Source organism: Spiroplasma kunkelii CR2-3x (genome assembly GCF_001274875.1).
In the GTDB taxonomy this organism is placed as follows: Bacteria; Bacillota_I; Bacilli_A; order Mycoplasmatales; family Mycoplasmataceae; genus Spiroplasma; species Spiroplasma kunkelii.
The window spans coordinates 57,672-173,014 of the sequence record NZ_CP010899.1 but is presented as its reverse complement, the minus strand read 5'-3'; the positions used below and the strand labels follow the sequence as shown (position 1 = coordinate 173,014).

At 25.6% G+C, this 115,343-nt stretch carries 130 protein-coding genes, 1 other RNA gene, 7 pseudogenes, 1 riboswitch and 1 other annotated feature (2 of these 140 cut by a window edge); of the genes and pseudogenes, 30 read left to right on the top strand and 108 right to left on the bottom strand.

Annotation, left to right across the window (positions count from 1 at the left end):
* From gltX to rsmG, 6 genes are all read right to left on the bottom strand, one after another.
* A protein-coding gene (gene gltX, locus SKUN_RS00835; RefSeq protein WP_053390457.1) for a glutamate--tRNA ligase crosses the window boundary here: on the bottom strand, positions 1–982 show its 5' portion. It extends 467 nt beyond the left edge of the window; the window shows 982 of its 1,449 coding nt (coding positions 1–982); the start codon lies at positions 980–982; its stop codon lies beyond the left edge, outside the window.
* 26 nt (positions 983–1,008) lie between these two features.
* Positions 1,009–1,467 (bottom strand): 2-C-methyl-D-erythritol 2,4-cyclodiphosphate synthase, encoded by a 459-nt coding sequence (ispF, locus tag SKUN_RS00830; protein WP_053390456.1) that lies wholly within the window; start codon positions 1,465–1,467, stop codon positions 1,009–1,011.
* Between the two features lie 12 nt (positions 1,468–1,479).
* Positions 1,480–2,580 (bottom strand): redox-regulated ATPase YchF, encoded by a 1,101-nt coding sequence (gene ychF, locus SKUN_RS00825; RefSeq protein WP_053390455.1) that lies wholly within the window; start codon positions 2,578–2,580, stop codon positions 1,480–1,482.
* Between the two features lie 21 nt (positions 2,581–2,601).
* On the bottom strand, positions 2,602–3,498 hold the full coding sequence (locus tag SKUN_RS00820; protein ID WP_053390454.1) for a ParB/RepB/Spo0J family partition protein: 897 nt from the start codon (positions 3,496–3,498) through the stop codon (positions 2,602–2,604).
* Positions 3,488–4,258, bottom strand: a complete 771-nt coding sequence (locus tag SKUN_RS00815) for a ParA family protein (protein ID WP_053390453.1) — start codon at positions 4,256–4,258, stop codon at positions 3,488–3,490. The genes SKUN_RS00820 and SKUN_RS00815 overlap by 11 nt, the downstream gene beginning before the upstream one ends.
* A 68-nt stretch (positions 4,259–4,326) precedes the next feature.
* Complete coding sequence (gene rsmG, locus SKUN_RS00810) at positions 4,327–5,025, bottom strand: 16S rRNA (guanine(527)-N(7))-methyltransferase RsmG (RefSeq protein WP_053390452.1); 699 nt, start codon at positions 5,023–5,025, stop codon at positions 4,327–4,329.
* A gap of 94 nt (positions 5,026–5,119) precedes the next feature.
* Between rsmG and SKUN_RS00805 the strand changes: the two genes are divergently transcribed.
* A complete protein-coding gene (locus tag SKUN_RS00805; protein WP_053390451.1) occupies positions 5,120–5,623 on the top strand; it encodes an isochorismatase family protein in 504 nt (167 codons plus the stop codon).
* Between the two features lie 39 nt (positions 5,624–5,662).
* Here the strand turns inward: SKUN_RS00805 and SKUN_RS00800 are convergent, their stop codons facing one another.
* From SKUN_RS00800 to SKUN_RS00750, 11 genes and pseudogenes are all read right to left on the bottom strand, one after another.
* A complete protein-coding gene (locus SKUN_RS00800; protein ID WP_053390450.1) occupies positions 5,663–6,241 on the bottom strand; it encodes an HNH endonuclease signature motif containing protein in 579 nt (192 codons plus the stop codon).
* Between the two features lie 9 nt (positions 6,242–6,250).
* The gene (locus tag SKUN_RS00795; protein WP_053390449.1) at positions 6,251–6,844 is read right to left on the bottom strand and encodes a DNA-3-methyladenine glycosylase; all 594 of its coding nucleotides are present in this window, start codon (positions 6,842–6,844) and stop codon (positions 6,251–6,253) included.
* 46 nt (positions 6,845–6,890) lie between these two features.
* On the bottom strand, positions 6,891–7,544 hold the full coding sequence (gene nusG, locus SKUN_RS00790) for a transcription termination/antitermination protein NusG (RefSeq protein ID WP_053390448.1): 654 nt from the start codon (positions 7,542–7,544) through the stop codon (positions 6,891–6,893).
* Positions 7,545–7,575: 31 nt separating this feature from the next.
* The gene (gene secE, locus SKUN_RS00785) at positions 7,576–8,013 is read right to left on the bottom strand and encodes a preprotein translocase subunit SecE (RefSeq protein ID WP_053390447.1); all 438 of its coding nucleotides are present in this window, start codon (positions 8,011–8,013) and stop codon (positions 7,576–7,578) included.
* Between the two features lie 11 nt (positions 8,014–8,024).
* Positions 8,025–8,174, bottom strand: coding sequence for a 50S ribosomal protein L33 (gene rpmG / locus SKUN_RS00780; protein ID WP_004028373.1), 150 nt, complete (start codon positions 8,172–8,174; stop codon positions 8,025–8,027).
* A gap of 491 nt (positions 8,175–8,665) precedes the next feature.
* Positions 8,666–9,400 carry a 23S rRNA (guanosine(2251)-2'-O)-methyltransferase RlmB gene (gene rlmB / locus SKUN_RS00775; RefSeq protein WP_053390446.1) on the bottom strand — a complete coding sequence of 245 codons (735 nt, stop codon included), beginning with the start codon at positions 9,398–9,400 and terminating at the stop codon, positions 8,666–8,668.
* Positions 9,401–9,461: 61 nt separating this feature from the next.
* Positions 9,462–10,760: pseudogene (trmFO, locus tag SKUN_RS11705) on the bottom strand (methylenetetrahydrofolate--tRNA-(uracil(54)-C(5))-methyltransferase (FADH(2)-oxidizing) TrmFO).
* Between the two features lie 18 nt (positions 10,761–10,778).
* A complete protein-coding gene (cysS, locus tag SKUN_RS00765; protein ID WP_053390445.1) occupies positions 10,779–12,116 on the bottom strand; it encodes a cysteine--tRNA ligase in 1,338 nt (445 codons plus the stop codon).
* An 11-nt stretch (positions 12,117–12,127) separates the two neighbouring features.
* Entirely contained in the window at positions 12,128–14,011 is a 1,884-nt protein-coding gene (gene mnmG, locus SKUN_RS00760; RefSeq protein WP_408640739.1) for a tRNA uridine-5-carboxymethylaminomethyl(34) synthesis enzyme MnmG, read from the bottom strand.
* A gap of 21 nt (positions 14,012–14,032) precedes the next feature.
* Positions 14,033–15,613 (bottom strand): methionine--tRNA ligase, encoded by a 1,581-nt coding sequence (gene metG / locus SKUN_RS00755; RefSeq protein ID WP_053390443.1) that lies wholly within the window; start codon positions 15,611–15,613, stop codon positions 14,033–14,035.
* Positions 15,614–15,764: 151 nt separating this feature from the next.
* Positions 15,765–15,968 (bottom strand): hypothetical protein, encoded by a 204-nt coding sequence (locus tag SKUN_RS00750; RefSeq protein WP_053390442.1) that lies wholly within the window; start codon positions 15,966–15,968, stop codon positions 15,765–15,767.
* Positions 15,969–16,051: 83 nt separating this feature from the next.
* Between SKUN_RS00750 and SKUN_RS10115 the strand changes: the two genes are divergently transcribed.
* The 4 genes and pseudogenes from SKUN_RS10115 (at position 16,052) to SKUN_RS00735 (ending at position 18,692) form a co-directional block, all read left to right on the top strand.
* Positions 16,052–16,219 (top strand): DUF2649 family protein, encoded by a 168-nt coding sequence (locus tag SKUN_RS10115; protein WP_327196281.1) that lies wholly within the window; start codon positions 16,052–16,054, stop codon positions 16,217–16,219.
* A pseudogene (locus tag SKUN_RS11540) lies at positions 16,219–17,230 on the top strand (hypothetical protein). Before SKUN_RS10115 ends, SKUN_RS11540 begins: the two are co-directional and overlap by 1 nt.
* Positions 17,223–17,636, top strand: coding sequence for a hypothetical protein (locus SKUN_RS00740; RefSeq protein WP_053390441.1), 414 nt, complete (start codon positions 17,223–17,225; stop codon positions 17,634–17,636). The pseudogene SKUN_RS11540 and the gene SKUN_RS00740 overlap by 8 nt, the downstream one beginning before the upstream one ends.
* A gap of 618 nt (positions 17,637–18,254) precedes the next feature.
* On the top strand, positions 18,255–18,692 hold the full coding sequence (locus SKUN_RS00735) for a hypothetical protein (protein ID WP_053390440.1): 438 nt from the start codon (positions 18,255–18,257) through the stop codon (positions 18,690–18,692).
* A 26-nt stretch (positions 18,693–18,718) separates the two neighbouring features.
* Here the strand turns inward: SKUN_RS00735 and SKUN_RS00730 are convergent, their stop codons facing one another.
* The 15 genes from SKUN_RS00730 to SKUN_RS09020 form a co-directional block, all read right to left on the bottom strand.
* The gene (locus SKUN_RS00730; RefSeq protein WP_053390439.1) at positions 18,719–18,928 is read right to left on the bottom strand and encodes a hypothetical protein; all 210 of its coding nucleotides are present in this window, start codon (positions 18,926–18,928) and stop codon (positions 18,719–18,721) included.
* Complete coding sequence (locus SKUN_RS09045) at positions 18,921–19,079, bottom strand: hypothetical protein (protein WP_158500730.1); 159 nt, start codon at positions 19,077–19,079, stop codon at positions 18,921–18,923. The genes SKUN_RS00730 and SKUN_RS09045 overlap by 8 nt, the downstream gene beginning before the upstream one ends.
* Before the next feature lie 139 nt (positions 19,080–19,218).
* Positions 19,219–19,362, bottom strand: a complete 144-nt coding sequence (locus SKUN_RS09040) for a hypothetical protein (RefSeq protein ID WP_158500729.1) — start codon at positions 19,360–19,362, stop codon at positions 19,219–19,221.
* Positions 19,341–20,000 (bottom strand): hypothetical protein, encoded by a 660-nt coding sequence (locus SKUN_RS00725; RefSeq protein ID WP_053390438.1) that lies wholly within the window; start codon positions 19,998–20,000, stop codon positions 19,341–19,343. Before SKUN_RS00725 ends, SKUN_RS09040 begins: the two co-directional genes overlap by 22 nt.
* On the bottom strand, positions 19,976–20,098 hold the full coding sequence (locus SKUN_RS11155) for a hypothetical protein (RefSeq protein WP_268794846.1): 123 nt from the start codon (positions 20,096–20,098) through the stop codon (positions 19,976–19,978). The genes SKUN_RS00725 and SKUN_RS11155 overlap by 25 nt, the downstream gene beginning before the upstream one ends.
* Before the next feature lie 69 nt (positions 20,099–20,167).
* Entirely contained in the window at positions 20,168–20,389 is a 222-nt protein-coding gene (locus SKUN_RS00720; RefSeq protein WP_053390437.1) for a hypothetical protein, read from the bottom strand.
* A 198-nt stretch (positions 20,390–20,587) separates the two neighbouring features.
* A complete protein-coding gene (locus SKUN_RS00715) occupies positions 20,588–20,950 on the bottom strand; it encodes a hypothetical protein (RefSeq protein ID WP_053390436.1) in 363 nt (120 codons plus the stop codon).
* Between the two features lies 1 nt (position 20,951).
* Positions 20,952–21,728 carry a hypothetical protein gene (locus SKUN_RS00710; RefSeq protein ID WP_053390435.1) on the bottom strand — a complete coding sequence of 259 codons (777 nt, stop codon included), beginning with the start codon at positions 21,726–21,728 and terminating at the stop codon, positions 20,952–20,954.
* A gap of 165 nt (positions 21,729–21,893) precedes the next feature.
* A complete protein-coding gene (locus SKUN_RS00705; protein WP_053390434.1) occupies positions 21,894–22,250 on the bottom strand; it encodes a hypothetical protein in 357 nt (118 codons plus the stop codon).
* 11 nt (positions 22,251–22,261) lie between these two features.
* A complete protein-coding gene (locus SKUN_RS00700; RefSeq protein ID WP_053390433.1) occupies positions 22,262–22,618 on the bottom strand; it encodes a pentapeptide repeat-containing protein in 357 nt (118 codons plus the stop codon).
* Position 22,619: 1 nt separating this feature from the next.
* The gene (locus tag SKUN_RS09035; RefSeq protein ID WP_158500728.1) at positions 22,620–22,793 is read right to left on the bottom strand and encodes a hypothetical protein; all 174 of its coding nucleotides are present in this window, start codon (positions 22,791–22,793) and stop codon (positions 22,620–22,622) included.
* 2 nt (positions 22,794–22,795) lie between these two features.
* A complete protein-coding gene (locus SKUN_RS09030) occupies positions 22,796–22,933 on the bottom strand; it encodes a hypothetical protein (RefSeq protein ID WP_158500727.1) in 138 nt (45 codons plus the stop codon).
* A 1-nt stretch (position 22,934) separates the two neighbouring features.
* Positions 22,935–23,228, bottom strand: coding sequence for a hypothetical protein (locus tag SKUN_RS00695; RefSeq protein WP_053390432.1), 294 nt, complete (start codon positions 23,226–23,228; stop codon positions 22,935–22,937).
* Between the two features lie 5 nt (positions 23,229–23,233).
* The gene (locus tag SKUN_RS09025) at positions 23,234–23,392 is read right to left on the bottom strand and encodes a hypothetical protein (RefSeq protein ID WP_158500726.1); all 159 of its coding nucleotides are present in this window, start codon (positions 23,390–23,392) and stop codon (positions 23,234–23,236) included.
* Positions 23,393–23,405: 13 nt separating this feature from the next.
* A complete protein-coding gene (locus tag SKUN_RS09020; protein ID WP_158500725.1) occupies positions 23,406–23,567 on the bottom strand; it encodes a hypothetical protein in 162 nt (53 codons plus the stop codon).
* Between the two features lie 465 nt (positions 23,568–24,032).
* Between SKUN_RS09020 and SKUN_RS00690 the strand changes: the two genes are divergently transcribed.
* From SKUN_RS00690 to SKUN_RS08685, 3 genes and pseudogenes are all read left to right on the top strand, one after another.
* Positions 24,033–24,788 carry a hypothetical protein gene (locus SKUN_RS00690; RefSeq protein ID WP_200903002.1) on the top strand — a complete coding sequence of 252 codons (756 nt, stop codon included), beginning with the start codon at positions 24,033–24,035 and terminating at the stop codon, positions 24,786–24,788.
* Positions 24,770–25,135 carry an integrase core domain-containing protein gene (locus SKUN_RS11700; protein ID WP_200903028.1) on the top strand — a complete coding sequence of 122 codons (366 nt, stop codon included), beginning with the start codon at positions 24,770–24,772 and terminating at the stop codon, positions 25,133–25,135. Before SKUN_RS00690 ends, SKUN_RS11700 begins: the two co-directional genes overlap by 19 nt.
* A gap of 145 nt (positions 25,136–25,280) precedes the next feature.
* A pseudogene (locus SKUN_RS08685) lies at positions 25,281–25,436 on the top strand (IS30 family transposase); the annotation flags it as partial.
* A 209-nt stretch (positions 25,437–25,645) separates the two neighbouring features.
* Here the strand turns inward: SKUN_RS08685 and SKUN_RS00685 are convergent.
* The 9 genes from SKUN_RS00685 to SKUN_RS00650 all read right to left on the bottom strand — a co-directional run bounded on the left by SKUN_RS00685 (position 25,646) and on the right by SKUN_RS00650 (position 35,050).
* Positions 25,646–25,873 carry a hypothetical protein gene (locus tag SKUN_RS00685; protein ID WP_053390431.1) on the bottom strand — a complete coding sequence of 76 codons (228 nt, stop codon included), beginning with the start codon at positions 25,871–25,873 and terminating at the stop codon, positions 25,646–25,648.
* 188 nt (positions 25,874–26,061) lie between these two features.
* Positions 26,062–27,060, bottom strand: coding sequence for a type I glyceraldehyde-3-phosphate dehydrogenase (gene gap, locus SKUN_RS00680; protein WP_053390430.1), 999 nt, complete (start codon positions 27,058–27,060; stop codon positions 26,062–26,064).
* Between the two features lie 306 nt (positions 27,061–27,366).
* Positions 27,367–27,525 (bottom strand): hypothetical protein, encoded by a 159-nt coding sequence (locus SKUN_RS11695; RefSeq protein ID WP_158500724.1) that lies wholly within the window; start codon positions 27,523–27,525, stop codon positions 27,367–27,369.
* A gap of 18 nt (positions 27,526–27,543) precedes the next feature.
* Positions 27,544–28,455 carry an ATP-binding protein gene (locus SKUN_RS00675; RefSeq protein ID WP_053391568.1) on the bottom strand — a complete coding sequence of 304 codons (912 nt, stop codon included), beginning with the start codon at positions 28,453–28,455 and terminating at the stop codon, positions 27,544–27,546.
* A gap of 28 nt (positions 28,456–28,483) precedes the next feature.
* Positions 28,484–29,731: a DnaD domain protein gene (locus SKUN_RS00670; RefSeq protein ID WP_053390429.1), complete on the bottom strand. Its 1,248-nt coding sequence runs from the start codon at positions 29,729–29,731 to the stop codon at positions 28,484–28,486.
* Between the two features lie 165 nt (positions 29,732–29,896).
* Complete coding sequence (locus tag SKUN_RS00665) at positions 29,897–30,601, bottom strand: folate family ECF transporter S component (protein WP_053390428.1); 705 nt, start codon at positions 30,599–30,601, stop codon at positions 29,897–29,899.
* Between the two features lie 3 nt (positions 30,602–30,604).
* On the bottom strand, positions 30,605–31,729 hold the full coding sequence (locus SKUN_RS00660; RefSeq protein WP_053390427.1) for a folylpolyglutamate synthase/dihydrofolate synthase family protein: 1,125 nt from the start codon (positions 31,727–31,729) through the stop codon (positions 30,605–30,607).
* Complete coding sequence (uvrA, locus tag SKUN_RS00655) at positions 31,729–34,581, bottom strand: excinuclease ABC subunit UvrA (protein ID WP_053390426.1); 2,853 nt, start codon at positions 34,579–34,581, stop codon at positions 31,729–31,731. The genes SKUN_RS00660 and uvrA overlap by 1 nt, the downstream gene beginning before the upstream one ends.
* A gap of 145 nt (positions 34,582–34,726) precedes the next feature.
* The gene (locus SKUN_RS00650) at positions 34,727–35,050 is read right to left on the bottom strand and encodes a hypothetical protein (protein ID WP_053390425.1); all 324 of its coding nucleotides are present in this window, start codon (positions 35,048–35,050) and stop codon (positions 34,727–34,729) included.
* 102 nt (positions 35,051–35,152) lie between these two features.
* Here SKUN_RS00650 and SKUN_RS00645 point away from each other — a divergent pair, with 102 nt between their 5' ends.
* Entirely contained in the window at positions 35,153–35,401 is a 249-nt protein-coding gene (locus SKUN_RS00645) for a hypothetical protein (RefSeq protein ID WP_053390424.1), read from the top strand.
* A gap of 66 nt (positions 35,402–35,467) precedes the next feature.
* The gene (locus SKUN_RS00640; RefSeq protein WP_053390423.1) at positions 35,468–35,737 is read left to right on the top strand and encodes a spiroplasma phage ORF1-like family protein; all 270 of its coding nucleotides are present in this window, start codon (positions 35,468–35,470) and stop codon (positions 35,735–35,737) included.
* A 78-nt stretch (positions 35,738–35,815) separates the two neighbouring features.
* Here SKUN_RS00640 and SKUN_RS09010 read toward each other — a convergent pair whose 3' ends face one another.
* Together SKUN_RS09010 and SKUN_RS00635 are read right to left on the bottom strand one after the other, a co-directional pair.
* Positions 35,816–35,980, bottom strand: coding sequence for a hypothetical protein (locus tag SKUN_RS09010; protein ID WP_158500723.1), 165 nt, complete (start codon positions 35,978–35,980; stop codon positions 35,816–35,818).
* A gap of 390 nt (positions 35,981–36,370) precedes the next feature.
* Entirely contained in the window at positions 36,371–37,687 is a 1,317-nt protein-coding gene (locus tag SKUN_RS00635) for an Mbov_0401 family ICE element transposase-like protein (protein ID WP_053390422.1), read from the bottom strand.
* A 115-nt stretch (positions 37,688–37,802) separates the two neighbouring features.
* Between SKUN_RS00635 and SKUN_RS00630 the strand changes: the two genes are divergently transcribed.
* The 4 genes and pseudogenes from SKUN_RS00630 (at position 37,803) to SKUN_RS11690 (ending at position 42,332) form a co-directional block, all read left to right on the top strand.
* Positions 37,803–38,222, top strand: a complete 420-nt coding sequence (locus tag SKUN_RS00630) for a hypothetical protein (protein WP_053390421.1) — start codon at positions 37,803–37,805, stop codon at positions 38,220–38,222.
* A 60-nt stretch (positions 38,223–38,282) separates the two neighbouring features.
* Complete coding sequence (locus SKUN_RS00625; protein WP_053390420.1) at positions 38,283–39,539, top strand: hypothetical protein; 1,257 nt, start codon at positions 38,283–38,285, stop codon at positions 39,537–39,539.
* 340 nt (positions 39,540–39,879) lie between these two features.
* Positions 39,880–40,401 carry a lipoprotein gene (locus SKUN_RS00620; RefSeq protein WP_053390419.1) on the top strand — a complete coding sequence of 174 codons (522 nt, stop codon included), beginning with the start codon at positions 39,880–39,882 and terminating at the stop codon, positions 40,399–40,401.
* A 186-nt stretch (positions 40,402–40,587) separates the two neighbouring features.
* Positions 40,588–42,332, top strand: a pseudogene (locus SKUN_RS11690) (spiroplasma phage ORF1-like family protein).
* Here the strand turns inward: SKUN_RS11690 and SKUN_RS11685 are convergent.
* Positions 42,316–43,494, bottom strand: a pseudogene (locus SKUN_RS11685) (spiroplasma phage ORF1-like family protein); the annotation flags it as partial. The pseudogenes SKUN_RS11690 and SKUN_RS11685 overlap by 17 nt on opposite strands.
* 123 nt (positions 43,495–43,617) lie before the next feature.
* The gene (gene tpiA, locus SKUN_RS00600) at positions 43,618–44,355 is read right to left on the bottom strand and encodes a triose-phosphate isomerase (protein WP_053390418.1); all 738 of its coding nucleotides are present in this window, start codon (positions 44,353–44,355) and stop codon (positions 43,618–43,620) included.
* 109 nt (positions 44,356–44,464) lie between these two features.
* On the opposite strand from tpiA, the gene SKUN_RS00595 reads away from it, so the two are divergent.
* Complete coding sequence (locus SKUN_RS00595; protein WP_053390417.1) at positions 44,465–44,821, top strand: rhodanese-like domain-containing protein; 357 nt, start codon at positions 44,465–44,467, stop codon at positions 44,819–44,821.
* Here the strand turns inward: SKUN_RS00595 and SKUN_RS00590 are convergent.
* The 16 genes from SKUN_RS00590 to SKUN_RS00535 all read right to left on the bottom strand — a co-directional run bounded on the left by SKUN_RS00590 (position 44,811) and on the right by SKUN_RS00535 (position 60,227).
* On the bottom strand, positions 44,811–46,229 hold the full coding sequence (locus tag SKUN_RS00590) for an APC family permease (RefSeq protein ID WP_053390416.1): 1,419 nt from the start codon (positions 46,227–46,229) through the stop codon (positions 44,811–44,813). The two genes, SKUN_RS00595 and SKUN_RS00590, sit on opposite strands and share 11 nt — an antisense overlap.
* Positions 46,230–46,293: 64 nt before the next feature.
* Positions 46,294–47,229: a DNA-binding protein WhiA gene (gene whiA, locus SKUN_RS00585; RefSeq protein ID WP_053390415.1), complete on the bottom strand. Its 936-nt coding sequence runs from the start codon at positions 47,227–47,229 to the stop codon at positions 46,294–46,296.
* 66 nt (positions 47,230–47,295) lie between these two features.
* Entirely contained in the window at positions 47,296–49,686 is a 2,391-nt protein-coding gene (gene secA / locus SKUN_RS00580; RefSeq protein ID WP_053390414.1) for a preprotein translocase subunit SecA, read from the bottom strand.
* Between the two features lie 121 nt (positions 49,687–49,807).
* The gene (locus SKUN_RS00575) at positions 49,808–51,046 is read right to left on the bottom strand and encodes a phosphoglycerate kinase (protein ID WP_053390413.1); all 1,239 of its coding nucleotides are present in this window, start codon (positions 51,044–51,046) and stop codon (positions 49,808–49,810) included.
* Positions 51,047–51,109: 63 nt separating this feature from the next.
* Positions 51,110–52,051 carry a thioredoxin-disulfide reductase gene (gene trxB, locus SKUN_RS00570; RefSeq protein WP_053390412.1) on the bottom strand — a complete coding sequence of 314 codons (942 nt, stop codon included), beginning with the start codon at positions 52,049–52,051 and terminating at the stop codon, positions 51,110–51,112.
* Positions 52,035–53,240, bottom strand: a complete 1,206-nt coding sequence (locus SKUN_RS00565; protein ID WP_053390411.1) for a prolipoprotein diacylglyceryl transferase — start codon at positions 53,238–53,240, stop codon at positions 52,035–52,037. Before SKUN_RS00565 ends, trxB begins: the two co-directional genes overlap by 17 nt.
* Before the next feature lie 21 nt (positions 53,241–53,261).
* The gene (hprK, locus tag SKUN_RS00560) at positions 53,262–54,185 is read right to left on the bottom strand and encodes an HPr(Ser) kinase/phosphatase (RefSeq protein ID WP_053390410.1); all 924 of its coding nucleotides are present in this window, start codon (positions 54,183–54,185) and stop codon (positions 53,262–53,264) included.
* A gap of 39 nt (positions 54,186–54,224) precedes the next feature.
* Positions 54,225–56,189 carry an excinuclease ABC subunit UvrB gene (gene uvrB, locus SKUN_RS00555; protein WP_053390409.1) on the bottom strand — a complete coding sequence of 655 codons (1,965 nt, stop codon included), beginning with the start codon at positions 56,187–56,189 and terminating at the stop codon, positions 54,225–54,227.
* Between the two features lie 29 nt (positions 56,190–56,218).
* Positions 56,219–56,353: a hypothetical protein gene (locus SKUN_RS11150; RefSeq protein WP_268794845.1), complete on the bottom strand. Its 135-nt coding sequence runs from the start codon at positions 56,351–56,353 to the stop codon at positions 56,219–56,221.
* 132 nt (positions 56,354–56,485) lie between these two features.
* Positions 56,486–56,614 (bottom strand): hypothetical protein, encoded by a 129-nt coding sequence (locus tag SKUN_RS11145; protein WP_268794844.1) that lies wholly within the window; start codon positions 56,612–56,614, stop codon positions 56,486–56,488.
* A gap of 166 nt (positions 56,615–56,780) precedes the next feature.
* Positions 56,781–56,996, bottom strand: a complete 216-nt coding sequence (locus SKUN_RS10075; protein WP_235511221.1) for a hypothetical protein — start codon at positions 56,994–56,996, stop codon at positions 56,781–56,783.
* Between the two features lie 83 nt (positions 56,997–57,079).
* A complete protein-coding gene (locus SKUN_RS10070) occupies positions 57,080–57,256 on the bottom strand; it encodes a hypothetical protein (protein WP_235511219.1) in 177 nt (58 codons plus the stop codon).
* A gap of 250 nt (positions 57,257–57,506) precedes the next feature.
* Positions 57,507–58,193 carry a 50S ribosomal protein L1 gene (gene rplA, locus SKUN_RS00545; RefSeq protein ID WP_053390408.1) on the bottom strand — a complete coding sequence of 229 codons (687 nt, stop codon included), beginning with the start codon at positions 58,191–58,193 and terminating at the stop codon, positions 57,507–57,509.
* A gap of 2 nt (positions 58,194–58,195) precedes the next feature.
* Positions 58,196–58,630, bottom strand: coding sequence for a 50S ribosomal protein L11 (gene rplK / locus SKUN_RS00540; protein ID WP_053390407.1), 435 nt, complete (start codon positions 58,628–58,630; stop codon positions 58,196–58,198).
* Between the two features lie 705 nt (positions 58,631–59,335).
* Entirely contained in the window at positions 59,336–59,497 is a 162-nt protein-coding gene (locus SKUN_RS09005) for a hypothetical protein (RefSeq protein ID WP_158500722.1), read from the bottom strand.
* 436 nt (positions 59,498–59,933) lie between these two features.
* Entirely contained in the window at positions 59,934–60,227 is a 294-nt protein-coding gene (locus SKUN_RS00535; protein ID WP_053390406.1) for a hypothetical protein, read from the bottom strand.
* Between the two features lie 390 nt (positions 60,228–60,617).
* Here SKUN_RS00535 and SKUN_RS00530 point away from each other — a divergent pair, with 390 nt between their 5' ends.
* Together SKUN_RS00530 and SKUN_RS10065 are read left to right on the top strand one after the other, a co-directional pair.
* Positions 60,618–60,800 carry a hypothetical protein gene (locus tag SKUN_RS00530; protein ID WP_053390405.1) on the top strand — a complete coding sequence of 61 codons (183 nt, stop codon included), beginning with the start codon at positions 60,618–60,620 and terminating at the stop codon, positions 60,798–60,800.
* A gap of 295 nt (positions 60,801–61,095) precedes the next feature.
* Positions 61,096–61,269 carry a hypothetical protein gene (locus SKUN_RS10065; protein WP_235511217.1) on the top strand — a complete coding sequence of 58 codons (174 nt, stop codon included), beginning with the start codon at positions 61,096–61,098 and terminating at the stop codon, positions 61,267–61,269.
* A 275-nt stretch (positions 61,270–61,544) separates the two neighbouring features.
* On the opposite strand, the gene SKUN_RS00520 is transcribed toward SKUN_RS10065, so the two are convergent.
* The 8 genes from SKUN_RS00520 to sufC form a co-directional block, all read right to left on the bottom strand.
* Positions 61,545–61,862 (bottom strand): hypothetical protein, encoded by a 318-nt coding sequence (locus tag SKUN_RS00520; protein ID WP_235511216.1) that lies wholly within the window; start codon positions 61,860–61,862, stop codon positions 61,545–61,547.
* A 621-nt stretch (positions 61,863–62,483) separates the two neighbouring features.
* The gene (locus SKUN_RS10060; RefSeq protein WP_235511212.1) at positions 62,484–62,738 is read right to left on the bottom strand and encodes a hypothetical protein; all 255 of its coding nucleotides are present in this window, start codon (positions 62,736–62,738) and stop codon (positions 62,484–62,486) included.
* Between the two features lie 361 nt (positions 62,739–63,099).
* Positions 63,100–63,289: riboswitch (cobalamin riboswitch) on the bottom strand.
* Between the two features lie 270 nt (positions 63,290–63,559).
* On the bottom strand, positions 63,560–64,042 hold the full coding sequence (locus tag SKUN_RS00510) for a 5-formyltetrahydrofolate cyclo-ligase (RefSeq protein WP_235511210.1): 483 nt from the start codon (positions 64,040–64,042) through the stop codon (positions 63,560–63,562).
* Positions 64,042–65,454 carry a Fe-S cluster assembly protein SufB gene (sufB, locus tag SKUN_RS00505; RefSeq protein WP_053390403.1) on the bottom strand — a complete coding sequence of 471 codons (1,413 nt, stop codon included), beginning with the start codon at positions 65,452–65,454 and terminating at the stop codon, positions 64,042–64,044. The genes SKUN_RS00510 and sufB overlap by 1 nt, the downstream gene beginning before the upstream one ends.
* Before the next feature lie 20 nt (positions 65,455–65,474).
* Complete coding sequence (gene sufU, locus SKUN_RS00500) at positions 65,475–65,927, bottom strand: Fe-S cluster assembly sulfur transfer protein SufU (RefSeq protein ID WP_053390402.1); 453 nt, start codon at positions 65,925–65,927, stop codon at positions 65,475–65,477.
* Positions 65,928–67,157 carry an aminotransferase class V-fold PLP-dependent enzyme gene (locus SKUN_RS00495; RefSeq protein ID WP_053390401.1) on the bottom strand — a complete coding sequence of 410 codons (1,230 nt, stop codon included), beginning with the start codon at positions 67,155–67,157 and terminating at the stop codon, positions 65,928–65,930.
* Between the two features lie 2 nt (positions 67,158–67,159).
* Entirely contained in the window at positions 67,160–67,990 is an 831-nt protein-coding gene (locus SKUN_RS00490; protein WP_053390400.1) for a SufB/SufD family protein, read from the bottom strand.
* A 2-nt stretch (positions 67,991–67,992) separates the two neighbouring features.
* The gene (gene sufC, locus SKUN_RS00485) at positions 67,993–68,808 is read right to left on the bottom strand and encodes a Fe-S cluster assembly ATPase SufC (protein WP_053390399.1); all 816 of its coding nucleotides are present in this window, start codon (positions 68,806–68,808) and stop codon (positions 67,993–67,995) included.
* Between the two features lie 200 nt (positions 68,809–69,008).
* Between sufC and SKUN_RS00480 the strand changes: the two genes are divergently transcribed.
* The 3 genes from SKUN_RS00480 (at position 69,009) to SKUN_RS00470 (ending at position 73,493) form a co-directional block, all read left to right on the top strand.
* Entirely contained in the window at positions 69,009–71,255 is a 2,247-nt protein-coding gene (locus SKUN_RS00480; RefSeq protein WP_053390398.1) for a hypothetical protein, read from the top strand.
* Positions 71,255–72,970 (top strand): lipoprotein, encoded by a 1,716-nt coding sequence (locus SKUN_RS00475; protein WP_053390397.1) that lies wholly within the window; start codon positions 71,255–71,257, stop codon positions 72,968–72,970. The genes SKUN_RS00480 and SKUN_RS00475 overlap by 1 nt, the downstream gene beginning before the upstream one ends.
* A 106-nt stretch (positions 72,971–73,076) precedes the next feature.
* Complete coding sequence (locus SKUN_RS00470) at positions 73,077–73,493, top strand: HIT family protein (protein WP_053390396.1); 417 nt, start codon at positions 73,077–73,079, stop codon at positions 73,491–73,493.
* A gap of 29 nt (positions 73,494–73,522) precedes the next feature.
* Here the strand turns inward: SKUN_RS00470 and SKUN_RS00465 are convergent, their stop codons facing one another.
* The 10 genes from SKUN_RS00465 to SKUN_RS00420 form a co-directional block, all read right to left on the bottom strand.
* A complete protein-coding gene (locus tag SKUN_RS00465; RefSeq protein ID WP_053390395.1) occupies positions 73,523–74,629 on the bottom strand; it encodes a 4Fe-4S cluster-binding domain-containing protein in 1,107 nt (368 codons plus the stop codon).
* A 3-nt stretch (positions 74,630–74,632) separates the two neighbouring features.
* Positions 74,633–76,453, bottom strand: coding sequence for an AAA family ATPase (locus SKUN_RS00460; RefSeq protein ID WP_053390394.1), 1,821 nt, complete (start codon positions 76,451–76,453; stop codon positions 74,633–74,635).
* Positions 76,454–76,511: 58 nt separating this feature from the next.
* Positions 76,512–77,609: a hypothetical protein gene (locus SKUN_RS00455; RefSeq protein WP_053390393.1), complete on the bottom strand. Its 1,098-nt coding sequence runs from the start codon at positions 77,607–77,609 to the stop codon at positions 76,512–76,514.
* Positions 77,610–79,985: a hypothetical protein gene (locus tag SKUN_RS00450; protein ID WP_053390392.1), complete on the bottom strand. Its 2,376-nt coding sequence runs from the start codon at positions 79,983–79,985 to the stop codon at positions 77,610–77,612. It abuts the gene before it with no gap.
* 20 nt (positions 79,986–80,005) lie between these two features.
* Positions 80,006–83,878: an AAA domain-containing protein gene (locus tag SKUN_RS00445; protein ID WP_053390391.1), complete on the bottom strand. Its 3,873-nt coding sequence runs from the start codon at positions 83,876–83,878 to the stop codon at positions 80,006–80,008.
* Positions 83,879–83,976: 98 nt separating this feature from the next.
* On the bottom strand, positions 83,977–84,378 hold the full coding sequence (gene rpsI / locus SKUN_RS00440) for a 30S ribosomal protein S9 (protein WP_053390390.1): 402 nt from the start codon (positions 84,376–84,378) through the stop codon (positions 83,977–83,979).
* An 11-nt stretch (positions 84,379–84,389) separates the two neighbouring features.
* Positions 84,390–84,830 (bottom strand): 50S ribosomal protein L13, encoded by a 441-nt coding sequence (rplM, locus tag SKUN_RS00435; protein WP_053390389.1) that lies wholly within the window; start codon positions 84,828–84,830, stop codon positions 84,390–84,392.
* Positions 84,831–84,941: 111 nt separating this feature from the next.
* Positions 84,942–86,183 (bottom strand): serine hydroxymethyltransferase, encoded by a 1,242-nt coding sequence (locus SKUN_RS00430; RefSeq protein WP_053391567.1) that lies wholly within the window; start codon positions 86,181–86,183, stop codon positions 84,942–84,944.
* Between the two features lie 85 nt (positions 86,184–86,268).
* Positions 86,269–87,225 carry a hypothetical protein gene (locus SKUN_RS00425; protein WP_053390388.1) on the bottom strand — a complete coding sequence of 319 codons (957 nt, stop codon included), beginning with the start codon at positions 87,223–87,225 and terminating at the stop codon, positions 86,269–86,271.
* A gap of 73 nt (positions 87,226–87,298) precedes the next feature.
* Positions 87,299–87,961 (bottom strand): uracil-DNA glycosylase, encoded by a 663-nt coding sequence (locus SKUN_RS00420; RefSeq protein WP_053390387.1) that lies wholly within the window; start codon positions 87,959–87,961, stop codon positions 87,299–87,301.
* 131 nt (positions 87,962–88,092) lie between these two features.
* Here SKUN_RS00420 and SKUN_RS10055 point away from each other — a divergent pair.
* Positions 88,093–88,467: pseudogene (locus SKUN_RS10055) on the top strand (IMPACT family protein).
* A 201-nt stretch (positions 88,468–88,668) separates the two neighbouring features.
* Here SKUN_RS10055 and trmB read toward each other — a convergent pair.
* The 4 genes from trmB to SKUN_RS10050 form a co-directional block, all read right to left on the bottom strand.
* A complete protein-coding gene (gene trmB, locus SKUN_RS00410) occupies positions 88,669–89,310 on the bottom strand; it encodes a tRNA (guanosine(46)-N7)-methyltransferase TrmB (RefSeq protein ID WP_053390386.1) in 642 nt (213 codons plus the stop codon).
* Positions 89,294–91,333 (bottom strand): EAL domain-containing protein, encoded by a 2,040-nt coding sequence (locus SKUN_RS00405; protein WP_053390385.1) that lies wholly within the window; start codon positions 91,331–91,333, stop codon positions 89,294–89,296. Before SKUN_RS00405 ends, trmB begins: the two co-directional genes overlap by 17 nt.
* A gap of 86 nt (positions 91,334–91,419) precedes the next feature.
* Positions 91,420–91,843: a transfer-messenger RNA gene (gene ssrA, locus SKUN_RS08135) on the bottom strand.
* 97 nt (positions 91,844–91,940) lie between these two features.
* Positions 91,941–92,186: a hypothetical protein gene (locus tag SKUN_RS10050; RefSeq protein WP_235511204.1), complete on the bottom strand. Its 246-nt coding sequence runs from the start codon at positions 92,184–92,186 to the stop codon at positions 91,941–91,943.
* Between the two features lie 1,030 nt (positions 92,187–93,216).
* On the opposite strand from SKUN_RS10050, the gene SKUN_RS10045 reads away from it, so the two are divergent.
* Complete coding sequence (locus SKUN_RS10045; RefSeq protein ID WP_053390384.1) at positions 93,217–93,522, top strand: hypothetical protein; 306 nt, start codon at positions 93,217–93,219, stop codon at positions 93,520–93,522.
* A gap of 208 nt (positions 93,523–93,730) precedes the next feature.
* Here the strand turns inward: SKUN_RS10045 and SKUN_RS00390 are convergent, their stop codons facing one another.
* The 3 genes from SKUN_RS00390 to SKUN_RS00385 form a co-directional block, all read right to left on the bottom strand.
* Entirely contained in the window at positions 93,731–94,246 is a 516-nt protein-coding gene (locus SKUN_RS00390) for a lipoprotein (RefSeq protein WP_053390383.1), read from the bottom strand.
* Positions 94,247–94,354: 108 nt separating this feature from the next.
* Entirely contained in the window at positions 94,355–94,480 is a 126-nt protein-coding gene (locus SKUN_RS11140) for a hypothetical protein (RefSeq protein ID WP_268794843.1), read from the bottom strand.
* Positions 94,481–94,495: 15 nt separating this feature from the next.
* Positions 94,496–94,714 carry a hypothetical protein gene (locus SKUN_RS00385; RefSeq protein WP_053390382.1) on the bottom strand — a complete coding sequence of 73 codons (219 nt, stop codon included), beginning with the start codon at positions 94,712–94,714 and terminating at the stop codon, positions 94,496–94,498.
* 960 nt (positions 94,715–95,674) lie between these two features.
* On the opposite strand from SKUN_RS00385, the gene SKUN_RS00380 reads away from it, so the two are divergent.
* The 5 genes from SKUN_RS00380 to SKUN_RS10040 all read left to right on the top strand — a co-directional run bounded on the left by SKUN_RS00380 (position 95,675) and on the right by SKUN_RS10040 (position 97,390).
* Entirely contained in the window at positions 95,675–95,905 is a 231-nt protein-coding gene (locus tag SKUN_RS00380; protein WP_053390381.1) for a hypothetical protein, read from the top strand.
* Positions 95,906–96,095: 190 nt separating this feature from the next.
* On the top strand, positions 96,096–96,389 hold the full coding sequence (locus tag SKUN_RS00375; protein WP_053390380.1) for a hypothetical protein: 294 nt from the start codon (positions 96,096–96,098) through the stop codon (positions 96,387–96,389).
* Between the two features lie 381 nt (positions 96,390–96,770).
* Positions 96,771–96,893 carry a hypothetical protein gene (locus SKUN_RS11135; protein WP_268794842.1) on the top strand — a complete coding sequence of 41 codons (123 nt, stop codon included), beginning with the start codon at positions 96,771–96,773 and terminating at the stop codon, positions 96,891–96,893.
* Positions 96,894–97,008: 115 nt separating this feature from the next.
* The gene (locus tag SKUN_RS11535; protein ID WP_144416788.1) at positions 97,009–97,134 is read left to right on the top strand and encodes a hypothetical protein; all 126 of its coding nucleotides are present in this window, start codon (positions 97,009–97,011) and stop codon (positions 97,132–97,134) included.
* Positions 97,135–97,237: 103 nt separating this feature from the next.
* Complete coding sequence (locus tag SKUN_RS10040) at positions 97,238–97,390, top strand: hypothetical protein (RefSeq protein ID WP_235511199.1); 153 nt, start codon at positions 97,238–97,240, stop codon at positions 97,388–97,390.
* 205 nt (positions 97,391–97,595) lie between these two features.
* On the opposite strand, the gene rplL is transcribed toward SKUN_RS10040, so the two are convergent.
* The 22 genes and pseudogenes from rplL to rnmV all read right to left on the bottom strand — a co-directional run bounded on the left by rplL (position 97,596) and on the right by rnmV (position 112,128).
* On the bottom strand, positions 97,596–97,961 hold the full coding sequence (gene rplL / locus SKUN_RS00370) for a 50S ribosomal protein L7/L12 (protein WP_053390379.1): 366 nt from the start codon (positions 97,959–97,961) through the stop codon (positions 97,596–97,598).
* A 55-nt stretch (positions 97,962–98,016) separates the two neighbouring features.
* Entirely contained in the window at positions 98,017–98,508 is a 492-nt protein-coding gene (gene rplJ / locus SKUN_RS00365; protein WP_053390378.1) for a 50S ribosomal protein L10, read from the bottom strand.
* Between the two features lie 72 nt (positions 98,509–98,580).
* Positions 98,581–98,688 (bottom strand) — a sequence feature (ribosomal protein L10 leader region).
* Positions 98,689–99,055: 367 nt separating this feature from the next.
* Positions 99,056–99,181, bottom strand: a complete 126-nt coding sequence (locus SKUN_RS11130) for a hypothetical protein (protein WP_268794841.1) — start codon at positions 99,179–99,181, stop codon at positions 99,056–99,058.
* Positions 99,182–99,276: 95 nt separating this feature from the next.
* The gene (locus SKUN_RS10035) at positions 99,277–99,462 is read right to left on the bottom strand and encodes a hypothetical protein (protein WP_235511197.1); all 186 of its coding nucleotides are present in this window, start codon (positions 99,460–99,462) and stop codon (positions 99,277–99,279) included.
* Between the two features lie 240 nt (positions 99,463–99,702).
* A complete protein-coding gene (locus tag SKUN_RS10030) occupies positions 99,703–99,900 on the bottom strand; it encodes a hypothetical protein (RefSeq protein ID WP_235511196.1) in 198 nt (65 codons plus the stop codon).
* 424 nt (positions 99,901–100,324) lie between these two features.
* Positions 100,325–100,951 (bottom strand): hypothetical protein, encoded by a 627-nt coding sequence (locus tag SKUN_RS10025; protein ID WP_235511192.1) that lies wholly within the window; start codon positions 100,949–100,951, stop codon positions 100,325–100,327.
* Entirely contained in the window at positions 100,917–101,147 is a 231-nt protein-coding gene (locus SKUN_RS10020; RefSeq protein WP_235511189.1) for a hypothetical protein, read from the bottom strand. Before SKUN_RS10020 ends, SKUN_RS10025 begins: the two co-directional genes overlap by 35 nt.
* A complete protein-coding gene (locus SKUN_RS10015; RefSeq protein WP_235511178.1) occupies positions 101,134–101,319 on the bottom strand; it encodes a hypothetical protein in 186 nt (61 codons plus the stop codon). The genes SKUN_RS10020 and SKUN_RS10015 overlap by 14 nt, the downstream gene beginning before the upstream one ends.
* A 3-nt stretch (positions 101,320–101,322) precedes the next feature.
* The gene (locus SKUN_RS10010) at positions 101,323–101,508 is read right to left on the bottom strand and encodes a hypothetical protein (protein WP_235511175.1); all 186 of its coding nucleotides are present in this window, start codon (positions 101,506–101,508) and stop codon (positions 101,323–101,325) included.
* A gap of 300 nt (positions 101,509–101,808) precedes the next feature.
* The gene (locus tag SKUN_RS10005) at positions 101,809–102,159 is read right to left on the bottom strand and encodes a hypothetical protein (RefSeq protein WP_235511173.1); all 351 of its coding nucleotides are present in this window, start codon (positions 102,157–102,159) and stop codon (positions 101,809–101,811) included.
* A 377-nt stretch (positions 102,160–102,536) separates the two neighbouring features.
* The gene (locus SKUN_RS10000; RefSeq protein ID WP_235511163.1) at positions 102,537–102,794 is read right to left on the bottom strand and encodes a hypothetical protein; all 258 of its coding nucleotides are present in this window, start codon (positions 102,792–102,794) and stop codon (positions 102,537–102,539) included.
* Positions 102,787–103,005, bottom strand: a complete 219-nt coding sequence (locus tag SKUN_RS09995) for a hypothetical protein (protein ID WP_235511161.1) — start codon at positions 103,003–103,005, stop codon at positions 102,787–102,789. Before SKUN_RS09995 ends, SKUN_RS10000 begins: the two co-directional genes overlap by 8 nt.
* A gap of 245 nt (positions 103,006–103,250) precedes the next feature.
* Complete coding sequence (locus tag SKUN_RS09990; protein WP_327196280.1) at positions 103,251–103,322, bottom strand: DUF2649 family protein; 72 nt, start codon at positions 103,320–103,322, stop codon at positions 103,251–103,253.
* A 185-nt stretch (positions 103,323–103,507) separates the two neighbouring features.
* A pseudogene (locus SKUN_RS00350) lies at positions 103,508–103,711 on the bottom strand (DUF3627 domain-containing protein); the annotation flags it as partial.
* Between the two features lie 452 nt (positions 103,712–104,163).
* Positions 104,164–104,316 carry a hypothetical protein gene (locus tag SKUN_RS09985; RefSeq protein ID WP_235511159.1) on the bottom strand — a complete coding sequence of 51 codons (153 nt, stop codon included), beginning with the start codon at positions 104,314–104,316 and terminating at the stop codon, positions 104,164–104,166.
* A gap of 508 nt (positions 104,317–104,824) precedes the next feature.
* Complete coding sequence (locus SKUN_RS00345) at positions 104,825–105,064, bottom strand: acetolactate decarboxylase (protein ID WP_053390377.1); 240 nt, start codon at positions 105,062–105,064, stop codon at positions 104,825–104,827.
* A 105-nt stretch (positions 105,065–105,169) separates the two neighbouring features.
* Positions 105,170–106,060 (bottom strand): class II fructose-1,6-bisphosphate aldolase, encoded by an 891-nt coding sequence (gene fba / locus SKUN_RS00340; RefSeq protein WP_053390376.1) that lies wholly within the window; start codon positions 106,058–106,060, stop codon positions 105,170–105,172.
* A gap of 336 nt (positions 106,061–106,396) precedes the next feature.
* Entirely contained in the window at positions 106,397–107,230 is an 834-nt protein-coding gene (gene mutM, locus SKUN_RS00335; protein WP_053390375.1) for a DNA-formamidopyrimidine glycosylase, read from the bottom strand.
* 105 nt (positions 107,231–107,335) lie between these two features.
* Positions 107,336–109,945 carry a DNA polymerase I gene (gene polA, locus SKUN_RS00330; protein WP_053390374.1) on the bottom strand — a complete coding sequence of 870 codons (2,610 nt, stop codon included), beginning with the start codon at positions 109,943–109,945 and terminating at the stop codon, positions 107,336–107,338.
* Between the two features lie 67 nt (positions 109,946–110,012).
* Positions 110,013–110,759: a GHMP family kinase ATP-binding protein gene (locus tag SKUN_RS00325; RefSeq protein ID WP_053390373.1), complete on the bottom strand. Its 747-nt coding sequence runs from the start codon at positions 110,757–110,759 to the stop codon at positions 110,013–110,015.
* Positions 110,760–110,761: 2 nt separating this feature from the next.
* Entirely contained in the window at positions 110,762–111,610 is an 849-nt protein-coding gene (gene rsmA / locus SKUN_RS00320) for a 16S rRNA (adenine(1518)-N(6)/adenine(1519)-N(6))-dimethyltransferase RsmA (protein WP_053390372.1), read from the bottom strand.
* Positions 111,610–112,128 carry a ribonuclease M5 gene (rnmV, locus tag SKUN_RS00315; protein WP_053390371.1) on the bottom strand — a complete coding sequence of 173 codons (519 nt, stop codon included), beginning with the start codon at positions 112,126–112,128 and terminating at the stop codon, positions 111,610–111,612. The genes rsmA and rnmV overlap by 1 nt, the downstream gene beginning before the upstream one ends.
* A 128-nt stretch (positions 112,129–112,256) precedes the next feature.
* Between rnmV and mreB the strand changes: the two genes are divergently transcribed.
* From mreB to SKUN_RS00300, 3 genes are all read left to right on the top strand, one after another.
* Positions 112,257–113,306, top strand: a complete 1,050-nt coding sequence (gene mreB / locus SKUN_RS00310; protein WP_053390370.1) for a rod shape-determining protein — start codon at positions 112,257–112,259, stop codon at positions 113,304–113,306.
* A gap of 273 nt (positions 113,307–113,579) precedes the next feature.
* Positions 113,580–114,638: a rod shape-determining protein gene (locus SKUN_RS00305; RefSeq protein ID WP_053390369.1), complete on the top strand. Its 1,059-nt coding sequence runs from the start codon at positions 113,580–113,582 to the stop codon at positions 114,636–114,638.
* 77 nt (positions 114,639–114,715) lie between these two features.
* Positions 114,716–115,343, top strand: the 5' portion of a protein-coding gene (locus SKUN_RS00300; protein WP_053390368.1) for a hypothetical protein. 107 nt of this gene lie beyond the right edge of the window; only the first 628 of its 735 coding nucleotides appear in the window; its start codon is at positions 114,716–114,718; its stop codon lies off the right edge, out of view.

The following is a 115,343-nucleotide window of genomic DNA, read 5'->3' as shown; positions in this document are numbered from 1 at the left end:
AATTATTTATTCAAGTTAATTTTTTAACATCAAACATACTTGGCGATTTACTAAACCGCGTTTCATCAAAAATTTTAATTAATTCATCATGACTAAAAATTTCAACATTGCCCAAAGGCGATCATCCTAATAAACTAATAAAATTAAAAATTGCTGTTGGTAAATATCCTAATGTTCGATATTGGCTAATAAATTGCATTAAATGACTATCTCGTTTTGACAACTTTTTATGTTGCTCATTAACAATTAAGGTTAAATGAGCAAAAATTGGTGGCTTAGCATTAAATGCTTCGTAAATCATTAATTGTTTTGGTGTATTAGAAATATGTTCTTCTCCTCGAACAACATGACTAATTTCCATTAACATATCATCAATTACGACCGCAAAATTATAAGTTGGGATTTTATTTGATTTTAAAATAACTCAATCGCCAAGATTTTTTCCTTCAAAATGAACAGGACCGCGGACTAAATCATTAAAATCATAACTTGCTTCATCAGTAACGAAAAAACGTAAATTATATGGGGTTTGTTTTGCTAATTTTTCAGCAATTTGTTCAGAAGTTAATTGTCAACATTTGCGATTATAACGTGGTGAAAGATATCCTTTTGCCAATTGTGTTTCACGGTCTTTTTCAAGTTCAGCTGGTGTACAAAAACAATAATATGCTTTTTTTGTTGTTAATAATTTTTGCGCATATTTTTGATAAAGTTCTAACCGTTCTAATTGTCGATATGGTCCATAAGCCCCTGGGCGATCAATTGTTTCATCTGGTTCAATTCCTAATCAACGTAAATTATCTAATTGTGACGCAATAGCTCTTTCAACATTTCGTTCAATATCTGTATCTTCAATTCGTAGAACAAAAACACCATCATAATGTTTTGCAAATAAATAATTAAATAATGCTGTTCTTGTATTACCAATATGTAAAAATCCCGTTGGACTTGGTGCATAACGTAATCTGATTTTTTGTTTCATTTTAATCCCCCATTCTAACTTTTTACCTAATCATTTTGCTTTAAAAGTAATAATGTTGTATAACTTTGGATAATATTTGGAAAATTTTGTTCAGTAGTTGTTGCTTTTAAGTTAATTTTTTCAGCCGTAATTTGTAATAATTTTTGTAAATTAGTTTTAATTGCTTTTTTATGCTTTTGCAAGTGTGGTTCATCAATAATAATTGTTGCATCAATATTACTAATTTGATAATTCTGTTCAGTCATTAATGTTAATGCTTTTTTTAAAATTAATTGTGAATTAAGTTTTTTATTTGTTTCATCAAACCATTCTCCTAAATCACCTAATCCTAAGGCTCCAATAATTGCTTCACTAATTGTATGTAACAAAATATCACCATCAGAAACAGCTTCAATTTGGTATTGACATGTAATAAAAATTCCCCCTAAATAAAAACCAGTTCCTACTTTTAAATTATGTAAATCATAACTATTGCCAATTCGCATTATTATTTCTCCCTAAACATTAAATTTAAAAAAACATATATCGCCGTCTTGCATAACATAATTTTTTCCTTCGCTTCGTAACCGACCATTTTCTTTTACAGCTTTTTCACTACCATATTGCACTAAATCATCATACGAATAAACTTCTGCTCGAATAAAACCACGTTCAAAGTCAGAATGAATGATTCCTGCACACATTGGTGCTGTTGCTCCTTTTTTAAAAGTCCATGCTCGTACTTCTTGCTTGCCAGCAGTAAAAAATGTTTGTAAACCTAATAAAGCATAAGATTTTTTAATTAATTGACTTAAACCAGCTTCTTTTATACCATAATCAGCCATTAATAATTTCCTATCATCTGGTTCTAATGCTGATAATTCTTCTTCAATTTTAGCACAAATAACAACGACTTCAATTGCTTGTTGTTGAGTATATTCTTTAACTGTTTTAACATAAAAATTATCTGGTTGGTTTAAATCACTTTCTGCAACATTAGCAACATAAATAAAAGGTTTAATTGTTAATAAATTAAAATTTTTTACTACTTTTAGTTCATCATCTGATAATGTTAAATCTTTTAATAATTTATTTTGTTCTAATCCTGTTGCTAACTTTAATAATAATTCATACTCAAAAACATCTTCTTTTTGTTTTAAAGTTTGTACTTTTTTAATAATTTTATCAATTCGTTTTTTAATTTGTTCCTGGTCAGAAATAATTAATTCTAAATTAATAATTTCAATATCACGAATTGGATCAATTGTTCCTTCAACGTGGATAATATCTTTATTATTAAAACAACGGATAACCATACAAATTGCATCAGTTTCGCGAATATTTTGCAAAAAAGTATTTCCTAAACCTTCACCTTTACTAGCTCCAGTAATTAATCCAGCAATATCATAAAATTCAAAGGTACTATGAATTGCTTTGTGCGGAGCACAAAGAGTAATTAAAGTATCCATTCGTTCATCAGGAACTTCTACCGTTCCAACATTTGGATTAATTGTTGCAAATGGATAATTAGCTGCTTGAACTTGTGAATTTGTAATTGCGTTAAATAGAGTTGATTTACCAACGTTTGGTAAGCCAACTATTCCCATTTTTAATGCCATTATGTTCTTACTTACTATTAATTAATCATCAATTAAACCTAATAATTCTAAAATACGGTTTAAATCTTTAATTCCAGTATACTTGATAACAATTTTGTCAGTATCAATAACTACTTTTGTTCCTAATTTTCGCATTATTTTATTTTCCAAAAATTCATTAACAGCTCGTTTTGATGAATTCTTCTCTGAATTTTCAATTAATGGTTTCGTTATTTTTGGATTATATTCTTTGACCAATTCTTCAACCTGACGCGCATTTAAATTTAAATTAATAATCTTATTAATAATATTTTTTAATTCATTTTTATCAACATTTAAACTAATTAATGGTTTAACTTGCCCCATTGTTACTTTATTTTCTAATAACAAGGTTTGCACTTCAGTTGGTAAATTTAATAATCGCATCGTATTTGTGACATGACTTCGTGATTTTCCAATTCGTTGTGCTAATTCTTCTTGGGTTAATCCTAGTAACTCAATTAATTCTTTATAAGCATTAGCTTCTTCAATTGAATTTAAATCAACCCGTTGAATGTTTTCAATTAAAGCAACTTCTTTCATCTGCTGATCATTAAAATCAACAACAATTGCTGGAATTGTTGTTAATCCTGCTAATTTAGCAGCCCGACTACGACGCTCTCCGGCAACTAAATAATAGCCATTATTCGTTTTTTTTACAATAATAGGTTGAATTAAACCATATTCTTTAATTGACTGTGCTAATTCTGTTAATTCTTCTTCATTAAAATTTTTGCGGGGTTGATGCGGATTAGGAAAAATTTCCGCTAATACAATTTCATTCGCTGTCTCTTTTAATGCATCATTGCTTTCAATCCCTTTAATTACTTCGTTGATTCCTTCACCAAAAATTTTATCTAGCCCTTTTGAACTTAATCGACTCTTAATATTACTTGCCATTGTTTGCCAACACCTCTCTCACTAATTCTTCATAAGCAACTGCACCTGCACCACCTTTATCATATTCAAAAATACTCAAACCATGTGATGGTGATTCACTAATTTTAACATTTCTTGGAATATGTGTTCGATAAACTTTTTCATTAAAATATTTTTTAACTTCTGTCATCACTTCAAATGATAATTTTGTTCGTGAATCAAACATTGTTAAAACAATTCCTTCAATTGTTAAACTTTCATTAAACATTTTTTGTACAAAATGAATTGTTGTTAATAACTGTGCCAAACCTTCTAAAGCATAATACTCTGCTTGAATTGGAATTAAAACAGAATCAGCACAAGCTAGTGCGTTTCGATTAATTAATCCTAAGGAGGGGGGACAATCAATTAAAATAAAATCATACTTATCACGAACCGGTTTAATCCGCTCTAATAAAATGCTTTGGTTATCTTCTGTTCTTTCCATCAAATAAATATCTGCTCCCGCTAATGAAATAGTTGCTGGTGCTAAATCAACATTAGTCATAATATTTGAAATAATAATATTTTTTAATGGGATTTGTCCAACTAAAACATCATACATACTTTCATGAATTTCTTCTTTATTAGCACCTGTCCCAGTTGTTGCATTTCCTTGGGGATCAATATCCACTAATAAAATCTTTTGTCGAGTACGTGCCAATCCGGCCGCTAAGTTAATCGAAGTTGTTGTTTTTCCAACGCCACCTTTTTGGTTTGTGATTGCAATAATTTTTCCCATAATTGCCCTTTCTGTTCCGTTGCATATGATAATTTTATACATTATTATTATTATTATTATATAACACTTTATCCAATTGGAAATTTTTTTATTTGATTAAACCGACGAGGATATGGTTTTGAAGTTGCCTCTGTTTTAATAAAATAACAAATGTTCCGTTCACCAAGTTGCGGAATCGTTTCATGTTGAATTTTTTCTAATTTTAAATTTAAAACTGATAAAGTTTTTTGCGCTGCTTGTAATTCAGCCTTAACATTTGATCCTTTATAACAAATAATCCTTCCCGATGTTTTAACCATTCGCACTACTAATTCTAAAAGCACCCCTAAATTAGCAACAGCACGAGAAACAACAAGTTCAAAAGATTCAGCATGCTCTCGACTATATTCCTCTGCTCGAGCATGAATAATTTCAACATTTTTTAATTGTAACTTCATCACTAATCGTTGTAAAAATAAGCATCGTTTTTCTAATGCTTCAATAATTGTTAATTTAATTGTTGGGCAAAAAATTTTCAAAACCAACCCTGGAAAACCGGCCCCACTGCCAACATCACTAACTGTCATCTCCTTTGACAATGATAATTCCTTTAATAATAATCCTGAATCAAGAAAATGTTTAATATAAACCTCGTCTTCATTAATAATTGTAGTTAAATTCATAATTTGGTTTTGTTTAACTAAATATTGATAATATAATTGTAACTTTTTTTCTTGCTCAGGTGTAATTTCTAATTCTGGTAACGCTGTTTTAATTAATTTAATCATCAATATCCCCCTATAATTTTTAATTTCTTTTAACATTATAACAATATATATGTTAATATATAAGTGTTTAAAAAATAATTGAGAGGATTATGAAATGAATAAAAAAGCCTTAATTGTAGTTGATTATCAAAATGACTTTGTTGATCCTAAAGGAGCATTATATGTTCCAGGAGCAGAAAAATTATATGAAAAAATTGTTGCTTTAATTGATGAATTTCATAAGAATGGTGATTTAGTTATTGCGACAAAAGATTTTCATCCTAATAATCATTGTTCGTTTGATAAATGAAGTCCACATTGCATTACAAATACATTTGGCAGTGAGTTATATAAATTAACTACATCGCAATTTGACCATATTATTTTAAAAGGAACACAACAAGATTTTGATAGCTATAGTGGTTTTTTTAGTGATAATCATACTTCAAATGGATTACATGAATTTCTTCAAGAACACAAGGTTACTAACTTAGTCATTGTTGGTGTTGCTACCGATGTTTGCATATCAGCAACACTTCTTGATGCTATTAAATTAAACTATCACGGTATGATTGACTTAAATGCTAGTGCTGGACTTAAACCACAAATCATTTTTTAAAAAAAACTATTATGTTGTTTATTCATAATAGTAGTTTTTTTAAAAATCATCATCATCACCATTATTAGAATCAATATTTTTGACACGCATAATTGTTTCACCATTTGGTAATTGACCAATTCGTCCTTTACTACTTCCTTTTCATTTAACTTGATAGTATATAATTCCTTGAGCATATAATAGCTTTAAGATTTCAATTCAATTATATAGTTCACCACGATACATTCATCGTTTCTCACTATGTGCTTCCACTAAATCTCGATTATAAAAACTATGCGGATGTGATCACATCCTAATTTGCCGAATTGTATTTTCTCGTTTTGAAACAATTTCTAAATTTTCTGCTCGATTATCACAAGGATTACCATTAATATGATCAATTGTCATATTTGGCGGAACTGAACCAATAAATAACTCAACAACCAACTTATGTAATGGCCTTGCTTTTGTTTTTCTATCTTCACGACGACGAATTAAATAATAATTAGTATTTTTTGGCTTCTTTAATTCCTTAACTTTCTTTGTTACAATATTACGAACACGCCCCATATTGCTAATCTCAAGATAAGGAAATTCCCGGTGAACCTTTCAAATTTCTGATTTTTTTGCTTTATTCATTTTAACCTCTTATTTTTTCGAAACTGCTTTATGATCTGTAATATAAAATCGATATGGTTTTAATTTAAAATTTGTTGCATACTCAATGTTGACCCGTGGTGTAGTTGTAATTTCAATTGCAGTTGGTGCTGTATCTTCGGCAAGATATAAAACTAAACTTTCTAGCAGAGAAAGTCCATCATCAGCTTTAGTAATTTTTAAATAGCGTGATAACTTCCCAGGACCATTTGCTAAACGTGGTGTTGAAACAAAGTCATGAACAGTTTCATCAATAATAATTTCACCAGCGCGTAATAAAACTGCACTTGGAAAATTAACTTGGTCAGTAACAATATTAAAACAATGATACATCCCATAAATGAGAAAAACATGTACAAAACCACCTTTTCAAAAAAGTGTTTCATTACGAGAACTACGTTTATTGTTAAAACCATGATTAGCATCATCTTCGGGTCCATCATAAGCTTCAGTTTCAATAATTTTACAAATAATTTTTTTCCCATCAATAATTCGAACTAAATATTTTCCTAATAGTTCGCGTGCAACAACAACAGCATTTCGCATAAAAAAAGTATTCTCAGTTAAACGGTTTACATTTATCATTTTAAAAAAAGAATAACAAAAAATAATATTAATTTGCTATGCTAACCTAACCAATTTTTTTACATTGGTCAAATTCAACTTCAGTAGGCGTCAAACGACCAAACATTTCTAAATTTACTATCGCAATCCCTTTTGAAGTATCAATTTTTGTTACTTGTCCTTCCATATCAGTAAAAGTTCCTGATAAAATTCGAACATAATCATTCACTTCAAAGTTTGCCACAAATACTTTTTTAACTTTTTTTCCTTGCCCTGTTGCTCTTTTTTTAGCTGCCAATGATTTTGAAATCATTGTCCTTGCTTCTTGATCTGTTAAAGGAAAAGGTTTTGTTCCTCGCCCTGATGAGCCAATAAATCCAGTAACCCCTGTTGTGTTCCGAACAATATATCAAGCTTCATCGTTCATAATCATATTAATAAAAATATAACCTGGATAAACATTTTTTTCTTTTTCTATTAGTTTTCCACCTTTTTTGGCTGAAACTATCTCTTTTACAACTCTAATATCAAAAACAACATCCTTCATATTTAATGATTTTACTCGTTGAATTAAGTCATCACGAACACGGTCTTCATGTCCAGAATAACAATTAATTACATATCATTTTCCAGGATACTGTGTAACATCTTCTAAAGTTTCTCTGTCTTCACTTTTATCATTATCAATGATTTCATCTGTTATTGTGTTTTTTCCTAACATTACCTTACTTTACTCCTTTTAAACTTATCTATTATATAATGCGAGTAACAGTTAGTAAATTATGTAAAACTAAATCTAATACTAAATAAAACACCGCAAAAACAATAATAAATAAAATTGTGATTAAAAACTTGCGTCCTAAACTACCCTTACTTGTTCATCGAATTCTTGTGACTTCTTTTGCCATTTTGACAGGAAATTCACGAAAAGATAATTTTCAATTTGTTTTTTTACTTTTATTTGAATTTTTACGCTTAAAAAGACCTTTTTTAATTGCTTCACCATTCTCATTAACCTCTGGTGTTGTGCTTGCTTTTTTTGTTCCAACTTGAATTGGTGCTGTTTTACTTACTTTTTTTTGAAAAATTAGCGCTGCTTTTTCATTTTTCTTTTGAATTTTTAACGCTTTTTTTTCTTCTTTTGTTAAAACAGTTTTAACATTCTTTTTTTGATTTTTCATTTTTTTCATTGCAAACACCTCTACCTTGTTTCTTTATGTTTAGTATGTTTATTACATGTTTTACAAAACTTATTTATTTCTAATCGTTCTTTTTGTGTCATTTTGTTTTTAAATGTTGTATAGTTTCGATTTAAACATTCTGAACATACTAATATAATCTTTTCGCGCATAATATTCACCATAATTAATTATAGTATATTAATAACAATATTCATATACTTAATTAACTATTTTTGTAAAAATCTCTTTTTTTGCATAATTTGTTGAATTGCATTATCAACTTGCCAATAATTTAACCCTAATAAGGGGTGAATATTATAAATATTTTCACAAGCAAATCATAACCGAAATACTTATTTTTCTAATTGTTATAATCGTTGATAAAATATTTTAATAATTTGTTTTTGTTCATCAAAACAAGCAATTTTATTTAAAAAATTTCATTAGTTAATTTAATGTAATAATTTAAAACTTTATTTTTTAAATTAAAAAATTAACGAATTTGTTTATTAATATCTCATGTGTAACGTTGAAAAATAAAGTCTTTTAATTTTTTGACGATAAACTAAATAATGCTATTTAATTATGACCTTCTTGAAATAAATAAAGTAATTCATATTCATTCATAGTAACAATAGTCAAATCCTTTCTAAATTAAATTTTATTGTTGTAACATTTTAATTTGATAAATTAAAATAGCACTAGCAACCGATACATTTAAAGAATCAAGATGACCTGTTGTTGGAATATAAATATTAAAATCAGAATGCTTTAATAATTTTGCGCTAATACCTGTTCCTTCATTCCCTACCATTAGACAAATTGGCGTATCATATTTTAATTTACTTACATTGTAGGCTGTTGTAGTTAAATTTGTTGCATAAATTCAAAACCCTTGTTTTTTTAAATATTCAATTGCATTAGTTAAATTATTTACTCGACAAACTGGAACATAATTAAAAGCACCTGCAGAGGTTTTGGCAACAGTAGCATTAATATCAACTTGGCGTTTTTCTAGAATAATAACCCCATCAATATTAAACAAATCACAAGTACGCAAAATTGCCCCAAAATTATGTGGGTCAGAAATTTTATCAAGAACTAATAAAAATGGATTCCTATTTTGTAATGCTTTTGTTGTTATTGCAGTTAATGAATAATTTTCTGGCTTACAAATTTCCAATACCAGACTTTGATGCTTACTAGTTTGTACAAGAGCTGTCATTTTGTCTGTTAAACAAAAGACAACTTTAATTTGACGACTTTTAGCTAGTTTCAAATAATATTCATTATTTTTCCCTTGTGGTAATAAATAAAGTTTATTAATTTTCACTGCTGGATTTAGTAATGACTCCACAACAGGATTAATTCCGTAAATGTATATATATTCTTGCATATTTTCTTCCTTTTCCTGTTTTATTATTCATAACCTATATTAATAAATTTCTTTATAAGTATTATAATTTAATTTTATATTTTTTAATAGTTTCTTTTATTTTTTTTATTGCCCGAGAATAAAGCGCTAAATTTTTCTCTGGTTTATTTTTAAACTTAGTTGTTAAAGTTGGCATAATGCCAAGATTTGCTTTCATTGGTTTTAAATCTAGTTGTTTTGGATTTGTAACATAGTTGACTAATGCTCCTAACACAGTTTCTTAAGCAAATTTAATTAATGGTAAATCGATTACATATTGATAGACATTTAAAGCACATAATAAACCTGCTGCCGCTGATTCTAAATAACCTTCTACCCCAATAATTTGACCAGCAAAAAAAATATTATTATTTTGTTTATATTGTAAAAATTGATTTAAAAATTTTGGTGAATTAATATAATTATTTTTATGTAAAACTCCATATCGAACAATATCTACTTTTTATAAACCTGGGATAAATTGTGTAATAATTCGTTTTTGTTCTGGCCATGTTAAATTGGTCTGTCAACCTACAATATTATATAAACTATCAATGACATTATCTTGCCGTAATTCAACCACCGCAAATGGCTGCTTACCATTTTTGTCTGGTAAATTATTACTAATCATTGTTCCATTCAAAAGAATTTTTCGTGATGTTTGTGCCATAATCTCAATTGGTTAACAACCTCTAAAATATTTTTCAAAATCTGCAATAGGAACTCGTTTTGCCGTTACTAATTCTGTAACTAATTGATTAAAATAATCTTCTGTTAATTGACAAATAATATAATCTTTTTGTTATGAATGCCGTGCGCCATAATATGCTTTTGAAAAATAAATTCCAGATTTTGTTACAATTGGGGCTGAACCATCATAATAATACAATGCTTTCTTACCAACCAACTTTTTAAGTTAAAAAGCAAAATTTGTTGTCACTAATGGTCCAACAGAAATAATAGTAATTTGTTTTGGATCTATTTTAATAAATTAATCATAAATAATCGTAATATTATGATGTTTTATTAAAGTTGCTGTAACTTTTTGTGAAAATAACTCCCGGTCAACACTAAGTGCATCATCATCAGGAACTTAAACATCATAAGCTATTTTTAAAATAAAAGAATTTAATAATTTTAATTCTTCTTTTAAAATTCCAATTGCATTTTCTCTTGAAACACTACAAAAAGAATTAGAACAAAATAATTGTGCAAATGTATCTAATTTTTGAACTGGATTTTTAAATAATGTTTTTTCTTCATATAATTTTACTTTTAAACCACGTTTTGATAATTGGTAAGCAATTTTACAACCTGCTAACCCAGCACCAATAATATTAATTTCTTTTTTTTCATTTCGTTACAAAATATCTTTTTCTACTAAAACCTTACGAAGCTCATCTGATTTGATAAAATCTTTATTATTTTTTGACTTAATTCATTCTAATAAATATTTACGAATTTCACCACTAATCACTGGTAACTTAAAATTAAAATTCATAATATTAAAAATAATATTATAAAAATCACTAGCAAGTTGCAAATTAAGTTTTTTATCGCGTAATTGAGTATTAATAATTTTAATCATTTTACTAATAATAGTTAAAACATTTGGGCTATTTAAATTATTTGCTAACTCAGAAAGAACTTTCTTAACATTGTCACCATGTTGTGCTAAATTATAATTTAAGTTATATTCAGCTAAATATAAATTTACTGCTTTTAAGACTTTAAAAATCTTTTCGGTTTCACCTTGTGCACTAATAATTAAAGTTTCTGTTACATTTAATGGTTGTGTATAATTAGTCGCATATAACAAATAACGTAATGTATTTGCTCCGTATAATTTAATAAAATCACGAACTAAAATAGTATTATTTAATGATTTACTCATTTTTTTATCAGCAACATTTAAATGCCCATTATGCATTCAAATGTTTGCAATTTCCTTATTATTTTTTGCTAAAAATTGAATTCGTTCATTTTCATGATGAGGAAAAACTAAATCAATTCCTCCCGCATGAATATCAATTGTTTCTTTATGAAAAAATTTATCAATTAAAACAGCACATTCTGTATGTCAACCTGGGCGACCTTGATATAATTTACCCGTTTGATCATAAAAGGGAAAAGAAACTCCTTCGGTTGTTTGCTTTCATAAAGCAAAATCATATTGACTATGCTTATTAGCATCATGTTCAATTCTAATATTAGTTTCTAATTCTGAAATTTTTTTATTAGCTAATTGTCCATATTGTGCTTGATATTTTGCAATATCAAAATATACACTACCATTAACTTCATATGCAGCATTAAGTTTAACTAATTTTTGAATAAAAGTAATAATATCTTTAACATGATCTGTTACTCGTACTCGCTTTGCTTGTGTTCTAACATTTAAATTAAAAACATCTTCTTCAAAAGTTTTAATATAAAATTCTGCAATTTCTTGTTCAGTTTTATGTTCTGTTACTGCTTTAGCAATAATCTTATCATCAATATCCGTATAATTTTGAATATAATTAACCTCAATATGTTGAAATTGTAAAAAACTAATTAATAAATCAACAGTAATAATTGCACGGGCATTACCGATATGAATGTAATTATATACAGTTGATCCACAACCATAAATATTAATTTTTTTTGCTTGACTATAATCTGTAAAATTACGAGTCAAAGTATTATATAATTTCATACTTCACCCTCTTATCTATTTGCATCCAATTCCATTTTTTTTAAATAAAATAACAGCATTTGAATATCAGCTGGATTAATTCCTGAAATTCGATTCGCTTGACCAATTGAAATTGGTCTAATCTTTTTAAATTTTTCTCGTGCTTCAAGTGCCAAGTTATCTACCAAATCATAATTCAAATTAACTGGGATTAATTTATTTTCCAACTTAATTGTTTTTAAAGCAATTTCTTGTTCTTTTTTAATATATCCTTCAAAACGAATATTAATTAATAAATTTTGTTTTAAAAATGATTTTAAATTATTTAACGGTGGTAACTCCTCCTCTAAATATTTTAACTCAATATTTGGTCGTTTTAATAAATTAAAACCAGAAATTCGTTCTGTAATGTTAGCAACACCTAATTTAGTTAGTTTTTGAATTAATGGTGATTTTGCCGTAAAATAAGTTTCTTTTAACAATTGCATTATTTCATTATAACTTTGCACATTATTTTGATATTCAATTCAACTTTTTTGATCAATTAAACCAAATTGATAAGCATAATTTTTTAATCGTTCTTCAGCATTATCATTGCGCAATAATAAACGATATTCAGCACGAGAAGTTAATAAACGGTAAGGCTCTTCTGTCCCTTTTGTAATTAGATCATCAATTAGCACTCCAATATAAGCTTGGTCACGACGTAAAATGAAAGGTTCTTTTTGGTCAATACTTAAAACAGCATTAATTCCAGCCATTAAACCTTGACAAGCAGCTTCTTCATAGCCACTTGTTCCATTAATTTGACCCGCCGTATATAAATTTTTAATTTTTTTTGTTTCTAACGTATGTTTTAATTGTGTTGGTACAATTGCATCATATTCAATTGCATAAGCTCATTTTAAAACTTCAACATTTTCAAATCCTGGCAAAGAACGTAGCATCTTTTCTTGTACATCAATTGGCATTGAAGTTGAAAATCCTTGCACATAAATTGTATTTAAACTCTTTGATTCTGGCTCTAAGAAAATTTGATGACGTGGTTTATCAGCAAACCGCACAATTTTATCTTCAAAACTTGGGCAATAACGTGGCCCTGTTCCTTTTACATTTCCAGAATATATTGCTGATGCTGTTAAATTTTTTTGCACAATATTATGTGTTTTTGGTGTTGAATGAATTAATCAACATAATTCTTGCTCTTGTAATGGTGTAAAGGTTTTTGTTGAATAAGAAAAAGCTAGTTGCAAATCACTCCCTGGTTCTGGTTGTGCTTTACTATAATCAATTGAAGTATTAAGAACACGTGCTGGTGTACCAGTTTTTAAACGAAATAACTCAAACCCTAAATGTTTTAACTGTGTTGATAATCCTGCTGTTGTAATGTCACCATCAGGTCCTTCTGCTTTTTTTGTCATTCCTTGTAACACTAAAGATTGCATATATGTTCCTGTTGTTAAAATAACTTTTTTTGCAAAAAATTGTGTTTGATCTTTTAACATTACTCCATAGCAATTATTGTTATCATCAACCATTAAAGATTGAACTGCTCCTTCATATAAATCTAAATTATCTTGCTTTTCAATTATTTTTTGCATATATTTTGCATATTCATTCTTATCTGATTGAGCGCGTAATGCTCATACAGCAGGACCACGTGAAGAATTTAATAATTTCATTTGTAAAACTGTTGCATCAGCTGCTTTTGCCATTTCACCACCAATGGCATCAATTTCACGAACAACAATCCCTTTAGCTGGACCACCAATTGAGGGATTACATGGCATTAATGCAATTTTATCTTTATGCAAAGTAACTAATAATGTCTTTTTTTTCATTCTTGCTGCAGCTAAACTTGCTTCGACGCCAGCATGACCAGCACCAATTACAATTACATCATATTTTTTCATTAAACCCCTCCTTTACTAGTTTTATTAATTTAATTCTGCTTCAATTTGTTTTAATTCTTGTTCTACATTAACACGATTAAATAAGTTTTCTTTTTTTTCTATTGTTTTATTATAAATGATTTCTTGCGTTAAAATTGTTTCAAATGTTAAATCAGTTAAATTAACATTAAAATAATCAGCAATTTTTTGCGCATTATCAACTAAAAATGGCTGCAATAAAAAAGCACTAACAATAATAGTATAAGCTAAACTTGCTAAATTTTCATATAATTGCTCCATTTTTTCGTTTTTTTCTAACTTTCAAGGTTTATTTTCTTCAATATATTTATTCGCATTATTACATAATTCCAAAATAATGTTTAGTCCTGTTGAAATTTGATAAGCATCCATTGCCTGCTGATAATTCTGCACCGCTTGTATACAACTTTCAATTAGCACATTATCCAATTGTTGTTGTTTTACTAACTGACCATTAAAATATTTACTAATCATATTACTTACTCGTGATACCAAGTTCCCTATATTATTAACTAAATGAGCATTATATGATTCTAAAAACATTTCATAAGAAAATTTACCATCATTTTCAGTTGAAATTTCATATCCTAAATAAAACCGTAATGTATCTCGACCATATTTATCAATTAAATATAATGGATCAACAACATTTCCAATTGATTTACTCATTTTAGTATCTTTAAATAAAATTCAACCATGCGATAAAAGTTTATTAGGTTGACGTAACCCTAAACTTTCAAGCATACTTGGCCAATAAATTGTGTGAAAACGAGCGATTTCTTTTCCTAATAGTTGCAAAATTTCAACATCCTCATTACTTCAAAATTTATTAAATAATGTTTCATCATTTGATAAATAACCTAATGCTGTTAAATAATTTGATAATGCATCAATTCAAACATAAATAATATGTTTATCATTTTCTAAGGTTTTAATTCCTCAGGAAAAAGTTGTTCTAGTAACAGATAAATCAGTTAAGCCTGGTAAAATAAAATTATTTAACATTTCATTTTTTCTTGGTTCTGGTTTAATAAAACCAGGATGATTATTATAATAATTAATTAAAAATTGACTATATTTTGAAACTTTAAAGAAATATGTTTCTTCATTTACTTTTTGTGGTTTATTACCACAAACTAAGCACTGGTTTGTTACTTTATCAATTTGTGCTTCAGTTAAAAATTCTTCACAACTAACACAATATAAACCTTCATATTCTCCTAAGTAAATATCTCCATTATTATATAATTTACTAAAAATTTTTTGGACTCCAACTTCATGATCTTTATCAGTAGTACGAATAAACTTTGAATATTCAATTCCTAATTTATTTCATAATAATTTAAAATTATCAACAATCATTGTTGTAAATTGATATGGTGTTACCCCTGCTGCTTTTGCTTTCTTTTCAATTTTTTCACCATGTTCATCGCTTCCTGTTAAAAAGAAAGTTTCATAACCAGCCATTTTTTTATAACGATTAATAATATCAGCTAATGTAGTAGTATATGCATGTCCAATATGTAATTGCTCACTTGGATAATAAATTGGGGTTGTAACATAAAATAATTTCTTGTTTTGACTCATAATATATCCCTCTCATTGTTATACATTTTAACATTATAAATTATATCGCATTTTTGCCAATAAAATAAGAGTTTTTTAAAGACAATTAAGGTCTTTGAAAATTACTAAAATAAAATAGTTATTTCCATAACTATTTATTCATAAATAAAAATTATTTTGATGCTGTTACTTCATGTAATTTTAGTGAAGAAATATTGTGTAAACATTCATTTAACATTTCTGTCATCTGATAAGGAATATAAATAAAATCTATTTGCATTAGTTTATCAGCATATTTTTCATTTAATATTTCAACAGCATCAGCATATAAATCATCACGTCATTTTTTAATATATAATTTTTCTTTAAAAGACATGGTGTAATCGAAGTGCAACTTATTCAAAAAATGTGGAGTTTTTAAAAATGCAAAATGATTGAATTAAATTAAAATAGTTTTTTATTCATATATTTTTGTTTATAGATAAAACGAATGTTGAAAGTATTATAATGTGGAATTTAACACAAAATAAATATTTAACTTTAATGGTTGGTATTTGAATTGTTATTTTGTTATTAACTTGGTTTTTCTTATGAATAGTTTTTAAAATAGTCGGGTATTTTAAATAATGAAAAAATTTATATTTTTCTTTAAAAATTATTGTTATATTAGTGGTTCAATGCTTTTATTTAGTTTAATTGATTTATTATTTTGGATAATTTCTTTATATTGTGTTGGTTTGGTATTTTGATTGTTGTTTGTTTTACAGTGTGTTTATTTTGTGTGATGATTGTAAAAAAATATTTTTTATCAGTTAAACGCTTTTCGGTTAGTTCAATTTATTTGAGATAATCCGTTGTCGGTAATTATTGGTAAATTAGGAACTGGTAAAACATTACTTTTAACTTATTTATCGCAAACTATAAAATTATTGACAGATGAAATTTATAGTAATTATCCGTTAGAAGATGATAAAGTTAAAATTTTAACATTTAAGAATTTAGATTTTACTGACCGAACAAAACTAGTTCCCCCAGATGATAATGTTATTTTATTTGATGAAAGTTATTTGTATATTGATGGAACTAGTTCTCACGATGAGAAAAAAGTTCATAGTGGTAAAATACCGTGAATTGTTTTAGCGAGACATTTTGGTAATCGTGCATTGTTTACTGCTCAGCGTGAGGGTATGATTTGAAATAATATTCGGCAATTAGCAAGTGGAATTATTATTCCAATTTCATTGAAAAAACCTGTTGCTAAAAAGGATTTATTTTTTTAACCTTTTCTTTATTATGCGGATTGGAATTTTTCAAGATATAACGGATTATGAAACTTGAAAAACAAAATCAGTAGAACGAGCAGTAGAAGATAAACGAGTAAAAGATAAGTCGGATGTTGGATTAGGAATTCGGTTTTTTAAAATAATTATTCCACTTTAATTTGCCAATAAATATGATAGTCAATGATTAAAATTTTTTCGTTATTTAAAAAATGATGAAATTGTTAATAAAAAAGAATATTATTGGTCGGAAATTACAAAATTAAGTGTTAAAGAACGATTGGAGTTATTTGATATTGATATTTTAAAAAAGAATTTAAAACCTAAAAAAGAGAAAGGAAATAGGAAAGATGATTAATTTATTAGTTGAAAATAATAATAGTAATTGAGACAAGATTTTTAGTTTTGTTTTTTATATATTTTTGTTTATTTTTGATGTAATTTGAAATACAAAATTACCGATGACAAATACGTCAATTACTTATTTTTTAATCTTTTTTATGGTTATTAAGTTATCAATTTACGAAATTCACGGCACATCAACACAATATAATAATTTAGGTTCAACAGTTAATAATGGTGTTTCGCAAGTATATTCATCAACCGTACGAAAAGGTATTGGAATAGGTAAAAAAGTTTATCACAATAGTAATAAGCAACAAGTTAAACGAGAAATTAAACGTCAAAATATTAGACAACAAGCAAAAAATATTAGAAGTACTAAATTTAAAGGAGTGTATACTATAAAAATAAACGAAAAATAAACGATAAAAAGTTAATAAAACTATAACAAATTAAAAATAAAAATCAATAATTATAAAAAATAACAAATTAAAAATAATATTTTTAATATTTTAAAATTAAATATAACAAAAAAATAGATTTTATTAATCATACACAAATATTAATTTAATTTGAAAAAATTTTTTTAAAATATTGTCTTGATGTAAAATTTCCCAAACAAGGTCTAATTGTAGTTAATCAAGTTGGCATAATACATCTCCTTTCATAAATTAAAAAATTGAAATTTACAAACTCGCTCCGCTCGTTATTGCTTTGCTCCATTAAAAAACACTATTTAATAAATTATCCGCTAATAAATTACGCGGAATAATTTATTCTTTACTTTTTAATTTCAATATTTTTTTGCAATCTTATTAACAGTATTAATAACATTATCTTTACCATACTTTTTCACTAGCGACTGCAAAATAAAATATTGCTTTGTTTTCATAATTTCAACCTCCTATAATTAACTTAAAAAAGTTAATTAAATTAATAGTTAACTTTTTATCGGTTGGCATTTACAATTTACATCTTGAAAAAATCGTAAGTTTTTAAAATATGATAAATATCCATTTCATATTAAAAAAGCATATATTATGCGATATAATTCTTTATCAATTTTATATCATACTCCATTTTTAAGTTTATATGGGTTATTTTTTAATAGTTTACATTTTAATTGAATTCAAAGTTTAGAACCAGTTAAAGAATTTATGTTTGGTCAACATGAAATAACTGATGGTGGATTTTTTGGATATGCTGGGATTGTTATATCTTATCCAATATTACATGGTACTGCTTGATTAACAACTAAAATACCTAAAATACCAGCAATTAAATTACCTATTGGTAAATGTTTAGAAAAAGTTTATAAAATTCCAAGTTATATCTTATATTTAATATTATTTGGTTTATTAATATTTCGTAAGTATTTAAAAAAACATAATGTTAATATTTGTCATAATTGTAAACAAACAATAGAACAAGTAGCAAGTTGAAATCAATATTGTCTTAAAAAAAGATGAAATAAATAACATTTAAAAAAAATAACCCTAGTTGGTTATTTTTTATTTTTTAACATTAATTCTAAATTATCATCTTTACAAATAATTAAATTCTTTTCACCATATTTATTAATTAAATATTCTCAGTCTCAAGTTGAATTAATATTTACATCTTTAACATCAATACCAATTATATATTCACCAAATCAGTTTTTACATGGACGATTACCTTTTTTTGTACGATAACATAAAATAAATTTATTCATTTTTATTATTTCCTTTATTGTGTTTTATATAAAAATTAATAAGATGTTCTATTCGTTGTGAGTTGGTATATAATTCAGGTAATTCATTTCAAACTTTTTCTTGTTTTTCATTTAAGTAAACATTAATATTACGAATTAATTTTCTTTTCATAAATAATCCCCTTTAAAAAAATAATGTAGTTTGAATGCTATTTAATCTTTGTTTTGCTAATTTATAATATTTTTATTAATTTCTATACCAATTCAATGCCGACTTAATTGTTCACAAGCAATAGCAGTTGTTCCACTTCCTAAAAAAAATCTAATACAGTATCGCCAACTTTATTATGTTTATTAATTTGTAATTTAATAAAATTAATATCTTTAACAGTAGGATGTTTAATTGTTCCTATAAATTGATTATTACTGTTTCTTATTTGATAAACAGTCTGCATATCTTGATTTCAAACATTACTATAAGAAATTGGTTTATTATAAATATATAAACATAATTCTTTATCTTTACAATATGCATTATTACTAGGTGCATCATTTGTAAATTATAATTTTCAATTTCAATTAAATATTCTTTTAATTGTTGTTTTGATAAATAAATTATAAAATTTGGTTTTTTAATAATTCGCATTCATTCTTTAAAATATGATGGTATATCAAAACTATCAATAAATTCACCTTGTAAAAATTCAAGTTCTCTTTTACGAATTTGATATTGAATATTAGAACAATTATGATCTTGCATTTTTTTTAAATTATATTCAATATACTTTTCTTTATTTTCTAATTTTTTAGCAATATCGGGGTAAAGGTAAGGTGGATCAATTAATATTAAATCAATACTTTTATCAGGTATTATTTTAAATATTTTTAAACTATCACCTAAATATAATTTACCTAAATTAGTTTTCATAACTAATCGTAATAAATCATCTCTGTCTTTTGAACTATTAGCAGAGGTATATAAGCAATTTTCAATATTTAATACTTCTGAAAAAATTTCACCTTTATTTTTTACAAAATAATAATATAAATACTTATCTATGTATTCATCTACAAATTCAAAATTTTTTTTCAATCTTTACTATAATATTGTTCTTTTCTAATAACTTTATTATTTTTATATATAACAATAGCAGTAGTACCAGTTCCTGATGGATCAATACATATTATCAAGTTGCTCAATCCTCATCATTATTATTAATTACTGGTGTTAAATTTGAGATATCATCTTCTTTAACGACATTATCATTTGTGTCTGCTATTTCTGTATAAGATGGGGTAATTTATATTATTTGATAATGGTTCATCGCTAATTTGCCCTTTATTTTTGGCGACATTAATATCTTTAAATGAAATATATTCAAAATTAGCATCTTTTTTAATTTCTTTTTCATCTAAATCAATATCAGAAATATCAATTCCCATTTCTAATGATAATTTACGATATAATTTTGCTTCAACCATTTTTTTTGGTCATTTATTTCAAGGTGAATATTCACTATTTCCACTTGGACTACTTTTTTTTAATCGTTCAATATCTGCTTTTCTTAATAAAATACCTTGATAATTTCCATTTTTATCTTTTGCAAAAGCATAAGCACCAATTATTTCATTATAATCACTCGTATTTGCATTAAAATTAATTTCATTTATTTTAGGACATTAATTTAAACTATCTCATTCAAATTTCTCACATTTAAAAATAATTGCTTTTCTTGGGCTATATCCTGCTTCTTCAATTCTTTTACAATAAACTTTACTATCAATAACAGTAGTTAATTTATTTTTAAATGGAATAATATTAAAATCTTTTCCAAAAATTAACCCTTTATTACTTAATTTAATAATACCTAATGCTGTAATTTTAGTATTATCAGTAGTATTAACTAATTGCATATAACTTTGTACATTTTTCACTTTTAATTCTTCAAGTGCTAAAATATTTTCTTTTAAATATTTATCATTAACTTTTAATTCATATTTAATAATTGCACCTTTAATATATTGTTGTAATTCATTTGTCATTTTATTTTACTCCTTTATTTATTTTGAATTTAATACCTTTAATACCAATAGTATTAGTATTTACATTACTATCTCATTGTGCTTTAATTTCATTTTTAACAATTTTTTCATCAATAACTAAATAAGTCTTAATTAAATTAATTAGTTCTAATTTATTTGCATTTTCTAAAAAATCATTATCAATTCCCAGTATTTCAATATCTTTTATTAATATTTTTTCTTTTATTAAATTAATACCAACTTTTTTTAATTCTTTTGGTTCTAATGATTTATCAATTTGCTCAATTTGTTCCATTACACGAACTTGTTCATATTGAATTTGGTCTATATCAAGACCCATATCTGGTGTTAAACTATTTGCTTTTTCAAGTAATTCTTGTTTTTTTAATTCTTGTTCTTTAAATAATTCATTTTGTTTTTTAATGCGTACTTGATTAATATTATTTTTAATTTCAATTTTATTATTTTCAATACATTTTTCTAAATTAATAGTATTAGTACAAATCCGATTTAAATCATCTTTAAATGGTTTAATTATTTCTGATAGTTCTTTAAAAAAAATATTTACTTTACTTACAAGACTAGGAATATCTTTTAAATTCACATCTTTATAAGCAGTTGTAGCATAATAATTACGATGACGATAAATAAATTCTGCTAATTCTGGCCCATTTTCATCAATTCATTTTTTAATTTTTAATGCTTTTAAACTTAATTCTTTAAAATCATTACCTTTAATAAGAAAAGGAAAAGAAACATTTTGAACTATATTATTCATTATTCCACCTCCATTTTTTCATATGCAATATTATATGATTCATCAAAATATATATTTATTCATATTTCAGAACAAAGAAAACACAATTTTAAATAATCACTACTATTGATATTTTTTTAATAATTGCAAGCACTCCAAATATTTTTAAACAATGTTTACATTTCATTATTTCAAATCCTTACTAGGTAATTTGTCATATAATGAATTATCTTTTAAATCAATTATCCTTTTTCACCCACAAGTATTACATTTTTCATTTATATTTACTTTTTTTATTTCTTTTTTTCTTTTTTTCATATTATCTATGATAAATAATTCATCTCCACAATTAATACAATAATCAAATGTTTTAAAATCTTCTTTATATAATTGTTGTTGTTGTAATTTATAATTATTATATACAAGACTTTCCCACTGTTCTTCTAATTTTTTAATTTCTTGATCTTTTTCAGTAAGTTCTTTTTTAAGTGCTTCATTTTCTTCTTGTAATTTATCAAATTTAATTGATTCTGTTATAGTCATTATTAATCCTCCTAAATAATATCTAATTGGTCTAATTGTTCTTCTGTGATTTCGATACCATATAAATTAGCACCACATAAATTAGCATCTTCTAAACAAGCACCAGTTAAATTAGCACCACATAAATTAGCATCTTCTAAATTAGCATCTTTTAAATCAGCACCTTTTAAATCAGCACCTTCTAAATCAGCACCAGTTAAATAAGCACCTTTTAAATTAGCATCTTCTAAATAAGCACAGCGTAAATCAGCACCATATAAATCAGCATCTTTTAAATCTAATTTTTCACTTTCTAAATATTTATTTAATTTTTCTTGTTCAACTTCAATACTAGTTAAGTCCGCAATCATATCTTTTAATGTTTTCATATTATAATTCCTCCTTATTTTTAATATTTTTAATTCCTTGATAACTATTAAAGCAATATTTATTATTTCTAATTTTAAATTTATTAATTGTTTCTAATGGTTTATTTTCGATATCATAATCTGAGAAATCAAAATAACCAGCACAATAATTACAATGTGAAATAAACTTACTCATTATTAAATTTCCTCCAAATTATTTTCGTCAATTAATGTCTCAATATAGTCATAAGCATTCTCTTCTGAATAACATTCTTCTAATGCTTCATTAAATAAAACTTCTTCAGTATAAATATTTCCATTTTCATCTTTATACATATTATTTATTCTCCTTTAATATAAGTTCTAATAATTTAATTCTTTTTTCTTCACCTTTAACAAATTTGTTATGGTTATCTAAACTTTTTTCAATTCTGCTTTTACAAAATTCTAAACTTTCATTTATTGATGCAGTGTCATCTTTTTTATCTATTGTGATTAAAAATTCCTGTTTTTTATTAAAAATAAAAATACTATTTTCATAACCGCCAAATTCATAGCAGTATTCATCATCTAATTTATTAATAATTTCTTTTTGAAATTCTGATAATTTTAATTTTCTAATTTCTTTCATATTATTTATTCTCCTTGTCATTCAATTTTTTCTAAATTAATAATAGTTTTTTCACTGTAAAATATATTTTTAGCAGTAAGCTCTGCTTCAATATATGTATAAAAAAACTGAGTATTAAATCCAAATTTATCTTTTGATAATAACAAGTATTTATATTTTTTCATAATTTAATTCATCCTAATTTTGTTTACCTAATGCTCAATGTTCATTAGTAATTTCATCGTGTGAAAGTGTGTATTTAATCAATCTATTTTCAATTTCTTCTTTATTTTCTTGATTACATTTAAAGCAATATCCTCAATATCTTTTTTTAAAACAAAGTTTCTTTTTCATAATCATTTTTAAATTCTCCTTTTTACAATTAACTACAAAGTACTACAATGTTCTACATTTTGTAGTTACTTGTAGTATTAAGTACCTCCTCATCAAGTCCCCACTAGTAGATTAATTAAGAAATCCTTGCCCAGTTCTTAAAAGTTATTTAACCTCTACGCACAAGATTTTATTTTTATCCTTGCAATTAATAGTTATGAATGCACCGCTACGCGTCTATCTTAATCAAAGTCATTAATTTACAAAATCGCAAAAAAACAAGTTAACAGCTCTAATGGTTTCATGCCGGCGGAAATGCCTTGTTGGAGAACCTTCCCTAAAAATATGTAATTATAAATTAAACACTTGTAGAGCCAATTATTTAATTTTTAGAGTTAATTTTCAAATAAAAAAACCAACCCAATAATGGTCGGTTTTTTGTCATACTTCATCCTTTATTCTACATTCTACATTGATGGTGGGTGTAAATTAATGAAATATATTATTAATAATTTTAATTTGTTTGATTTACAAGCAAAATTAAAAAATTTTTTAAGTAAAAATTATAAAAATAAATATTATAAAAAAATAAAACAAAAAATATTTTCATATATTAATTTGTGTAATGATTATTATATTAATAATGATAAATTTTTGTTGAAAGATTTAATTAAAAAATATTTTAAAAATAAGTTTTCAACTTTTTATTATTGAGCGAATAGAATTTTAATTGCATATAAAAATAATGATTTTAATAAATTGTTATTAAAGTCAGCAATTACTAATAATATTAATTATCAATACAGTAATGATGTTCGTCAAAATATTTGTGATTTATATTTTGAATATTGTAATAAGTGTGCTGGTGGTGTTTTATCTTTGTTTTATAATTTAAAAAAAAGAATTCATGGAGAAGAATTAAAAAATAAAGCACCAAAAAATTTAAAAACATTTTTTCGTTGACTTAAAAAAGATGAAAGATGATCAAAAATAAAAAATAAAATTAAAGAAATTAAAAAACAACATCTAAGATATGAAGTTAAAGAAATAGGTTTATTACAGATGGACGATAAATATTTTGTACCAAGTAAATTTCCAGTTGATAAAAAGTATTATGTTTATGATTTTATTAATGAAAAAACAAGATTAGCATTAGGATATGTTTATGATAAATTAAGTATTGATAATGCTATTGATTCTGTTAAAAAAGCAATTAGTGATTTTAAAATATATTTGGTGTTAAAATAACACGGATTAGAACTGATAACAGTTCTGAATTTATTAATAATTATCGGAATAATCAAAAAAATAATGTTAAAGAAACTAATTTTACTCAATTTTTAAAAAATAAAAATATTTTTCATCAGACAACACCCGTTCGTTCTCCACAGTCGAACGGTAAGATTGAAAGATTTCATCAAAATTATACTAAATTATTTGTATTTGAAGAAAAAATATTAAATGTCGTTAGTTTACAGAATAAATTAAATGATTATTATTATTTTTATAATTTTGAAAGAGTTCATAAGTCTTTAAATTTTCAGACACCATTTAATTTTTTGAATAGTTTAATTAAGATAATTTTAAATTATTAATTTTTTGTATTTAAACTAATTTTTAGTTTGTTTAATTTTATATTTTTTATTTATTTATTTTATGATATTTTTATATTATAAAATAAATATTTTTATTATTTTTGTTATTTTCTTGTAATATTTAAAATGTATGTTGGATACTACAAGTGAATTAAGAAAATTATTTTCTAAGGGAACTGATTTTAGTAATGTTACTCAGAAACGATTAGATTGGGTAGTTAATGATGTAATTAATGAAAAACTCCGACCGTGTTTAAATTGAATAATTGCAAAAGAAGTATTTTTACAGAATATTAAATAAATTTATTAATAAAAAAACTTAATAAATTATTTTTAGTGTGTAAATATATTTAAAATATAAATAAAAATTAAAAATATTTTTGATTTTTTTTAAATTTATGGTTGATTTTTTTAATTTTTATTATATTATTTAATTAATAAAGATTCGTTGCACTTCATTTTACACGTTTCAAAATAACTAAAATCTAATTTTTTATCATTTTGTAATAATTAATCAATTCGTAATAACAGTGTTTTATAAGTATCTGCCAAGGCTAATTCTAAACGATATGTAAAATACTCATCGGTAATAACGCATCCATTGTTATGAATTAAAATAACATTATCATATAATAATTGGATTGGGTTTGTTGAGTCATTAATTTTTTCTGTATTTAAAAATAATTTTAGTTGATCACAAATATTACTAAAATGCTTTTCTAAAATAGGATTTTTCATTTTTTGCTCTCCTTAATTGCTTTAATTGTCTCCATTATGAATAGTAAATAAACAAACTGATATTAACTATAGTTTGTTAGATTATTTTTATAATAGTAATTCTTATAAAAATATTATAGCATAAGAAATATCTTTTTTTATAAAAATAAAAAACACTAAAATATTTTTTAGTGTTTTGTATATTTTAATTAGACTGTCACAAAGTATAATAATGTACGTACCATTTGTGATACATATGACATTTCATTATCATATCATGCATATACTTTAACTAATTGTTTACCATCACGTTCAATAATTTTTGTTAATGTTGCATCAAAAATTGATCCGTGTGTTTCACCAATAATATCTGATGAAACAATTGGTTGTGTATTATAACCAAAAGTTTCTGAAGCTGCTGCTTTCATTGCATTATTAATTTCTTCAACTGTTGTTGTTTTTTTCAATTCAACTGCTAAGTCAACAATTGAACCAGTAATAGTTGGAACACGTAAAGCCATTCCATCAAATCGACCTTCCAATTGTGGTAATACTAATGCAACTGCTGCTGCTGCTCCCGTTTTAGTTGGAACAATATTTGAAAAAGCAGCACGTGCTCTTCTTAAATCATCATGTGCTAAGTCCAACAATCTTTGATCATTTGTTACCGCATGAACAGTTGTCATATATCCTTTTTCAATTCCAAATTCTTCGTCTAATACTTTTGCCATTGGTGCTAAACAGTTAGTTGTACAACTTGCCCCTGAAATAATAGTATCTTCTTTTTTAATTTCCTTGTGGTTTACATTATAAACAATTGTTTTAACATCGATTCCTTTCGCTGGAGCTGAGATTAAAACTTTTTTTGCTCCGGCTGTAAGGTGCTTTGAAGCACCAGCACGATCAGCAAAGAATCCTGTTGATTCAACAACAACATCAATGCCTAATCTACCTCATGGTAACTCAGCAGGATCTTTTTTGGAATAAACATTTATTTTTTTCCCACCAACAATAATAACGCCTTCTTCTGAAGAAATTTTTCCTCTTTTTCATCCTCCTTGAGCTGAATCAAGTTCTAATAATGTTGCTAAAGTTTTTGCAACAGTTAAATCGTTAATTGCAACAATTTCAACATTTTTTTCGTCAAATAATCTTCTAAAAGCTAAACGGCCAATACGTCCAAACCCGTTAATTGCAATTTTTGTCATCTACTTTTTCTCCTCTACATATATTTAATACCTTCTTAGTCTGCAATAAAAATATTGCATACTTACATACATTCTATAACCTATAGAGTCAATTTGCAAGAAAATTAGAAAATATCCAAATTAAAAGTTACTTTATCAGAAAAATAAAACCAAATAATAAATTTAATCTTTTTAACCAAAACGACCTATAATATAATCTTCTATTTTTGATTCACGATAATGAGAAAACAATAATGCTGTTTTATTATATTATATTAACTGTCCCATTCAAAAAAATGCAGTATAATCAAAAATTCGTAACGCTTTTTATAAAGAGTGCGTTACAATAATAATTGTAAAATTCTTTTTTAAATCGAAAATTAACTCTTCAACTTTAGCAGTTGCAATTAGATCTAATGCACTTGTTGGTTCATCCATTAACAAAATTTCTGGTTTTAACGCAATTGTACGATTTTTAGCAAGCACCCCAAACAGACAACATTCCTATCCTGTTAACTTTTCCACATAATACTCATCAGTTCTCCTGCTATTTCCCAACAATTCTAATTCGGTTGCTAACCCACGAATCCTATCAACAATTCTTAATGCTTTTACTTTATTAATTTCTTTATCATTAATTTCAGTTTTAACATTTGCATAAATCGTTGTTAAAGATGTTGTTGTAAAATTTGATGAAAAAAAAGTTGGCAGTCGACGACTAATACGGTCATTTAGAATACGAAATAATAAATCATCACGAACTCATGGAGAAACTGTTTCTCCGCCAATATCATCTAAAAATAAAACATCCGCTCCTAATAAAATTTCTACTAATGATGATTCACTATTAAAAAGATTAAATGATTCCTTTACTCGATTAATTAAATTAATTACTGAAATAAAAGCAACTTTACGATTATTATTTGCTAAAACATTAGCTAAGCGAATTAATAAATAAGTTTTGCCAACTCCTGGCTGACCATGAATATATAAACCTTTTTTTCGTTGACATTTAACAAAATTAATCATTTCACCAATAATAAGATGCATATTATTAAAATTTTCATCTTTTTTAATATCATTTAATCGTAATTTTAATAATTCATCACTAAAGTCATAATAAAGATAATTATTTCTAACTTTATTTTTTTCTTTAATAGCTATTGTATGATTACATTCAACTCGTGTTAAAAACAAATTATTATTTTCTTTTTTAATATAATATTTGTAACCTTTAAATGATTGTTGGCATAAAGATAAAGATGATGTTTTTTCACATTGATGATAATTTTTTAAATATTCTTGAAAGAGTCTCTCAAACTGTTGATAATTATTAATATCAAACGTAATTTCTTGTAAATTAAGTATTAACTCTACATTGTTTTGAAGTTGTTTTAATAAATTTAGTTTTGACATTGCCCCCATCTCTCTTTCATTTTTACTATTATAAATTTTTTAAATCATCTAATAATTGTGTAAGATCAACTTTTTTAATTCCTTGTTCTTGTCGTTTTTGTTCATAAATTTTATTATATTCTAATTCAGCCATATTATGTTTAACTATTTTTTCTTTCCATTGATATGTTTTTGTTTTAATATCATCTTTTGTAACTTTACTTTTTTGTGTTTTTGCATAAGCACCACGTAAATGCTCCATCGCTTTATCAACAGTATTAATTTGTAATTGATGAAAAGTGTTTGCAATTTTTTCACAATACTTTCTTTCAATTCGATGAGCATTTTTAAATCAAACATATTCAATTAAACAATTAACTACCCCTGGTGTTAATGAATAATTAATAATTAAATCGCGAATTAATTCAATTTCAATTGGTGTTGGCTTCTTATTTTCTCGTAGTAAAGTTAAATATTGAATTGGATCAATTGAAACCATTTCATTAATTTTTGCTTCTAACATGTTAGTTGGCTTAATAACATTTTCATTATTAACAATTAAATTTAATTGTTCTAGATTAAGTTGTTTTTTTAATATTGTTTTTTGATGAAAATCAGATAGTAAATGTTGAAATGTTTCATAATTAAAAATTCGTTCTTTGGCAGTTAACTCAATACTTTTATAAATAAAAATAGCAAGATTATTTGTTAAAACATTGTAATAATTTGCTAACTGGATAATTTTTTCACGATATGGTAAATATAATTTATGATTTGCATTTTTTGATTCTAAGTATTTATCAATATAAACAAAATCAAATGTCATTGTTTCATCACTTAATTGACCAGATAAATCATTATGCTTCTGTTTACGATCTTGCTGATTAACAATAAATTTAGCTTTAATAATTGCAAAAGATTTTTCTCCTACAATATTCAATAAATAATTTATTAAAATTTGATTTTCAAAAAAATCAATTGCGGAAATTGGTAATTGTGGTTTTAAAATATAGTGCTTTCCTTTTTCACGTTTTAAAATCTTTAATAAACCAATTGTTTCTAATTTACTTTTTGCTACTAAAAATTCATCATATGATATTTGTAATAATGTTAAAAGATTTTCTAAATGATATTTAGTATTTAATTCTAAGATGAAATCTTGTGCTGTTAAGGCAATATATAACATATGTGCTTTATCGCCAATAATTGGCCTATATAAACATAAAAGTAACATACGTTCATTGTCTGACAATTGATACTCTTGTTTAATTAAATAAGTAGTTTCTTTTTCCATCATTTTTCCGTTCCTCTTTGTTTAATTATTAATAATATTACAATGAACAATTAATAAGTAAATATAATTTGTTAAAATAATGCTATTAGCTGACTTATCCACAATCTTTTTTAAATAAAAAAGTTATAATTATTAAGTTTTTAAAACTTTTCCACATATAAACAACTTTTAACTATTATATCTTTTCTGTTTTTTAAATTTAATTGGTGTTAAAACTAATAATCCTTTTTGGGTGCATCATAAAGCAAGATTATGACGTGAAGTAATTAATTTATATAAAATAGTAAAACTTGAAATAACCATTGGTAAATAAATTGCCAATTGAATTGGAAACTTAATTGCTTTAATAACAAAAGTCATTGGGAAAAGAACTTGTTTTAGACCGATTGTATATAATCATAAAACATTAAATGCAAATGAAATTAAAGCAAACCCTATTGCATATAAGATAATTGTTTTTAATATTCAAAATTTATCAGTTTTAAATAAAAAAACCATACTTCCTAAAAAACCATATAAAGCAAGATTAAAGGAAAAACCAGTATGATATGTTCCACCAATATTTATCAAAGCCCCTAAAGCATCAGTAACAAGACCACTCAATACACCCAAAAATGGTCCAAATAACATTCCAAGCACAAAAATTAAAAAGTTACCTAATGCTAATTGAATTAATCTTCCTCCCATAAATGGGAACGGAATAGTATAACTAATAATATTTGTTAAAATAACAGATAATGCAATTAATAAACTTATAATTGTAATTGTTAAAATACTAATTTTTTTTCAATTTTTATAATCTAATAATATCCCAAGATAAAATAAAATAGCAATCCCTAAACAAGCACCAATATTTGTTAATATATATAGCATATTTTATACCCTCTCTAAATAAAACTGATAAACCAACGGAATAAAATATAGCGACCCACAAACTAAAATATTTTTTGTTTTATTTTGTAATAATAATTTTTTTCAATTTTTAACTTTGTTCTGCATCTTAATATTATTAATGTCTCATGACATTGGATGCTGAAATTCCGTAATATATAAATTATTGCCAAAATGTTCCTTCAATAAAATTAAATTTTGCATATAATCTTTTTTTTGTGAAGAAGCATATAATACTAATACTTCATTTCGATTCAAATTATGTAACATTTCAAAAGTATTAATACAGGCACGAATTCCTTCTGGATTATGTGCTCCATCAATAATAAAATACGGATTTTTACTTAGTTGGGTAAAGCGCCCTAAGACTGGGTTCACTTTAAAAAGCTCATAATTAATTTTAAACTTAAAAATTTTTAAAAACTTAATAACTAAGCCAACATTAAATTCTTGGTAATAATTAATTGCTTGTGAGTAAACTTCGCTTGTAATAATATTATCCGAATTATAATATTTTGCAATTAAATTAAAATGTTTTTTACAACTAGCACTAATAAAAAGTTGACAATTGTTTTTTGCAATTCCAACTTTATTTTGAATAATACTATCCAAAGTATTCCCTAATATCTCAGTATGTTCATAATCAATTGAAGTTAATAAAACAGCTAATTGATTATTAAAAACATTCGTTGCATCTAAACAACCACCAATTCCAGCTTCAATAATTGCAATATCAATTTTTTGCTCTAAAAAATATTTAATACAAATTAAAACTCAAATTTCAAAAAAAGTTAATTGATAAGTTTTAATTTCTTCTTTAATTTCTTTTATAATTCGTTTTAAATCACTATCACTAATCATCTTTCTATTAATTTTAATTCGTTCATTATGTTTTGAAAATGCTGGTGATGTAAAAAGACCTACCCGTTGATAATTTAACATTAACTGGCGGTGTAAGTAATTTGCAACTGATCCCTTTCCGTTTGTACCAACAACATTAATTACTTTAATTTTATTTTGTGCATCCGCATATTTTTCTGTTAATAATTTTGCCAAATTATATTTTTTTTGAAAAAACGTTGTCTTAAAAAGTTGTTTTTTAACATCCATTATTCTAACCTTTTACTTTTTAATAAAGGTTTTAAATATTGCGCTGTATAACTAGTGCCACTTTTTAAAACAAGTTGTTCTGGTGTTCCTGTTGCAACAATCATGCCACCACCAACGCCACCTTCTGGTCCTAAATCAATAATATAATCAGCCATTTTAATAACATCTAAATTATGTTCAATCGTAATAACAGTATCACCATTATCAACAATTTTATTCAAAACTACTAACAATCTGTTAACATCATCAACATGTAATCCCGTTGTTGGTTCATCTAATAAAAATAAAGTTTTTCCCGTTGTCCGTTTTAACAAAAAGGTTGATAACTTAACCCGTTGGGCTTCTCCACCAGACAATTCTGTTGCTGATTGGCCTAATTTAATATAACCTAACCCAACCTCTTGCATTGTTCCTAACTTCTGACTAATTTTTGGTTGTGTCGCAAAAAAATCACAAGCTTGATCAACTGTCATTTCTAAAACATCATAAATATTTTTATCTTTGAATTTAACTAATAATGTTTCATCATTATAACGTTTACCTTCACAAACTTCGCAAGAAACATAAACCGTTGGTAGAAAGTGCATTGAAATCTTAATAATTCCATCACCTTGACAATGTTCACAACGTCCACCTGGCACATTAAACGAAAAACGACCCTTCAAATATCCTCGTGCTTTAGCTTCATTTGTATCGGCAAATAAATCACGAATATCATCAAAAACTGATGTATAAGTTGCTGGATTACTCCGTGGTGTTTTCCCAATTGGATCTTGGGAAATATTAATTACTTTATCAATGTTATCAATCCCAAGTATTTTATCATGTGCCCCTGGTCGTTCAGTTGCTAACCCTAAATTTTTCTTAATACCCTTTCATAAAATTTCATTCATTAAAGTTGATTTACCACTTCCTGAAACACCTGTTAAACAAACAAATTTATTTAAAGGAATTGTAACATTAATATTTTTTAAATTGTTTTCTCGTGCTCCTTTAATTTCTAATACTAAGCCATTACCACCACGCCGTTTTTTTGGCACATCAATTGCTAATTCACCAGTTAAATATTTAGCAGTAATTGAATTTGGGTTTTGTTGAATATCATCAATACTTCCCGCAGCAACAACTTGCCCCCCATTAATTCCTGCACGTGGACCAATGTCAATAATATAATCACTAGCACGAATCGTATCTTCATCGTGCTCAACAACAATTAAAGTATTTCCTAAATCACGTAAATTTTTTAATGTTTCAATTAATTTATCATTATCTCGTTGGTGTAATCCAATTGAAGGTTCATCAAGAACATACAAAACCCCCGTTAATTGACTACCAATTTGCGTTGCTAATCGAATTCGTTGAGCTTCTCCACCTGATAATGTTGAAGCATTACGTGATAACGTTAAATAACCTAATCCAACACGACTTAAAAAATCCAAACGATTAACTAATTCATTAATAATTAATCGTGCAATTTCTTGTTGTGATTCTGTTAATTTTAAATTCAAAACTTCTTTTAATTCATCTTCAACAGATAAATCAGTAAATTCAGAAATACTAATATTATTAATCTTAACTGATAAAGGAATTTCATTTAATCGCTTTCCTAAGCAAGTTCCACATTTTTTATCTGTCATAAATTGTTTATAATATTCACGTTGTGATTCACTTGATGTTTCCGTATAGCGACGTTCAATTAACTGCCCAATTCCTTCAATATAATCGTATCCCCGCATAATGTTCCCGCTAGCTGTTTTTAAATTATATTCAATTGGTTCATCACTACCACGAATCAAATATTCTAGTTGCTCTTTTGTCAAATCACTGACGGGTTGTTCTAACACAATATGATAATAATTAGCTAAAACTTTAAACTTTTGCCATTCAATATTTGTTGTATTAACAATATTTTTTAAATAAATAATTGCCCCTTGTAAAATTGATAATGACCGATTAGGTATCAATAAATCTTCATCAACTTCTAATTTTACTCCCAATCCTTTACATTCACTACAAGCTCCTGAGGGTGAATTAAATGAAAATAATCGTGGTTCTAATTCCGGAATAACAAAACCGCAAATACTACATGAATAATTAGTTGAAAAAAGCATTTCCTTTTTTTGATCAGCAAAATCAATTTTTACTAATGCATTACCATATTTTAACGCTACTTCAATTGCATCATGAATTCGACTTAATAAATCTGCTGATTCTTTATAAACCAAGCGGTCAATAATAATATCAATATTTTGTTGTTTATTTTTATCTAATTCAATTTCTTCATCTAAAGTTTTGATTTCATCATTAACCTTAACACGAATAAAACTTTCTTGTTTTAAACGTGCAAATAAATCTTTAAAACTACCTTTCTTATAACGAACTACTGGCGACAAAATCATAAATTTTTCACCTTCTGTTAAAAGTTGTTTTAAATTATTTATTATTTCTTTAACTGTTACTGATTTAATAACCCCATGACCATTAATACAATATGGTGTCCCAACGCGAGCATATAATAAACGTAAATAATCATAAATTTCAGTAACTGTTCCAACAGTACTGCGAGGATTATGACTAGTTGTTTTTTGATCAATAGAAATCGCTGGTGACAAACCTTCAATTGCATCAACATCAGGTTTTTCATTTCCACCTAAAAATTGGCGAGCATAACTTGATAGACTTTCGATATAACGGCGTCTTCCTTCTGCATAAATGGTATTAAAAGCTAATGATGATTTTCCGCTTCCTGATAAACCAGTAAAAACAACTAATTTATCTTTAGGTACCTTAACATCAATATTCTTTAAATTATTCTCTCGAGCTCCTTTAACAACGATTCAATCTTTTCCCATTTTCTCACCCTCTTAATTAGTTTTTTTGTAAATTAGCATCATAAAATAATCTTATTTTTAAAAAAGAAAATTATAAATTTTTAATATATACAAATGATTAAATCTAAGTTTAAAAAAACTAACATTAACTGTCAGATTAATAAAATTAGTTAAGTTCTGTCACAATTTGACTTACTTTGGTTTCAACAAAATAAGCATATTCTTTAATTAATTCTTCTTGTCCTTCTAAAAAGAATAAAATTTTCATGATTTTTTCTTTTAGATCTGAAACTTCTTCATCACTACTATAATTTTCAATAAAATAGATTTCAACTAATTGCTCTGCAATTTCTTCATCAACAACTGATTGTTCATAATAATTATTGTAATTAGCTTCATTTAGAACTTCGCCAATAAAATCACGAAAAAGTTTATCATAATTAATTTTAGTTTTAATTTCTAATAATAATTCCTTTAATTCTGGTTTCATAACTTCCTCCCTTGTTTAAACTACTTATATTGTACTATATATCACAAGGAATATTTATATTTTCAATAGGATAATAAATAAAAGAGGGAGGATAATTCTACAATGAAGAAATGATTAAGTTTATTTGGTACAATTACATTAATTGGATTAAATGCAACAGAAATAGTAAGTTGTAAAGTTTATAATTTAGATGATTGTGAAAGAAAAGATATTGGTAATTGAAAACAAATGTGTACAAAAGACCAACCATTTAAAAAAGTTGACAATAAGTATTATGCTACAATTTGAAGAACACCAAAAGAAGATAAATGAAAAATTAGTTTGTTTAAATTTTCAAATAAAGAAATTTAAAATTTTGATAAGTATGGTAAATATATTATTCAATATAGTATTAAACAAGGATATAATTCAGGTTTATTGTTAGGTGAATTAAAAGATGATGGCGGAATTGTGTTAATTAAAAGATGAGAAGATGATTCAAAACAACAAGAGTTTTTTAAATCTTTATATAAATGAGAAGATAATACATCTATTCCATCTTTGCCAAAAATAGATGATAATGTTAATTTAATTTTTTCAATTAAAAATAGAGGTTATAAAAACTCTATTTTTTTTAAATTAAAATATGTTGTTGTACTTGTTTTAATTTTAAATCTTCCTCTTTCTCAATATCCTGAAAATTGGTAATCACCACCTTTAACATACAATTCATAATTAACACGCATTTTTAGTTTAACATCATCATTGTAAAATACAATTTGTGTTTTATACATGAATGTGACCAGTATTACTAAATTCAAAACTATCATAATTATCTTGTACTTGCTTTCAATTAGTTGCACCAAATGTTCCAAAATCAAATAATAAAATATCTTGACTATAATATTTATTATCAGGAGTAGATGATCATCCATCCCAAGCACTAATCACCCACTACCAATGATATCAGTTAAAATATTTTCACTTTCCATAGTTCATAATGATGTAGTTTCTTCATTAATTAAATAAATATTATCCTCAATATTAAATGCTTCTGGTATCATTACACTACTAATTTTATAATTTTTACCATATTCTTTTTTTGTTTTTTAGATCAGTGTGATGATGTTATTTTATCAGTTAAAGTAATCTGGTAGTATATATTATTTTGAGGTTTTTAATAAAATTAAGTAATTAGAAACAAATTAAGTTTCGCTTATGGTTAAATGATAACAAAGTTTATAAAAAATTCAACCTTTTTAAAAAATATAATTTTTAATTATGATTTTTCCACACTAAAAATTACTTTTTAAAGTTATTACTAATTTTAAAAAGTTTTTTTTATAAAAATAAAAATTGGTTTTGTCTTTGATTTAAATTAAAAATATTAAATTTAATTTTTTCTTTAATTTTATTAGTTTTTTCAATTTTAACTTCGTTAATTCTGCTATTAAGTCTTAACATTGAAGAAATTAACATATTATTAAATATTTCTTTACAATATATTTTTGCCCCTCGTCCTTTAACAGCCTTAATATAATGTGAAACATCACCCTCCATATGACAACCAATATTATATTCTAATGCTTGATTTTCAATGCCATCTTTATTATTTTTAATTAATTCAATAGTTTCTAATAAAAATTTCTTTTTGTTGTCAATAACATAGGGTAAATGACAAATTAAAAAATCTAATAAGACTACATAATTTCCAGTAAAAAAATATATTTTTGCTAATTTATATTTTAGTCTATTAATTTTGTTTTTATTTCGATATGAAAATAAATCCTTAAATCTTTTTACTAAATGGAATTTATCCAAACTATATGATACGGTGTTATTTTTATATTTTATTTTTATTGCGTTGTAAATTTTTTTAATTTGTTTTTCACCATCACTTAATACTAATATTTTAGTATTTTCATTAATATCATAAGTATTCATTAGTTTAAAAATTTTGTCAATAAAATTATTAAAACTAGATTTTTCATTTTTAGAAGTTTTATCCATCATTTGAAAAACACCCTTTTTATTTTTAATTACTTTTCTTGTTTTAGTTGATTTTTCTTCATCAATTCCAATATGCATAGTTGAAAAAAATATTTTCTTTTCAACTCTTTTTTTATTTTCTCGCATAGGAACAAAAGCTCCGTCAATTTGAATATATAAAACATTATTTGGAATTTTAATTTTATTGTTATTTTTATTGCTAATATAGTCAATTTTTTCTAAATTGGCATTCTTAAAAATATTAGATATTGTTTTTTCACTAATGTTAGCATTTTCTGTTGTATGCAAAATATCTTTATATCTTTTTCCATCACCTAAAAAAGAGATATATTTATCTCTTAAATTCTTTTCAACTCTTTTATATTTTTTTAAACCTAATTCCTCATCTAAAGGATAACGATTTATATATTTTTTATTTTCTTCTTCATATTTAACATATCTTCGTCTTTTTATAGGAATATTTCCATACTCTGTTTGAATTGTTTTTGGTAATTTTGATACAACCTTATATCCTTGTAATATTTGTCCTTGTTGATATAATTTAAATATCTCATTATCTCTATTAATTAATAAATTTTTAACTTCATTTTGTGTATCGATTGTTTTATTTTCTTTATAATTTTCTAACAAATTCTGTTTTAACTCCATCTTAATTATTCCCTATCTTTAAAAAACATTTTTAATATAACATTATTAATATTTAATTTGATATTTGATAAGTTTATTTATCTTATCATAAATTTAAAAGCAAGGAGATTTAAAAATGCAAGATTTTACTAAAATTAATAACAAAAAACGGATTACTAGTTATGAACATTTAAATAAAAAATATGATTTAAATTTTAGTGACTATAATTTTGGTTTTGACTGAGAAGTATTTAAAGACTTTGTTGGTGATAGTTATGCCCGTTATTTTACTTCGCCAAGTTTTTTTAAGTTTGTGTCTGCTGGTCGTGGTACTAATAAAACATGAAATCATATAGCAGAAAAGTTATTTTATGCTTGTAATTTTAGCGATGCTTCATCCAACATTTTACGAAGATATGCTAACACCCACGAAGACACTACTTTTGGAGATACAATTAACGTATGTAATTATTTATATGATAAATATGGAGTTGATTTGGGGCCTGACAATGAAAATGGAATTATTTGACCTAAAAATGTTAAAGAAGGTGGATAAATTGTTTTTCCTAGTGGTGTTCGTATTGCTTTTGCTGGTTATGCTAATGGTAATAAAATTATGGGTAAAGTTGGGAAAGGAAGCGGTATTATAACAGCATGAACTGATGAAATGATACATGCTGAAGAAAAAGAAATATTAACTGATAAAGAATTAGATAAAAGATATAATAATTTAAGAATTTCAATGTTTCGTTCTAAAAGTTTAAAAGTATCTTATGAAAAATATACCGATGAAAATAATAATGAACAGTATAATTTAGACAATCCTATTCCTATAAAAGAATTATCTTGAATATTTAAAGAATGAGATAATATAACAAAACAATATATAACAGTAACAACATATTTTCATAAAATATATTCTAATCAATTTACTTTTAATCCTTTTGATAAATACCACGTATTTTATGAAAAGTTTGTAACACCATATTTACCTTTAAATGAAAGAATTAAAACTATTTTAAAAGAACATAACCAAATATATTCAGAAAATAAACAAGCATTTAATGGTTTAGGTGTTTTTAATTTACGATTAACAATGGGGGCTGTTTGAAATAAAATACCTAATATTACCAAAAAACTTGTTTTAACAAATAAAGAAGAACGACCCGATTTATTTGAACTTGAATATTACGGATTTGAATATAACGACAATGACCCTAGTATTTATGTTTTACGAAATTATCGTAAATATATTAAAGAATATAATTTACAAGATTTTTATAATGCAAATACAAAACAGTATCAATTTGACAGTTATTCAATTGGGGTTGATTATGCTAATGGTAGTGAAGACCATACAGTATTTTTATTTAGTGGATATAAAATTAATGAAAATAATGAATATGATAAATATTTAATTGAAGAAAATGTTATTACACCTAAAAATGCAATGAACTTAAATGATTTAGTTGAACATTATGGACAATGAATAATTAATACATTTGACAAATTTGATGGTTTTGAATATGCTACATTTCATTATGATATTAATGCACATGATTTTATGCAAAAATTACAAGAAGATATTTACCCTTATTTAGGTTATAAAATTAAAATGTTTAAAGCTAAAAAACATCAAACATCCCTTAATAAAGAAGCAGGAATAATTAATCGTGTAACATGAATAAGAAAAAAGTTTGTTCAAGGCAAAATATATGGTATTTTAGACAACTTCCCATTTTTAGATAAGTGCATTAGTGAATTAAGGTTTAGCGATACCAAAACAAACACACCTGATAGTAAAATGTACCACGACCCATATGATGCTTTGTTTTATGGTTCTTATCCGTATCGCTTTAAAATGGGATTATAGGTAATATATTTTGGCCGAGCGGTTGATTTTCATAAATTGTTGTGATAAAATGACTTACAAGTTAAAAAAAGTTTTTTGCCACTTTTCAAAAAAAATTGGGAACCTTTATAAAATTCTTCGCTTAACGCTTAGAATTTTTCCCAAATACTTTGAAAAACACGAAAAATTTTTTTTAAACTTTAAGTTATTTTTCACAAAATTATCGAAAATCTCCGCGAGGCCAGATTGACCCATTTATAATTAACAAAATTTCTTTCAAAATCTTAAATAATGCTTGCATATATATAAGTATGTTAAAAATAACGTATAAAGAGATTTAATGAAAGGAAATAAAATAATAATGAAAAAGATATTAAGTCTTTTAGGTACAATCACTTTAATTGGAACAAGTACAACCAGTTTAGTTGCTTGTAATACATCACAATATAGCAAAGATGAATTAACAAAACTTAAAGCAGAAAATAAAATAGATACTACTAATCAACAAATTAAAGACAACTTAGAATGAATAGCACCACAAGAAAAACCATTTAAAAATAATGTTGATAATAAATATTATTTTGTTGTGTGGCGTGGTAAAAAAACTAATGATTGAAGAATTGTTAAATTTAAAAATGATATAGATTTAAACATTCCAGCAGGAAAAAGAACACTTGATAATTTGAGTGGTTATGATTTAAATTTAACTAATTCAGGTATTAAGGATATTAATTTAAATATATTTAAATCTGGTATTGCTTCATTTTCTCACTGATGAAATAGAAATGATGATTATTTTAAATCAGTTTATCGATGAAATAGCGATACATCAGAACTTAATTTAATGGTTGACAAAGATGGTAATTTAAAAGTTATTGAATAATAAAAAGTCATTTATTAAAATGACTTTTTATATTTCTAATGTAATTAATGATAGTTTTTCATTATTTTTATTAAATAATTGTAAATTATTAATATTAATTTTCTCTTTTTCTGTAAAAATTGTAATATAATAATTTCCATAACCTTTTATTGTTTCAAAAACATTGTATAGTTAGGAGTTAAGTTTATGAAAAAATCGTTATCTTTATTTGCCATATTTATTTTAATTTTTTTAGGTTTGGTTATTCCATTTATTACTTTAACGGCGTTTAGACCGTTAAATGAGAAGTATTATACGCTTAAACAAGAGAATAGTACTGGTAAAGGTATTAATGAAACTGATTTTATTAATACAATGTTTTTACGCAGCAGTTTTTTGAAAATTGGTCTGAAACAAATTATTTTATTAATCCAACTTTAAAAACATCAAAAAAATTATTGTTTAATGATAAATGGTATTTGGATTTTTTACAAGATAGTTATTCAACAGGAGTTGTTTATGATAAACCAAGTTCATCTTTTTTTAGTTTTTATCAAATGTGAGATAGTTGAAAAAATACATATATGGTTAAAAAATTTTATGATGTTAAAAAGGAAAATTTTTTAAATGATTTAACTGATTTTATTTATGCTTTTGCCGTAAAATATAATATGTATGATGTGTCTAAAAAAATTGTCGACAATGTTGGTCGTTATAAAGAAAATCGTTATCCAAGAGTTAAGTTAAAACAAGATAATTGAAAATTAATTCCTAGGGATAATGATGTTTTAGTACCACCCAAAGTAATTGATTCTACTGATAAAAATAAATATGTAAAAGAAGATGATAGGAAATATATTGTAATTTATCCATATCTAATCCAACAATGAAACATAATTAAAACAGATACAAAAAATATTAATAATACCTTAGCATGAAGTTCCAAAGCAATAATTTATTATTGAGATGGCGTTGGTGAACCACAATTACCAACAATCAACGAAAACACCGGTGAAATTACTGATTGAAATACTTATCAACAAAATTTTGTAAAAGAGTTTATTAATTTTTCTTTAATTGCTGTTTTGCAAGAAAATATTAGAGTTCAATAAGGTGGTAGTGCGGATTATAAAAATCCGAATAAGGTTGGAACAAAACGGATAATTTTTGATTTTGAGACAGTTGATGAATTAGATGTTAAAAATATTAAAAAAGCAATTTATCGGATGATTTTGACTGTTGAAGAAGCAAATACAATTATTTCCGGTAGTTTAGAGTTAAATAATGTTAATAGTGATGATTTAAGTTTTAATTTTAGTTTTATGCGAACAATAACGGGTGAAGTTTTTAATTTTAATGGTTAAATTTATTCATCATTAAATAATAAAGATTTAAGATATTATCAACAGTTTAACGGTCAATTTGATTTATATAATTTTTTACAGTCGTTTTTTGCGAGTGCTTTGGTGTTTGATATTCGTTATGGTGAAAAATGTATTGTGGGAGGATATAATGGAATTGGAAAAACAACCTTTCTAAATACTTTAGCAGGAAATATTCCTAAGTTAGGTGGAACATTAAAAATTGGTAATGGAGTAGTTATTGCGTATTTTCATCAAATTGAACAATTAATTGATATGACACCAATTGAATATTTAAAAAACTTACATCCAGGCTTGAAACAAGGGCAAATTCGAAGTATTTTAGCCAACTTTGGCGTTAAAAGTATTTTAATGCAAAATCAGATGACAAAATTGTCGGGTGGTGAACAAACAAGGGTTAGGTTATCGGCATTATCTTTATAACCATGTAGTTTACTAATTTTAGATGAACCAACGACGAACCATATTTATGTTTTGGCCAAAAAAGTATTGTTAGAAACAATTCAAGCTTTTGATGGAACAGTTCTAATTACAACGCATGATATTAATTTTATTGCAATTTATCATTAATATTTTCACTCAATAAAATATTATTAAAATTTTGTAATTTCAAAGCAAAAAAGTTAACTAAAACAGTATCATATTGCAAATTATCAATATAACCATTTTCAATAAACGAACTACGATTTTGAAACACAAATGTTAATGGATTAATTAAAGGAAACTGATATCCTATTGCTAATTGCTTTGCACTAATAATAGTCGTACTAGCTAGTCTCTTATATTTAAAAACAAATTTTGGTGTTTTTAAATCATGCCTTTTATAAATTACCTCAATTTTATTAATTTGTTTTTGCCGTGACTGGGCACTTCTTGTTGTTTAAGCACGCGCCTTATTTTTTGCGACATAAGTTTCCAATTTTTTAATTAAACGTTCTTGCCCTTTTTGTACTTTATCATATTGTTCATTTTTTAATTCACTTAATACTAAATATTGTTGATAATTACCAACATAGCGATTAATGCTTAAGTTTTCAATAGCATAAATCACTTTTGCTACTTTATTAATAAAATCAATATCATGCGAAACAACTAGAAACGCTTTTTCATAATTTTGTAAAAATTTGGCTAATCATTCAACTTGTTATAAATCTAAAAAGTTAGTTGGTTCATCTAATAACAAAAAATCACTTTCTAATAATAACTTTGCTTAATAACTTTGCTAGTATAACTTTTCCTCGTTGACCACCCGATAATTCGGATAATTTAACATTCAATTTTTCTGGATCAATTCCTAAACCATCAACTAAACTACGAATTTCTTTATCAATTGTTTCAAAACCATTTTAATCTAAGTGTTATTGTAATTTTATTGCTTTGACAAGTTCATCCTCATCATAATTAAAACTAATTTTTTCATAAATTGCATGAATTTTTTCCTCAATTTCAAATAAATGTTGATATGTTAATTTTAAAAATTGATCAACTATTAATGTTTCATCTAACTCTTGGTGTTGGTCTAAATAACCAATTTTTACTATTGGATTCAACTCAATGTTTGCTTCATCAGGAGTAAGTTTTCCATAAATAATACCTATAATGTTGTTTTCCCTGTTCCATTTGCTCCAATTAAAGCTAAATGTTCACCTTTATTAATTCGAATTGCTGAATTTTTATATAAAACTTTCCAACCGTTAGCATGACTTAAATTTTCAATATTAATTAAACTCATTTTAACCTCAATCCTGTATTCCAAAATATAATTATATCTTATTTTAATAAAAATAAAAAAAGATTAAATTACTCAAGGTTAACTTCTGAAAATAAAATCTTATTTATTATTTTTTATTATTAATTATTTTACTAACCCTAAAAAATTTTTCGGTTCTAAACTAGCACCGCCAACCAAAGCACCGTCAATATCTGGCTGAGCTAATAATTCTTGAATATTTTCCGGTTTAACACTTCCTCCATATTGAATCCGTATCATATTTGCTACTACTTCATCATAAAGATTAGCAATTTTTGCTCGGATTATTGCACAAACATTTTGTGCAATCTCAGCTGTTGCTGTTTTCCCTGTCCCAATTGCTCAAATTGGTTCATAAGCAATAACAATTTTTTTTGCATCTTCAAAATCAATACCTTGTAATGCTTTTTCAATTTGTGTTTCAACAATTTGCTGTGTTTCATTGTTTTCATATTGTTGTAATGTTTCACCACAGCAAATAATTGGCACCATTCCTTTTGCTAAATTTTTTTTTGCTTTTAAGTTTACTGTTTCATTTGTCTCATTAAACATTTCACGACGTTCTGAGTGTCCAATAATAACATGTGTAATCTTTAAAGTTTGCAACATTTCAACTGAAATTTCACCAGTAAAAGACCCAAAATCTTCATAATGACAATTTTGAGCCGCAATAATTAAATGATGCGCATGTTGTTTTGCCACTACTAAATTAACAAATGGTACTGCAATACCAGCTTCAAGTTTTAAATCATGGCATACATTATCAACTTGTTTTAAAAAGTCAATTGTTTCATCCGTTGTTTTATGCATTTTTCAATTTCCAATAATAATTGGTTTTCGCATTCTTCTCCCTCGTTTCTATCTAACATTTTAATTATATACTTAAATTTTAATAATTTCTTAATAAAATATTAACTTTCTTAATGTTATAATGTTTTATAGAGGTGAAAAAATGTTTTTATCAGCATTTGAAATGAAATACAATACTAAATCAATTAAAAGACTACCAAAAATTAATAATTCAGATAAATGGTTAATTATTGATATTCGTCCAAAAGAAGAATGAATTGAAAGTCATATTATTAATAGCATTAATATTCCTCATCATCTTTTTCGTTTAATTTATTCGAAAAAAGTAACTAAAAATAAAAAAATTCTTTTTGTTTCAAGTGCTGGCCATTCTCATTTAGATTTATACCGTTTATTAAAAAAACATAATTTTAAAGTTTTTATTCTTCTTGGTGGATGAAAAAAAGTTCATCAAACTGATGAACTTGACAAAATTCTTACTTATAATCTTATTGATTAACATTATTAATCAATGGGGTTTTTATTTTTATTTCACCAGCAGGTGGTGTTGCTTTATGCCATAATAATAATTCATTAATACTTCATATTACTAATGTTCCCCCAATAATAATTAATAAACTATATAAAGTTTTATGATTACTACTATAAGCAAAGAAATTATACATAATATAACCTATTGAACCTATTAACAAGAAAAGAGAAAAACCAGCATAATAATACATTCCTTTTACTTTTGCTACTTCTACTCGCTTTGTATAACTATTAACACAAACAGCAATAATTAAACTAATATAACATAGAAAAGCAGTAAAACTAACGGCATTAGAAGAAAGATCTAATAAATACATTGGATCACCTATAACGCCAAGACTAACTCCCATTAATATTAAATTAAAACAAACAGTAATTGCCATTTGAATCAAGCCAATTTGTTGATAACGTAATTCTTTCTTTCCAATATAAACAAGATTTTCTTCTTGCACTGTATGTCCAAATGAAGGAGCTACAAAGGTTAAACCATTAATACTCATTAATGCTGTTAACATAATAAAACACATTAAGACTTTTACAATTGGGCCACCAAGGAGATTTTTAAATAAAGTAAAAACACTACCATTATTTGTTCCTAAAAACAAAGAAATAACTTCTAAAATATAAAAAATAGTAATAAATAACATTGCAACAAATAATGCTTTTGGAACAACATTTTTGTTAGAAACTTCTTTTTGTAATCCTGCAGCATAAATAAAACCATCAAATGAAAATAATACTGGTAAAATCCCCATAAAGAATTTATCAAACTTTAATTCCCTAAATTTATCAAAAACATTATTTTCAATTGGAACAACAAAGCCTATAACTAGACTAACTAGTAAAGGAATAAATTTAATAAATGTTCCAATTGTTTGAACTCATTTACCAATATTTCGGAAAAAAATATTTATTAAGTAAAATAAAATTAAAATAACAAGGCCAACAGCAATCGCAATTATATGTTGTGTTTCCTTACTAATGCTTTGCACTTCTAGTGAATCAAACATTGCATTAATACTAAAAATTGGAAAAAGACCTAATAAAATTGGAAAATAAAAAAAGATATAAAATAATGCTATTAAACTACCAACTCGCCGACCAATTAAAATATTAGCCCATGATGGTAATGTCCCATGTCCACTTTTAGTTTTTACTGATGTAACTTCAATAAAAACCATAATCATTGCCATTCCTAAAATTCCAACTAAAATCCATAATCCAATTGATAAATAAGGATTTTTAGTAAAATATAAAAGATGTCCTTCTGAAGTATCATTTTTTAAATAAATTCCAATTCCAATTGTAATTCCAACCGCTGTTGAAAAAACAGTTAAAAATTCAAAAAATTTAACGTGCTTTTTAGGCTTTCCCATTAGTTTTTCCTCCATTTTTAATGACCTATTTTAATAAAAAATAATAGCTAAATTATAACATAAATTATTTTATATTTTCATAATATTTTTTCTTAATTTCACGAAATAAGTGGTTTACTCCCGATTTTGAAATTTCAATACTAGTTTCATTTTCTAATAATGCTGACAAATCTTGCAACGATGCATCGGGGTAAGCAATTCGTAATAAAGCTACTTTTTTGGTATTTTCATTTAGTTCATCAAACAAATCATGTTCAAATAAATAATTAATCATTGCAACTTGTTCTTCCCCGGCTTTAATTGCTTTTTGTTGATTTGAAATTTCAATATTATTTAAACGATTAATACTATTAACCATATCCCTTGAAATACGAGTATTTTCAAAAGCAAGGACACTATTAATTGCATCAATTAATTTTAAGAAATCTGAGACTAAAATTGATTTTTTTAAATAACAAACATAACGATCATGACGGACAATTATCTTAAATGGAAAATGAAATTTATGCAATAATTTTTGAAAATATTGTGCTGAAACTTCATCATTAAACTGAACTTCTAAATGATAATTACTTGTTTCTGGTGAATTAACACTACCACAAGCAACAAAAATGCCTGCAATATAAGCACGTTGTTGTCGTTCATTTCATTCTGATGGGATGGCAACAATTTTTTGATTAGTTTCTGCATCAAAAATTTGTAGGTCTTTTAATATTTCAATAGCTCGTTCTTTAATTCGTAAACTGAAGGTTTTGCTATTTTTTAATTTTGTGCCTTGAACAATAATGATGTTAATTTTAACTTTATATAAATTTTTTAAAAACATATAAATTGTTCGAATAATTAGGTTACTAATTGAGGTTACTTCAAAGTTAAAAAAATGATTACTAATATTTAATGTCATATTATATTTAACAAAACCAGTTAAAAAAGCTTTCTGACACATTTGGTCAAATTCTTTTCTAAAAATTTCCTCTTTTACTTCCAACGCAAAACTCATCTTTATCCCCCATTCTAATTTAATAATACAGAAAAAAACCACTACTTTAGCACAGTGATTTATTAATTACCCTTTTTGTTTAAATTCTCGAATTTCTTGTTCTGAATCATGAAACGGTTCAGCTTGAATATTACCATCAATTTTGCGAATAACAACATTTGCTAATTTAATTACAACTTCATGTGCAATTGATAATTGCATATGCTCAAATAATTTTGCAGCTTCTTCAACATAAGCGTGTAATGGATTTGTTTGAGCATAACTTCGTAAGTAAATTCCACTTCGTAATTTACTTGCTTGATCAATATGTTTTGTTCAATAATCATCAAACGAAGTAATAATTGCACTTCGTTCAATTTGATTAACAACATCAACAGGAACATCTTTTGTTAGCGCTAAATAAAATTCATTCATTTTTGTTGCCACATATTTAACAACTTCTTCTCGCTTCATTTTTTTCATGGCTGCTTTATCTAACACATTAGCTGCAACAACTTTATCACTAATTCCCTTAATTAAGTCATCATAATGAATAAATCATTCCCCATGCGATTCATTACCAAACATTTTGGTTAAATCATAAGCTGCCGAATATTGCATTTTTTTAATAATTGGTTTTAAATCAGTTGCTGTTAAAATTTGATCACGTCGTGCATACATTGCTTCACGATGTTGTGCTAAAACATTATCATAATCTAAAATATGTTTTCGTTGATCAAAATTCATTCCCTCAACTTTTTTTTGTGCATTAGAAATTGCTCTTGTTAACATTCGTGATTGAATAAAATCCGAACCTAACCGAGCAAAAATTCGACGTAGGCGATCCCCACCAAAACGCATCATTAATTCATCATCCATCGCAACATAAAACCGCGAAAAACCAGGATCTCCTTGTCGTCCCGCTCGCCCTCGTAACTGGTTATCAATTCGACGTGCTTCGTTTCGTTCAACCCCAAAAACAGCTAATCCTCCAATTTTTTTAACACCATCACCTAACTTAATATCTGTTCCCCGACCAGCCATATTTGTTGCTAAAGTAATAGCTCCTTTTTCACCAGCTTTTGCAATAATGTCTGCTTCACGCTCATGATTTTTTGCATTTAACATTTCAAATTTTAAGTTAGCATTTCGTAAATAATGCGACACAATTTCTGATGAATCAACTGAAGTTGTTCCAATTAAAATTGGTTGTCCATTTTCATGCAATGCAATAATTTCTTTCATCATTGCTTGCATTTTTGCATCACGATTTAAAAACATATAATCAGCTTCATCACGACGAATTAATGGGCGATTAGTTGGAACTTGAATTACACGCATATTATAAATTTTAATAAATTCTTCTTCCTCTGTTTTTGCAGTACCAGTCATCCCACTTAATTTATTATATAATCGGAAAAAGTTTTGGTAAGTAATTGTTGCCATTGTCACTGTTTCTTCTTCAATATCAACACGTTCCTTTGCTTGTAATGATTGTTGCAAACCATCACTATAAGCACGCCCCGGCATTAAACGGCCAGTAAACTGATCAATTAAAATAATTTCATTATTTTGAACAACATATTCAACACTATTTTTAAAAACAAAATTAGCTTTTAAAGCATTTAGGATTAAATGGTATAATTCAGTATTTTTAATATCAAATAAAGAATTAATTGAAAAAATTTTTTCTGCTTTAGTAATTCCTTCTGGAGTTAAATAAACTTGTTTTGTTTCTAAATCAATTTCAAGATCATTCTCTCGTGATAATGATTTTGCAAAATGATCAGCTGCTTGATATTGCGGTGTTCGGTTTTGACGTCCCCCAGAAATAATTAATGGCGTTCTTGATTCATCAATTAAAATTGAATCAGCCTCATCAATAATGGCATAATTTAATCCTCGTTGGACTTTCTCGCTGTAAACTTTTACCATATTATCTCGTAAATAATCAAATCCTAATTCAGGATTAGTAGTATAAGTAATATCACAACTATATGCTTCTCTTTTTGCATCTTTAGTAATATCACGAGAATTTAAACCAACTGTTAAACCTAAAAAACTAAAAACTTGACCATTAATTTCTGAATCCCGTCTTGATAAATATTCATTAACAGTAATAACATGAACACCCTTACCAGTTAAACCATTCAAATATGTTGGCATTAAAGCAGTTAAAGTTTTTCCTTCCCCTGTTTTCATTTCAGCCACATCACCTTCATGAAGAACAATGCCCCCAATTAGTTGGACACGATAAGCATGTAATCCTAAAATTCGACGAGCTGCTTCACGGGCAACAGCAAATGCTTCAACCAAAATATCATCTAATGTAGCACCTTCTGCTAACTTCGTTTTAAATTCATTTGTCTTTTCTTTTAATGCATCATCATACAATGCTCGCATTGTTTCATCTAAAGCCATAATTTTATCTGCTATTTTCCCATGTTTTTTTACAATTTTACGATCGCTAACTGCCATTCAACTATCTCCTCTATTATATATAATTATAAACATTCAAATTTATTCTATCATAAAAAACAATAGTTAGCATAGTTATTCCATTTTGACAAAAAAAACGACATTTTATTGTTTTATTATATTATTTATTTTGAACAGCTTCAATACCAGGCAGTGGTTTCCCTTCCATATATTCTAAGCTAGCACCACCACCAGTTGAAATATGCGTAAATTTATCTTTATATCCTAATTGAATTGCCGCTGCAGCTGAATCGCCTCCTCCTATTAAAGTAAAGGCTCCTTTTAGTTTAGCAATTGCTTCACAAACAGCTTTTGTTCCAATACTATAATTTTTAAATTCAAAAACTCCCATTGGTCCATTTCAAGCAACCGTTTTTGCATCCGCTAATTCTTTTTTAAATAATTCAATTGTTTTGGGACCAATATCTAATGCCATATAACCATCATTAATATCCAAACCTGTTGTAACTTTTGCTGGTATATCAGCAAATTCAGATGCTTCTAATGAATCAATTGGTAAAATAATTTTTCCTTTTGCTTTTGCTAAAAAGGTTTTAGCAATTTCAACATTATCAACTTCTAATAATGAATTTCCAATTTTATGACCTTGAGCAACAAAAAAAGTATATGCCATTCCACCACCAATTAAAATCTTATCTGCTTTTGTTAATAAATATTCAATTACCCCAATTTTATCGGAAACTTTTGCGCCACCAATAATAGCAACAAATGGTTTAACTGGATTGTCTACTCCTTCTGACAACATTTTTACTTCTTTTTCCACTAAAAATCCTAAACATGATTCAGCAATATTTTCTGCAATCCCAACATTTGAAGCATGAGCACGATGCGCAGTTCCAAATGCATCATTAACAAAAACATCACCTAAACTTGCTCAATATTTCCCTAAAGCAGAATCATTTTTGCTTTCTCGTTTTGCAGTTGCTTTACCATCACTATCAACACTAATTTGACCATTACTATCAATAATATCAGCAAAGCGTGTATTTTGAAATAAAATTACATCTTGATTATGCATCTCATCAATAGCTTCTTCCAATTGTTTTCCTTCAAAAGCATTAATAAACTTAACTGGTTGTCGTAATTTTTGTTCTAATACCTTTGCCACTGGCGCCATATCACGTTTTTCTAAATCATCAGCTGTTTTAACTTTCCCTAAATGAGAAAATAAAATTACTTTTGCTTCTTGTGCTAACAAATATTTAATTGTGGGTAAAGCTGCAGTAATCCGATTATCATCAGTAACTTGCCCATCCTTCATTGGCACATTAAAATCAACACGGACTAAAACTTTTTTTCCTTTAACTTGAACATCTTTTAATTCTTTTTTGTTTGTCATAAATCCTTCTCACTTTCTTTTTCATCTTTATCCAATATATATCTTACCGCAAAAAATACCTTTTTAATGAAAACTATTAAGGTATTCTAAGGCAAATTGTGCTGCTTTTGCTCCATCACTAATCGCAGTTGCAATTTGTCGTAATGTTGTATTTGTCACATCACCAGCGGCATATAATCCTGGCAATGCTGTTAAACATTTATTATTAACAATAAAATAGCCTTCTTCATTTAAAACTCCTAAGTTTTTTGCAAAATCACTAATTGGAATAGCCCCAATATATGGGAAAATAGCACTAACTGATAAATTATCAATTTTACCTGTTTTCACATTTTTAATAACAACTGTTATCACCCGTTTTTCTGTCACATCCTTAATTTCAGTTACTATTGAATCAACAATAAAATTAATTTTAAAATGTGCTTTTACTTTATTCACAATATTATTATCAGCACGAAATTCATCCCGACGATGAATTAGATAAACTTTATTAACAAAGCGCGCTAAATAAAGAGCTTCTTCAAGAGCAGCATAACCTCCCCCAACAACAACTACATCTTTTTCTTTATATAAAGCGCCATCACAAACTGCACAATATGAAACTCCATGTCCTTCTAATTCTAATTCACCAGGCACTCCTAATTTACGTTCAACTGTTCCTGTTGCAACAATAACTGCTTTTGCTAATAAGATTTTTTTTGAAAATAACTCTAATTTAAACAAATTATCTTGTCTTATAATATTTGTAACATGATCAGAAATATATGGGATTTTTAATTTTTGGGTTTGTTCAAACATTTTCATGGCTAATTCATAGCCTTGAATATTATCAAAACCAGGATAATTTTCAATTTCACTTGTCTTTGTTACTTTTCCTCCTGGTGCTCCTTTTTCAATCATTGCAATATTTGTCATTGCTCGTGCAGCATAAATTCCTGCTGTCATCCCGCCAGGACCAGCTCCAATAATTAAAATATCATATATTTCATTAGTATTGTTTTTCATATAATCATCCGCCTTTTCTTCATTTTATAACAGCTATCCATTGGGCAAATAATATTAAAATAATACCAATTACAATCATTAAACTAAGAATAACATAATCTAATGTTCGCATATTTTTTAAAAATAAATCATGATCATCTCGTTGTATTTCTAAAATAATCCGAATAAAATTATAACCAGCAATATACATCCCAGTTTTAATTCCACAACGTAAAATTTTTAAACGATGAGGGTTTTCTATTTTTTCTAATTCTCGGACATCAGCTGTAAAAATTTGTTTTAATCGTGCACCACAATATTTCCAATTTGCTTTCATCACTTGTTTTTTTGTAATCTTATGTTTATTTTTAAAATAAACTTTTTTAAAATTTACTTGTTGTGATAAATTATTAATAACCATTGGATCGGGTTTGATATCAAAATATCATTTTGCTCAAACACCTTTCCACGATAACTGCATAAAATCGGGTTCTTCTTTTTTAAACCTTCAATAATAACTATAACGAAATATTAATGGTAATACAATCACAATTAAGAATCATAATAAAATATTAGCCAATGATTCATATAGGAAAATTGGTTGAAAATATTGCACATTATTAAAATCAGTTGCGTCAACACGGTTTCTGTTAATCCCAATTGCCTCTATTAGATGAAAATTATTTGGTACCGGAGTTGGGACATATCATTTAAATAAATTATCACGAATAAAACTTGGCAATCACATTAATTGTTCGCGTGCATTTGGTGCTCCTAATAATTCATGATTAAAAAAATTACCTCATCGCCCAATTGCTTGTGCTAGCAAAATATTTGGAACAATTAAATCAGCATATACTCATAACGAAATATTATGTTTTCGTGATTCAAAACCAAATCAAATTCAGCCGGCAATTAAACCAAAAATTAGCCCCCCATGAATACTCATTCCTGGTTCTCAGAAAGCAAATAATGTAAAAAAGAAAATTGGATTTTTAACATCATATTTACCAAAAAAACTAGCCCCTAATAAAGCAATCGGTGTAATCATAAAAATTCCTCAGTAAAATCCTTGCGTTGGAATATCACGTTTACAAAAATTAATTCATGATAAAATAATGGTAATTGCAAAACCACAAAAAATTAAAAATCAATAAGGACGAAATCAATTTCCATAAGTATCGTGGGCAATTCATGTTGCTAAATTCACGTTATAAACTCCTTCTCAATTCTATTTTGAATATTTTTTAAAACGATCTTGTAAAATTTGCATCGAAGAAATTCCTGCTTCATCTAATTTTAATTTTGAAACTGCTGTCTCAACTAATTCACTAACATTACGCCCATATGTAACTGGAATTGTTACAATTGGTACCTTTGTATCTAAAATTTTAATATGTTTATACTTAGATCCTAATCGGTCAATTGATTTATATTGTTCATCATCTAAATTAATTAATTCAATTACTAAATCAATTTTTGATTCATCTAATAACACTTGCAAACCATAAATTTTACTTAAATCTAAGATTCCTAAACCACGGACTTCAATTAAATTTTTTAACATTTCATGTGTTTGCCCATATAATCTATTATTTCGTTGCCGAATAATAATCCGATCATCACCAACAAACAAATGATTTTTTTTAATTAATTCTAATGTCATTTCTGATTTTCCAATTCCTGATTTTCCTTTTAATAAAATTCCTTTTCCAAAAACATTAATTAATGATGCATGTTCTTCTGTTACTGGGGCGAAATGTTCATCAAAAAATTCTAATACCATTTGATATAAACGACTTGTTGTAATATTGCTTGCACGAACAACTGGACAACTATGTTTTTCCGCAATTTCTAATAATAATTTATCAGTAAATTTTTCCGTTAAAATAATCATTGGAATATTTTCATTTAAAATATACTCATAGCGCTCTCTTATTTCTTTTTTACTTAAGGTATTCACAAATAATTGCTCTTTATTTGATAACAAAACTACCCGACGATTACTATTATTTTTTTCAAAATCAAAGCCAGCTAATTCTAATCCTGGTCGATTAAGACCATAAATTTTAATAGGTCGATTAAGGCCTTCCCTTCCCGCTAACACCTTGTAGCCAAATTTATCAACAATATCTTTTACAATAAACTTTGTCATTCCCAGTTCCTCCCTGTAAATTAATACTATCACAAATCATTATTCTGCTTCAATTTCAATAATAATATCGCGTAATTCTGCAGCTCGTTCAAAATCAAGTTTTTTACTTGCCTCATACATTTCTTTTCGTAAATCTTGTAGTAATCCTTCTTTAGCTGTTTTATATTCTTTTAATTTTTTATTTTTAATGTTATGTAATTTATCACCTTGACGTTTAATATTAGTATAATCACGAATATTCTTAATAATTGTTGCTGGAGTAATATGATATTTCAAATTATATGCCTCTTGAATTTTCCGACGGCGAGCAGTTTCTCGCATTGCTTTTTGCATTGATCCAGAAACACTATCAGCATATAAAATAACATGCCCAGCCGCATTCCTTGCAACACGACCAATTGTTTGAATTAAACTTCGTTCATTTCGTAAAAATCCTTGCTTATCAGCATCAAGAATACAAATTAATGATACTTCTGGAATATCAATTCCTTCACGAATTAAGTTAACACCAACAATACAATCATAAACTCCTTTTCGTAAATCCAATAAGATTTGACTACGTTCTAAAGTTTTTAATTCACTATGTAAATATGCAACTTTAACATTTTGTTCTTGTAAGTAACTTGTTAAATCTTCTGACATCCGAATTGTTAAAGTAGTAATAAAAACACGTTCATTTTTTTTCCTACGAATTTTTACTTGTTCAATAATATCATCAATTTGTCCTACTGTTGATTTTACTTCTACGGTTGGATCTAATAATCCCGTTGGACGAATAATTTGTTCAACCACTTCATTATTTACTAAACTTAATTCATAATCACCCGGAGTTGCTGAAACAAAAATAACATTTTTTAATTTTTGATTAAATTCATCAAAATTTAAGGGACGATTATCTAATGCACTTTTTAAACGAAAACCATAATTTACTAAGGTTTCTTTGCGACTTCGATCTGTGTTATACATTGCTCGAATTTGTGGAAATGACATATGTGATTCATCAATAATAGTTAAAAAATCTTGGCCAAAAAAATCAATCAAAGTATACGGTGCTTCTCCTTCTTCTCGTAAATCTAAATGTCGTGAATAGTTTTCAATTCCAGAACATATTCCACTTTCACGAAGTAAATCTAAATCATATTCAGTTCGTTGTTTTAAACGTTGTAATTCAACAATTTTTCCAGCTGCTTCTAATTCAGCTAAGCGAACTTTTAATTCTGCTTCAATTCGCTTAATTGCTTCAGCTAAGCGTTCTGGAGAAGTAATATAATCTTGCGCTGGAAAAATTGTTAATGTTGATAACCACTGTGTAACATCACCAGTAATTCCATCAATATAAGCTAAATCATCAATTTCATCTCCAAACAAATCAATGCGAATAAAAGTTTTAACATTTCACCCTGGAATAATTTTAATTACATCACCTTTAGCACTAAAACTACCTGGAATCAATTCAATATCATTACGAACATATCCTGATGATACTAAAAAATTGGCTAAATCTTTTTTACTAATTTTTTGATTACGATTAATTTGCAAAAAAGATTTTTTATATTCATTTGGATCTTGTGCTGCATAAATTGCAGCAACAGAAGCCACGACAATAACATCTTTACTAGTTATTAAAGCATTAAAAGCACTTAACCGCATCATGTCTAACTCCATATTTTGGCGAGCATCTTTATTAATGTATAAATCTTTTCCTGGCAAATAAGCTTCCGGTTGATAAAAATCAAAGTTTGAAACAAAATACTCAACACGATTTTCTGGAAACATTTCTTTTAACTCAACATATAATTGCATTGCTAATGTTTTATTATGTGCCATCACCAATGTTGGTTTTTGATAATTTTCAATAACATTTGCCATTGTAAATGTTTTTCCAGTTCCCGTTGCTCCTAATAAAACTTGATGTTTTTTATTTGCTAATAAATTGGTAGTTAATTTTTCAATTGCCAGAGGTTGATCACCTGCTGGCAAATAATTTGATGTTAATTTAAACACTATTTCACTACTCCTTTATAATTTTACTTTTATATAATTATATCAATCTTCTTTATAATTATTTTAAAAATAAAAAAAGTAATATTATCAACAGGAATATCAACGCCAGTTAAATAAAGATCAATTGTTTCATTGGTTGTAAATTGCATTACTTGCACTTTCATTTCATAACTACCCGTTACTTTTCCCCCATTTGGTGTAATTGTTACAATATATTCTCCCTTTACTAACTCAGCACCAGTTGCTCCAGTTGGTTTCTGCTTAATTGCTTTTTTTAGAGAAACTCCAGCACAATATTATTTTGGCAATCATTCCATAACAGCTGTTTGAATATTTTTTTCTAAATCTTCTTCTTTTAAATTATTATTTAAAAATAAAGGAGTTGGAATTTTATTTGCAAACTTTGTTAAATCTAAATCAAGCATTGGTTCACCAACAACTTTAATTGTAATTTCAATTTTTTTAGTAACACTTGTTGCTTTTTCTGGTGCTGAAGCAGTAATATTATATGCTTGTTATAATAGTTTTTTTTGTATCATCAGTTTCTTTTTCAAATTTATATTCAATTTCATCTTTTTTTAACTGCTGGTGCTAGTTTTCCTTCAACATACTGTTGAACAGCTTTTTTTTTAAATCACCAACAGTATTATTAACCGTTAAATTACTCTTAAATCCTTTTGCTAAAATAGTTGCTAAATCAAATTTAAATTTACTTTTATCAACAACATTAATACTAAAATTACCCATTCATTGAACGGTCTTTACATTAGCTTTTGCTTTTAAGGTAAGTTCATAATTTCCAACCACTAATTTTCCGCCTGTAGTACTATAAGCTGGTCTTTTTTATCTTTAATTCAATTTCATCAGGATTTACTTTAATATTACTTTCTTTATGCTTTACCATTGATTTGATAATAACCCTTTAATGTTCGCTTTGCTTCTGCACTAACTTTTGTTTTATTAACCATTGCAATATAAATAAATTCTGCTGATGGTAAAAAATTTTGAGATGTTTGAAACAATGTTCCATCAGCAGCCGGCATTATACGGACAAGTGCCCCATTCATACTAGTGATATATGTTGAATGTCATGATTATGCTCCAACAGATGGAAAAATAATGTGATGAAATAGCTAAAAAATTTTAAACCCCTATCTTCATCCAGTTTTAGCACCATTAATTATTAGTACTCTTTTCAGGTATTGGAATTTATGGCGTTTCAATTTTAGTTAGTTATCTAGCATTATTTTCGTTAATAACTAAAAAGAAACAAAAAAAAGGAAAAAAGATTAACAATTGTTAATCTTTTTTCCTTTTTTATAATTCAATTAAAACTTTAATTCCTGGTCCCATTGTTGTTGTGATAGCAATATTTTTAATATATGATCCCTTAACAGCCGCTGGTTTTGCCTTACGAATTGTTTCATAAATTACATCATAATTAGCTTTTAAATCTTCAACTTTAAATGATGCTTTTCCAATAATTGAATGAATGTTTCCATTTTTATCAACACGATATTCAACTTTTCCTTTTTTAACATCACCAATTGCTTTAATAACATCTGGGGTAACTGTTCCTGTTTTAGGGTTTGGCATTAATGCTTTTGGCCCTAATAATTTTCCAATTTTTCCTAATTCTGCCATAATATCTGGTGTTGCTATAATAACATCATAATCAAATCAGTTTTCTTTTTGAATTTTTTCAATTAAATCTTTACTACCAACAAAATCAGCACCTGCTGCTTTAGCATCAGCTTCCTTGCTATTTGTTAAAACTAAAATTCGTTGTGTTTTTCCTGTTCCTTTTGGTAACACAACAGCTCCACGAATTTGTTGGTCAGCATGACGTGGATCAACGTTTAAATTAAAGGCAACTTCAACGGTTGAGTCAAATTTTGTTGTTGCAGTTTGTTTTGCTAATTCAATTGCTTCTGTAATTGGGTATACCTTATTTTTATCAACTAATTCAGTAACTTTATTATATTTTTTACCAAATTTTGCCATTCTTAGTTTTTCTCCTTCTTACTTGGCATACCTTCAACAACAATACCCATATTACGAGCAGTTCCTTCAATAATATGCATTGCTGCTTCAACATCATTTGCGTTTAAATCAACAAGTTTATATTCCGCAATTTTGCGAACTTCATCAACTGAAATTGTTGCTACCTTTTCATCTTTTGCCTTTGGTGATCCCTTTTGGATTTTTGCTGCTTTTTTTAATAAAAACGCTGCTGGTGTTGTTTTTAATTCAAATTTAAATGTCTTATCATCAAAAGCAATAATAACAACTGGAACAACATCACCCATTCGTTCTTTTGTTGCATCATTAAACTGTGTACAAAATTGAGGCATATTAATTCCTAATGAAGCTAATTCTGGCCCTGGTTTTGCTTGTCCTGCTTGAAATTCTAATTTTGTAATTCTTGTAATTCTTGCCACGAGCAATTTCCTCCTTTTAATTAAATTCTCGCTGTGGTCCAAACGTAATGTTACTATTACTACCACATTTAAGCATATTCTAAATAATAGAATAAATGCCTAATTAATTATAACAATAAAAAAATAAAAAACAACTTTATTTTATTCAAGGATACTACATATTGTAAATTGTAAATGCCAACCGATAAAAAGTTAACTATTAATTTAATTAACTTTTTTAAGTTAATTATAGGAGGTTGAAATTATGCAAACAAAGCAATATTTTATTTTGCAGTCGCTAGTGAAAAAGTATGGTAAAGATAATGTTATTAATAATGCTAATAAGATTGCAAAAGATATTGAAATTAAAAAGTAAAAGAATAAATTATCCGCTAATAAATTACGCGGAATAATTTATTCAATAATGTTTTTTAATGGAGTGGAGCTAGTTTGTAAATTTCAATTTTTTAATTTATGAAAGGAGATGTATTATGCCAACTTGATTAACCACAATTAGACCTTGTTTGGGAAATTTTACATCAAGACAATATTTTAAAAAATTTTTTTCAAATTAAATTAATATTTGTGTATGATTAATAAAATCTATTTTTTTGTTATATTTAATTTTAAAATATTAAAAATATTATTTTTAATTTGTTATTTTTTATAATTATTGATTTTTATTTTTAATTTGTTATAGTTTTATTAACTTTTTATCGTTTAGTTTTACAGTATACATATTGAAGCAATTGTACTAGTAATTCCATCTGAAATAGCGCTAAGAAAGGAAGCAGTGGAGGCAAGAAGGGAAAATAATAAGAAAAGACCCGCTGAAATTCCTAAAACACTAGCAGTTAAAAACCCATAATTACTACAATCTGTTAACACATTAAAAATGTTATTAGAATGCGAACGATTACGTATTAAATCTAAATTATCTTGATATTTTTTTATTTGTTGTTTTAATTGATTATTTTCTTGCTCAATATCTGATTTTCAATAATAAATTTTTTTTTAACTGCAATTGAATTTTAATTATGTTAATAATATTAGTAAACTCTCGTAAAAAAGTTTTTAAAGTTTCGATAGTATTAAACACTCAAAGAATTTCAGCATTATAATCAAGCTTAGGAATAACTGTATCAATTAAGAATTTAACATTATCTTAAAATTGTCTAAAATCATTTACTCAATTTTGCATTTCTTGATTTTCTAAAATTGTCTTTATTTTTTGAGATAAATTATCTTCTGTATTAAAAATTACTTTTGCTGTTAAAGCATCCTCATTTTGTATAGTCGTAAAAATTTTAAATCTAAGAAATGCTTAATAATGTTCAATTGGATTTTCTATCTTTAAAGTAAAATTAACATATTTTGGATATTTTTTGGGTAAGTTTTCAAAAATAGATTGTTTATTATTATGCCTAATAACACCAAGATTAACATTATTTATCATTGCTATATAATTCTTCATTTCTTCTTCTAACTTAATTTGTCTTTTTCTATCTCGTTCTTGTTGTATTCTGTCACGTTCTTCTCAAATGTCATATTTTATTGCACCTATTAAGGGCATTACCACTCCATTAAAAAAAGTTAATAAACTAAATATTTTTTTCATATTATCTTTTCTCCTTAATCATTATTTAATTCAAATAATATTATGTGACTATTAAACTAATAGGTTTTCTTATCTTGATAATTGTTATTATATTATATGTATAGTGTTTACATAAACATTTAATATAATTTATACATAATTTGATCTTTCATATATTATTAATTAATTATTAATATACTATAAATTCTAAACATTTTGTTATCTAATTTATAAATTTAAATTAAATAACAAAAAAATAAGAAAGTTGTTTAATTTCTTTATTTTTTAAATTATTAAATATATTCTTTATAAATATTTATGTTATTTAAAAAAATGAAAACTTTTTACTGTAAACAATAATGCTTTTGAATTATATTAAATTATATATAAAAAATCATAAAAAGAGGGAAAATGACAACTAATAACATAACTTCATATGAATACAATAATGAAAAAGAAATAACTAATTCTAAAATAGAAAATAATAGTGCTTGTTTGTTAGATTTATGTAAAATTGTAACAATTTTGGACATAATAACTGTTGGAGCTTTGATAATTGTTAACTTATTAAAGTTAATTTTAAAATATAGTTAGCGGTGGGTTTTATTTATATCAATGAAAACAATAGATAAAAACAGTTATTAATTAAAAAATATTGTTAATTTTAAATAAATATGATAAGGTAAATATTGTAAATGATTTTAAAAATGTAATATTTTCAAAATAAATAGCTTAATTAATAATTAAATCTAAAATAAATAAGAAAATTTTAATATGAAATTTACATAAAAAATGAAAAAACCATCTAAAAAAATATATAATTCATTTAAAAAAGGTCTTAATTCTTTTTTTTACAACACTTGGCTTTAATAAAAAAGAATCTGAAAAAATGACAAGTTCTACTTGCAAAAATGTAACAAAAAATTGAAAACAAATGGGAATTAATGAAAATGTAATAAATGAATGAAGTTCAATTACTACAGATGCTTCAAGAGAAGGAAAAAAAACATCAAATTTCTTTAACTCAAACAGGACAAGCAAAATTACAAAAGATGATTGATAAAAATGGTAGAATTGTGCCAATCTAAGTACACATATCAACAAATAACATTAACAGTCCTGCGACAAAAATTAATCCAATTCCTAAACCACAAAGAATAAAAGATATTCAAAAAATTTATACAGAATTTAATCAAACAGAACAAAATCAAGAACTTGAACAAGAAAAATAAAACAATGATTTTGTTCTGTTCGTCTTATTACTATAAAGTTTATTTATAAATAAAAAAATTATATTAAAATAATTTTAATATCATTTCTTAATAGCATAAATTTTTACTAGTGAACAAAAATTCATCCTAATGATCCAACTCCAATAAAAATATTAGGAATGGCTCCTAAATACGTTCAGGGTGATTGATAATCTGCTTTTACAAAAAATCCAACTAAGAAAATTACTGCTAAACCAGTAATGACAAGTGCTCATAATAATGATCAAAAACCTGGTTTAACTGATAGCGGAACTAAAATATACAAAATTCCTAAAAGCAATAAAACTGGTCAACTTGTATCTCATCCGTAAATTGAAGTTTTTGTTGGAACGCCAGCAGCGAATAAAATGCCAATAATAATAATTCAAGCTGCGCCAATAAACATTAAAATTTTTGGTCATGTTAATATTTTAATAAAATTTCATCTCCTTTCAAGATAATTATAAATAATATAATTATAAATAATTATACAATAAAATTATGAAATTATTTTGGCATTTTTATAACCTTTATTAAAAGAATTTCAATTTTACGATGTTAAATATGTCAAAACATCAGTCACACGAAAAGTATTATTAATTGCAGGAATTAGTTGTGGTGGAATATATTGGACCTTATTTTCACCAATTATTTTAAAATAAAAACCTCAGTGGGGTAATCGGTATTTTATTTTATTAAAACTATTATTTATTTAATCTTTTTGATAATTTAGTTCTATTCGAAATACACTTTGAGCCTTATTTTTTGACACTCTAATTGAACCTTTACTAACAAGGGATAATGGGAATATTCATTCCCACTTGAATTTTATTTTCAGTGTTACTTCAAACTCTATATATTGCCTTCTGGATTTCCGTCTGCAATAAAACATCCCTAACGGTTAGAATTTTATCAAACAAATTATTTTTTATCCACTTCTTGGACTGGATGAGAATCACAAATTGTTTCTCATTGTTCAAACTATTTTTAAAATCGGTCATTTAGTTGCTTCATATTTTTACTATTTTTAAGATCTTTTCATTTTTCTTGTGCCATTGATTATTGTATAGCAATTAACAGGGGCATTTTCCGTCAAAAAGGAATTAGAAATATAAACATTATCATCATCAGTTTTTGTAAATGTTATTGACTCATAAAAATGCTTTACATCTTGCATATGAGCAGTATCACCAAACTGTAATTTTTGTATTTCTTCATCAAGACTTACAACATTTTTATAAAATAAAGATAAATATTTGCTTTTTGAATAAGATATAACCAATATTTTTGTTGGAATGTACTTGATGCAGTTGGTTATAATAATTATTATTTATTAACTGCAAATTCTTTATTTTCCTCTGTCTTCATTTGATAAATTCAATTTTGTTCACAATAGGAAAACTATTCATTAACATTTTTACAATAAATTGTTGTTAATGTTGGTGAAAAAATAAATATAGAACTTAGGAATAGTAATAATATTTACTTTTAATTTTATTATTTTTTTAGCAAATTAACAATGGACAATTTAATTATAGTTGCAGTAAATTAAAAAGCATTCCCAAACATGCTTTTTATATAACAATCACTAAATTATTTATTTACAAAATAATTGCATGACTCACACCCAGGAGTTATATAATAATACTAATTAAATTTAGAAAGGTCTACTGGCTTAATTTCATCTCACTAATCGCTTTCCCAAAAGTTTTTCTTTCAGTGGCTAATGTGGATTTCGTCAATATAACAGTTGCTGGGACAGCTTAAGATTCGCACTCAATTCCCTAACTCTAAATAACTATTTATTAAATTGTCTAAAATTATCATACAACATTTTTTAGTTATCTTTATAATAAATAATAACAAAAATAAAAATAAAAAAAATAAAACTTCAACTTAAACTAACTAGCCTAGCATTACTATTAAACATATTAGTCACCTTGTAAAACAAATGTTACTAAATAAGTATGTCATGATTTAAATCAATATTTACTAACAACACGTAATAATGGTAAGTTCATTCTGGATCCTTAATTTTTAAACACTAATAATAATTTCTATTTTAACATCGTGTTCTTCAACTGGCAAAGGGGTTGGCACTAACTATTGAATAAATGCTAACCCAATCACAAGATCATAATAATTTTTTAAAAACCGATCATAATAGCATTTCCCATATCCTAACCGAAAATTGTTTTGATCAAAAGCAACGATTGGAACAACAAGAACATCAATTTTTTCTGTATCAATTATTGGCAATGAATTTAATGGTTCATAAAGACCAAAACGTGAATTAAATTCTAAATCAGTTGTTAAATTGGTAATATGATAAAATTTTAAATTATTACCTTCCATTCGTGGTAATAAAACATTAATTTTTAATGCAAATAATTGCTTAATAATAAAAATAGTATTAACTTCATTTTTGATTGAATAATAAAGAGCAATTGTTTTACTTTGTACACCAGGATGTTGAAAAAAAGTATTAAAAATCTGAGTTTCTTTTTGCTGTAATAACTCAGATGAAATCTTGCTTCTTACAAACAATTTTTCTTGTCGAATTTCTTGTTTAGCACGAGTTATCATTAACCAACACTACCTTCCATATCCATTTTAATTAACTGATTTAATTCAACTGCATATTCCATTGGTAATTCTCTTGTAAATGGTTCTAAAAATCCCATAATAATCATTTCCAAAGCTTCTTGTTCTGATAAACCACGACTTTGTAAATAAAATAATTGTTCCTCAGAAACTTTACTTACTGTTGCTTCATGCTCAATTTGTGATTCGTTATTATAAACTTTATTCTGAGGAATTGTATCAGAATGTGATTTTCCATCTAGAATTAGAGTATCGCATTCAACCCTAGCTTTTGAATACTGTGCTTTTGGTCCAATATGAACTAACCCACGATAGTTTGCTATCCCACCATTAAAAGTCATTGATTTAGAAATAATTTTAGAAGAAGTATTTTTTCCCAAATGAATCATTTTTGAACCAGCATCTTGAATAATATTTTCCTTTGCTACCGCAATTGAAATACATTGTCCTTTACTATTATTTCCTTTTAAAATAACACTCGGATACTTCATATTAATTTTTGATCCAATATTACCATCAATTCATTCCATTTGACCATTTTCATCAACAATGCTACGTTTTGTTACTAAATTTAAAACATTATCACTCCAGTTTTGAACAGTTGTATAACGCATTTTTGCATTTTTTCCCACAAAAATTTCAACAATAGCATCATGTAAAGAATCACGAGAATAAATTGGTGCTGTGCATCCTTCAATATAGTGTAATTCTGCATCATCATCAACAATAATTAATGTGCGTTCAAACTGACCACTATTCTGATAATTAATTCGGAAATAAGCCTGCAATGGTTTTTCTAATTTAACTCCCTTTGGAACATAAATAAATGATCCACCTGATCAAACAGCTCCATTTAAAGCAGCATATTTATTATCTGTATTTGGTACTAATGTTCCAAAATATTTTTTAAATAACGCTGGATGTTGACGTAATGCGGTATCACAATCTAAAAAAATAATTCCTTTTTCTTCAACTTCTTTTAACATACTTCCATAAACTGGCTCACTATCATATTGAGCTTTAATTCCAGCTAAATATTCACGTTCGGCTTCTGGTAAACCTAACCGGTCAAAGGTTTTTTTAATTTTTTCAGGAACCTCATCTCATTTTGTTGCAATATGTTCTGTTGGTTTAATATAATAAATATACTCATCAAAATCTATAAATTCTAAGTTTGGCCCTCAACTTGGATTTTTTATTTTTAAAAAATTATGATATGACTGTAACCGATATTCTCGCATTCAATCTGGTTCATTTTTATGATCTGAAATTTCATTAATAATTGTTTCATTAAGACCTTTCCCAGTATTATAGTAAGAAATATTTCCATCATTAAAACCATATTTATAACTAGAAATTTCTTTAATTTCTTTTTCTTGCTTTAATTTTGGCATTAATAAGACCTCCTTTGATATTAATCATTATCTGTTTTTAATAAATCTAATAATATTGTTTGAAAACCAGTAACACCAATTGTCGCACATTTAATTCGATTAGGTTGTTTTGCAATATTAATAAAAGCAATTAAATCGTTTAACTTGTTCTCATCATATTGTTTGTCAAAAACCATTTCTAAATAATTTTCAATAATTGCTAAACCATCCTTTATTGTTTTTCCTTCTAGCTCTTGTGCCATAATGTCACTTGATGCTGTTGAAATTGCACAACCAACACCGTCAAACCGAGCACTTATAATTTTATTCCCTTCAATCATTAATTCTAAATAAATATCATCAATACATGATTCAGAAGCTTGATGAATTGAATAAACTGTTGGTTTCTTTGTTAAACCTTTGTATTGTGGTTCTGAATAATGGTCCATAATAATTTGTCGTAAAAACATTGGGTCATTTTTATTAAATTCCATTTAAACCAACCTTCCTAAAAAATCTTTCTCATTTGCAAGTGCCGATACTAACAAATCAATATCTTCATAACTATTATAAATTGAAAAACTAGCTCTAATTGTATTTTTCTCTGGAATAACAGTACCAATTAACCGCGCACAATGATCACCACTCCGAACAGTAATCTTATTGCGGCTTCCTAAATGCATTGTAACATCCTGACAAAAAACATTTTTAATATTAAAAACTAATGTTGGTCCCTTACTATCATGATTATAAATTATTGCTTTATATTTTAATTTTTTATTAAACTGTTGAATTGCATATTGTTTTAACTGATGATTATATTTAATAATTTCTATTAAAGTAAGGGTATTAACAAAATCAATTGCTGCTCCAAAACCAAAAATATCAGCAATATTAGCTGAACCCGCTTCTAACCGGTCTGGTAATTTTTTTAAACTATAATCTAAACCATTATTATCAATTCGAGTATTCATACCACCACCAACAATTAACGGCTGTAATTGTAGCAATAATTCTTCTTTTCCTCATAAAATCCCAATTCCAGTTGGGCCAAAAATTTTATGAGCTGAAAAAGTAATAAAATCAGCATTTCACTTTTGAACATCAGTTGGCATATGAATAACACCCTGTGCACAATCAATTACAACAATTATTTCCGGATTAATTTTTTTAATAATTGTAACAATTGATGTTGGATCATTTTCATATCCTAAAATATTTGGCACATTAGCAAAAGAAACAATCTTTGTTTTAGCAGTAATAACTCTTGCTAATTGTTTTAAATCAATTTGAAAATTTATTTCTGGTAAAAAATTAACAACTGCTTTTTTTTCTTGTGCCATCCGATATCACGGTAAAATATTTGCACCATGTTCTTGTTTTGTAATTAGAATCTCATTACCCGCTGTAATCTTTGAACTTAAACCATATGCAATTTGGTTTAATCCATAAGTTGCTCCAGGGACAAAAATAACTTCTGAAACCTTTTTAGCATTAATAAAATGCTGAAGTTTCTTACGAACAAGTTCATATTGAACATTTGTTTTATATCCTAAATCACTATCAATATTATGCGGATTAGTTCCATAATTTGTATAATAATCATTAATAGCATCAATAACAACTTGTGGTTTTAAGCTAGTAGCAGCACTATCAAGATAAATTTGCTCAGAATTATTTTTAAAAAAAGGAAATTGTTTTTTAATTTCTCTATAATCAATCATCATTATTCTCCAATTTCTGTATCAATTTCATCAATAATATTTTTTTGTAATTCCTCATCCTCAATTGCATCAATCACATTTTTAAAATAACCCATACAAATTAATTTTCGAGCCTGCGTTATTGTCAAACCTCTTGTTTGTAAATAAAATATTTGCTCTGGGTCTAGCATACCAACAGCATTAGCATGACTTGCTTTAATATCATTTTCATCAATTAACAAAATCGGATCAGAAATTGCTTTTGAAGTTTTATCAAAAACTAGTAATCGTAATTCTTGATGAGTTTCTGATTTACCCATTTTTTTTTCAATATGACTAGTACATTTAACAGTTTGTAATGAATTATCTTTTGCAATTGAGTAAGTTTTAATTTCACTTTTGGTTGCTGGGGCTAAATGATGAGCATAAATAATCGCATTTTTATGATATTTATGTGTTGACATACTTGCCAAATAATATTTAATAGCACTACGTTTACCCCGCAAATTGAAAGTAATGTTCTCAGTAATACTACTATTAACAATATTTAAGTGATAAATATTAACTTGTGCTTTTTCTAATAAATTATAAAAAAGATTAGCTATTTGTTCACATTCACGATTTTTGTAAATATTAATAATATTAATTTGACTATTAGCAGGAATATTGTAGTTAATTGTTACTTCTGAAGTTAAATTTAAAAAAAACAAAAAAGTTTCATTAATAAGATTAGTAGCAAAATTAATATTAATAACTTCACCAGCTTTATTATTCGTAAATGTTAATTTGGGTGTTGTTGCATCAATAATAAAATTGTCACCAATAATTTTTTGTTCATTCATTAAAACTTGCATTTTTACTTACCTTTTTGAGCAGCACACCCAATTCCCGCTAAAGGTTTAACACCCCTTTGTTTATTTTCTACTGTTAAATTTAATTCTTGTAATAATCATTCGTATCCCTCTTCGTTAATTTTTTTAACTAAATTATAATCTCCACTTTTAACAATTTTACCTTTAACAATAACATGAGCATGCGTTGGTTGCACTAAATTAAAAAAGCGATCATAATGGGACACAATAATTGCAGCAAAATACTTATTTCGCATTTTATTTAACTCAGTACTAACAACATTTAAAGCATCAACATCTAAACCTGAATCAATTTCATCAATTAAAGCTAAAGACGGACTTAATAAATTTAACTGTAAAATCTCATTTTTTTTCTTTTCTCCCCCTGAAAAACCAGTATTTAAATAACGACGAATCATACTATCATCAATTTTTAAATTTTTAATATTACGGTTAATATCTTGGTATAATTCTGGTAATTTAATTTGTGAATCACGATGAGCATTAATAATTGCTTTTAAAAAATCTAAATTTAAAACTCCAGAAATTTCAACTGGTGATTGCATTGCAAAAAATATTCCCATTTTACTTCGTTCATCAACCGTTTTGTTTAAAATACTTTCTCCATCAATTAAAATATCCCCAGTTTCAACAGTATAACTAGGATGTCCCATAATTGTTGATAATAAAGTTGATTTTCCATTTCCATTAGGTCCCATTAAAGCATGAATTTCATTAACATTAACAGTTAAATTTAAACCATTTAAAATAATATCATTATCAGCAGAAACAAATAAATCTTTGATTTCAATTTTTTTCACTTTAGCCCCTCCTTTGAAAATATGTATTATATTAATCCCGAAGTGAAATTATCTTTATTTTTTAATTAATAAAGTCTACTTTTATTGTACAATAAAAGTAGACTAAAAGTAGACTTTATTATATTTTTTTAATAAAATGTAGTTAGTATTTTTTATTAAAAAGTACAAAAATAAAAAGTCAAAAGGAAGGATGAACTAAAATGAAAAAACTTTTATCATTACTAAGCAGTATGATATTAGTGAGCGTAACCGCATTTGGAACGGCGGCTTGTAGTACTAAAGAAAAAAATAATCAACATAAAAATGAAAATGGTGATAGCATTTGGGCATGAATTCCAGGAATTTTTGGTGGTAAAAAAATCACTTCTCCTGATATTTGAAGTGTCTTAGAAAATCCATTTGTAGATGCCGGAAATGGAAAATGAACAAATGATCCAACCCAATGAGATGGATCAACAAGAATCAAAATGTCAGTTCAATTAATACAAATTTTAAGCGTTGCAATTTTAGCGAACCCTGATAAATTTTTTGTATCAAAAGAAACTACAATTGGTGATATTGCTGATTATAAAAATTTAAAAGAGATTTTAAAAACACAATGACAATTACTAATCACAAATACAAATAATACTGTTGAGAAAAAGAAACAAAGTTTTAAAGACAGTGAGAAAAAAAATTGAGAAAAAAAATATCATGATTTTTTAGATTCAAATTATAAAGATATCAGCGGTGCTAGTGGCAACAAAAAATATGAAATTGAAGAACAAAATTATAAAGCTGCCATTATGACAACTGGTGCTGATGGCGGAATTAGTGCAACACAAATGTTAACTAATGTTTTATTAAATAACAATATGCGTATATACAGACAAAATAACACTGAAAGCGCAGTTATAATTTTAAGGGATTTTGCTAGTTTCCTTAAAAACGGAAATAAAGCAGGAGATTGAAATACTGACAATCAAAATTTACGTACTCAATTGGCATTAGCTTTTAGTTGAAATGAAGATGAAAAAGAATTTATTGATAATCTATCAAACTTAACAATCTCTGAAATTAATGCTCGTATTAATACAATTGCAACAGATTTAGGCACTTTTAATTATAAAATTACGGAATATTTGAGTAACCGTCCACCAGTTGCAACACCTATTTTTAAAAATTCATCTAAAACATCAGTTGGTACTCCTGAATTAAGTGAAACATATGACGTTGAGCAACTATCATTATTTCAAAAATATATAATTGAAAAATGATTCCAAAATGAAAAACCTTTAGCAATTTCAAAAATAACATATGCTTTTAAATCCGGAGCAACACCAACTAATACTGGTTTTACAGCAGATAGTTTTGATGAAACAACAAAAACACAAATTAATAAAGATTTAGGAACTTTATCCTCAGCTAAAAGTTGAGAAGACTTTATTACTAACAGTGAAGGTACAGTTACTCCATCATCAGATTTATTAACTTTAAGTACACAAGCTGATGCTGTTAAATCAAATATTTTAAAATCAAGTGTATATAATAGCATTAATGCACCTGGTGAAACTGCGCCTGGTGATATAAATGGTGCGGTAAGTAAAATTAATCGTAAAAATCCAACCGATCCAATTAGTGCTGCCTGAAAAATTGGTACTACTAATGATATTGTTATTAGTTTCTTTGATACAAATGCTTTAAACTTAGTTCATATTGATGGCAAAGAATATCTAAAGGATGCTGACCCAACATCATACGACGCTTATGATAGCAACTGACAATTTAAAAGTTTAAATTATTCAAGTAATTTTTTTAATTCATTAACAGATAAATCAAAAATCATGACAGTTGACAAAGCAAAACAAAAGATGAATACACAATTTAGTAATGCTCAATACTTATGATATTTAGTAAATCGTAGTTTAGTAAATAGCAATAATAACAGTAAACTAAAATTTAATGTTTTAAATGAAGTTAAAAAATATGCTACATTAAGTTCTGGTTATGGTTCAACTGATGATAAAACATGATGATTTTGAATTTATGACTTTTTTAATAATTTTAATAATAAAATCTTAACAAATGGTGCTGGTCCACAAGAATGATTGAAAAACTTTCTTACTTTTAAAGATTCAGAAAAACATGAGAAAAATCATGATTGATTTATTTCAATTATTAATGCAATGTCAACTAATTTATCAGGAGGTACTGTTCAACGTTTATACAGTAGTTTCGAAGCAGAAAATAAAACAATTGAAGGATATAAAATGGGAGGACCCGCCGCTAAGATTGATCCAAAAACTATTGTTGAAAAAATTAATAACGCAAAAGTATGACATGAAAAAATTGGTTTAAATTACACAAAATCAACTGTTTTGGCAGAAATTCCATTATGAGTGTATAAATTCCCTCCTGTAATAACAGAACCAATAAAATATTTTTATAAAATAGGAGGTAAACGATAATGAAAAAACTACTAAGTATTTTAGGAACAATCTCTATTCTTTCTTATACTGGCACAAGTCTTTATGCATGTGCAAAAAAAGATTTTGAAAGATTTACCGACCCAGCAATTGCTGATGAAGTTAAACGTTGAATTATTGCACAAATTAATTCAGAAAATGAATCAAATGTTGCTAAATATTCATTTAATGACATTTTCACTAAAGCATCCCTAAAAGAAATGGCTGTAAGATTATTAGATACTAATATTTCAAAATTTTTCTATGCTTCAGAAGAAGCAACAAGAGCACGTTATACCGGAGTAACAATTGACATTAACCAACCTGATTCATTATTAATAAAACAATTTATTAACTTTGTTGAGCAAGTTGCACTTGATAATTTAAGTACAAAATACTTTACTGGAATTTCTAATTCAACACCTTTAGAAACAACAATTGCGGGACAAGGATATGCGTCTGATTATCAATCAGAAGGTTGATATGTTGGCGGTACTCAATCATATTTCTGAAAAGGAACAGATAAACCAAATTATATGAAATCAAGAAAAGAACAAGGAGAAGCTAATTTCGAAATTAAAAGTAAAAGTGCTGGAGCTAATTATACTGACTTTAATACAATGTCAGAAAATGAAAAAAAAGTTGCATTAAAAGTTCGGTTTAAAGATTATTATACACATGTTGAAGTGCCAGCAGTTATTGATAAAATTATTACTGCAACATATTTACACCAAAACGAGATTAAGCGCTATGGTACCGGAGATAATAGTTTAATTTATCTAAATAGAAATAGTGCATTATTTAATGCTATTCAATCATGAGATACCATTAGTGGATCACGATGAAAATCATATGTTAAAATGGTGTGAGAATTAAAACTAGATAAAGAAGAATTAGACAAATTATTTAATAATAAAGATACAAATAAAGAACCATTAGCAAATGTTGAACAATTAAATTCTGATTTAACTAATAATCAGGATATTTTAATAAAAAAACTTAAAAACATGTTTAATGAGAAAAACCAAAGTAAAATCTTTAATAATATGATTAAAGATGGAATTGATCCAATTTTTGGGATTAGTGGTTTTAAAGGATTTGTTGGAATTGATAAAAATAAAAACCCAAATGATATTTTTACAACTTTAAACAATGCTGATACATATAAACAAAAAATTATTGATACAGAAACACCAGGTATTATAAAATCAGGTGAAGGAACAGACCCTTCAAGTTACCAATTCTTAGATACAAATAAAAGATACGGGTCAGTTGTCTTAGTATTACCAATTTATGCTGTTGATTTAATGAAAAATATGAATATTAATTATAAAAATGATAATAAAAACAATAAAGAATTATCATTAACTTGATACGGATCAGGAGGAACACCAACTGATTTAGATCAAGCTTGATTAGCACAACAAGGTGGTATTAGGCGTTCATTATCATGATTATATAATGAAAAATGTTATTTAGGAACATACAATGAAAATGGTGAAGCTCTTTATAATGAAGATGGAACACCAGTTGACATTACAAAAAATATTAAAGGTCAAATCCTAAAATGAATTGAATATACTTTTGCACAACAACAAAATTTACAAACAGCAGCAAAGACAAGATTATATTCCTTAGCCTTTGCCAATAATCCAGAAAATGTTTATTCACAAACTTTATATGATACAATCGGATCATATATTATTAAAGAAGATTAAAAAAATCTTCTTTTTTTTATATTAAAAATAACTTAATTAATCAACGATAGTAGTTATTTGCTATAAGTATTTGCTATAATTAATTATATAAGGAGTTGAAATTAATATGAATGAAAACAATTGTATTTTTTGTGAAATTATTACCCAAAAAATACCAAGTAAAAAAATTTATGAAAATAATTTAGTTTATGCTTTTTTAGATGCATTCCCCAATAGTGATGGTCATACCTTAGTTATTCCAAAAAAGCACTTTGAATATTATAGTGTTACTGATGATGAGTACTTAACAGAAGTTACTAAAATTGGAAAAATAATTGCCCAGAAAATATATCAAACATTAAAACCTGTTGGAATTAATTATGTTAGCAATGAAAAAAGTGAAGCTTTTCAAAAGGTTTTTCATTATCATCTTCATATTATTCCAAAATATCAAAAAAATGAAGGATATAACTTTAAGATTAACGTTGATAAAGAAAAACTACGTGATTTGTCAGAAATTCAACAAATGTTAATTTTAAAATAAAAAAAGTATTTATAAGCAAAATACTTTTTTTATTTTCTACTATCTAAAAAATCATAAATAGCTTGATAATTTGGTTCATTTCCAATTGGATTAACAATTTCAAGATATTTTACAATATTATCTTGGTTTAATATAAGAACTGCTCGTGGCAAAATTTGCAAAGCAGTAAAAACTAATCCTGTCTTTGTCCCAAAATCACGATAATTATAATCTGACACTAAAAAATGTGCTTCATTTCTAAAAGATTCACAACATCTTTCTTGCACAAATGGTAAATCACGTGAGACTGTGATTAATCGTGCATTAGGATAATCTTTCATATTTTTGTTAAATTCAACAGTTTGAGTATAACAAACACTTGCATCAATACTTGGAATTACCGATATAACTTTATATTGTGTTTTAACATCACTAAGGTAAAAATCACTCATATCAGCATTAGTTCCTTTAAATTCTAACTTATCACCAACTTTAATAATATCTTGGGTAAAATGTGAAAATACATCCCCATCTAATTTAAATGATCCCATTTTTATGGCTTCCTCTTTTCTTATTTTTTCTTCATTATTAATTAAATGAGCTCCATCTCCATTAATAATCATACTATTATTTTTAGTTACAGTAAATTCTGCTTCAATAATATTTTGTTCAAAATAATCATTATTTTGATAAACATTACTTAGTTTAATCACACGCTGGTTTGTAGAGCCAATTAATCGTCGTTTTTTATCTAACTTTTCAATAATAAATGGTCCATCAATTAATATATCAATTTTAGATAAAATTGCTGGATGCTTTTCTAGCAATAGTTCATATAAAAAACCAGAAAAAACAATTACTGTTAAATTATTTGTTTGACATAAAGTGACTAGTTCTAAGAGCGCTCGTGGTTGAATAAATGGTTCTCCCCCTAAAATGGTAATCCCCTCAATTTGAAAGCGCTCTTTAGCGTCCCTAATTGCCTTAAAAAGGTCACTGACTTCCATTACATTCCTATTAATGAGAGGAATCATTTCCTGATTACTACATCCTTTGCAATTAATAATACAGCCTTGCATTCATAATGCGAATCGTTTTCCAGGCCCTTCAATGGTTGTAAAAGAAACAAAACGATTAAAATTAATTAAATTACTCATTTTTTATTTAAAACAATATTCAATTTGATGACCATTTGCTTGTGCTAATATTGTTTCTCCAGCTTTAAATTTAGTTTGATTTGCAAAAATAAATGAACTCAATCCATCAACTACATGCTTTTCAATACTATTTAACAAATCACGACCACCTTTTTTATCATCAGCATCCTGAATAATAATTGGTAAAATTTGTGGTAAATCCATAAATTCTAATTTAATCTTATATTTTTCTCAAACAGCTGTTTGAATGGGCTGTAATTTTTGTGTAATTAATTTTGCTTTAAAATTAATATCTTTAATAAAATTAAACGGAATAATATTATTTCCAATTCGCCCTAATAATTCTGGTCGTTTTAATTCAGTTCGAAAATGATCAGATACTTTTTGAATAAATTGCTTTTCAATTTCTAAAAATGATAAATTATCATCAACTTCACTTGCACCAATATTTGAAGTAAAAATAATAAACGAATCAGAAAAAGTAACAGTTTGACCTTTATTATCAGTTAAACGACCATCTTCTAAAATTTGTAAGAATTTATCTAAAATTCGCGGATGGGCTTTTTCAATTTCATCAAATAAAAGTACACTAAATGGCTTTTCTTTAATTGCATTTGTTAATTGTCCACCTTCTTCATAACCAACATAACCAGGTGGTGCACCAATTAATTTTTGATCACTTGCTTCTTGGTTATATTCCGACATATCAAACCGAATACAATTTTTTTCATCACCAAATAAAAATTTGGCCAATGATTTTGCTAATTCAGTTTTTCCTACTCCAGTTGGTCCAACAAAAAACAATGTACCTTTTGGTTTTGTTCGTTTTGATGAATATTGAACACCTGATAATCCAGTAAAAGCTTTATAAACAACATTCTTCACTTTTTCAATGGCATGATCTTGCCCAATAACTCGTTTTTTTAATTCTTTTTCAATAGTTGCTAATTTTTCATAATTCATTTCTTCTCATGGTGAAACTTTATCACCGTATTGATAAGAATTTAATAATTTTTCAAATGGTAATCGTTCTGAAATATTGTTTGAAAACTTAATTAATTGATAAACTTCTTTTAAAGTTCATCCTTCCATCGTATCATAAATATCTTGTAATTTTAAAATATCAGTATTTAAATCTTCGGTAATTTTAAAAAAATTCTTATTAGTTAAAATGAACTTTTCTCGTTCTTCACGATTTGGTTTTGTTAAAGTAATTGTTGTTACATCTGGATTATGCAAATAAAATGACGTTGGCAATTTTCCAACACTATTAGTTATAAAAATAATAGCTGTATCAAAATCAATTATTTCTGATTGATCAAATTTTTTATCTCGAAAAGCTTTACTTAATGAAATTAAATTAACACGTTCTTCTTCACTTAAGGTTTGTTCATTAGAAAATAAATAATCAGAAAAGTCAGCAATAAAAGCAGCTTTTTTAGAACTTGCAACTAACATATTACGACGAAGAATGGTAAAAAATTCTGCTAAAGTTGGAAATTGTCCCGTTGGACCATTCTTTTCTTCATTTGCATTTTTAATTACTTCTTGACCAAAATCATATGCTTCACCTTCTTTACTCTTTTGTTGTGTTTCTACTGTTAATGTTAAATTTTTCAGATTTCCTCCGCTTAGACCATCAATCCGGTCTCACATAAAAATATCATTAAAACCTTTTTCTCTTAATAATCCAAATAATCGATCTTTTAAACCAACATAACCACTATTTGTTTGATAAATATCATTAACATTGCCTTCAAGAATAACACATCGTTTAATTCCAATTTGATTTTTTAACTTATCTAAATTACTTTTTACACTCATTTATAGTCACCTCTAACTATTTCTTTAATTATAATGTTTTTTAACCTAAAAATGTTAATTATTTCTTTTTTGATTTACTATCAATTTGAATCTTTGCTTGATTCATAATTTTATCAGGATTTAAATAAGATTTTTTCATTTCTTTTGATAAAGAAACATCATACATTGATAAATCGTTAATAAACGGTTGTTCATCTATATCATGTGCATGACCTTCATAACCTTCGAATTTATATGTAAAGCGCCCATCTAAATATATTTTAAAAATTGCCTCTTCTCCGGTTACTTTTTTTGCGTAAACAATAACTAAACTATCTTCATTTTCTTTCGTAATACGAATATCATTACTATCAACAATAAAACCACGTTTTTGAATTGCTTGTAAAATTGATGTAATACCATGTTTCCGCGCTGATTCATCTAATTGTTTATTAATAATTTGATTTTGTAATGCTAAAGCTTTTGCGTTTAAAACAGTAGTATCAGCTGCTGGTATTTGGGCAAATTCTTCTAATGCTGGAGCTAATTCTGTGTTAACAAATTTATCATCACTAATTTGTTTTTTAAAACTACTAAGATATTGTTTTTTCAAAAAATCACTTGAAGTATGATAATTTTTAACTTCTGTTTGAACAAGGTCAGAAATATACTCTGGCTTTAAATTACTGAAATAATTATTATTTTTTTTAAAAAAATTCATAATAAAAGCTTTTGATTCATTATCATCAAACATTGCTATTAATTCATGCTCTAATTGTTGATAATTTAAATTAACTCGGTTTTTTAAATTAGATAACCGTTGTTTTGTTTCATCTTCAATTACTTTTATTTTCAAAACTTCAATTTTTTGTTGAATTTCTGCTAAACGAAGGGTTTTTTGTTCCAAGAAAAAATTAACTCTTTTTGCCAATTCTAATTCAACATGTTCAACTTTACTAAATTCTTTAACTAACGGGTTATCCTCTAAATCAGTTAAAATTTGATCTAACTCAACTAAATATTGTTCAATTTGTTGACAATTTAACCCACTAGCATCAATTTCTTGTAATTGTTGTAATAATAATTTTAAATTATCTTTAACAAAGTTAATATTTAAATTTAATCGTTCAATCTTTTTTTGGTAATTATACATTAATTGTTCAACACTCATACTCATTTATATTAACACCTCTTCTAATTTAAGTTTTATTTTTTTTAAAGCATCTCGATTTTTATTATCATTGTGTTCATTTCTTGCTTTCTCACAATATAAATATAATGTTAATTCTTGATAAAGTTGCATAATTTGTTTATATTTATTTTTATCAAACACATCTTTTAAAACAAATAATTTTTCATTAATATGTTGTACAAATTGATGTTTTGTATTTAAAAGTGGAGTAATTTTTTCTTCAATTAAATTCATTAAATATAATGCTGCTTTATCAAAAGAACATAAATTAAAATATTCCTGAAATTTGCTTTCAGAATTAAACATATTTTTAAATTTAATTGCCTTATATTTTATTTCTAATTGTGACAAAGAATAAAGTAATTGAATTATTAATTCATTACTATTGTTAATATTCTTGCAACGTTCTTTAATAATCTCAACTTTATCTCATATTTCTTGTCAATGCCGTTGTAATCCACTTGTTTCTCGCTTTTTCATTTCTTTACAATACTTAATATATTCTTGAGCATAACTATATAAATTAATTAATAAAGTACTATTTTTTTTAAAAGTTGTAGTTGTTATTGCATCAAATAATTCACGATGTAAATCATTATTATTGATTGCAAAAAGAAATTTATCCAAAATTGCAAAAAGATTTTGATTTCAAATTTTTTCAATAATTGATGAATCTGCAATATTAATTAATGCTAATAATTGGTTTAAAGAAACATCGTTTTTGTCATAAAGTTCTTGCAACATATTTAAAACTTCTTTATTTGATAATAAAGTATTATTAGTTAACACTTGATAAGCTTTAATAATATTTTTTTGCAATTTTGCTTGTTGTTTCATAAGGGCAATTAAAGTTTTATGCATTTTATTAAAATAATTTGGTTTTAAATTTAAATTACTTAAAATTTGTTCAGATTGATATAAAACATTAATTTTATTATTAAAATCATTTATGGTCATACTTTTTAATATATTATCAAAAGTTTCTTCATTATTATTTAAAATATCAATTAAATAACAGTAAATAAAAATATTTTCAATTTGATTATTATGAATTATTTCATAAATATTTGCCTGTTGACGATTTATTAAATTTTTTAATCCCTCTAAAATTTTATTAAATAACAGCTGACTATACTTCGGAATAAATTTTTGTGCTGTTATAATATTACGGCTTAGAATAATAAGTTCTGTTGGTTGTAATATGTAAAGTTCAGTCTCATTTTTATCATTGATAAATAAAGTTAAAAAATTATCATTAATTGTTAAAATCGCACTAGTTAAATAAAAAATTGGAATTGAATCAGTTAAATCATGCATTGTAGTTGTCTTTTCAGCATTAACAAAAATAATACAACTAATATTATTATCATAATAATATTTATTATCTAAGACTGCTTTTGGTTTAACACTTGCTGCATTAATAATTATAATTCTCGGATTTATTAATGTAGAAGTAATATAACGCGGATCTTGCTGATAATCACTTTCTAATATATTTGTTGCTACTTTTTGAAGATTTAAATTAAAATTATCCCTTAAAGTTTTATCCATTTCGGTTAAAAAATAATCAACAATTTTTGTTTTTAAATTAACATTATCTTCAATAATTTGTTGCAATTGGTGGTCATTAATAATTTGAATTTTAATATCTTTAAAAGTGGTTAGAGACAATATAACTTCTTTTTCTTCATAAGCGTCAATCAATAAATTGTTAATTTGATTAATATTATAGTATATTTCTTGCTTCTTATTAGTACGAATTGAAGTAAATGTAGTATCAGCATTAAAAATATTATTTTTATTAATATTTAACTTGTACTTTTCTAACAAATGAAATAAATCTTCGCCATTAATAATTGGTTCTTGTTCTAAAACAATAATTAAATCATTGCTATTTTTTTCTAATAAAGATAATTGTTCATTATTTATATATTTTTCGCCCGAAAAAATATTAAAATCAAAATTAATAACTGCTTCACGATTACTATTTTTACTTAATAAATATCCCTGTTCTAATGCCGTTAACGCTTCTTTTGAAATGTAAAAAATTTCAATTGGTCGATCAATTCAATCCTGTTCAGCATAACTATTTGCTAAATAATTTAATGATGTTTGCTTATTAATTTCAATAATATTTTCTTTTTCAATTAAGTCCTTTAGACATTCTGCATAAATTTTAAAATTAAAAATTTGTAATTCATTTTGTAAAATATCAGCTAATGTTTTTTCTTTATTAGGGTAATTAGTAATAGCATTTAAAATTACATACTGAAAAAAAGCTAGTTTTTTTGGTGTTTGATAGCTAACTATTGTTTTTAATTTTTTCCAATTTTTATAAACTTTTACCATTCCTAATTTCATGTTTTTACCTCGAATTCTTATTATAATAAATCTTTTGCACTTCAAACAAGACCATAACTATCAATAATTCGTAAAATTTCATAATATGCTTTAATTGTTTTTGTAATATTTGGATTAGCAATTGTTGGAATTTCAACATCAATATTAGTAAAAAAACTAACTGCTCCAATAATAATTAACATATTTTTTGCTCTTGAAAATGCAACATTTAACCGTTCGTATTTCTTAATAAATTCTTTATTAGAATTTAATTGCTTACGAGGATTCCGAACTGTGTTAACAATAACAATTTCGCTTTCTCGTCCTTGATAATCATCAACTGTTGAAACTTCTACTTTAATATTTTTAAATTTTAAACTTTTAATAGCTCTTAGTAATTTTTTAACATGTAGACTATAAAAACTAATAACTGCAACTTTAGGTTGTTTTTTTAATTTAACTGTTAAATTATTATATCCTGCTTCAATTAATTCTAATGTTTTTATTGTTAAATCAACTTCTAATCAATTAAAAAGACTCGTACTACCACTTTCACCTTGTTCATAAACAAAATTCATATTAGTTTTATCTTTTGATGAATCAATTCAATAAATTGCTTTATTACTATCAAAAATTTTTAGACCATCTTTATTTTCAACAGTAATATAATGTTGTTTTTCATTATTTTGATTAGTTTTATCACCTAACTGCAACTGATTTTCATAAAAAACATTTACAATTCTCATAATATCTTCATGACTACGATATTGATTAGTTAGAATTTCTTTTACTGAATCATCACATTTTGAGATAATTTTTTTAAATAATGAATTAGTTACTAATTCTAAAAAATCATTATAACTATAATTTTGGTCATAAATTTCATTAATTAACGCAACATCTTCTTCTTGATATGGCATAAGTGGTGGCAATTGCCGATAATCACCAACTAAAATAACAGTTTTACCATATACTAATGGCATAAAAATTTCCATTGGTGTTAACTTACTTACTTCATCAATAATAACAACATCAAAAGCAAATTTTTTAATATCAATATCAGAAATATTATAATCACGTAAAACTTTATTTTTACTTTGTGCATATGATTGATTTGAAGTCGCAGTCATTGCAACAACATTGACACTTTCTTGTAAAAATTGATTAGCATAATTAATTGTATCTCGTTCCATCGCCGGTGTGAAATGATTAGTTTTAATATTCTCTTGTGTTAAAAAATCTGATATCTGATAATTTTTATTTAAAAATGTAATCATATTATTTACAAAATTAAACTTTGTTGCTTTTTCTTGGAGAACAAAATTAATGTCATGTTCAATTTTATTAATTTCTTTATCAATTTCATTAATTGTTCCACTAATATCTTTTACTACTAAATTTAAATTAAAAATTGTATTAATACTATTAACAATGTTTTCAACTTCAACTTTTAGAGCATTAATTTTATGATTTAATGTTCTAATTTCAATTTGTAAATAAGAAATTTCTTGCTCATATTTAACTTCATTAATTTCACTAATTTTGTTTTGATTAATAACACTTTGTTCTTCATATTTCTGTAATAATTGTTCAAGGTCATTTTTAAATGCTTCTTTCTCCTTTTGAAAAACAATATTTTCTTGTTTTAATGTAACTTGATTCTTTAATTCTAAAATTTCATTTTGAACAGCAGTTAATTGTTTCATTCAATCATCATCACGTAAGTCTTGACTAACTTGTTTTAATGTTGCTAATTCTATCTCCTTATCTCTTAACATCCTATTATCAGTAGTAATTGTTAATAGTTTTTTGTATGTTTCTGTTAATGAATATGAATCATCAATTTGAAATCCAATTTTTTTTTGCAACAACTCCACAAAATGTTTATTAAATAATCGGACAATATCCGGAGTTGAAGTAACTATTCCAGTTCAATTAATATTAACTAAGAAATCTAATAGATTACGAATATTATTAATATCAATTGTTAATTTTCGATTATCATCTAAATATTGCAATTTTTGATTAATGATTGTTTCTCGCTCAGTAGCTAATGTATTTAACTTTTGAGTATAATGTTTGTAATCATTAATTTCTTTTTCTAACATTTTAGCATTTGCTTTTAATTTTTGTAGTTCATATTTTTGATTTTCATAATCACTTCCAATTCCTTCTCATTTTGTTAAATATTGTCGTGATAAATGATCATAAATAAAACGATAATTATTAAAAATTAATTTATCTGGATTAAAATCATTAAAACGATTTTTTTTACGAACTTCATCACTTGTTAAGCGTAAAGGAATCAATAAAGGTGTTTTAAATAATCTTGTTAAAACATTGTCAATTGCAGTATGATTTTGTGAAGAAATTAAAACTTTCTTTCCTAATTTAGCATATTGATAAACTAATTCAGCAATAAATTCAGTTTTCCCTGTCCCTGGTGGACCTTGCAGTAAAAAAATATCTTGTGAGTTTAAGGCTTTTGTTATTGCTTTCTGCTGATTTCCATTTAAATTATTTGAAGCAAAAATTAATTGTTCTTCCATAATTAAGTTAGATTGTGTCTTTAATTTAATATCTTCAATATTAAAAATATAATTAATTAAATAAGGATTTGCAACATCATTTTTGCTAATTTTATCTAAAATAACATTACTACGTCGAAGTAAAGTTGAGTCCCCTTTTCCAATATAAGTTAAATAACCATAAGAAGGTATAATTTTATTTAATTCATTAAATGATATTTCATCCTCATTTTTTATTTCATAAAAGCAATTAACAATTTTATACTGCTCTAATTGATTAATAGTTACTTTAATTGTTTCATGATCAATATCACTTTCTTGCATAATATTATTTTCAAGCATATATATTTTGATTAATTTTTTTTTAAAATCATAGATATCTTTTTGCTGCATTTTTGTTTCAGAAATATTAATCCCTAAATCATAAATATCTGCTCCATCTTGAACATAACTTTCACTAAAATTAAAAGAAAATAGTGTTAATGGAACATCTTTTTGATATGTACGATTAATTTGTAAATTAGCAAGACTTAAATTGTTTAATTTTTTTAATATTGAATATTTATTTAAATTATCCAACAATAGCTCTAATTCTACAATAATTATTTCTTCAAATAAATGACTAATTGTTAAATTTTTATTAGTAAAAGTTTTTTTATCAACATATCAAAAATTATGTGATAAAAATCTTACATCATGAAATTTTTCACCAATTGGAACTGTTTTTGGAATTTTAATATATTCTGTTAATTTCCTGTTTAAATATAAACAAGAATTATAACGCTTATATTCTAAGTTTTGTTCTTGAAAGTGTAAATATTGTAACCATCGTTCTTTTTCTTCAACAAAATATGAAGTCAAAAACTTTATATTTGCAATAACATTTGAATCAAAAATAGTTCGTAATTTTGCTTCATCAATCCGAAAATTATCAGCAATTTCAAGCACTACTCCAGTAGCTAACGTTTCAAATTCTTGTTTTCTCTTTTCCATTGCTGTTAAAAAAATATTTTTAACATTAACAATGCCAATTTCCGGATCAATATCTCCTAAGATTGTTAATGATAAGTTTGAATCGAACATTTGATCTATCAAAGTAATTGATTTAAAACGAATTAAAATATCATAAAGCTTCTTTTCTGATCCTTTTTTATCTTTTTTAATTTTTGCCTGATCATTAATTAAACAAACAAAAAAATCAGCAATACAAATATTATGCTTTAAAAAAGTATCTAGGCCTTGAACTGTTGTAATTTTTTTTAACCGAAGGTTTTTAACATCATCATCAGTAAATTTACTTTTTGGATTTGTTAAAAAATACAAATTTAACAATAAATTTTTATTATTATATTTATCACCCTGAATTGTAAATTCTATCAATGTCATTTGTTCACTCTCTTATCTACATAATAATTATACTAAACTTATATTAGATAAACAAATTAAAAAAGTACATTGCAAAGCAAAATGTACTTTTTTGAAATCTATCTTTTTGAATATTGCGGTGCTCTTCTAGCCCCATGTAACCCATATTTTTTTCGTTCTTTAATACGAGCATCACGAGTTAACATTCCAGGATGTTTCAATAAAGTTTTATAATCTTGTGACGCTTCAACTAGGGCTCTTGCAATTCCTAATCTTGTTGCGCCAGCTTGTCCGGTAAAACCACCACCAGATACTTTAACACGAATATCAAATTCTGATTTTGAACCAGTAATCTCTAAAGGTTGTTCCAAATCTTGAACTAATGTTGCATATGGGAAAAACTCTAATGCTGGTTTCCCATTCACAACAACATTCCCTTTACCAGGAGTCAATACAACTTGGGCAATAGAAGATTTTCTTCTTCCTGTGCCACGATATATAACTTCTTGTTTTTTTGCCATATTTTCTCCTTTTATTTATTAGTTAATTCTAATTTAATTGGTTGTTGTGCTTCATGTGGATGTTTATTACTAGCATAAACAAATAAATTACGGAATAATTTACTTCCTAATTTATTTTTTGGTAACATTCCTTTAATTGCGTGTTCAACAGGATAAATTGGTTTTTTTACTAACATATCCTTTGCTGTTGTTCGTCTTAATCCCCCAGGATGTTGTGAATGATTATAATACATTTTACCCTTTAATTTATTTCCTGATAAATTAATTTTATCAGCATTAAGAATAATAACATTATCACCACAATCAACATGTGGAGTATAAGATGGTTTATTTTTTCCTCTTAATATCATTGCAACTTTACTTGCTAAACGTCCTAAAACTAGACCTTGAGCATCAATTACATATCATTTTTTTTCAACTTTAGTTGAATTTAAGATAGTTGTTTGTCTCATGTCACTGCCTCCTAACATCATTCCGTACCAGGGTTTAATGTATAAAGCAATAACATTATAACTAAAAATAATAGGATAATCAATATTTTAACTTGTTATTTCTAAATTTAATTACTCTTGTAATTTTCAGGTTGAGTAAATTGGAAAATCACTTAATAAGTTTTTTACTTCTTCTTGATATTTAACAATATTATTTTCAGTTGGTTCTTTTAAAGCATTATAAATTATTTCTCCAATTTGTTTAAATTCTTTGCTCCCAAAACCACGTGTTGTCATAGCTGCTGTTCCTAACCGAATCCCACTAGTAACCATCGATGATTCTTTATCAAATGGAATCATATTTTTGTTGCAAATAATACCAATTTTTTGTAGAATTTCTTCCGCCATTTGACCCGAAATTCCTAAACTATTTTTAACATCAACCATTAATAAGTGGTTGTCTATTCCATCAGCTACTAAACGCAGATTATTTGCTTTTAATGTTTCTGTTAGAACTTTTGCATTATTAATAATTTCTGCTTGATATGTTTTAAAATCTGGTTGCAATGCCTCTAAAAAACATTGTGCCTTTGCGGCAATAACATGTTCTAATGGTCCACCTTGATTACCCGGGAAAACAGCACTATTAATTTTTTTTGCTCATTTTTGCTTTGATAAAATTAAACCCCCACGAGGTCCACGCAATGTTTTATGTGTTGTCGAAGTAACAACAGCAGCATATGGAATTGGGGATTGATGTAAACCAGCGGCAATTAATCCTGCAATATGAGCCATATCTACTATTAATAAGGCTCCAACTTTATCAGCAATTGCACGGAACTTTTTAAAATCAATCTCACGTGAATAGGCACTGGCTCCAGCAACAATTAATTTTGGTTTTACTTCAATTGCAATTTTTTCAATTTCATTATAATCTAACATTTCGGTTGTAGGATCAACTTGATAACTACGAAAATCATATAATCGACCAGAAAAATTAACATTATGACCATGGGTTAAGTGACCACCTGCTGCTAAATCCATTGCTAAAATAGTATCACGTGGTTGTAGCAAAGCATAATAAGCAGCAGCATTTGCTTGACTACCTGAATGTGGTTGAACATTAGCATGTTCAGCTTGAAATAACTTCTTAGCCTTATCAATTGCTAATTGTTCAACTTGATCAACATATTCACATCATCCATAATATCGGTGAAATGGATATCCTTCAGCATACTTATTAGTTAAAATTGAGCCTGTAATAGCTAAAATTGCCTCACTAACATAATTTTCTGATGCAATCAATTCAACATGATTTTGTTGACGTTTTAATTCCAAATCAATCAATTTTTTAATTTGTGAATTCACTTCCATTATTTTCATCTCCATTTTATAACTTCTAATATCATTATATAGAGATAAATAAAAATAACTTCAATAAAAATTATTTTTAAAAATTTTAATATTGTAAATTTGCATTAGTATCTTTATGAATTAATGGGGAAACAGCCCGATATGTAATATAAATAATTGCCGAATTAAATAATACTTTGATTGGTGCCATTGCTAATCGCGTAATCATAGTTACCCCATAACCATCTGTTCCAACATTTTTATTCTGTGACACTGTTAAAAAGGCGATATCCCCTCAGGCGGATATCAAGGTGGTGACTCAATATTCATTAACAACAGCAAGCATAATAATAGCAACTAAATTTCAATAACGTTTTTTTGTTTTATCAAAATGACGATAAACAAACATAATAATTCATATAATGATAATAGTTCCCCCTGTACCAAAACCAATAATATAACTTAAAACAATTTTGCTAACTTCCAATCCAACAAATAATGTAACGGTTTCAAATGGTGAATATCATGTCATTACTTCAGCAAAAGTTCCAAAAATCAAAATAAAAATATTTGTTAACATAAATAAAACTCATTTATGCTTACCAACGGCACGATTAATTGAAGATACACAACCTGATAAAAATCCATATGAAGCAATTACAATAATATAAGCAACATGGAGATAAGAAGGAACAAATAACATAACAATTAAATCAGTAACAACCCCCGATAAAAGTCCAACGATTGGTCCAAAAATAAATCCACTAATTTTAACCATTAAACCTTCAAAAGCAATCCGCACAGGAGGAAAAACCGTAATTGGTAATGTTATTGAAATAATAATAGTAACTGTTGCTGAAACTGCTGATAACATTGTAATATACGCAATATTTTTCGTTGTAAAACGAATACCATGATAACGTTTAGGATTAATTAAATAATATAAACCACTATAAATACAATAAATAATAAAAAGAGCACCAATAACACCACTAGCAATATATGCCATTTTATTACTATATAAGATTTTTGATATATCACTAAATGATGTTAGTAGACCCATAATATCCCCACAATCTATATTAATAAAATAAATTCTCTTATCCTGTCAATATTTTACATATATCAATTATACATTACATTTTTCAATCAATTATGTTTTTTTTATTTTTTAAAAGTAAATCGTTAATTTTTACAAAAAATTGTTGATCCTTAAATAAATTGTAACTAAAGGGTGATGGGTGCGCTCCCTTAATAAGATTAATTTTATTCAAAATATATTCACCATACTGTTTTGCATAATTGCCTCATAAAACATATACAATATCATTACGAATCTCATTTAAATAAATAATTAAATTTTGACTAAAATTAGTTCAACCAATATCCTTATGACTTAAGGGCGTTTGGGCAGCAACACTTCCAATTGTATTATATAGAAAAACACCTTTTTTAGCTCAATGGTCTAAATTACCGCTAGCATAATGATCAACACCTAAGTCTTTTTTTAATTCATGAAAAATATTGACTAAACTTGGCGGAGTTTTAATACCATCATTAATACTAAAAGCTAAACCATTTGCTTGGCCTGGACCATGATATGGATCTTGTCCAATAATAACAACTTTAATATCATTAGGCTCAATTAATGTAAACAAACGAAAAATATCTGTTTTTGCAGGGTAACAAAGTTTATTTTGGTATTCACTATCAATGTTATTTAACAATTGTTTAAAATACGGTTTTTTAATCTCATTATCAAAGAACTCTCCTCAACCAACTGCGTATTTTATTCACATTTCCTTTTCTCCTATTGCATCTTAATTATAGTAAATTATTAATTTTGGTTTTTGTAAAATAATTATAACAAAAAAAGAAAAAAAGATAATATAATTAAGATAAAATAAAGATAAAAAGGAAGGTAAAAAACTTGCAAGAACTAAAAGAAACTAAATTAATTATTAATGAAATAAATATTAAAAAATTACGCTTCCTTTGTTTATTGCAAAAAGTTACTTCCAAACATGATGCACTTCAATTTATTAAAACAAATCAACAGCCAAACGCTGCTCATAACTGTTACGTCTACATTATTGGGAAAAATCAAAATATTATTCGAAAAAGTGATGATGGCTAACCAACTAATACTGCTGGCAAACTAATTTTAGAAATTTTACTTCATCACAATTTAACTAATGTTGTGTGTTTAGTTATTCGTTATTTTGTGGGAATTAAATTATGGTCTGGCGGATTAATTCGCGCTTATGCTAATAGTGTTAAAACAAACCTAAAAAAGCGGAATTAATTCCTTATTTTGAAACAAAAGATATTATTATTAAATTCACAATTAATAAAATTAAACTAGTTGATAAATATTTAACATATTATTATCAAAATTTAATAATTAATAAAAATTTTACAGAACCTATTAGCTATCAATTTTCGTTACCTAGTGAAAAAATACATACTTTCTTTTTATGAACCAGTAATAATAAAATTAATATAATTATTTCCTGGCATATAAATAATTAATATTTTTTCCAAGTTTAACAAAGCGTCGTTCATATTCAGTTGAAACATTATTTTCCGCATACTGACTCTGATATAAATTTGTTGTATAATCAACAATTTTTCAATTATTTTCTTTAAATGATTCTAATGAATAAGTAAATAATTGATTATTATCTGTTTTAAAATGAATTTCACCATTATCTTGTAAAATAATTTGATAAAAATCTAAATATATTTTATTTGTTAGCCGACGTTTTTCATGTCGCACTTTTGGTCAAGGATCAGAGAAATTTAAATATATTTTATTAATTTCTTTATGTGCAAAAATTTTTAGTAAAAAAATAGCATCAAAAACAATTATTTTTAAATTAGATAAATTTTCAGCAATTATTTTTTTTAAAGCTAAAACTAAAACTGATGGATAACGATCGATTGCTAAAAAATTTTGATTTGGATATTTTTTTGCTAATGCTATAATAAAATCCCCTTTCCCAGAACCAATTTCAATATTTAAGGGATTATTATTTTTAAAAATCATTTTTCCCCATTGTCCCTTATAATATTCTGGATTTTGAATTGCAAAGGTAAGATTCTCCATAATATATTCTGTTGCTCAAGGTTTATTTCTTAGTCTCATCTTTAAATCCTTTCCGACTGTTTTTTAATAAAGCTATTTTTATCTCATTACCAATTTCATTTTGTGGTTCATCATAAGTTCCGAATAATGAACCAAACATATAATTAATTTTTAATTCTTTTAATTTACTATATCCTAAATAACTATTAACTTGTGGTGCAATTAAAATAATATCAAGTTTTTCTGCTAAAATAATATATTCTTTAATTAAATTTTGATAATGTAAATGAATAAACATTTCACGAATAATTGTTGGAGAAAAAAAAGCATAATTAGGTTCATAATAGTACAAACTATTTAATTCCGTATCAATTGCTCCAAAATTTTTAACAGCAACTTCAATACCAATATTTTTAATTGTATTTAAATTTTTTTTAAACTTTTCAGAATCAAATCCAGTTTCCATTAAATCAAAAGTTAAAATTAAATTACCAGGTTTTACTTTTAATTCAATTAATTTTGTTGCAAATTTTTTTAAATTAAACTGATCACTACTAATAAAACTAGCTGGATAAGTAATGAATAATTTTTGTTCTAAATAATTATCTAATTTATGAAAATTTTTAATATTTAATGCCGCATTAAAACGAGCTAGCATTGTTTCATTTACAATTCCCCCAAAAGTATTACTATCTTTTCCAAATATTAAATCACTATCAACCCCATCAACTAAATTACTACTATAATGATATGCTAATGTAAGGCCATCATTTACATTTATAATTGGAGAATATAAACTAACAATTTTTTCTAACTGAATATGTTCATTTAAAACTAAAATACTACGTTTTTGGTTTGACAATTCTTTAATATTTTCTGGATCAATAAAAATAATTTGATTTGAATATTCAAGATTTAACCGATTATCTGCTGTTGCAATATTATATTCTTTTAACTTATTTAAATTATTTGATTGTAATCCATATAATGAAGCATATCCTTGTAATTTAACAATTATTTTATAATTTTTTAAAATAAAAGTAGTATTAACTTGTCGCAATAAAATTTCAAATTGTTTTAACAAATCAGTTTCTGATCGTAACTTACTTTTATTTTGTAATAAGATACTACTAATATCAGGTTTTTCAATTTGATCAAGAGGAAGAAAAATTCCAAAATGATTTAAACTTGCTTTAAAAAATAAAACATTTTGTTCTTTTCATAGTGTAAAAACTTGATGAGAAATAAGATCAATAATTTTATTTTTAACATTACTATTTAGAAATTTATCTAGTTTTTCAATATTATTAATCATAAAAGTAAAATAAATTCCACGACGAATCTTATTCTTATGAATTAAATTATAAATAGCATCATGTGCTAAAGCCTCACGAACATAACTATTGCGGTCATATTCAATAATATTTTGTAATTTTATTGCATGAACATAAATTAATTCAATAATACCACAAATACTATAAGCAAAATAAGTCATTGTAATTCACACTAAAACATATAATTCACTTACAAAGTTTTCTGACATAGCCATTCTTTTTGATTGTGCTAAAACAATAATTGAAGCCGTAATGAATCCTGTTAATGTCAATAAAGACCATCTAGTTCATTTTGTTCATTTAAAATACCAACTCACAAAAACAATTAGAAGGGTTAAAACATAAAGTACTGAAATCATAATAATATTAGGAGTACCTGTTAAAGGTAAAAAATAATTATTATTTAAAAATGGTAAAATTGCAAAAAGAAAAGTAAAAATAATAATCGTATATAAAATTGTGGCAAAGCAAGAAATAAAAACACCTATCATTCAACAAACTATTATTGGCAAAAAAATATTAATAGCAATCATTGTATTGGTTTCGCCAGTTTTTGGTGGCACAAAAAATGGGATTAATCCTTGGGCAATAATAACCAAAATTGCAAAAACACCACCAATAACAACTTGATAATAAATTGAAAAACGAGCAAAAGAATTACGCACTAAACCTCATGTAAAAATATAAATGATAAAAAAAATAATTATAAATAATAAATATACAAAAATAATATTTAAAATATTACTCATTTACTTCCACCTCTTTTAACAAACCTTGTACTTTGACAAAACAAGTTTCTTTTAATTTCTACCTTATTTTTAATAAAAATAAAAAATGGTGGAGATGGCGGGAATTGAACCCGCGTCCACAAATAACATTCTAATATCTTCTACAGTTTAGTCTAATCATCTTTTTTTCATTATTTAATAATAGGATTAGACAACTAATTAAATAATTAGATAATAAGACTTTCAAAATTCTAACATTATCAATTAGAATTTCTATTAGATTAAGACTTGAGATACGATAATAGTTAATAATCTACAATTAACTACTATTACGGCTAGCGATCCTCTAACAGCGAGGAATTAAGCTGCTAACATTGATACTGCTAATTGATTGTTCATCATAAAAGCTGGCATTTCAATTTTGTCTTCTTTTTGTTTTTTGCTTGCGTTTCTTCAAACCTAGTAGCATTATAGTCTACTAAACTACTGCCAATATTAGTAGATCATTCCTGTCGAAACCGGAACATCCCCATATAGTAATTATACTATTAAATTATTAAATAGTAAATAATAATTATTTAGTACATTTTTTTTGAAATAATTGCTTAAAATGATATTAATGGCTAATTTATTTTCCAATTTTTGTACCTAAAGTAATTCGAATTAAAGTATAGTAATCCATGATTAAACTAAAACTACTAAAAAATAAGGTAAATAATAAGAAAAGTCCCATACCTAGAATATAATCTTTTTGTAATCAAAATAATAATCGCTCAACAATTAACCTAGGATTTGTAATTAAATTATTATTATTTAAATTTAAATATTGAACATAATAATTTAAACTACTAAAAAAAATAACTAAATAACCCAAGACTAATAATTAACATTATAAGTTTTAAAAAATTAACTGTAATTGCACTATCATTTTTATTAATCTAATTTATTAAGCAAATAATACTTTACAACAAAAACTCAATTATAAAGCAAACAATAGTAAGTATACTCAAAATATAAATAATGTTATTCTGGTTTAATAAATAATTTGTTTCATTATAATTATAAACAATCAATTTTTTGATGTTTCATTGAAAAATACCAGATAAAAAAATATAAAAAGTCAAAAGAATTTGAAAGGTTTTAACAACAATTAAAGTAATCTTAAGATTCTTTTCAAAAACTAACCACCTTCAGAACTTTTAAAAATCTATTTTTTTGTTTAAAAAAAACTAATTTTTTTTGATTAATAATATTTCAATCGTAATATTATTATTTGTAAAATTTGTAAATTATAATTATTTTCTTGAATTTTACAATTAAAAAAGTTGTAATTTTATTATAAAATTTACTATTTGTTTTACAAATTAAATATTTATCTAGAAACTGAAACAAACTAATATTGTTAAAAATAGACACTTTAACTTGGTTATCATTCAAGTCATATTCACTAAAAATACTTTTTAATGTTTGGCGATTAAAATAAATAATTATTTTTCATTGATATAAATAAGTTATTATTATAAAGAATAAAATAAAAATACTAATAGCTGTTGTAATAGCATAAAAAATCTTTTGTGACAATAATCTTCATTCTAACAAATAATTATTACTAAAAGTAAAATCTGATGTTAAAAATAATAAAAACAATTGCAATAAATTTAGAATTAAACCAATGTTAATAACAACTAATAAAAAATAAAATAATTTACTAGCGATTTAACTTTAACTATTTTTTTTATTTTTAAAATGTTTTAATAAATAAATTCCTTCTCAACTACTACCAAAAAGAAGAAATAAAATATTTTAAAAATACTAAATCTGTTATACTTTTCTACTTCCTTAAGTAATGTTAAAAGAAACATGTGTCCCAACAAATTTTTTAGTTTTTAGAGAAGAGATATAATATGCCAACTTGATTAACGACAATATTTAGTGTTGTTATTATATTAGGAATTTTTGCTTGAATTGGTTTATCAATTTATCAAAAAAATAAACAAATTCAAGGAAAGAAAAAAGAAATTGAAAGAAAGGAGGATAAAAAAATGTTAGGTATGTATTTAACAACAGCAGTTAATTTTTTAACATCACCTACACCTAAAACTATGTCTGATAGTATGAGTGGTACTTGAACTGGTTTATCTAGTGCATTATGAAAAGTTAAAGAAACATATTCACAAGCATATCACAAGCATATTATACTAATAATATAAAATTAAAAATTAGATTTTAAAAAGTAATATTTGCACAATTAGGAATATTATTTGGATTTTCTGATGGAGGTTATATAGGCAATGATAAAGATATTATATTAGATATTTCTAACCCAAATGTTTTAGGTATTAGAAATAAAGGAGATAGTCCAGTTAAAATTTCAATAAAACCAAGATAAAAATAAAAAGAGATGTAAAATATCTTTTTCTATTCTCCGTTAACTTTTATATTACCATTTTCATCTAAAATTAATTCAGGATCTTGTGTATCTAAATTTCAACGATAAATTGATTTTATATATGTACCATTATCATTTTTTCAATATCAACGGCGATTTGGAAATTTATTTTCTTGAATAAATAAATCTGTATAATGTGATGATAAAAATTCTAATACAAGTACACATTCATTATGTTTATCTAAAATTTTATTGTGTTGTAAATCATAATTTTTAAATTTAATTAATCTTAAATTATCATTTTTATCACCACGCCAAACAACAAAATAATATTTATTATCAACATTATTAAATGGTTTTTCTTGTGGTGCTATTCATTCTAAGTTATATTTAATAGTTTCATCTATTATATTTATTTTGTTTTCTGCTTTTAGTTTTGTTAATTCTTTCTTTGTATATTCTTGTGGTGTATTACAAGCAACTAAACTTGTTGTACTTGTACCTACTAATGTAATTGCACCAAATAAAGTCAATAATCTTTTCATATGTATGTCTCCTTATTTTATTAATTATTTATATAATATTCCAAAGAAAATTCCAATAATTAAAAAAAATAATTACTGTGTAAATTCAGATTTTTTTAGTTATATCTTTTATATTTCATTTTTTTGACTAAATAAAATAATACCGTAAATTAATAATGGAATGCCTATTAAAATTGGTAAAGTTAAAAAACCAAAGACCATAAAAACAATTACACGTTTATTTAAATTATTCATTTGTATTCTCCCTTTTTATTTATTAATTAAATTATACAATAAAATATAAGTAATTGTAAATACCTTAATTACTTGTTTTAAGGGGGTATATGCACCTTTTTCTTTAATAGTTTCAATTTCATCATTTTTATTTTCAGTAGATTTTTCAATCATATCTTTAATAAAATTAGTTGGTGAAACTGATGGTTGCTCTTGTACAAACAAATCAGGTTTTAATTCTTTTAAAGTTTGCATTTTTCAGTTAAATAATTACCACTAACTTTTTCTAAATTAGTTTTAATATCTTCAATTTTAGTAGATTGAACATCTTTAAATGCTTTTGATTCATATAATTCATTAGCAACTTTTAAATAGTCTTCTTTTGAAATAGTATCTTTTCTTTTTTGTATTCCCTAAATAATTTGTTTTGTTTCATTATGAAATTCATTTAAAATATTATCTGCGATTTCTTCATTTAAACCTTGTTAAATTAATTGTTATTTTGTAATTGCCATTTTTATAAACCTCTCTTTTTTTATTCTTGTTCGAATAACAATTCAGCATAAATCTTTTTTAAGGCGGAAAGAAAAAACCGTAAATTACTTTTTTGTTAAAAGTATAAACTGTTAACTTTATTTTACACTATTATTTTAGTAATATAATACTTTTTATATATAATTACTAAACAAACAATATAAAAGTGTTATAATAAAATTAAGTATTTAAATATGGGACAGTACTCAAAATGGACAAGAGAATATTCTGCTAAGATGTTAGGTCGGGAAACCTATGTGAGAGCTCTAGTCTTTCCTGTTCCGCTGTTTAATAAAAAGTAAATATAAAAAAGAGATTTAATATCTCTTACTTGAAATTATTATTTATTGATATACAATTACTAATAAGAATAATGTCTGTTTATTTTTTTTTATTTAACTAAGGTAATAATATCATATTATTTTGCTAATACAATATAATTTGTAATAATAAATACTATAAGTTAATATATTTCATTGCTAATATACACCTGATGAAATTAAAAAATTAACTGATTTTACACTTAAAAACCTTAGATAATAAGGGAGTGAAATATTATGGCAACAATTAATTTGCCACAAGTACCTTTTACATTAAAAGGTAATACAACAAATCAAAAAGCGATGTTGATATGCTTAATGCTTTATTGCGTAGCCTTTATATAATGAATATGCAAGTATTATGCAGTATGCAACAGCAACTGCTGAAGAAGTTGCTTGATTACCAAATGCAGGACAAGCATTATATAATTTAACTCATCGTGTGGTATGACAAAATGATTATTCATTACCAAATGGTGGAACAACTCAAACTATGGAATTAACAAGAATTCCAGTTCCTATTGATAAAAGATTTAATTTAAAATTAATGAATGAAGCATTTTACTTAGCATTAATAGAACAAAAATATTAAAAATGGTGTTATTGCTGATGCTATTTCTAGTGTTGTACAAAATAAATTTGTTAATTTAGAATGTGAATTAATTCAGGCTATTTATGATTATTGTTTAGCAGATGGTCAATATGAAGTAATTCCATTTCGTAGTTATACAGCAGATAATGCTGATGGTGCTAATTGTGCTTTTTTTACATTAAATTAAACATTGATTGAATTAACAAATCAAATTAGTAATTTATATTTTGGTTTACCAAATGATAAAATGTTTATGGTTTTAGGACGAAGAGGATATTTATGATTAACACCTGCTTATTTAAAAGTAATTTGTTCACAAGCTCAATTAAAAGCAATGGTAAATGGTCAATTATATGAAAATAAAGCAATGGGTATCCCAGTATATAAAAGTTTTCATTTAGAAAAAACATATACAAAAGGACAAGTTAATCGTGATAAAGGTTATGATTTTACTAATGTAAATGTTTTAATTATTAATAAGTAAGTTTGAGCATATCCAATTAATATGGATACTATTTAACAAGTTTTAGATAATGATACTGATAACCCTAAGTGAATTGGTAAAGTTCAATATGCAACACCAACAATTTTATATCCAAAAACATGTAAAATTATTTTAGAAAGACAACCAACTCAATCATAAATTACGCAAGCAATTAATAATTTAAATAAAACTTATCGAGTTCCGATTGACTATATTATTGGTAAACTCGCTTTATCAACAGTTATTACAGTACCTAATTTAGGTCAAATAACAATGGCTGCTGATACCCCAAAAACAGCAGAATTATAAACTTCTATTAAAGTAAAAAATACTAATTATGCATTTTGTAATCGAAGTACAACAAATCAACTTTGAAAGGAGTTGTTTTTTATTGAAAAGAAACATTATTTTATTTTGCGGTCCTTAGTAATTAAATATCGAAAAAATATTGTTATTAATACTGTAAATAAAATAGTAATTAATAATGTAAAAGAAAATGAATAAATTATCCGAGTAATTTATTAGCGGTAATTTATTCAATATTGTTTATTTTGAGCGTAGCGAACACGCAAAGCGTGACACGATATTTTTAGAGAGGAGATGTAATATGCCAACTTAATTAACGACAATATTTAGTGTTGTTATTATATTAGGGGTTTTTGCTTGAATTGGTTTATCAATTTCTCAAAAAAATAAACAAATTCAAGGAAAAAAAGAAAAAAGAAATTGAAAGAAAGGAGGATAAAAAATAATGTTAGATATGTATTTAACAACAGCAGTTAATTTTTTAGCAAATACACCTAAAACTATGTCTGAGGGTATGACTGGTATTTGAACTGGTTTAACTAGTGCATTATGAAAAAGTTAAAGAAGGTATAACAAATATTTTACCTGAGATAATGGTTTTTTTAGGTGATGCGTGAATTATTTTAATTCCGTTTGCAATTTTTTTGATTATTAAAGTATTAAACTTTTTCCATGTTATGGTTAAAGGATTTTAGTATTTATTATTTATCATATATTTTAACTGTGGCACACTAGTTTTATATGTGATTTGATGTAAAAAATGAATTTATTAAATAGAAAAATTAACTTATTATATTTACTATTAAAGTTTTGGCATTCTGTATGATGAAGCGGAAAAAAGCAACCCTTCAACAAGAGTTGCTTTTTTCCGCTTCATCATACAGAATGCCAAAAATTAAATTATTTAAGGTCAACTGAAGCTCCAGCAGTTACTAATTGTCCTTTAATTTCTTCTGCTTCTTCTATTCTTACTTTTTCTTTAATTACTGCTGGTAATTTATCAACAATTGCTTTTGCTGCCATTAATTCTTTTCCAGTAATTTCTTTAACTAATTTAATAATTGCAACTTTACTTGGTCCTGTATCTGTTAACACAATATTAACCTCTGAAGGACCAGCTGCTGCTCCTGCTTCTGCGGGAACAGCAGCAACTGCAGCTGCAGCTACAACACCAAAATGATCTTCAATTGCTTTTGCTAATTCATTTAATTCCGATAATTTCATTTCTTCTAATGCTTTAATAATATCATCTTTTGATAATGCCATAATATTTTCCTCCTCATTAAGATTTTTATATAAAATCTTTGAATAACATAACTAATTATTCAGTTTTTGTTTTAGCAATTTCTTTAACTGCTATTGCAAACATACGTAATGGGTATAGTAAACTTGCTCCAAACATTGATAATAATTCATCTTTTGTTGGTAATGCTGCAATTTCAACAATTGCTTTTGTATCTAAAACTTTACCCTCATAAATTCCAGCTTTTAATTTTATTGCTGGATGTATTTTTGCAAATTTTGCTAAAGTTTTTGCGGCAGTCATCTGTTCACCTGTACCAAACACAAAAGCATTAGGACCTGTTAAAAATTGGTCTAATTCAGCAAATCCTGCCTCTTTAGCAGCCAAACTTACTAAGTTATTTTTATATACTTTAATGTTTACATCTTGTTTTGTAAGCATTCTTCTTAGTTCTGTAAATTCAGCAACCGTTAATTTTTGATATTCAACAATAACTGCTGAATTAGAATTTTTAAAGTTATTAATAATTTCATTAACAACTGCTGTTTTAATTTTCATTGCTGGATTCATTCTTCGCCTCCCTATAATAATTTTAAAAGCAAGGGCAATTAACCAAGTGGATTAATTGCCTAAAACATTATTTAAATAATATAAAAACATGTCATTGTTCTATATCTCAATAATGCCTCGGCAACATAATTAAGATTTAATAAAATCCGTTGCTGTCTATGGTATTTTGATGACTATGGTACAATACCGATTAACATAATATTATAATTTTTGTTAAAAGTCAAATAAAAAACGTTATTTTAAAAAATTTTATTAATCTTGTTTTACTTTCGGCTTATTTTCTTATACCAATATTTATTCCACAGTCATGTACTCAAACAATATATCCCAACTACACCAAAAAAAAATAAAAAAACATATCCTAAAATTTCAACAACCAAAGTGTATTTTTGTTTTACTGCAGGTGAAACAACAAGTTCTTCGTAAACTTGAAAAATAAAAGGACCTTCATTATTATTAATAAAAATATTATCATTTTCGTCAATAGTAATTGTATGGACAAAAGTTCCAAAAATATTAGTTTTTCCAACCTGTTTTGTTTTATTTTTTAAAAAAACACTCCAGCAAGTATTGTTGAATAATAAACATTATTATTTTTGTAAACAGTAATAGATAACGCTGTTTTATCAAATAAACCAATCTCTCTTAATTCTTTTTCAATACTTGAATACACATAATTACCAAAATAAATGTTATTTTATTTATCAACAGCAAACGCATAAATTAATTCATTAAGTTTATTTTCCTCAGCTAAACTATATTCATTATTTAATTTTTGAATTGAAAAAAAATAGCTTCATCAGTAGTAAAATATAAATTATCGTTGTGGTCAATCACTAAAGCAAAAACTTTTCTAGCAACTTTATTATCACTATTGTTATCATAAATAAATTTTTCAAGTCTAGTTGAACCTGATAATAAATAATAAATTCCAGCAAAAGCCTCTAAATACAAAGTATCATTACTGTCTAATGCAAGAACAGTAATATTATTATCAACTAATTAATCATTTAAACCCTCAATTTTAACAATTGTTCCATTATTACCATCATAAATATATACTTGATGATCTTCGTTTACATAATAAATATTATTTTTTTAATCAACTGTTAAAGCAATAACATTATCATCAATTCCATTATTTTTTTTTGCTTTTGTTGTATCATTAAGCAAAAAATAAATTCCCCGTGAAGTTTAAAAATAAACTATATTATTAGAAATTTTAATTGCATTACGAGAAATATTGTCAAGTCCTTCAATTCTTGTTTGAATATATTGTTTTTCATTAAAACTAAATGGAGTATTACGAATATGATTAGGAACTTTATTAAAGGTTAGATTTTGAGTAAAAATAGAACTTGCAATAATGCAGAAAGTACATATCTTTTTCATTGTTAATTTTTCCCACTTTCCTAACAATTAATTTTATTTATCATAAATTAGGCTAACACAATATCTAAATATTTAGTTTAACAAAAAAATAATAAGAAATTAATAAATTTAAAAAATGTTATTTAATTAAATAACATTTTTTTATTCCATTGTAATATTTATTAAATTATTCTTTTTAATTTTTCAAATATCTACTCCAATTAATGAAATTAAAATAAAAACGAATTGCTAATGTTGCTATTGAAACAACATAAGATGAAAAGGAAGGAATTAATAACATTCCGGTACTTTTAAAAACAATATGAGCAATGACATTCCATAATAATTGGGTAATAACATAATTTAAAACATAACCTAAAACAATTGCAATAATTTTTCATGTTGGATATCCAAGGACTTTTAAAGTTAAGATTGTACGGCAATTTTAATCAAGCACCATAGCAATTAAGACTGATAAAATTAAAGCAACAATGACAATTGTTAATCCTTCTAAAATATTAAGAACATCCCGGACAGTTCGCATTTCTTGTGAATAATTTTCTTGTAAAGTATCAAATTGTCATATTTTGTTAAGGCCATTTAATAATTTTAAATTTGTTATTAAGTCTAATGGATTTTTAAGATTCGGTTTTTTATTATCAAACATTGTAAAATCATAATTATCGTTTGATGAAAATGACGAAATAATATAATAAGGCTGCAAGGTTACTCCCAATGGACTATCTAGTGATACAACAACATTATAAAAATTTGGTAAAAATTGTTCTCCTTTTTTAGTTAAATTAACTCATTGGTTCATAACCATAACTAATAAATCTTGATTCATATAAATATTCCCCGAACTAATATCAGCATCATTTGAACCAATCATTTTAAAAGCAACCGGAACATACCCAATAGCATTTGTAATTTGAACATTTAATTTAAAAATATCCTCAGAAACTAAATTCATCGATTGATAAACCCGTTTTGCTAAAAGAACTGGTATTGGTTCATTAATTGAAACATTTGGGTCATTACCAGTAGGGTCCTGAACTAATTTTATATCCAAAGACTTCTTTTTGGGCAATATCACTTGGTGTCGTCTTAGAACGATAATTCAATAATTGATTACACTCTGTTTCATCACTTGTTAACCCAACAAAATTTAATTGTGAAACTTGATTTTTTGAATTTTTAGTATCATCTGGACTTCAACCTGCTGATAAGAAAACATATGGGAAATCATAATTTTTATCATAAACCATATATGCTCCTAAATAAATATTTTGGGTATTGACCATAACTAGCAATTAAATATGATTTAATATCATTCTTAAAATAACGGAAAAAATCTTTAACAATTCCTTGCGCCATTACTCCTGCATCCAACTGGAAAATTAACAAAAAGGACGAAAAAACTAAAACAATTAATACCATAATTTATTTTCCTAAAGATTTTAGTGCAAAGGTAAATGATAAATGAACATTTAATGTTCATTCAAAATGAGCATATTTACGACCTTTTTTTCGTTTTTTAGTACGAAAAATTAAATTAGAACCTTTTAAATCATAAATTAAATCCAAAGCTGTCCAACTTAAAAGAATAAATGATATTAAGAAAGACATCCTAAATAAATATAGTGGAATAAAAATTGTCGCTGAAACAAAAATTAGTGGATTAAAATAAAATGATGATAATGGTAATACTATTGAATATAAATTTGAACCAGTAAAATACATTTGCAGAGGAATACTTAAAGCTCATCATAATAAATAACCAATTAAAGTTGTAAAAATAATGTTAAAAGTAAAAATAAATGATAATTCAAAGCGATGATATCCTAATGATTTTAAGACTACAAATTGTCGTTTTGCATTAGTAATATCTTTTTTAATGAAAAAAGCAATAATAAATAAAATAATAATTTAACAAGCAACAACAATTGAAGTATTAATAATAAAACCAGTATTTGTTAACATCACAACTTGTACCGGTAATGATGCTTCAAAAGCGACAATTGCATTATCAGGCGCTACAAAATAATTGCTTAAAACTTTTCTTAATAAAGTTATTTTTTGTGGTTCAGTTAAATTACCATTAACATTAATAAAACTAGTAATTTTTTCAGTTCCATTTGAAAAATTTTGCTTGATAGCATTAAAATTAATAACATTCATAAATAATACTGAACCATTTTTTAAATTAATAATTTTATGACCAGTAGCAAGAGTCGATAGACTTACTAAATCATGATAAATATTACTTAACTTTGCCACATATCCAATAATATTAAATTGTAAATTTTGACTATTTCCTAAATTAAAGTGTCCACCAAGTTTTAAATGATTATAATCAGCATATTGTTTATTTAAAATAATCTTATTTTATGTTAAATCACTAATATGTTCTAATTTTATTACTTCAAAAAGACGATTAAACGGAGTAAAAAAAATATTATTACCTCGTCAACCATCACCGTTATATAATAAATTTTTATTTTTGTTAACAGCAGTAGCATTAAAATATTGCTTATCTTTTGCTAAATTATTTACATTAAATTGATAACCAACATTAAAACTAAGTTCTAAGCCAGCTTTGTCACCATTAATTAAATCATTTAAACGACTTTCATCTGGATTATGAATAATATAACTTAAAAAGCAGCAGTAAGATTTTTATTAAAATTTTTAACTAATGCAGTAAAAGAATCTGTCCCCATTTCTGGGTTTAAGTATGATGGTTCTTTTGTTCATTTACAAATTTCAGAATTAATTAAATCAAAATTTAACCCTAAAACATCAGCACGAATATTATTAAATGTTAAATGCTCAGCATCAATTTTTGACTCATCATAAAACTGAGCTAAAAAAGTACGATTATTTTCAATATTTTTTGTTTCATTTTTACACATTATTATCAATATTTAAACTATCTACTCGAATTTCATATTGATAATGAAAACTATTTTTCTTAATATCATTTAAGCCATTTTTAACTTGAAAAACAGTTGAAAAAAGAGTTGTAAAGGTTAAAACTGCACCAATAATAAACAAAATTAACCCAATAAATTGAGTTATTTTTTTTGTAAACCCTCGCATAGCCTCTTTTGCAAGATTTCACATATTATCCACCCATTCCAAGAATCACTAAGTTAATTATATAAAAAAACAGTACAAAGAAATTATCCAAAGTAATAAATTAACCAAACTAAACAAAAGCATTTAACCACTAATATAAAAATAGTTTTTAAAGAAAAATATAAACTTTTTCATTATTTAAAATACCCAACTATCTCAAAAACCATTCACAAGAAAAACCAAGTAAAAAACCAAATCACAATTCAAACACCAACCATTAAAATTAAATATTAATTTTGCGTTAAATTCCACATTGTAATACTTTCAATATTTGTTTTATCTATAAACAAAAATATATGAATAAAAAACTATTTTAATTTAATTCAATCATTTTGCATTTTTAAAAACTCCACATTTTTTGAATAAGTTTAAAAAACATTCCAAAAAAAACAATAAATAACACAAACTATATAACATATAAAAACTCAGGGGAATTTGAACCAATAATATAACTAAAAAATTGAACTCAATAATCATATAAACTCATTTAATTTAAACTTTCTAAATCATTAATTAATTCTTGTACTTTTTCAACACTTCAATTTGTTAAATTATTATTGTTATTATTTGTTTTTACTTTTTTAGATTCACTTGAAAATAATGATTTTTTAATTTTGGTAAAATAATTTTGTTTATATTGATTATATAAATTAATTAACGCTGTTCCAGTTAAATATTTTCAAATATTTCGAATTGCAAGTACAAAGTGTGGAAAATCTTTATCATTTCAATTCAATATTGAAAAATAAATAAAAGAACTTAAAAAAGCAGAGCCAACTAAGACAACTAAAAAAGAAAGTGAACTTAATAAAAAAATATCTTTAATAAAATCTATCTATATTTGTTTAATAAACAATGTTATAAATAATGTTCGTATAATGTTTATTTATTGTAATAAACACTGATTATTAACAATGTTATAAAAAATGTTAATATATTGTTTATTTAATGTTTAATAAACACTGTTAATAAACATTGTTAAATATATAAAATAATAAAAATTGGCACACTGAAAATAACTATTAAGAACTTTAATAGTAAATATAATAAGTTCATTTTTCTATTTAATAAATTCATTTTTTACATCAAATCACATATAAAAACTAGTGTGCCACAGTTAAAATATATGATAAATAATAAATACTAAAATCCTTTAACCATAACATGGAAAAAGTTTAATACTTTAATAATCAAAAAAACTGCAAACAGAATTAAAATAATTCACGCATCACCTAAAAAAACCATTATCTCAGGTAAAATATTTGTTATACCTTCTTTAACTTTTTCATAATGCACTAGTTAAACCAGTTCAAATACCAGTCATACCCTCAGACATAGTTTTAGGTGTATTTGCTAAAAAATTAACTGCTGTTGTTAAATACATATCTAACATTATTTTTTATCGTCCTTTCTTTAAATTTATTTTTTCTTTTTTTCCTTGAATTTGTTTATTTTTTTTGAGAAATTGATAAACCAATTCAAACAAAAATCCCTAATATAATAACAACACTAAATATTGTCGTTAATCAAGTTGGCATATTACCTATCTTGTCTAAAAACTAAAAAATTGAAATTTGCAAACTCGCTCCGCTCGTTGTTGCTTCGCTCCATTAAAAACACTATTGGACAAATTATCCGCTAATAAATTACGCGTAATAATTTATTCTTTTACTTTTTAATTTCAATATCTTTTGCAATCTTATTAACAGTATTAATAACATTATCTTTACCATACTTTTTCACTAGCAACCGCAAAATAAAATATTGTTTTATTTGCATAATTTCAACTCCTTAATTAAAAATATTAAAAAAAATTTACTTTCCAAAACTGTAAAAACCAAAAATACAAAATGTGTGTAATTTCTACAAATTGATACCCCACACCATCTAGCACAATTAATTCACCATCTAAATGGTCAAAAGTTCCTAATCCAAAATTACCTTGCTTTAATAATGTCACAAGCTTAATCATACCGTCAAAATTACCAGCAGCTAAACTTATTATTGTTGAAAATTGATAAACATTACTAAATTTTTGAATCATAACTAATAAAACTCCTTTTTCTAATAAACTTTTTGTTGAAATTGTTTATTAACATTATTTAAACATAAAGTTAAAGAAAAAAACATTTCATTCTTGAAATGTTTTTTATGCTTTACCTTTGCATCCAAATCATGATATTAATTCATCAAATGTTGCTTTAATTGCTTCATATCCAGGTTTTAATAATTTTCGTGGGTCAAACCCTTTCCCATTTTTTGGTTTGTCTTTTCCCTCTTCAATATATTTTCTTGTTGCAGCAGCAAATGCAATTTGTAATTCAGTATTAACATTTATTTTACTAATTCCTAATGAAATTGCTTTTTTAACTTGTTCTCGCGGAATTCCACTACCACCATGTAAAACCATTCCAATTTTTACAGCAGCTTGAATATCTTCTAAAGCTTGAAAATTTAAACCTGGCCATCCAGTTGGATAAGGACCATGAATATTTCCAATTCCTGCAGCAAGAAAATCAATTCCTGTTGCTACCATTTCCGCAGCTTCTTTTGGATCACCAATTTCACCAACGCCAACTACACCATCTTCTTCTCCACCAATTGTACCAATTTCAGCTTCAACTGATACACCATTTGTTTTTGAATAAGCTACTACTTCTTTTGTATTTTTTAGATTTTCAGCAAATGGGTGGTGGCTACCATCATACATCACTGAGGAAAAACCAGAATCAATTGCCATTTTACAACTTTCTATTGATTGACCATGATCTAAATGTAATGCTACTGGAACAGTAATGTCTAATGAGACTAATAACGCATTAACCATCGCAACAACTAAATTATAACCTCCCATATATTTAATCGCTCCTTCTGAAGCTCCTAAAATAATTGGTGTTTTTGTTACTTGTGCAGCTTCTAATAAAGCTTTTGTTCACTCTAGGTTGTTAATATTAAAATGACCAACAGCATATTTATTTTTATGTGCTTTTTTAATTATTTCACTAGCATTAACTAATCTAGCGTGATATTTTTCTCCCATAATTCTTTTCCCTTCTAATATAAAATATTACAATAATATTATAAACTTTTTATTTTAAAAAATAATATAAAAAAAGGAATTTATTAATATTTACCTAATTTACTAAAATTTACCAAAAAAAAGAAAAAAAATATAATTTTTAGAATTATTATCCTCTTTTTTAAAAATCCCGTGTTATAAATAAAGTACTATATGGCAACATATAGTAAACAAACAGAGCTTATCATTACATGATGGATGGGCCTCCTAAAAGATAATACCCAAAGATAGGTATTTGTTAGTAAATATTTTTTCATAGTTTTTTCTAAAGGGCATTTCTAAACAAGGAATGCCTTTTTATTTTAATTTTTGACAATAATTACAAAAATAAGTTCCTCGTCCATTGATAAAAATTTTATCAATTAATTTATGGCAATTAACACATTCCATTTTATTACGCCCATGTACTTTTAATTGTTGTAAAAATTTACCATCCATTCCTGGTCCAGGATGATAAGTTGCAATGGTTGTTCCTCCTTCATCAATGGCTTTTTGTAAAACTAATTTTGTATTGTCAATAATATTTTGATAATCTTGATCAACTAAATTTTTTGTTCTTTCACCAGGATGAATTTTAGAAGCAAATAAAATTTCATTGGCATAAATATTTCCAATTCCAACAATAACATTTTGTTCCAATAATGTTGTTTTAATCGGCTGTGATTTATTTTTCCAAGCATTTTTTAAATATGAAACTGTAATTTTTTCATCAAATGGTTCATATCCTAACTTATTCAATGGTGCTTGTTGTAAATAATCATTTTTATTATATAAATGCATTGTCCCAAATTTTCTTGTATCAAGATAACGTAATTGAAATTGATGATCAAGTTCAAATAAAACCATAATATGTTGTCATTCTCCAGGTTCATCTTTTAGTGTAAAATAATATTTGCCTTCCATACGTAAATGACTAATTAAAACATAATCATCCAATATAAATAGTAAATGTTTACCCATTCGATTAATTCTATTAATTTTTTGTTTAACAATTTTTTTTATAAATTCCTTTGAATCAAGAGGATACTTTATTATTTTATTTCAAAAAAATTGACAATCAGTAATTGTTTTTTCAACAACATGTTTTGTTAAAATACGACGGACCGTTTCAACTTCTGGTAATTCTGGCATATTGTTCCTTCTTTCTTAATTAATAATTTAATTTTATTTTTATATCTAATAAAAATCAAGATGCTAATAAGTAATTAAAATTATAAAAAGTGATATGATTTAATTTTATTTTAAATCATATCAACTTAAACCAGTTTTCATATCAACTATTAACTTTACATCTAATTTAGTAGAATCTTCCATCAATGTTTTAACAATTTTTTGCACTTGAATTAATTCAACTTGCGGAATTTCAAAAATTAATTCATCATGAATTTGTGCAATAATTTTTGCTTTTAAATTTAATTTTAAAAATTCTTGGTCAATATTTTTTAAAGCAATTTTAATAATATCCGCTGCACTACCTTGAATTGGCATATTAATTGCAATCCGCTTTCCAAATTCACGTTGCATATAATTACGGTCATTAATTTCTGGGACATAACGTTTCCGATTAAAAATTGTTGTAACATAACCATTTTGTTTACAAAACTCAACTTGTTTATCAATAAAAACCTTAATTGTTGGAAATTGTTGATAATAATTATTAATTATTGCTTTTGCTTTTGCAACAGAAATATTTAAATCAGTTGCTAAACCAAAATCACTAATTCCATAAATAATCCCAAAATTAACAGCTTTCGCACTACGACGAATATTTGGTGTAATTTCATTTTTTGATAAATTAAAAATTTTCATTGCAGTATTAGTATGAATATCTTCATTCTTATTAAAAGCAGCAATTAAATCTTGGTCTTTTGACATATGTGCTAAAATTCGTAATTCAATTTGTGAATAATCACAAGATAATAAAACATTATTTGGCGATGAAACAACAAAAATTTTTCGTACCTCTTTTTGAACATCATCACGAATACTAATATTTTGCATATTAGGTTCCACAGATGAAAGCCGACCAGTATTTGTTAAGGTTTGTTTATAAATTGTATGAACTTTCCCATCAGCAAAAATATATTTTTCCATCCCTTTTAAATAAGTTGAATATAATTTTTTATACTTTCGATGATCTAATATATTTGGAATAATCACATGGTTATTTTTTATTTTTTCTAATGCTTCTTGTGCTGTTGACCCTTTTTTCCTATCAGGTAATGAAAGATCTTGAAATAATAATTCTGAAATTTGTTTTGGTGAATTAGGATTAATTTCTTTTTGTGCAATATCATTAATTTCATTATTTAATTCTTGCACAATTTTTTCAATTCGTAATGTTTGTGTTGTTAATTCATCTTGGTTAACTTTAACACCATTAATTTCCATTCGTGCTAATGCAAAAGCGGTTGGTAACTCAATCTTATAATATAAATCATATTGCTGATTAGATTTTAATAACTCAATAATTTTTTGTCTTAATTTATGAATGTACGCTGCTTTTTCACCAATAAAATGACTTAATTTAATTACATCATCAGGAATTTGTTTTTTAACCCCTTTACCATAAAATAATTCATCAGTCAAAATTTGTTTTTTTTCAAATAAATTAATATAAGTATCTAAACTATTTTTTGCATTTGAATTATAAACATAACCAGCTAGCATCATATCATATTCAATATTTTGAACAAAAATATTATCACGAGCTAAAGCAACAATTAAACTCTTTGAATGATAAGTTAACTTTTGATATTTAGTATCATTTAAAAATTGATGTCATAGTTTATCATGCTTTGCATGAATATAATCAAAATAAAAAACATTTTTCGAATTAACAATTCCAAACCCAATAATTTCTGCAGTATGATAATTTTCATCTAATAATTCTAAATAAACAGTAGTGTTATTTTCATTAAATTCGGAACATCATTCTTCAATAATTTTTACTGTTATATTTGAGTTTTCGGTACTATTATCTTGATTATTAAACAACTTTGTTACAAATGAATTCATATTATATTTTAAATAAAATTGCATTAATTTTTCTTGATTTGGTGAAAAATGAGTAAAAGTAAAATGTTCTAAATTAATATCGCAAAAAATAGTAGCTATCTTTTTGCATAATAATGCACTTTCCTTATGATTTAATAAATTTTGTCGTAATGCACCCTTAATCTGCTCAATATTATCATATAAATTTTCAATTGAATGATATTCCTTAATTAATTTTATTGCTGTTTTTTTACCAACCTTTGGAACACCCTTTAAATTATCAGAAGGATCACCCATTAGCCCTTTTAAATCAGGAACTTGTAATGGTGTAATTCCCCATTTTGTTATTAAAGCTGTTTCATCAATAACATCAGCACTGTCGCCTTGACGTGGCACTAAAATATTTGTTTTATTAGTAATTAATTGATATAAATCTTTATCACTTGAAAAAATATCAACATAAAAATCTTCTTTTTCAGCCAGAACTGCTAAACATCCTAATAAATCATCAGCTTCATATCCTTCTTGCTCTAAATATGGAATTTGATAACTATCTAAAAATTCTTTTACAATTGGAAATTGTACAATTAATTCATTTGGCGTTTTACTCCGACCATCTTTGTAGTCAAATAATAAATCATGACGAAAATTCTTTTTTCCTTTATCAAAAGCAACAACAACACTATAGTAGTTATTTGTTTTTAATATTTTATTCAACATATTGGCAAATGCATAAACAGCATTTGTTGGTGTTCCATCGAAACTCTTTAACATCTCGCCATTATACGCTGTGGCATAAAATGCTCTAAAAAGCAAAGAATTTCCATCAATTAACAATACTTTTTTCATTTTACAATCTCCTCATTTACGTTCAATTATAGCCTAATTTAATTTTAAAATATACTTTAAAACTAAATTATCAAGCCAAAAAAGCACCGCCACTACCAGAAAGCATTACATTTGAATATTTTTGCTTTAGTGTAAGATAAAATTTTTTTAACTCTGGATTAATTTTAAAAGCGGGCTGTTGTAACATATTAAAATAAAGATTATTAATTATTTTTTTTGTTTTATAGTATTGATAATTATGGTCAAATTCTTGATAAACCTCTTTTGTGATTGATGATATTCTTGAATCAATAATTTTAAGATTTGGAATTTTATACTTATTAATTTTATGCATTGTTAAATACTTAATTTTATGACCATAACCAGAGATTATTGCTGGTTTTTCTAAATAAAAAAATAAAGCATCGGAACTAAGACTTTGAATTAACTTTTTAATTTTCCAAGAATAATAATTAATATTAAAAAAATAACAAATAAGTTTAATCATTGCAACAGCATTACTAGCAGAATAACCAAGACCAGAACCAATAGTTGTATTTTTAATTAAATTAATATCAACTGGGGTTGATTTAAACTTAGGGAACATAACAACAAATTTATTATATGCTTCCAAAATAGTATTATTATTTGAATCTAGTTCTTTTTTATTACAAGTAAAAATTGTTTGTTTACCTTGATAAGGCAATAACTCAACAAAATCATATTCTTTCTTATAAGGAAAAATAATACTTTTAATATGGTGCATTTTTTTAAATTTATGTTTGTGAAAAACCTCTAAAGTTAAATTAAACTTACCATATGATCTAATTTTCATTTTTATAGTTCTCCCTTAATTTGTTTAATTTCATTATATAAAAAATAAAAATCATTTAAACTTAAATTTTCTGAACGTAAATTTAATGCATAGTTTAATCTTACCAAAATATCTTCGGCTAAAATTTTATTTTTAATAATAATTACTAAGTTATTTAAAATTGTTTTTCGCTTTGTTGCAAACATCATTCGAATAAATCTAATAAATTCTTCATCATTTATTAATAAAGGATATTTTTTATTCAATTTAAATTTTAAAACAATACTATCAACTTTTGGTACTGGAACAAAATTATTATGACCAACTAAGGAAACTTTTTCAATGTCACTATAAAATTGACAAACAACAGAAAGACTACTATAGTTTTTTGAATTTGGCTGAGCCATAATTCGTTCACCCACTTCTTTTTGCATCATTAAAATAATTTCTTTTACTTTTGGATTATTTATTTTTAATAATTTAAAAATAATTGGTGAAGTAATATAATAAGGAATATTGGAAATAATACTAATTGGATTATTATCTAAAAATTCTGTTAAAAATAATTTTTCTAAATCAATGGTTAAAACATCTGCCTGTATAACAGTTAAACCCTGATCTTTAAATTTTAATGTTAAATATTCTACTAAAGTTGAATCAATTTCAACACAAACAAGTTTATTTGCTTTTAATAAAATAGGATTCGTCAAAGCACCCATTCCTGGACCAATTTCTAAAATATTTGTGTTTGGTAAATCAAATACACTATCAACAATTAAATTAATAAAATGAGGATTTGTTAAAAAGTTTTGTCCCTTACTCTTTTTAGCTATTATTCCTTCGGCACGCATTTCTTGATTTTGTTTCTTCATTATTTATCCTTTAAAATATCAATTAAATCTTGTTTTTTAACATTAATATAATTTAGTCATTTAAATGTTGTTTTATTATTAGTTGGCATTAAGTTATAGTACTTAATAATTTTTTCGCGTTTTACTTTTGAATCAACTAAATTAATATAATCACTTCATTGTAAATTATCAGCTGGCTGGTTTGAAAAACTAATTAAATTATTAATACTATTTTTAATTGCATCTTCAGATGCCTCAGCAATTCCAACTTTTTTACCCTTGGTTGCATCATTCTTACTTATAAAAGCATGCAGGCAGTTGTTTTCTAAATAATCACTAATAATTTGACGTAATTTTTGTCCAGGATAATCAGGATCAGTAAAAATAATTACTTTATTATTTAAACTAATTTTTTTAATCAATGATAATTTTTCTTTTGTAATCCCACTACCGCTAGTTTCAATTGTTTTAATATTAGGAAAAATACTTTTTAACTTTGTTGAATCTGTCTTACCTTCAACAATCACAAATACTCCCATTTTAGCCTTTACTCCCCAATAAACACCTTTTTCATTTACTTATTTTGATTTTATAGTATAATTATACTATACTATTATATTAAAATAATCATAAATTTTAAATATAGGAGTAGGAGGCAAAAAGAAATATGGCTAATTATAAATTTGGAAAAGACTACTCGTTTTTAGCATTAGACTTAGGGACAGCTAACACAGTATCCTATGTATCAAGTCAGGGAATTGTTTATAACGAACCTTCGATGATGGCATATGACACTTTAAGTAACTCATTAATTGCCTTAGGAAATGAAGCATACAAAATGGTTGGAAAAACGCATGATCATATTAGAATGGTAACACCATTAGTAGACGGAGTTATATCAGATATGGAAGCGGCTCAAGATTTGTTAAAACACATTTTTAGTAGATTAAAATTATCAGGAATTTGAAAAAATTCACTAGTAATATTGGCGTGCCCAAGTGGAGTTACCGAATTAGAACGTGGTGCTTTAAAAGCTATTGCAAAAGATATGGGAGCAAGTCACGTTTTAGTAGAAGAAGAAGTTAAACTAGCAGCATTAGGAGCTGGCATTAATATTGGTCTAGCACAAGGAAATTTAGTAATTGATATTGGTGGGGGAACAACAGATATTGCAATTATTTCAGCTGGTGATATTGTAATTTCAAAATCAGTTAAAGTTGCAGGAAAACACTTAGATCAAGAAATTCAAAAATATATTCGTGCTGAATACAATGTGCTAGTAGGAATTAGAACGGCTGAACAAATTAAAAAAGAAATTGGTGCATTAGTTAAAATAATTAATGAAAAACCAGTTCGTGCCTTTGGTCGTGATATTATTACGGGATTACCACGAGAAGTATTAATTAAACCTGAAGAAATTAAAAACGTTTTATTAGCCCCTTTTTCAAGAATTACAGACTTATTAGTAGAAGTATTAGAAAAAACACCACCAGAATTAGCTGGTGATGTTATTAGAAATGGTATTACCATCTGTGGAGGAGGAGCTTTAATTCGTGGAATTGTAAAATATTTTGAATCAATTTTCCAATTAAAAGTAAAAGCTGCAAATGATCCATTAATGTGTGTAATTGATGGTGCTAAAACTTATGAAAAAAATTTAAATGCTGTAATTGAAAGAATTCAATTACTTAATGCAAATGAATACAAAATTTCATAAAAAGTATATTTTTAAAATATATTTTTTTTATTTTTCAAAAAACTAATAACATAAAAAATAACTAAAATTTTAAAAAAAAAGAAACTTGAAATTATCATTTTTACTTGAAATTATCATTTTTAATTGCAAATTATACCAGATTTTATATAATAAAGTTACTTGATATTGAATGTTTTATAACAAATAAAGGGTTTAATATTTAAGAAAATTATTATGTTATTATTATTGCTATGTTTTTTAACGAAGCAAAAAACGGAAGGATACATTTTAAAGATGGCAATATCAGACATATTGAAAAATACATTTAACATTTCGCCAAAAGCACCCCGGAAATTCATTGCTATAGATTTAGGAACTACTAATTCGATTGCTTATGTTGCTGGGAGAGGAATTATTTTCAATGAAGCATCAGTAATGGCATATGAAATCTGAACTAAGAAACTAATAGCATTAGGTAATGATGCTAAAAAGTTAATTGGCAAAACACACGATAAAATTGAAATTTACTCTCCATTACGTAATGGAGCAGTTACGAATTTAACTATTGCAGAAAAATTTATTCAACAAATAGGAAAAAAAGCAAAAGTAACTGATTTATGAAAAAATGCTATTGTTTTAATTGCATGTCCCAAAAATGTTACAGACTTAGAAAAACAAGCAATAATCAAGATGTGTAAAAATATTGGTGCTGACTTTGTAAAAATTGAGGAAGATTCATTAATGGCTGCCTTAGGAGCGGGTGAAAATATTTTTGCACCAAAAGGAACTTTTATTTTAGACATTGGTGGTGGAAAATCAAGTTGTGCTATTATCTCAGCTGGTGGAATTGTTAAAAGTAAATCAATTAAAACTGCTGGGAATTATATTGATGAAGAAATCTTAAAATATATTCGTGCGAAGCATACTATTTCAATTGGTGTTGTTACTGCTGAACAAATTAAAAAACAAATTGGTTCATTATACAAAACAAAAGAAAATAAAAAAATGATTATTTTCGGTCGTGATGTTATAACAGGAATGCCAAAAGAAGCAGAAATTTTAGATTCAGAAATTAGGAAATTATTAATAAGTATTTTTTCATCAATTACACAATTAATAGCCGAAGTTTTAGAAAAAACTCCAGCTGAGTTAGCTGGTGATACTGTTACTAATGGAATTTTAGTTACTGGAGGATGTGTTCAAATTGCCGGAATTAAAGAATTTCTATCAGATTATTTTCAAATTCCTGTTCGTGTAGCTAAAAACGCCGAAACATCTGTTATTGATGGATGTATTGCTTATGAGAAAAAAATTAGAACCGACTTAATTGAAGAAAACAAAAAAAATAGATAAGTTTAAAACTACTTATCTATTTTTTTATTATAATTTTTAGAAAAATGATAAAATTATAATAATAAGGTAAAGCAATAATGAAAAAAGTATTATCATTTTTAACAGCACTAACTTTTATAACTCCAACAATTAATTCAGTTGTAAGTTGTTCAACAATTGATGTACGAATTCGCCAAGCTTTGGCAAATTGAACTTATACGTCAAAAACTGATCAACCAATTTTTGGAGCAGTTTTTAATTCTGACAAAACAATTAATGAACCATATTTCTCATATTGATTTATTCAACAAATTTTGACTTCGTCTGGTTACATTAATATTGATAAAACTTGAAATCAATTACTAAATAATAATAGTGGTATTGCCTGGCCTTATCCTAGTACAACAAATATTGAAGAAATCTATAGTGATTGATTTAATTCAACTATTACCAGCATTGAAGAAGGCAAAATTAATATTTATGATTTAAAAACTTTTTTTATTTATATGACGATTTATAATCCAATTATAATTTTATCTAATACACAAATTTTTGAATATAAATATAAACGTGAGCAATCAGCAATTGAAATTGAATATCGATATAAAACACCAACTGATATTAATACTTATATTACAACATTAGTTAAAAAATATTTAACTTTTTTAAAAGAAACAGTTGAAGTTAAATATTTAAAATTAACTAAATACTTTTTAACAATTGATG